Source organism: Flavobacterium keumense, assembly GCF_029866485.1.
Taxonomy (GTDB): Bacteria; Bacteroidota; Bacteroidia; order Flavobacteriales; family Flavobacteriaceae; genus Flavobacterium; species Flavobacterium keumense.
Genome location: NZ_CP092332.1, coordinates 57,672 through 173,014, shown reverse-complemented (window position 1 = coordinate 173,014; position 115,343 = coordinate 57,672). Strand labels below are relative to the sequence as shown.

Here is a 115,343-nt window from a genome sequence, read left to right as displayed (position 1 = left end):
CTCCATTTTTAACTAAGTTCAAATTAGTTTGATTTTGAATTAAATCTTGTAGTGCTAATGTGAAGGTACGGTCTATACCAGGTTCAATTAATTCAGCATTATTTTGAAAAAAATTAACCTGAAATGTTTTGGCATCAATTTTTCCTGTACCCGTAAAATTATAAATCGAACAACTTGAACTAAGTAATACAAGTACTATTATTATATATATGTAGTATGTTTTTTTCATTCTTTAATAGATTATTCAAAGGTAGCTAAAATCGATATACAGTTTTAAAGATTAAATTGTTTTATTTTTCGATATAATGTTCGTTCAGAGATGCCTAATTCGTCTGCAGCGGCTTTGCGTTTGCCTTTGTTTTTTTCTAACGAACGTTTAATCATTTCGATTTCTTTTTGCTCTAATTTTAGAATTTCTTCTTCGGCTTCAATGGTTTCTGCAAAAAGATAATTGTCTTCTGGCTCTTGATAAATTGTTTTATTGGCAGGAGTTGTGATGATTGCAGTTCGCGGAGTTTCTTCAAAATCAATTGCGGTGTCGTCTTCCTGAGAACCGTATATTTTTTTGATTAGACCTTGATTGGTTTCTTGAACTTTAGAGCTTCCATTTTTCATCAATTCTAAAGTTAATTTTTTAAGGTCGTGTAAATCACTTTTCATATCGAAAAGAACTTTGTATAAAATTTCTCTTTCGGTATTGAAATCACTTTCACTTTTTTTGTCGTTTATTATAGATGGTAAGTTATTCCCTTCTGCAGGTAGGTAGGATTGTAGTGTTACTGCATTGATATCACGGTTGGTTTCAAGAACAGAAAGTTGCTCGGCAACATTACGCAGTTGTCTTATATTACCGCTCCAACGAAATTTCTGCAATAATTGTATTGCATGTTCGTCTAATTTTAAAGGAGGCATTTTGTATTTGTGAGCAAAATCAGCTGCAAATTTTCTGAATAATAAATGAATATCCTCTTTGCGTTCACGAAGTGGAGGTAAACTAATGTCTACTGTACTCAAACGATAGTACAAGTCTTCTCTGAATTTTCCTTTTTCGATGGCATTAAATAAATTGACATTAGTCGCGGCAACAATTCTAACGTTGGTTTTTTGCACTTGTGAGGAACCTACTTTTATAAACTCACCATTTTCTAAAACGCGCAACAAACGAACTTGAGTGGTTAATGGTAATTCGCCTACTTCATCTAAAAATATGGTTCCGCCATTGGCTACTTCAAAATAGCCTTCACGTGTATTTGTGGCACCTGTAAAAGCTCCTTTTTCGTGACCGAAAAGCTCACTATCAATAGTTCCTTCAGGTATGGCTCCACAGTTTACAGCAATGTATTTACCGTGTTTTCTGTGAGAAAGGGAATGGATTATTTTTGGAATACTTTCTTTTCCGACACCACTTTCACCCACTACTAATACTGAAATATCAGTTGGAGCTACTTGAATTGCTTTTTCAATAGCGCGATTTAGTTTTGAGTCATTTCCTATAATTTCAAATCGTTGCTTTATTGATTGCACTGTTTCCATACTACCTTGATTGTGAATTTTTAATTCTCATTTTAATTCATTTCAGAATATCCCACCGCTTTTCCTATTAAAGTTCCGCTGGTGCAATTAGTAATTGTAACATTAACAAATTCTCCAACTGCATAATTTTCTTTAGGAAAAACTACCATAATATTTTGCGAGTTTCTACCAGCCCAATCGTTAGGGGATTTTTTAGATGATTTTTCTATTAATACTTCAACCGTTTTTCCTAAAAATGCTTCTGTTCGAATTCCACTATGAACGCGTTGTAAATCAACTATTTCTTGAAGACGTCTTAATTTTGTTGCCTCAGGAACATCATCTTCCATTTTACGACCAGCTAGTGTTCCAGGTCGTTCCGAGTACGCATACATGTATCCAAAATCATATTTTACATATTCCATTAGTGATAAAGTATCTTGATGATCTTGTTCAGTCTCAGTCGGGAATCCCGCAATGAGATCTTGGGTAATTGCGCATCCAGGAATAATCGTATTAATTTTGTCAATCAATCTCATGTATTCTTCTCGGGTGTGCAAACGGTTCATTTTAGTTAAAATTCGATTGCTTCCTGATTGAACAGGTAGGTGGATATGTTTGCAAATATTAGGGTATTTTGCAATAACATGCAATACTTCTTCATGCATATCTTGTGGATTAGACGTAGAGAAGCGAATTCTCATTTTAGGGAAAGTATTAGCTACAGTTTCTAAAAGTTGATCAAAGCTAACCGCCGTTGCTTTTTGTATTTCGCTAGCGTTTTCAAAGTCTTTTTTTAGTCCTCCACCATACCACAAGTAACTGTCTACATTTTGTCCTAATAATGTTATTTCTTTAAAACCATTGTTCCACAAATCTTGAATTTCTTTTAGAATACTTTGTGGTTCTCGGCTGCGTTCTCGGCCACGCGTAAAGGGAACCACGCAAAAGGTACACATATTGTCGCAACCTCGAGTTATAGATACAAACGCAGAGACACCATTTGAATTCAACCGAACAGGAGCAATATCTCCATAGGTTTCTTCTTTTGATAGGATAACATTAATGGCGTCTCTACCTTCTTCAACTTCGGCTAGTAAATTGGGTAAATCTTTGTAAGCGTCTGGGCCTACTACTAGATCTACTATTTTTTCTTCTTCTAAGAATTGGCTTTTTAAACGTTCAGCCATACAGCCTAAAACACCTACTTTCATTTTAGGGTTAGTCCGTTTTACAGCATTGTATTTTTCCAAACGTTTTCGTATGGTTTGTTCCGCTTTGTCTCGAATGGAACAAGTATTTACCAAGACTAAATCGGCTTCTTCAAGAGTTTGAGTAGTGTTAAAGCCATTTTCAGATAATATGGATGCAACAATTTCACTATCTGAAAAATTCATGGCGCAACCATAACTCTCTATAAAGAGTTTTTTTGTGTTTTCTTTTTTGTTTTCTAGAACAAGGGTTTCACCTTGCTTGCTTTCTTCTATGATCTTTTCCATTGCATTTTTTCAAAGTGCAAAGATACGTCAAATTAGATATATATGACAAGATGGCAGTTAAACTTTTAACAGTATTTTAAGTTCGGTTGAGTCTAAAAAAATGGTTTTTATTGGTAGGTGTTATTTCCTACTAAATTAATTTTAAAGATGTTGTTTTTTTATATAATATTAGGTATTGTAGGATATCGATAGAAATCGTTTTTCGTCGATAAAAATTATTTTTGAAATTTTAAAAACATAAAATTTAAAAAAATCATATACTTTTGCCAACACAAACAAACGGGATATGGCAAAGAATTTAGTTATAGTAGAATCACCTGCAAAGGCTAAAACAATCGAAAAATTTTTAGGAAGTGATTTTCAAGTGGAGTCCAGTTATGGACATATAGCAGATTTACCTTCTAAAGAAATTGGTGTAGATGTTGAAAATGGTTTCAAACCCAAATACGAAGTTTCTGCTGATAAAAAAGCATTAGTAACTAAACTTAAATCCCTATCAAAGCAAGCTGAAACGGTATGGTTGGCTTCCGATGAAGACCGTGAAGGAGAAGCGATATCTTGGCATTTGTCTGAAGAATTAAAACTTGATAAACAGAAAACGAAACGTATCGTTTTTCATGAAATCACCAAATCAGCAATTCTTAAAGCTATAGAAAATCCCCGCGAAATTGATTATAACTTGGTAAATGCACAACAAGCCCGTCGTGTATTAGATCGTTTAGTAGGATATGAGTTGTCACCTGTATTATGGAGAAAAGTGAAAGGAGGGCTTTCGGCAGGTCGTGTGCAATCAGTATCTGTTCGATTAATTGTAGAGCGGGAACGTGAAATACAGAGTTTTCAACCAGTTGCTAGTTATTCTGTTACAGCAGAGTTTGTGAATGAATCGGGTAAGGTTGTTAAAGCTAAATTGGCTAAAAATTTTGTTACTAAAAAAGAAGCAGAAGATTTTTTAAATCAAAATATAGGGACCACTTATAAAGTAGGAGAGTTAGAAACAAAACCTACTAAAAAATCGCCCACAGCACCATTTACCACCTCTACTTTGCAACAAGAAGCAGCTCGTAAATTGTATTTGCCGGTTGGAATTACCATGCAGTTAGCACAACGTTTGTATGAGGCAGGATTAATTACTTATATGAGAACGGATAGTGTCAACTTGTCTAAGGAAGCGATGGATGCTGCACAAGCTGAGATTATCAAATCCTATGGGAAAGAATTTTCTAAACCACGTACGTTTGCTAATAAAAGCAAAGGCGCTCAAGAAGCTCACGAGGCAATACGTCCTACAGACATGTCGCGTCACACAGTAAATATTGATAGAGATCAAGCACGTTTGTATGATTTGATTTGGAAAAGAACGTTGGCTTCGCAAATGAGTGATGCCGAGTTAGAACGTACCAATGTGAAAATCGAAGCCAATAACCATAGTGAAGTGTTTACGGCTTCGGGAGAAGTATTACTATTTGAAGGTTTCTTGAAAGTGTATTTGGAAGGTAATGATGAGGATGAAGAAGAACAAGAAGGAATGTTGCCAGCATTAAAAGTTAACGAACGATTAGAGAATAATTATATTACTGCAACAGAAAGATATTCAAGACCTCCAGCACGATATACGGAAGCTTCTTTAGTGAAAAAATTAGAAGAATTAGGTATAGGTCGTCCTTCAACGTATGCACCAACAATTTCTACTATTATCAACAGAAACTATGTTGAAAAAGGGAATCTTGAAGGGCAGGAAAGAAAATACCATCAACTTAGTTTACAGTCTGGTAAAATCAATGAGAAAGTATTAAAAGAAAATACGGGTTCTGATAAAGGTAAATTAGTACCAACAGATATTGGAACAATTGTTACTGATTTCTTGGTGAAAAACTTCGGAGCTATTTTAGAGTATAATTTCACAGCAAAAGTAGAACAAGATTTTGATGAAATTGCTGAAGGAAATATTGAATGGGCTACCATGATGCAGGAATTTTACGATAAGTTCCATCCGAATGTGAAAGATGTAGAAGCCAATGCAGATAGAGAGAGTGGAGAACGAATTTTAGGAATTGATCCAGCTACTGGTAAACCGGTTTTAGTTCGTTTAGGGAAATTTGGCCCTATGGCTCAAATTGGAGAAGCTGAAGATGAAGATAAGAAATTTGCAAGTCTAAGACCTGACCAAAATATTAGTAATGTTACTTTGGATGAGGTTTTGGGATTGTTTCTTTTACCTAAAAATTTAGGTCTATATAAAGGAGAGGAAGTAGAAGTAAGTAATGGACGATATGGACCTTATGTAAGACATGGTTCTTTGTTTATCTCATTACCAAAAGGAGAGGATCCTTTGGATGTAACCATGGATAGAGCTCAAGAATTAATTGATCAAAAAGCACAAGCCGATGCGCCAATTGCCGTTTACAAAGGGTTAGGTGTGCAAAAAGGCGTGGGGCGTTTTGGTGCTTTTATAAAATGGGATGGTCTTTTTATCAATGTGAGTAAAAAATACGATTTTGATAACTTATCTCAAACTGATATTGAAGAATTGATTGAAGATAAATTGCAAAAAAATATTGATAAGGTAGTACATAACTGGCCTGAAGAAGGAATAGTTGTAGAAAAAGCACGCTGGGGGCGCTCCGTAATTATTAAAGGTAAAATCAAAATTGAATTGAATAAAGATGTTGATGCGAGTAAATTGACATTGAAAGAAGTTCAAGAACTGATTGAAAAGAAAACACCCGCAAAGAAGACACCTGCTAAAAAAACGACTGCTAAAAAGAAATAAAAAATGGAATTTGATTTTCTTTCTCCTTTAGATACTGAAATCCTTGAATATATTGACGGATTGTCTTCTCAACAATTGGGGAGTAAGGTGGTTTTGCATACCCCAAAGGCATTTCCAGAGGTAAGTATGGTAACTCTTGGGATTATTGGAGTGTTAGAAAATAGAGGTAATAAAAACGGTAATCCTGAGATTGATTTGGATGCTGTTCGAAGAGAATTTTATAGCTTGTATCCAGGGAATTGGGATGTGTCAATTGCTGATTTTGGCAATATAATAGCTGGAAATTCTATTGAAGATACTTATTTTGCATTAAAGAAGGTAGCTTCGCACTTGATTAAAAATAAAATACTTCCAATTGTTATAGGAGGCTCGCAAGATTTAACATTTGCGCTTTACAGAGCGTATGATGACTTGGAACAAATGGTCAATTTGGTGGCGATAGACAGTAAATTTGATTTTGGAAAAGAGAGTGATCCTATTTCTGCATCATCTTATCTAACAAAGATAGTGATTGAAGAGCCTAATAATTTGTTCAATTATTGCAATATTGGGTATCAAACCTATTATAATTCGCAAGAAGAAATCGATTTGATAGAAAAATTATTTTTTGATGCCTATCGATTAGGAGAAGTTGCTAATACGATAGCGATTGCTGAGCCTGTTTTTAGAGATGCGGATTTGGTTAGTGTTGATATGAATTCGGTAAAGACCTCTGACTCTGGTAATTTCGCTAATTTTATTCCTAATGGATTTAACGGTAAAGAAATTTGTGCTTTATCAAGATATGCAGGAATAAGTGATAAGGTTACTTCTTTTGGGGTATTCAATCATAATGACACACCTCAAGAAGCGGTTTTGGTAGCCCAAATCATTTGGTATTTCATAGAGGGGTATCATTACCGGTCAAATGAATATCCTTTTGGAAGTAGAGAGAATTATTTAAAGTATATAGTTCCTTCAGAAGACGAAGAATTGATTTTTTATAAAAGTGATAAAACGGACCGCTGGTGGATAGAAATTCCTTTTATAACTAATGGTAATAATAAATTAAAAAGAAACACGTTATTACCCTGTTCGTATGAAGAATATCTTACAGCATGTAATCAAGAATTACCCGAAAGATGGTGGAAAGCACAGCGCAAAAACAGTATTTAAAAAGGGTGATTTTGAAGTGAAAAAACAGGAAAATAAAAAAAATTGCTTTTTAGGAAAATATTAAATACGTTTACACCTTGAAAAATAAAGAAAATATAACGCAAAATTATATGAAGAATTTCATTGCATTTACAGCAATTTTGACACTATTAATTAGTTGTGGAAAGTCTGGAGATAAAGGAGAGTTAGTTGGGGTAAAAGGAGCCAAGTGGCATCCTGAAAAACCCTTCGGAATGTCTTTGGTTCCAGGAGGTTCCTTCATTATGGGTAAGTCAGATCAAGACCTTGCAGGTGTTGAAGATGCACCTACAAAAACAGTAACAGTTCCGTCTTTTTATATGGACGAAACAGAGATTACTAATAGCGAGTATCGTCAGTTTGTAGAATGGGTAAAAGATTCGACAATGCGTATGCGTCTCGCTATTTTGGCAGATCAAAATGGCCAAAAATCTGGTGATGGAAAAGGAAAAGGGAAAAATTCAGGCAGTATTGGTGATTTTGCATTTAACGATACTGACCCTGAAAAAATGAATGCTTACGATAAATACATGTATGATAATTATTATAGTTTAGGAACAGGCGATAATGAGTATGCGGGTAGAAAAATTAATAAGAAAGTCAAATTAATCAAAGACACTAAAAAATATCCAGATGAGTATTATTCGGAGGTAATGGATTCTATGTACTTGCCTTTAGAAGCCTCTTATAATGGTTTGAGAACGATTGATGTAAATAAATTGAAATTCCGTTATTCTTGGATGGATATTCAAGCAGCAGCAAAATCAAAAGGCGGTAAAAGACAAGATTTTATTAGAACAGAACAAGTAAAAGTATATCCAGACACCACAGTTTGGATTAAAGATTTTGCGTATTCTTACAATGAGCCGATGCACAATGATTATTTTTGGCATAAGGCTTATGGTGAATACCCAGTTGTAGGAGTAAAACATACCCAAGCAGTCGCTTTCTGTGAGTGGAGAACATTATACAAAAATTCGTATGTAAAATCGAAGAAAAAAGGGAGAGATTTAGTTAATAAATTCCGTTTGCCTTCGGAAGCAGAATGGGAATATGCTGCTAGAGGAGGATTACAATCAGCGACATATCCTTGGGGAGGTCCTTATACAAAAAATGATAGAGGTTGTTTCTTAGCTAATTTCAAACCAAATAGAGGAGATTATGCGGCAGACAATGCATTATATACAGTAGAAGCAAAATCATTTGATCCTAATGGTTACAATTTGTACAATATGGCGGGTAACGTAGCAGAATGGACAGCAACAGCGTATGATTCGGGCGCTTACGACTATGTGTCGACAATGAGTCCAAATATTCAAGACAATAAAAACAAAAGAAAAGTAGTTCGAGGAGGTTCTTGGAAAGATGTGGCTTATATGTTACAAGTATCGACTAGAGATTATGAGTATGCTGATTCAGCAAGAAGCTACATTGGTTTTAGAACCGTTCAAGATTATATGGGAACTCAAAAAATATCGACTAAAAAAACAACAAAAAAATAAAACGTAAATATCACTTATAAAATTAAATAACATGGCATTAATTAACAAAAAAGTAATGAATTTCGCTTACGGTATGGGAGCGGCAGTAGTAATTGTAGGGGCATTGTTCAAAATTCAACACTGGACAGGAGCAAGTCAATTATTAGTAATAGGTCTTTTAACAGAAGCGTTTATTTTTGCGTTATCAGCTTTTGATAAAGTAGAAGATGAATTGGACTGGACTTTAGTGTATCCAGAATTAGCAGGAGGCGAAGCCAAACCAAAATCTAAAAAAGCTGAAGATAGTGCAGATGCCAATGGATTACTTTCTCAAAAATTAGACGCAATGTTGAAAGAAGCTAAAATTGATGGAGAATTAATGGCTAGCTTAGGAAATAGTATTAAAAACTTTGAATCAGCAGCTAAAGGAATTGCTCCAACAGTAGATTCTTTGGCTTCGACGAAAAAATACAGTGAGGAATTAACCAAAGCGGCTGCTCAAATGGAGTCGTTGAATAGTTTGTATAAATTACAATTAGAAAGCGCATCAGTAAATGCAGAAGCGAATAAAGATATCGCTGAAAATGCAGCGATGTTGAAACAACAAATGCAATCGATGACGGCTAATATTGCTTCATTAAACGCAGTATATGGTGGAATGCTTTCTGCAATGAGTAACAAAGGATAATAATTAGTTTTAAACTAAATTACTTTACTAACTAATTATTTAAAATAAAATGGCAGGAGGAAAATTAAGTCCTAGACAGAAGATGGTAAACCTAATGTATTTGGTTTTCATCGCAATGTTAGCTTTAAATATGTCCAAAGAAGTATTATCTGCTTTTGGATTGATGAATGAAAAATTTGATGCAGCAAATGTAAGCGCTGAGTCAATGAATGCAAGTATGTTGCAAGCATTAGATAAAAAAGCAAGTGAAGATGCTCACTTCGTACAGGCAGCTGCAGATGCTAAAAAAGTAGCAAGTATTTCTAAAGATTTTTACGAGTATTTAGGAACATTGAAAGCTGATGCTACTGCAGGTATAGAAGTAGATCCTGAAACTGGTAAATTACCTTATGAAGCTATGGACAAAGGAGCTACTATTGATGAAGGTTGGTTTGAAGGAGATGGTTATTCTAAAAAAGGAGAAGAAATCGTATCTAGATTTTCAAAGTATGTAACCGATATGAAAGCTGCTGTTGGGAATAACAGTAAATTGAAAGGAGTTATTTCTGAAATTAGTACAAAGTTTGCTACTACTGATGTGAAAGACCACGAAGGGGTAACTAAAAAATATTTAGATTACCATTTCAAAGGTTTTCCAGCGATTGCTTCGTTGACAAAAATCACTTCATTTCAAAATGATGTGAAGAAAGCAGAAGCAGATATCTATAGTATTTTATTAGGAAAAGCGGCAGTTGAAGCGTCTTCAATGAAAAACTTTACGGCTTTAGTAGTATTAGACAAAAATGCGTATTATCAAGGAGAAAAAGTAACAGGTAAAGTAGTATTAGGTAAATATGATGCCAATACTAAACCAACTTCATTTCAAGGTCCTGGTAAATTAGAAAATGGTCAAGCAATTATTTCGTTAACTGCAGGAGCGGTTGGAGAACAAAAAATCAATGGTAAGTTTACCTTCGTTCAAGACGGAGAAACGATTCCATTGGCATTTGAAGGGAAGTATGTTGTAGTACCTCGTCCAAATTCGGCTACTATTTCAGCAGATAAGATGAATGTAGTGTACCGAGGAGTTGCTAACCCAATATCAGTATCTTTTGCAGGAGTTCCAGCAGATAAAGTAATTGCAACTGGTCCTGGATTACGTCCAGTCGGAGGAGGTAAGTATGTAATGAATCCTGGTGCAGGAAACGAAGCGGTAATAAGCGTAACTGGAACTTTGCCAGATGGATCTAAAGTATCAGACAAAAAAACGTTTAGAATTAAAGGAATTCCAGGTCCTGTAGGAACAATTAGAGGAGAAATGGGAGTTGTAAAAGGTCCAAAATCGAGTTTAGAAATTTCTACTGTAGGAGCTAAGTTAGTTGACTTTGATTTTGAAGTAGGATTAGATGTGGTAGGATTTAACTTTAAAGTGACAGGACAACCTACTGTAGTAGTTCCAGGAAATAAATTGAATGCACAATGTAAAGCGGTATTAGCTAAGGCAGGGAGAGGTGATCAAGTTACTATTTCTGAAATTAAAACCAAATTAGTGGGTGCTGGAAGCTATATGCTACCAAGAACGGCTCCAGTAATTTATGAAATACAATAATTAGTAGTACAAATAAACTACTCAATATATTCAAACATGATAAACAGTAGAAGTTTTTTAATAGCTATTTTTTCAATTTCTAGTATAGTCTCTTTTGGACAATCGAACTTGCTTAATGCAAAATCGCCAAGTCAAATCGGGATTAAATCGAATGCTCAGAAAGATGCTGATAATGATAAACCCCTAGCGTACGGGTATGTTCATGATAGAGATATTTTAATGAGTAGAACTGTATGGGAAATTATTGATTTGGGAGAAAAAATTAATTTTCCATTGTATTTCCCAATTGATACGGCTAATGTAGGTCCAGAAAGACGTTCATTATACGATGTACTTATTAAAGGAATTAAAAATAAAAAAATTACTGAAGTTTATACTGATAGCTACTTTAATACCAAGAAGTCGTATAAAGATATAAAAGCATCTTTGTCTCGAATAGATACTACAGATGCTGGTAGAGAACAATTGAATGCAGGTCAAAAAATTTCTCCAGAATATATTGTTCAACAAGATTTAACGTCTCAAGATGTGACTCAGTACAAAATCAAAGGATTATGGTATTTTGACAAACGCCAAGGCGAATTGAAATACCGTTTATTAGGAATTTGTCCGGTAACTCCAGATGTTTACACTATGAATAGTGAAGATCCTGATTATATTGAGTTGTTCTGGGTGTTTTTTCCTGATGCCAGAGAAACGTTGTACAGTGCCAAAGCATTTAATGAAAAAAACTCTTCCATGCCAATATCATTCGATCAAATCTTAAATTCACGCCGTTTTAATAGTGTGATTTATAAAGAGGAGAATGTTTACGGTGATAGAGATATCAAAGATTACATGAAAGATAATGCACAAAGTCAGTTGTTAGAATCGGATCGAGTTAAAGAAAAAATTCGTGGTTTTGAGCAAGATATGTGGAATTATTAATTCATTATATCCAAAAAAAAGATAAACTCTTACCCAAAAGGTAGGAGTTTTTTCTTTGAAAGTCCTTACTTTATAGTATTCAAAATGATGTTATGATTGATTATTTAATTGTAGGTTGTGGGTTGGCCGGAATTTCTTTTGCTGAAGAAGCTTTGCAGCACAATAAAACGATTGTAGTGGTAGACAACGATTCTCAAAATTCCTCTAAGATTGCAGGAGGTTTGTACAATCCGGTTATTCTAAAGCGTTTTAGCGAAGTTTGGGAAGCGCAAGCTCAATTGGTTATCATGAATGAATTTTATACCCAATTAAAGCCTAGAATTGAGCAACAATTGGATTTTAAAATGCCCATTTTAAGAAAATTCTTTTCTGTGGAAGAGCAAAACAATTGGTTTGCCGCTTCCGATAAACCCAAGTTAGCTCCTTTTTTATCTAACCAATTACATTTCAAAGAATATAAAGGTATCACAGCGTCTTTCGGTTATGGAGAAGTACTACATACGGGTTATGTCAATACTGCTTCATTGTTAGAATCGTACCGAAATTACTTGAAAGAAAATCATTGGTTTCGCCAAGAATCATTTGATTATGCTGCGATTGTTTTTGAAGAGGATAGTGTTCGTTATAAAGATATTCAAGCCAAGCATATCATTTTCGCAGAAGGTTTTGGTCTACGTGCCAATCCTTATTTTAATCAATTGCCATTAGACGGTACTAAAGGCGAGTTGTTTATTATTAAAGCTCCCGACTTAGATTTGGATGTAATTGTGAACACTAGCGTATTTATTTTGCCGTTAGGGAATGATCTATTTAAAGTGGGAGCAACTTATAATTGGGAAGATAAAACAGATGTCCCGACTAAAGAAGGGAAAGCCGAGTTGGTCACACGAATCAAAGAAATCATCGATTGTGATTTTGAAATCGTGACTCATTTTGCAGGAGTACGTCCAACAGTTAGAGATAGAAGACCGCTAGTCGGCACTCATCCCATTTACACAAGGTTACATATTTTAAATGGTTTAGGAACCCGAGGGGTAATGCTTGGACCTTCTATGGCAAAAGCGTTGTATGAATCTATTGAATGTCAAATACCCTTGAATAAAGAAATTGACATTCAGCGCTATACGAATAAAAAGAAATAAGTTATTCTTTAGAAGCGTTTGGATCGTAGGATATAAACATATTGATGTAGCTATTTCTTGCCCATCTTAACACAAATGGAAAGGTAATGATAAGTGTTACTATGATGGCAATAAATGATTGTACAAGATTTAATCCAATGAAAATATGAGAAATGATAAATGCAGCTACACCAACGGCTACGTTTAAGGCATAACTCACATACATGGCGCCATAAAAGAAGGAAGGTTCTATTTGATATTTCAAACCACAATGGCTACAATTTTCATTCATTTTTAAGACATTTCCTAAATGCAGTGGATTTTTATCTACATACATACTTTCATTTTGACATTTAGGACAACTTCCTGTTAAAATACTATTTAGTTTGGATCCTTTTTTTAACATTTGCAAAAATTTTTAACAAAGGTACATTTTTTTGAAAGTACCAATGTAACATTAGTCACAAACTATGCTTAATATTCACAATTTATCCGTTTCATTCGGGGGTTCTTATTTATTTGAAGAAGTTACTTTTCGCCTTGGTGCCGGAGACCGAGTAGGTCTTGTAGGTAAAAATGGTGCTGGAAAATCGACCATGCTAAAAATTTTAGCACGTGATTTTGCTCCAGATTCGGGAAGTATTGCCCAAGAGAAAGAAATTAAGATGGGATTTCTTCGCCAAGACATTGATTTTGAACAAGGAAGAACGGTTTTGGAGGAAGCGTATGAAGCGTTTACCGAAATTAAAATTGTCGAAAAAAAGCTAGAAGAAATCAATCATCAATTGGTAACCCGAACCGATTATGAAAGTGAAGAATATTCCAAAATCATAGAAGATTTATCTGATTATACGCACCGATTTGAATTATTAGGGGGTTACAATTATGTAGGCGATACCGAAAAAATTCTGTTGGGATTGGGTTTTAAAAGAGAGGATTTTAACAATCAAACGGAAACTTTCTCAGGAGGTTGGCGCATGCGTATTGAGTTGGCAAAATTATTATTGCAATCCAATGATATTTTGTTGCTAGATGAGCCAACGAACCACTTGGATATTGAGAGTATCATTTGGTTAGAAGGATTTTTACGAAATTTTCCTGGAGTTGTGGTGATAGTTTCTCACGATAAGATGTTTTTAGACAATGTAACCAATAGAACTATCGAAATTTCACTAGGAAAAGCCTACGATTTCAACAAACCCTATTCGCAATATTTAGAATTACGACATGAAATTCGCGAAAAGCAATTGGCTACTCAAAAAAATCAAGCTAAAAAAATTGAAGAAACAGAAAAACTAATTGAGAAGTTTCGTGCCAAAGCTTCCAAGGCTTCGATGGCGCAATCGTTGATTAAAAAATTAGATAAAGTAGAACGCATTGAGGTGGACGAAGATGATAATTCAGTGATGAATATTTCTTTTCCAGTGTCAAAAGAGCCGGGTAGAGTAGTGGTGGAGGCTGAAAATGTAACCAAAAGTTACGGCGATAAAATCATTTTAAAAGACATCAATTTACTCGTAGAACGTGGCAGTAAAATTGCTTTTGTGGGTCAAAATGGTCAGGGAAAATCAACTTTCATCAAAGCGATAGTAAACGAGTTTGAATACGAGGGTTCGATTAAATTGGGACATAACGTTCAGTTGGGGTATTTTGCCCAAAACCAAGCCGAATATTTGGATGGGGAATTAACGTTGTTACAAACGATGGAAAATGCGGCAACCGACACTAATCGAATGAAAGTGCGTGATATGTTAGGGGCGTTTTTATTTCGCGGCGATGATGTAGAAAAGAAAGTAAAAGTGCTTTCGGGAGGGGAAAGAAACCGTTTGGCCTTGTGTAAATTGTTGTTGCAACCCATTAATGTGTTGTTGATGGATGAGCCAACGAATCATTTGGATATTAAATCAAAGAATGTGTTGAAAGCGGCTTTACAAAAATTTGGAGGCACCTTGTTATTGGTTTCTCACGATAGGGATTTCTTGCAAGGAATGTCTAATATTGTGTACGAATTCAAAGACCAAAAAATAAAAGAATATTTAGGTGATATTAATTTCTTTTTGGAGCAGCGCAATTTAGAAAACATGCGTGAAGTTGAGAAACAAGACATTGCTAAAAAAGAAGCCCCAAAAGAAAACAAAAAAGTATCCTACGAAGATCAGAAAAAAGTAAAAACTCTTCAAAATAGATTGAGTAAAATTGAAAGTCAAATCCAGCAATTGGAGAAAGATATTCAGCACGATGATAAAATGTTAGCCTCCAATTATGACAAACATATTGAAGATGCGTCTTTTTTTACCGCCTATAATAAAAAGAAGTCAGAATTAGATCAATTATTAATTGATTGGGAAACCGTTCAGGAAGAAATTGATAGTTTGAATTGAGTTTGACCGAGTGTCTTTGCGGCTAATTTACAGACCGATAGCTATTCTTTTTATTGACACAAAGTCAGGAGACTTTGCAAATCAGAGATGATAGTTTAATTTGAGTTTTTTGCGTCCTAGCGCCTTAGCGGCAAAAGTAAAAAAAACTTAATCCTGAAAAGGATGGCGCTCTTTCCAAACCGTTTCTGGTTCTAAATAGCGGAAAAAGAAATCGAGTTGGCTATTAATTAATGTATTGTCATGACTCATCAAACCGTACATTTTTAAAGGAGATGCGCCTACCGAGCTTTTAATTTCTAAAGCAGTTCGGGCAAAAATAACCGTCTTAAATTGTTCTTTGATAGCATAGCCAATCATGTCGTATAGCATGTTCAAATACAACATTTTCTCTCTTTGAAGGCTATCATCATAACCTAAAAAGTAGGTATCCAAATCAGTCCCATTTTTAATTAAGGTATTGAAGCCAATTAGCCTGTCATTTTCAAAATAGCCGTAAAACAAAAAGTTCTCTTGAAGTTGTTCTTTGAAAACAGCAAAATGGTTTCTAGGTAAAAAGAATGTATTGAACGGTGCATTTTTGGCTACATGGTGGTACAAATCATATATTGTATCTTCTTGAGCCATTATTTCTTCCAAAGACAATTGTTTTTTAACAAGTCCCGTTGCTTTTTTTCTGGCGCGTTTGTATTGGTCTCGGTATTTTTTGGACAAGGCGGCTACGTAATCTTCTTCTGTTTTCCAATGGTCTCGCACAGTGAAAATCATATTGGGTTGGGTAGAAAAACGTAAATAAGGTTTGAATTCAGGGATTTCTAATAAATTTAATTTGTCTTCGCAAAAATCTTTTAACCCGCACATATGTACTTTTTTTCCTTTAGCCTTGAAAATGGCTTTGAGTGCTATTACGGCTTTTTGGAGTGTTTTTAAAACTTCAGTTGGATTGGCATTTTCTGAAATTACAAAAGCGTTTTGTCCAGTTAATGTATTGTTTCCAATCAATAATATGTGGGAACAGAAATTTTTAAATACAATATTGCGTACCGAAGATTTGATGCATTGGTCTCGTTCTCCAAAAGATTCTAATTGGTTTAGATCTATAAATTGCGAAACGGCTATCCCAACCAAAGTCTCTTTATCAAATATACCGATGAAGTGGCAACTCATATTTATAGGAGCTGATTTTTCAAGAATAGCAAGGTATTCTTTTGATAAGAAAATGGTGGAAGCGGCTAATTCATCCCACTCTTTCGGCAGATGGTTAATAGTTGAATAAATAGTGTGTGAATAAACAGCTTTCAATTCGGGATAGAAATTTTGATAAAAGTACAAATTAAGAATGGAAAAAATGGTGCTGTATTGGATAAAATCAAAATGAAATCTTCTTTAAATTTTAAATATAAAAAAAACCTCAAGATTTCTCTTGAGGTCATTGGTACAACTAGTAGACTATTCAGACCAAAAAATCGAATCTTTAGTTGACGAAATGGAAGATTTTATAGACTTATTTGAGTCTATAAAAAAACCTCAAAGGGCGTAGGTACAAATATCGAATTAGTTAGATTTATGTTGATTGAAAATTTAACTTTATAAATAATCAGACAAAACAACTTGGTTAAATTTTTTTACTAAAATTTTAAAAAAATCTCCTAATAATTAGTCAAATGAGTTGTCCTAAAAAAGGTTGACTCGTTAATAATTCAAAAATAGTTAAATCGTAACAGAATTAATTCTGTTACGATTTATTTTTTTCCATTGTTTTAAATGTATTGTTTTTTGTTGATGTGCTTGGTTTGGAGTTATCATATCAATAGACATATGTATCCTAAAATTGTTATATAAAGCAATCGCTTGTGTGACTTGTTTGTTTAAATTTTGATAGTTTTCAAAGATTTCATACAAACCAAATTCTTCTTTTAAGATTCCATTTACTCTTTCAGCTATTGCGTTTTCATAGGGATCGTATGCTTGTGTCATACTAATAAAAATGTTGTTTTTCTTTAACAAATCAGTATACTCTTTACTGCAATATTGTAAACCTCTATCGGAATGGTGAATGAGTTCATTTTGTGTTTTTCTGTCAATTAAAGCCATTTTTAAAGCTTTTACTGTAGTTGAACTCATTAAATTATCTGATAGTTGATGACCTACTATTTTTTTTGAACAAGCATCTGTGAGTAAATGTAAATAATATGTTTTTTCTTTTGTTCGTAAATAAGTTATATCAGCAACCCAAACTTGTTCAGGTCTGTTAAGTTCTATAGTACTAATTAAATTTGGATAACGTCTCATCCAATGTCTTGAGTTTGTTGTTTTATAATATCTTCGGGCTTTAGGAACTTGTAAATATTCGGCTTTTAAAAAATCTAAAAAGGTATCTCTTCCAATTGATATTTGATGTTTTATAAATTCATTTTGTAACATTACATAAAGTTTCTTACCCCCAGTTCGAGGTAATTGCTTACGAACATTTAGAACTAAACTTCGTAATAATTCTGAGCTATATTTAGATGTTTTAACGCTGGATTTCCGTTTGTAAAATGCCTGTTTTGTATATCCAAACAGTTGGCATAACTCATAAGTTGTCAATAAACTACTTGTGCTTATTTCTTCGACTGCTTGGAACCAGACTTTTTTACAATGTCAATTTTAAGTTCGCGTTCGGCTATTTCGATAAATCGTTTGAAAACTTTTAGTTCTTCTTCTTTTTTAGTTAATTGAGCTTCTAATTCTTTGATTCTTTGTTGCTGCGGGTCTTTCATAGGTCTACCAAGTGTTAATTTATCTTCATAGGTAAATTTACCATATTTTTTTAACCACCTTGGAATACAATTATTACCTAAAATAGTGTAGCGTCTACGAAGTTCTGCTTTAGTAAATAAACCTCGCTCAAATTCACTTACAACTTGTCTTTTGAAAGCCTCACTATAAATTTGAGGAGCTCTCTTTAATTTTTGGAATTCTTTTGTTGTTGACATAATTCTTAATTTTTAGTCAACTTTTTTCAGAACAAGACAAAAAAATAAAAAGTCCCACCGAAGCAGGACTAAAGATTTTCATCTACGGCACATAGCCTTATTGTGATAAGATTAAAGATTAGAAAGTTTAATCTGGAACAAATTTAATTAAATTAAATTATATATCTATATTTTTTTTAATTAAATTAGCTAAACCAAATCTTACATACAATGACAAAAATTTTAGGATTAGACTTAGGAACGAATAGTATTGGATGGGCATTAATAGACGATACTCAAAATAAAATTTTAGGTATTGGAAGTCGAATATTCCCAATGGGAGTTGAAAACCTTGGAGAAGGGGAAGGAAGAGAAATTTCTAAAAACGCTGGAAGAACAGGGGCAAGAGGAGTACGACGTCAATTTTTTAGAAGAAAACTAAGAAAGAAAGTGCTGTTAAAAGCACTTTTTGAAAATAAAATGTGCCCAATGGTTGCAAGTGATTTTGAAGATTGGAAGAAGACAAAAGAGTTTCCATCTGATAAATTAGCAAATTGGTTTGCTTTAAATCCATATGAATTAAGACAAAGAGCTTTAAGTGAAACATTATCTTTAGAAGAAATTGGTAGAATATTGTATCATTTAATTCAAAGACGAGGTTTTTTAAGTAATAGCAGAAAAGGAGGAAATGATGATGGCGCTATTTTTAAAGGAAATCCAAAAGAAGGAAAAATTGGGATAACAGAAACTCAAGAGAGTATTCAAGATAAAACTTTGGGATCCTATTTGTTTGAAATTTATCCAAAAGAAAATCAACCTTTTCAAGATGGTTTGGAACGAATTAGAAACCGATACACTACTCGTAAAATGTACGTAGATGAATTTGAATTGATATGGGACAAACAAGCTCAATATCATTCGGAATTAACGTATGAGTTAAAAACTAAATTTGGTGGAAGAAAATTAGACGGCTACAAAGAAGATGGTATATTATTTCATCAACGACCTTTACGTTCGCAAAAACATTTAGTAGGTAATTGTTCATTTGAAACAACCAAAACCAAGTGTCCAATAAGTGCAATTCCTTTTGAACAATTTAGAGTATGGCAATGGGTAAATACAGTTGAATACAACGGAAAAAAAATTACGCAAGACGAAAAAAAGAAAATCGCGGAATTTTTGTATGCCAATGAAAAGCCAGACTTCAAAAAAATTAGAAAAGTAATTGGAAAAGAAAGTGCCGAGTTCAAATTCAATTATAAAGATGACGATAAAATAGTAGGAACTCATACCATTTCTAATCTATCAAGTAAAAAGTATTTCGGTAAAAAATGGTTTGAGTTTACAGAAAAGGAGCAAGAAGATATTTGGCATGTTTTGTATTTTTTTGATAGCAAATCAAACCTAAAAAAATATGCTCTAGAAGAATGGAATTTTACTGAAGAACAAGCAGAAGCTATTTCAAAATTCAATGTTAAAGATGGTTATGCTAGTTTAAGTAGAAAAGCCATTTCTAATATTTTACCTTTTTTTAAATTAGGTTTTACCTATGATGTGTCGGTTGTACTAGGTGGAATAAAAAATGTATTTGGTGCCGATTGGGAAAAATTATCTGATGAGAAAAGAAACTTCCTTATTGATAATGTGGAAGGAATTGTACGTTCTAAAACTAAAGGCGGTTTTATTGATATTATCAAAGATATTTTGCGGAATGATTACAATATTTCTGACCATCAATTACGAAGATTATATCATCACTCTGCCACAATTGATGTAACTGAATTAGTAGAGAAATTACCTTTAGGAAAAGATGCCGATAAGGAAATTCAACAAATAAAAAATCCTATTGTAATTACAGCTTTATTTGAATTACGAAAATTAGTCAACGAACTAATTGACGAACATGGAAAAATTGACGAAATAAAAGTAGAGATGGCTCGTGATTTAAAAATTTCTAAATCGCAACGTAGTAAAATAAGAAAAGAACAAAATAGATTAGAACGTGAAAATGATAGAGTAAAACTTGAAGTGTTAAAATACACCAATTTATCACACGATAATATATTGAAATTTAAACTGTGGGAAGAATGTAAACGAACTTGTCCTTATACTGGTTTGTCAATACCTATCAATGAATTGTTTACCAACAAATGGCAGATAGAACATATTCATCCATGGAGTAAATCGTTGAATGATAGTTTTTCAAACAAAACCTTGTGTTTAGGAACAGAAAATATTAAAAAGGGAAATAAAACGCCTTTTGAATTTTATGGAAATGACGAAGCGAATTGGTCAGCAATAAAAGAAAGAGCGTTGAAATTATTTTCATTTACAAAAGAATATCCAGATTCGTATAATAAGTTTAAGCGATTTGTGAAACAAAGTTTTGATGATGATTTTTCTTCTCGACAATTAAACGATACCCGTTATATCAGTAAAGAAGCTAAAAACTATCTTTCTAAAATTTGCAAAAATGTAATGGTTTCTCCAGGACAAGCAACTTCAAATTTGAGACAAAAATGGGGACTTAACCATATTTTGAACGATGAAAATGCTAAAACTAGAGAAGACCACCGTCATCATGCTATTGATGCTTTGGTAATGGCTTGTACTAAACTATCGTATGTACAGGAATTATCTAAGTGGAACCGATATAATAGAAATTATGACTTAAAACAATTTCCGTTACCTTGGGAAAGCTTTAATTTTGATGCCGAAAAAGCTGTTGAAAAAATACTAGTATCGCATAAAAGAGTAGCAAACGACATTACTATTAGAACCAAAACCGTTGAAAAAAACGGTAAAAAACATACTAATTTAGGTGTTGCGGCTAGAGGGCAGTTGCATAAAGAAACGGTTTATGGTAAGCGTACTTTTAATGGAGAAGAAGCCTATCATGTTAGAAAAGCGATTGATTCCTTAGAAACGGCAAAACAAATTGATAAAGTAGTTGATCAAACTATACGTTTGTTGATATTGAAACGAGTAAACGAATTGGGCGGTTTTGTAAAAGAAAAAGTGCCTGCTAATAGTTTTTTTGTAGTTGACGAACACGGAGTAAAACAACCACAAATCTTTTTACCCAATAAAAATGGTGCTCCAGTTCCTATTTTAAAAGTAAGAATGAAAGAAAATATTGGTGGTGCTGAAAAACTAAAAGAAAATGTAAATCAATGGGTAAACCCAAGAAATAACCACCATGTTTTAATTTACAAAGATGAAAAAGGAAATTTTAAGGAAGATGTAGTTACTTTCTGGACAGTAGTAGAACGTAAGAGAACAGGACAAGCTGGGTATCAATTACCCCTTGACGGAAAAGAGATTGTAACTACCTTACACATTAACGATATGTTTGTATTAGGATTAAACGAAGACGAAATTAATTGGGAAAACCCAGATTACGAAATGTTGAAAGAGCATTTGTATAGAGTGCAAAAATTGTCTTCTAAGTTTTATGAATTTAGGCAAAGCTCACAAGCATCAATTCAAAATAATTTCCAACCATTTTATATCAGAATTCAAAGTTTTGGTGATGGAAAAACAGGTTGGGACACATTTAATCCAATCAAAGTAAAAATATCTGTTTCAGGTAAAATACAAAAGTTGTAAAATAATTTTATTTTGGTGTATATTTACACCACATAACAAAAATATTATGGCATGACAAAGCATTACCTTAGCCAATCAAAACGATGAATGGTTAAAAGAGCAAGTAGCTAAGGAAGAATTTACCAGTAAAAGTGAAGCGGTAAATTATTTGATTCAAAAAGATAGAAGACAAGAAGAGTATTATAAATTTGTTAGAAATAAAATCGAAAAAGCTGAAAAAAGTGGACACTGTACTTTATCTAAAGAGCAACTTTTAGCAAAGATAAAAAGCAAGTATAAAAATGAATAGTCATTTCTTACTAAAGAGGCTGAAGAAGATTTAGATATGATTCATGAATTTGGTGTTTTTAAATTTGGAATGCAACAAGCAGATAAGTATTATTAACTATTGTTTGAAAATTTTGAAAAAATAGCCTCAAATCCTTATATGTTTCCAACATCTACACACTTAGATAAAAAATACAGGTATTGTGTTTGTAAAGCTGATGTTATTTATTACAAAATACTACATGATGATTTAGTTGAAATCATTACCATCATAGGAAGACAAGATTTTTAATAGTATTACTTTGTCATTTCGACCATAGGGAGAAATCGTAAAATTAGTTAATAGTGTAGTATAAGTTCTAACAATTTAGAATTAGTATTTTACGACAAATAGTTCATTGACATATAAATTCAATATCTTAAACCTCTCAAACCACAACGGAGTTTCGGCGACAGCTCACACGTTGTGGTTTACAAACACTAAGTTTATATTTCTTATAAGAGTGTTTGTGAATGTATTTGATTAAAGATTAGAAAATACGATATTAGGACTATCAATGAATTTAAATACCGCCGTGTTGTGGTTTGATTAAAGATTAGAAAACACGATATTCAAACAAAAAACGGGCTTAAAATAAATCTAGTTGTGGTTTGATTAAAGATTAGAAAACACGATATTACTAAAACCGAAATTATTGCTGCATTATCTGTTGTGGTTTGATTAAAGATTAGAAAACACGATATTTTATATTTGTAATATAATTATTAAACATATGTTGTGGTTTGATTAAAGATTAGAAAACACGATATTGCATTACTAAATAATCGGCTTTGCTTAAATGTTGTGGTTTGATTAAAGATTAGAAAACACGATATTTATTTTATGGTTATTATGGAGGTATAAATTGTTGTGGTTTGATTAAAGATTAGAAAACACGATATTAAGCAATAATTAACATTTACAAGCCAGATGGTTGTGGTTTGATTAAAGATTAGAAAACACGATATTGAGCGAATTTTATATATAAAACTATTGGGCGTTGTGGTTTGATTAAAGATTAGAAAACACGATATTAGCCGGGGGGTAAAAAATATAAAATCAATGGTTGTGGTTTGATTAAAGATTAGAAAACACGATATTTTGTTTTTCGCCAATAATTCTTCATCGTCCGTTGTGGTTTGATTAAAGATTAGAAAACACGATATTTTCTTCTGCGTCTTTAACTCCAAACAAATGGTTGTGGTTTGATTAAAGATTAGAAAACACGATATTAGTATGGCGGAGTTTAAGAATACTTTTTGTGTTGTGGTTTGATTAAAGATTAGAAAACACGATATTGAGATATTAAAAGAAAAAAAAGAATGTAGCGTTGTGGTTTGATTAAAGATTAGAAAACACGATATTTGGATACTTTTGGCAACTTTCAATCAACCAGTTGTGGTTTGATTAAAGATTAGAAAACACGATATTTAAACCACGTGACAAAGCAAAGTGAAAGCAGTTGTGGTTTGATTAAAGATTAGAAAACACGATATTTCGTTAATCAAATGGCTGCAAAGTCAATGTGTTGTGGTTTGATTAAAGATTAGAAAACACGATATTAAAATAAAAACAATAAATATTGCCTGTGGGGTTGTGGTTTGATTAAAGATTAGAAAACACGATATTAAGTATCATCCTGATTCAGAAATCAAACCAGTTGTGGTTTGATTAAAGATTAGAAAACACGATATTCTGCTGACCCTTCTTTTGCCGATGCTGCCAGTTGTGGTTTGATTAAAGATTAGAAAACACGATATTAATGGCGAAGGATATTTTTTACCAGAAATAGTTGTGGTTTGATTAAAGATTAGAAAACACGATATTAGTTATTTTGCAGTGTTAACTTTAGTGGGAGTTGTGGTTTGATTAAAGATTAGAAAACACGATATTTAAAAAAAAGAAAATTATTTTTTTCATGTGTTGTGGTTTGATTAAAGATTAGAAAACACGATATTGGAAGCCATTACCATAGCAGATGCTTTTTTGTTGTGGTTTGATTAAAGATTAGAAAACACGATATTCCCTTTCTTTTCTTTGCATAAACAGCCGAAGTTGTGGTTTGATTAAAGATTAGAAAACACGATATTTTTTGACACGTTCAAAGCCATTACAACAGGTTGTGGTTTGATTAAAGATTAGAAAACACGATATTTTGACGATGCTATTAAGGCAAAAGGTAAAGGTTGTGGTTTGATTAAAGATTAGAAAACACGATATTTATGAAAAGTCTGAATCTTTTATTAATAGAGTTGTGGTTTGATTAAAGATTAGAAAACACGATATTAACGGTGGTATTGAAGTAAAACCAAACGTAGTTGTGGTTTGATTAAAGATTAGAAAACACGATATTTAGAATCATCAAATAACTCCCAGCATCCATGTTGTGGTTTGATTAAAGATTAGAAAACACGATATTATTCAGGAAAATAAAAAAGCTGATTATATCGTTGTGGTTTGATTAAAGATTAGAAAACACGATATTTTCTGCTTATATTTAGAACGATTAAAAAGAGTTGTGGTTTGATTAAAGATTAGAAAACACGATATTTGATTTATTAATAGAATGTACTCCAAGTGTGTTGTGGTTTGATTAAAGATTAGAAAACACGATATTTATACTGAAAATTCATTAATAGTACATCCGTTGTGGTTTGATTAAAGATTAGAAAACACGATATTTTGGTATAATTATATCCATCAGCAAAAGAAGTTGTGGTTTGATTAAAGATTAGAAAACACGATATTACAAGCCAAACAATACCAGCATTAGACAGCGTTGTGGTTTGATTAAAGATTAGAAAACACGATATTGTTCTTTTTCTAACTGACACCTATTACTGCGTTGTGGTTTGATTAAAGATTAGAAAACACGATATTATGTTGAAGAGGAAGGTGAACATACTATTCGTTGTGGTTTGATTAAAGATTAGAAAACACGATATTGTTTCTTGTTCTGATGTTAATTGCATTTTAGTTGTGGTTTGATTAAAGATTAGAAAACACGATATTAGACGGTGTGTTACCTTTTAATTATCAAGAGATTAAATTAAAATATCGTAATAAAAAATGCTTCTTTTTTGCAGTGATAAGGCAAGATTGAGGCATTTTTTAATTTCAAAAAATAAAAGCATGATTAATAGAAAAAGAAATCGAATGAAAGGATTTGATTATTCGAGTAATCAATTGTATTTCATTACAAATTGTGTTAAAAATAATGTGTGTTGTTTAGGTAATGTGATTTGCGTGCCAAACGTAGGGACAGGTCGCGACCTGTCCGTACATCATCCCGAAAATAATCATCCCGAAAATAATCATCCCGAAAATATTATAATGCAAAATAGTGCATTGGGTGATATTGTAAAAAAGCAAATAGAATGGTTAATGGTTCAATATTCATATGCTTGCATTCATAATTATGTGATTATGCCCAATCATTTTCATTTAATTCTTGAAATAAATAGTTTTAGAATAGAAAAGGAGATGAAAATAAAATCGGTTTCAAGTTTAATGGTAGCATTAAAAACGACCACATCTAAACAAATACACGAATTAGGATTTTCAAAATTTTCTTGGCATCGGTCTTTTCATGACCATGTTATAAAAAATGAAAAAGAATATCAATTAATTTCTAATTATATAGATAGAAATCCTCAAAAATGGTTTGAAGACCGTTTTTATAGTAAATATTAAAATAATTCTAATTGCGTAGGTTGTGGCGCTTTAGGTACTTCGACTTGACCCCAAAAATTAGCAATATTACCAAATTGTTTGTCTGTTATTCGCAAGACACTTACTTTTCCTAATGGAGGTAGGAGTTTATAGATTCGTTTTTCGTGTACATCGGCACTTTCACCACTAGCACAATGCCGGATATAAACTGAATATTGCATCATTGAAAAGCCATTTTTTAATAAATTGTTTCTGAATCCCGAGGCGTTTTTTCGGTCTTTTTTTGTTTCAGTCGGCAGATCAAAGAAAACAAACAACCACATTATTCGGTATCCGTTGAGTTCCATAATTTAGGGTATTTTATCTTTTTCCGTTCACCCGTATAACATTGTTGTAAGGAGCTGGCTGTTTTTTGCAATGCAATCATCAGTGGGCTTTTTTCATTTTTAAAATACACTGTTCGAGTTAGAATTTGAAGTAATTCAGATTTGATTTTGGTGTTCAACTCTTGTTCTTCATAATTTTTCATAATATTTAAAACGGTTTCATCAACAATAGGACGAAACGGTTCCATAATATCATCTGCTAAAGCAAAAGCATTGTATTTGCTTTTATGATGAATTCCTAAAGTGTTTAAGAGCCCGCTTCCTGACAGCGCTCTGGCGGTGGCTGCTCTCAAAATAGCATATCCATAGTTTAAAAAATTGTTAGGGTAATCTCCAAATCGTTCTCTTTTAAAATCGCATTCAAAAAATGATTTCCAATAGAAGTTTGCCGCTACACCTTCCATATTTGAGGTGTCACCACTTAATACTTTTGAAGCTAAAAAATCAAAATTATTTTTTTGATGGGTTATTTTTTGTAATAATATACCTTGATTGGATATTTTTTCTACAACTGTTTGTTGCCATAATTGCTTCTTTAATGGCATACTTGCATTAATTTGATTTTTAAAAATTTCTTGTTGTATGTGATGGCTGTTAAGATTTAAGAACATTCCATTTGGGAGATGATTTTGAGAACAAATAATCAAGGCGGTATTGTTCTCAACTAATAAATTCATTGCAGGGATGCTTAAAAATGTCTCAGAATTATCAATAACTAGGAATCCAATTTCTTCAATGGGTATCGAGCTCTCTCTAATTTCTGATTTGATAATCAATTGTAATTTGTTAACAGAAACAGAAGATTTATTTTCAATAAGAATAGATTTTTTTAACATATCTAGTTGATTTAATTTGACGAAATAACTTTTGTAGTCTCAATAATTTATAATTGTAATGCTTTAGAGTTTAACCTTAAATTAGATTCAAAGGGCTTTTAATCTTATTTTTAGCTACATCAAAAGTTTATTGGGTATAGATTTTAGTAGTATTTAGGTGACTGTGTCCCAATAACTCTTGGATATAGTGAATTTTTGTTCCAACTTCTATTAAATGGGTTGCATAACAATGTCCAAGAATATGAGGAGAAACGGATTTGTTTATTCCTGATTTTGCAGCATTTTGCTTGACTATTTGTCGAATACTTTTAGCTGAATACTGTAAACCATTTTGTCCCTCAGATAGAAAAATAGTAGGCTTGAATTTTAAATAATAATGTCTAAGAATAAGTAAAAAATTTTTAGAAAGCATTACTTGACGGTATTTCTTAGCATTGACTTGTCGTATATAGATGGTCATGGCTTTAGAATCGATATCGGTAATTTTTAAATTGACCACTTCGCTAAGACACAAGTACAATAAGATAATAATGCTTTTGTGTTTTAAATTATAAGTTACCTCAATTAGTTTCTTTATTTCGGCAGTACTTAATAAATAATTAGTTAATTTATAATCTTTTCTCTGAGGGTAAAGATGTTTTAGATTGATATTTTTTTCTAATACCAACTCATAAAATTTAGTAATACTAGCTAAAATGATACGATGATGAGAATCACTCATGCTGTCCTTTTTTATTTTCAAATGAAAATATTTCTCAATAGCAGCTATTTCAATTTCTGTTGCAGTACTATACTTATGAGCCTCAACTGTTAAAAATAAAAGTAGGTTGCTTTGATAATTCTTTATAGAGGTAGGACTATAGCGTTTTATTTGTAAATGCGAGATAAAGCACTGTAAGTAATTTTGAATATTCATAATAAACGATTTGGGTTGAATCATAAATTTAAGAAACTTGTGTCAAATAAAAAAAATATTTATTTTTTTATATTTCTAATTTATTAATAATGAACTAATTATATTTAAAACAGAATCGCATAATAAATTAATCTATATATACTTTTAATTTTAGATTAACTCAATGCATATATTTGGGTGTTATGGGCAACCGTAAGACGGCATAATAAATAAAAAAAAATTCGAATATTAATGAGTAGAAATCAAATCACAAGCATTCAAAGACCTTGTTGCAACATATGACACGAAATGGCTTTTAGGAGACTTGACATCTTTATTATACGCAGCAAGAGAAAGACCCAAAGACCAATTGGGTCAACTTTCCTCGCCAATTCGACAACTTTATTATGTTGCGGGACAATTGTAACTTTTGACCCCAAAAATGGGAATGACATACGATATACACCAGAAAAATGGAATTAAATGGTTGTTTTAATTAATGGAATTGAAATCGAATAGAATAAAATATTTTCCATATACAGAAGAGAATAAACGAAGAGAAGAAACGTGTTTGATAAGTTGATAAACCTTCCTTTCTCTCATACTTTAACTAAGAGTCATTGAATTATAAAAAACAAGTTATCAATTGGATTAGGGATTTGTTTGCATCGCTTCACAAAACAATTGAAAATACTACAGGAGTAAAAACAGAAGACTTTATTCAGTTTTACGAATGTCTAAACCAACTAAAGCATAATAATTTTCGTGGATACTCAATCGACAAGAAGTTATTAAGACTGAATTGGAAAGATTATACAAAAATTCAAATGAGAGTTGTTGACAATGCCTTTGATTTCATTAAAGAAATGGATAAACAACGAGAGTATTTGTATTATTTTACGGCGGACCACGGAATAAAAGATAGATTTTACTCTAGTGAACTTGTATCTGAAAATCTTTCAATTTAAAAAGTAAACATCATATTAAATTTATTATTCATTAGCCGCTCTTAATCTGACTTTCTCTATTACACATAATCAAAGACCAAGCAATTCAATTTATGAAAAGCCTATTTTAAAATATTGGGATGGGGATGGTTAATTAAATACAGTTTTAGACCATTACAGCAGCTGTATTGTGCACTGGGAACTTTGGTTCAATATGAAAGCTGATGATGTAAAAAGAACTGTTGATAATGCCATTAAAAAAGCAAAATTGGTAACTAAACAAAAATCTAAACTCCTTTTCAGACAATCGTTCGTGATACATTGTAAGTGAATTAAAATGTATTTAAAAGTCAATTATCAAATGCAGCAAGTTCATATTAGATCCAGTCATCCGCAAACACAAGGAAAGATTGAATGCTATCACAGAACTATGAAAAATGTTGTGAAACTTGATGACTACTTCTCACCTTAAGAATTATAAGCCGATTTACAAAAGTTTGTTAACCGATACAATAATGAACGATATCATCAATCATTAAACAACTTAACACCTGTAAATGTTTATTTTGGTAGAGGTGGATTGATTTTTAAATGAACGAGAACGATTAAATAAAATTGCAATTGTTAACCGTAGAAATGAGTATTAAAAATTAAGATTAATAACAAATCAAAAAAACATTTATCTTTGAATTATTAACTAAATATTCTCTTAGGAAAAGTCCAGTTTAGTTTGAAGACATACAAAATTGTTTAAAGTAGTCTATTTGGTTTAATTTACCTAAGTATTAATCAGATTCAATATTCTTTCTAGATAGTTTATTCACTAGCTTTAGTAGTTAATTTTGAGATTTGAGCCTGTAGTTCTGAAATTTTTTCTTCTTGGATTTTGATTAATTTATTCTGAGTTTGAATTAATTCTTCGCTACGATTTTCAATTAAGCTTCCATTTATGTCATTATGTATACCTGTCAATTGTTTGTATTCTAAATTTTGATGAATTAAATCGGTTTCAGATATTTTAAAATATTCTGAAATTTTAATTAAGTCCAAAAACTTTGGAAAAGAGATACCTAGCTCATAATTATTCCATTGAGATGGTGAGAAATCAAGCTCAACACCAATTTCTTTTAGTGTTAATTTTTTTTTCGATCTTAAATAAATTAAATTTTTTTGGAAGTAAATCATAACTAGATTATTTTTATCAAATTATTTGTATAAATTCAAATAATTTGAATTATATTTGTTTCGTTTTAAGAAACAATTAGAGCAATGGACAAAAATAATATAAAAAAAAATAATTCATACAATGTTATAGCTGTAAACGCTGTTTCAGTTAAATTGAAAATTTCAAAACAATATGTTAGACAATGTGTTAGGGGAGATAGGAAAGGTATTTCAGCTGATAATATTAAAAAAGAGTATAATAATTTGGTAAAAAAAATCGACCAGTTATTATTATAATTTTTTCCGAAATCATAAGATTTAATTACAAAATAGATTCTTTCAAATTCTAATTATTTGTTTATAGTGAAATAGTATTCTAATTCAGTATTTTTTTACAGTTAAACAGTGATTGTTTTGTTTTTATGCAAGAATCCTTTAAATGTATTTTTGTTTTTAAAGTATAAACAAAATTATCCATTTCATTTTATAAAGTAAAAAACCCCTCATGTACATTCATATCTTATTTCTAATTCTCGGTTCTATTTGTTTAATCACAACTTTTGTCATGTCTATTTGGTTTAGTTCAAATAGAGTATTAAATGTATATCTACTTTTTACATTTAGTTTTGCAAGTTTATACTTAATCTTTCATGGCTTAAGCAATTTAGACTTATTTCAGAACATTTATTATCCGAATTTTAATTATTATCAAATAATTTTGATTTTGATGCCAACATTGTATTTGTATTTTGAAAAATTATTTAAAAATTTAAAAATAGGAGAGAAAAACGATTTTCAACACTTCATTTTACCAGTAGTTTTGCTTAATTTTTTATTTTCTATTGAAAATATTTTGTTGTTTTCGTTAATGTTATCTTATTCTACTTACTACATATATAAAACTTTCTTGTTATTAAAAAACAATTATTGGGGGATTAAAAAAAATCACCCATTTACTTATGATTTCTCAATGATTAGTTCTTGGACTAAATTTTTATTTGTAATTGAAATTTTGTATTTGATTATAATTTATTCCTTAAAAATTGAGAGTATAATTAAAGGAAAAGAAAGATGTAATTTTTACTACGAAATTGCTTTGCTAATCTTATATTCAACTATATATTTTAAAATTATTTTTTCTCCATTTATTTTTTATGGAAATCCATCTCTCTTCAAAAGAATTGAATCATCATCTGTTTCAAAATTATGTATAACAAGTGTTTGGGAAGTTAAAATTGACATTGACGCTATGAATCCAAAAGAAAGGATGCTTAATGAAAGGATAATGAATAATATTAGTGATTATATAGAACAAATTGAGAAAATTGTTTTAATCGACTTTGCTTTACGCAACCCGGATTATTCATTATATAATTTATCTCTTGAAATTGGAATACCTAAGTACTATTTAGATTTTATTTTTAAATTTTATTGCAAAGTTTCATTTAATGATTACAAGAAAATGGTTAGAATATATGATGCTGTTGAATTAATTAATTCGGGCTACTTGAAGTCAAATAAATTAGTCACCTTATCTAAGCACGTTGGCTTTTCATCGTATAATCCGTTTTTAGTGAATTTTAAAGATTTAACTGGTGTTTCTCCTTTTGAGTTCTATCGAAATAGAAAAATCATTAAAAAGTGTTAAAACCTGCATTGTTATTTTTCTTTTTCCCTAACTATTACTTCTACTTATTATGAGCATTATACTTGTTTGCAGATAGGTTAGAATATGTTTTTATTTTCACTAATTTCTTAAAATCAGTAACTGTTTTTTAATATTTTTTTTACTAATACAAGTTGTCACAATACTTTGTATTCCTTTGCACATTAATGTATTAATTGTATTGATTTATGAAAAAACTCTTACTTCTTTTATTTTTTTCAAATTCTTATTCTCAAGGATTGCATCATCAGGCAATTTCTTCGATGGGAACTAGCTTTACTACCCCTGGGGGTATTTATGTAAGTCAGACAATTGGTCAAATTGGGGCATTGTCAAGTTTTGCAAATCCAAAATTTTATGTTCAGCAAGGGTTTCAGCAATCGTTGGCTGGTAACAACAGTTTGAGTGTTTCTAAAAAAGATATTGAATCTGAAAGTGTTGTTACTAAAATGTTCCCAAACCCAGTTGATACTGATATTAATTTTGAATTTTCTAAAGATATTAATGGTGATTTGAGTGTATCAATTTTTAATATTTCTGGTAGAGTAATTTACAGTGGTATTATAACACCGATAGATAGATTAGCTCAATTAAAACTTTCGGGAATTTTTTCTCCAGGATATTACCTAATTCAACTTTCTTCTATGAATTCTAAATATAAATACACTAATAAATTTTTAAAATTATAAATTATGAGGTATATCTATTTTTCATTTTTTTTATTCTCTCTTTTTTCTTTTTCTCAAAATTCTATTTTCTTGAAATCAGGAAGAAATTTAACAAAATACTCCTATACCAATGAATTAAATATCAAAGCAAATAATATAAGTTCAGATTTTGGAAATTCATATTCATTTGGTTATTCCAAGCAGTTGAAACCTAAACTTACTAAATTTCCTTTGTTTTACAATTGCGAAATTGCTTTAGATGAGTTTAATTCTTCGGTTTATAACAAAAACCTTTTAGTTAATTGGAGAACTCTTTATGCAGGGGTTAATAATTCAATGCTCATTACCGTACTAAAACCCAAAAATTTTAAATTGGATTTTAAACTTGGTGCTAATATTTCTACAATAATTTATGGCAAACAAGTACTAGATAATCAGATTTATGATATCAAAAATACAGATTCTTTCAAAGGTGTTTTTTTGACAGGAGTTATAGGTATTCAAGCAAAGTATTCAGTATCTGAAACGGGAGGGTTAAGTATAGGTTACGATCGATTAAATGGGTTTAATCCTTCACTCAACGCTTCAGAAAAATTTTCGATTACTTCCAATCGTGTTTGGTTTGGAGTGTATTATAACCTTAAAAAGGACAGTCAGAAAACCAATGACAGTCAGAAAATCAATTAATCAATATTCTAATTACTATGAAAAAAATTTTATTTTTTATTTTTTTTACTTCGGTATTGTATTCTCAATCCAAGGGAATAGCATATCAGGCGGTTATTGTTAGACCAAATGTTCAAACATTACCAGGAGTAGATATCCCCTCTTCTCCTTTAATTAATTCTGATATTTGTTTGAAATTTAGTTTTACTGATTCATCAAATAGTCTTGAGTATCAAGAAGTTATTAAGACTATTACAAATCAGTATGGAGTTGTAAATGTTACGATAGGTAAAGGGACACAGATTGGTGGATATGCTAGTTCATTTACTGCAATCGCCTGGAATACAACAGATAAAAATTTGAAGGTTGAATTAGACATTACCTCGTCTTGTACTTCATTTGAATTGATTAGTGAACAATCCTTTTCATCTGCTCCTTTTGCATTTAATGCAATTACTGCAAATAATGTTACAGGAGTAGTAGCAATTGAGAATGGTGGTACAGGAGCCACAACAACAATGGAAGCACGAACAAATTTAGGCTTGAATAATGTTGACAACACAAGCGATTTAAACAAGCCCATTTCAAAAGAAACACAAACTGCCTTGGATGCAAAGGCTAATTTAGCTTCACCAACATTTACAGGTACTGTATCAGGTATAACAAAATCTATGGTAAGCTTAGATCAAGTAGATAATACTTCCGATGTAAATAAGCCAGTTTCAACGGCTACGCAAATAGCATTAGATGTTAAGGAGAATTCAGCAAATAAAAGTGTTGATGTTGCAATAGACGCTACTTCTGATGTTAAATACCCAACTGTAAAAGCAGTTAAGAGTTACGTTGATGCTATATCCAGTTCAGGAATTGTAGATGCAAGTTCAACTGTTAAGGGTAAAATACAATTAGCTGGCGATTTAACAGGAACAGCAGATGCGCCAATAATTGCTGATGGGGCTGTAACCAATGCCAAGATAGCATCAGGAATAGACAAGTCAAAAGTTGGCTTAGATCAAGTTGATAACACTTCAGATGCAAACAAGCCTATCTCTAAAGCTACACAAACTTTATTAGCCGCAAAGGAGAGTATTAGTAATAAAAGTGTTAATGTAATAGTAGATGGTAATTCGGATTTGAAATACCCAACAGTAAAAGCGATTAAGAGTTATGTTGATTCACAATCAAGTTCAGGAGTTGTGGATGCTAGTTCCAATGTTAAGGGTAAAATTCAATTAGCAGGTGATCTAACAGGAACAGCAGCTGCTCCTTTGATAGCTGATGGTGCTGTAACCAATGTCAAGATAGCTAGTGGAATAGACAAGTCTAAGGTAGGTTTAGGCAATGTTGATAATACCTCTGATGCAAGCAAACCTGTTTCAATAGCTACTCAAACTGCCTTGGATGCAAAGGCTAATTTGGACTCTCCAAGTTTCACTGGTACCGTGTCAGGGATAACAAAATCTATGGTAGGTTTGAGTAATGTGGATAATACATCTGATGCAAGCAAACCCGTTTCAACAGCTACTCAAACTCAATTAGCATTAAAAGAGAGTTTGGCAAACAAAAGTATTGATGTATCATCTGATGCTGCTTCAGATGAGAAATATCCAAGTGTTAAGGCAATTAAAAGTTATGTGGATACACAAATTAGTTCAGGAGTTGTAGATGCAAGTTCAACCGTTAAGGGAAAAATTCAATTGGCAGGTGATTTAACGGGTACCGCAGATGCACCAACAATTACTGATGGAGCTGTAACCAATGCCAAGATAGCATCAGGAATAGACAAGTCAAAAGTTGGATTAAGCGATGTGGATAATACAAGCGATTTAAGCAAACCCGTTTCCACAGCTACTCAAACTGCCTTGAATGCAAAGGCTAATTTGGACTCTCCAAATTTCACAGGTACCGTGTCAGGGATAACAAAATCTATGATAGGCTTGAATAATGTGGATAATACCTCTGATGCAAGCAAACCTATTTCAACGCTAACTCAAACTGCTTTGGATGCAAAGGCTAATTTGGACTCTCCAAGTTTTACAGGTACCGTGTCAGGGATTACAAAATCTATGATTGGTTTGAGTAATGTGGATAATACATCTGATGCAAGCAAACCTGTTTCAACGGCTACTCAAAATGCATTGAATTTAAAATTAGATTCAAACAAGTTAGGGGCTAATGGAGGTGTGGCTAGTTTGGATTCAACAGGAAAAATTCCATCCTCACAAATTCCTTCAGTATCATTTTCTTCTGTTAACGTGGTTAATAGCCAATCAGAAATGTTAGCGTTATCAAATTTGGTTGTAGGTAGTATTGCCGTACGAACCGATAATTCAAAGAATTATGTATTATCAGCTTCACCTACTTCAGTTTTGAGTAACTGGATAGAGTTGTTAAATCCAGATGCTCCTGTTCAAACCGTTAATGGTAAAACAGCTAATGTATTGATAACTGCTGGTGATATTAATTTAGGTAATGTTGATAATACAAGTGATTTAAGCAAACCTGTTTCCACAGCTACTCAAACTGCCTTGGATGCAAAGGCTAATTTGGACTCTCCAAGTTTCACTGGTACCGTGTCAGGGATAACAAAATCTATGGTAGGTTTGAGTAATGTGGATAATACATCTGATGCAAGCAAACCCGTTTCAACAGCTACTCAAACTCAATTAGCATTAAAAGAGAGTTTGGCAAACAAAAGTATTGATGTATCATCTGATGCTGCTTCAGATGAGAAATATCCAAGTGTTAAGGCAATTAAAAGTTATGTGGATACACAAATTAGTTCAGGAGTTGTAGATGCAAGTTCAACCGTTAAGGGAAAAATCCAATTAGCTGGTGATTTAACGGGTACCGCAGATGCACCAACAATTGCTGATGGAGCTGTAACCAATGCCAAGATAGCATCAGGAATAGACAAGTCAAAAGTTGGTTTAAGCGATGTGGATAATACAAGCGATTTAAGCAAACCCGTTTCCACAGCTACTCAAACTGCCTTGAATGCAAAGGCTAATTTGGACTCTCCAAATTTCACAGGTACCGTGTCAGGGATAACAAAATCTATGATAGGCTTGAATAATGTGGATAATACCTCTGATGCAAGCAAACCTATTTCAACGCTAACTCAAACTGCTTTGGATGCAAAGGCTAATTTGGACTCTCCAAGTTTTACAGGTACCGTGTCAGGGATTACAAAATCTATGATTGGTTTGAGTAATGTGGATAATACATCTGATGCAAGCAAACCTGTTTCAACGGCTACTCAAAATGCATTGAATTTAAAATTAGATTCAAACAAGTTAGGGGCTAATGGAGGTGTGGCTAGTTTGGATTCAACAGGAAAAATTCCATCCTCACAAATTCCTTCAGTATCATTTTCTTCTGTTAACGTGGTTAATAGCCAATCAGAAATGTTAGCGTTATCAAATTTGGTTGTAGGTAGTATTGCCGTACGAACCGATAATTCAAAGAATTATGTATTATCAGCTTCACCTACTTCAGTTTTGAGTAACTGGATAGAGTTGTTAAATCCAGATGCTCCTGTTCAAACCGTTAATGGTAAAACAGCTAATGTATTGATAACTGCTGGTGATATTAATTTAGGTAATGTTGATAATACAAGTGATTTAAGCAAACCTGTTTCCACAGCTACTCAAACTGCCTTGGATGCAAAGGCTAATTTGGACTCTCCAAGTTTCACTGGTACCGTGTCAGGGATAACAAAATCTATGGTAGGTTTGAGTAATGTGGATAATACATCTGATGCAAGCAAACCCGTTTCAACAGCTACTCAAACTCAATTAGCATTAAAAGAGAGTTTGGCAAACAAAAGTATTGATGTATCATCTGATGCTGCTTCAGATGAGAAATATCCAAGTGTTAAGGCAATTAAAAGTTATGTGGATACACAAATTAGTTCAGGAGTTGTAGATGCAAGTTCAACCGTTAAGGGAAAAATCCAATTAGCTGGTGATTTAACGGGTACCGCAGATGCACCAACAATTGCTGATGGAGCTGTAACCAATGCCAAGATAGCATCAGGAATAGACAAGTCAAAAGTTGGTTTAAGCGATGTGGATAATACAAGCGATTTAAGCAAACCCGTTTCCACAGCTACTCAAACTGCCTTGAATGCAAAGGCTAATTTAGCTTCACCAACATTTACAGGAACTGTAACTGCAACTAATTTTAGTGGTAATGGATCATCTTTAACTAATGTAAATGCTGCTACTGCTACATTTAATATTGATCAAACTTCGACTTCACCTAATTATATTCCATTTTTTAGTACAGTATCTGGAAATTTACCTTTTAAAATAGGCGCGAGTAGATTAGCATTTATACCTTCTACAGGAACCTTGTCTGCAACAAAATTTAGTGGCGACGGTTCTTTATTAACTAGTTTAAATGCTTCAAATATTGCATCAGGAACAGTAGCCATTGCTAACGGAGGAACAGGAGCAACAACAGCATTGGCAGCTTTAACAAATTTAGGAGCTGCACCACTTGCTTCTCCAAGTTTCACTGGTACCGTGTCAGGGATAACAAAATCTATGGTAGGTTTGAGTAATGTGGATAATACATCTGATGCAAGCAAACCCGTTTCAACAGCTACTCAAACTCAATTAGCATTAAAAGAGAGTTTGGCAAACAAAAGTATTGATGTATCATCTGATGCTGCTTCAGATGAGAAATATCCAAGTGTTAAGGCAATTAAAAGTTATGTGGATACACAAATTAGTTCAGGAGTTGTAGATGCAAGTTCAACCGTTAAGGGAAAAATCCAATTAGCTGGTGATTTAACGGGTACCGCAGATGCACCAACAATTGCTGATGGAGCTGTAACCAATGCCAAGATAGCATCAGGAATAGACAAGTCAAAAGTTGGATTAAGCGATGTGGATAATACATCTGATGCCAACAAACCTATTTCCACAGCCACACAAACAGCATTAGATACAAAGGCTAATTTAGCTTCTCCAACTTTTGCAGGAACAGTAACAGCAACTAACTTTAGCGGAGATGGGTCATCTTTGAGTAATTTGAATGCATCTAAAATTAATGTAACTCAAAATACAGCTTTTGGAACGAATTATATTCCTTTTTTATCTAGTTCTAATGGTAATAATCAGATATTGAATGGAAATTCTTCACTTAAATTTGAACCTTTTTCGGGAACATTAACTGCTACAAAATTTAGTGGAGATGGTACCTTATTGAAAATTGATGCATCCCAAATTGTAGCTGGAATAATGCCAATTAACAGTGGAGGAACAGGAGCAATGTCAGCATCGTCAGCTTTAGTAAATTTAGGGGCCGCTCCACTTGCTTCGCCAACCTTTACAGGTACAGTAACAGCAAATTACTTTAGTGGAGATGGTTCTAGTTTGAGTAATGTATCTGCAACAAATGCCACTAATGTAAAAGTTGAGGATAATAGTATTACGTCAAATACGACATATCCAATTTTTGCAACTGCTACTTTTGGTAACGTGAAACCACATGTGGCAATTACCAATTTAACATTTATACCCTCGACAGGTAATCTTACTGCTGTATCTTTTACTGGTATAGGATCTTCATTAACCAATTTGAATGCTTCAAATATTGGAACAGGGACATTAGCAATAGCAAGAGGAGGAACAGGGGCTACAACAGCATCGGTAGCTTTGACAAATTTAGGAGCAGCACCACTTGCCTCTCCAACTTTTACAGGGACTATAAGTGGAAACGGTTCAGGTATAACTGCTATTAATGCTGGTAATATTTCTACAGGAACGCTTCCAATTGCGAGAGGAGGAACAGGAGCAACAACAGCATCGGCAGCTTTGACAAATTTAGGAGCAGCTCCACTTGCTTCACCAAACTTTACAGGAACTGTATCGGGGATAACTAATTCTATGGTAGGGCTTGGGAATGTTCCAAATGTAGATGCTACCAATGCTACTAATATAACTTCAGGAACTTTAGCAAACACAAGATTACCATCAACGTTTTTAAGAGGAGGTATCAATGCCAACTATACAAATGTTCTATGGAATTTGAGGAGTGGAGGAACTAGTGGCGTTATCGATAATAGTGCTGCTAATTATTTCTTATACACAGAGAGTAATTCTCAAGTTTTAAAATTTGCTGTTGATACAAACGGGCAAGTTATAACACCACAAATAAAGCTTGGGGGTAATGATTTGCAAACAACTTTAAACGGAAAAGAAAGTACTATTAGTGCAGGAACTAACACTCAATATTGGCGTGGTGATAAGAGTTGGCAAACACTTGATAAGTCATCGGTTGGACTTGATAGTGTAGATAATACCTCTGATGCAAGCAAACCCATTTCAACAGCCACACAAACAGCACTTAATGATAAAGGCGCCGTTCCTAGATCATTTTCTTCCACTGAAATACCTAATATTACCGGAGCATTACCTGGGACTTTGCCAGATATTGAAACTAAATATAATTTTCTTAGAGTTAGAGTTAGATTTGGAGGATTTGGTACTGCTTGGATGTTTATTGATTTAAGAAATTCCAATTCTTTATACACATTAGAATGTCCTACTACAGGTACAATGGATTCAACTACTCAATTTAGAAGATATAATATTCAAGTTGCATACAATGCAACGACTAGGGTATTGTCAATTACAAAAGTAGGCATGCAAACCATTACTGCTGGTAGTGCAGGTACTATAACATATACAAATTATTTGAATGACGCAGAGTATTATTTAACGGATTTTTGGGCTGTGCCTTAATTTTTTTAATTTAAATTAATTTAAAAATGAATATAAAGACATATAATTATTCTTTCAATAAACCTTTTTATTTTGGACTATTTTTTGCTTTGTTTTTAGGGCAGTACTCGTGTTCAAATGACAACTTGACTGAAGATGGGAAAGTTCCTTCCGGGCAAAATACAACTAGTGTTGTAGGTTTAACTTTTAAAAGCAGAATACCTATTAAGAATATAGGCAGTAATAACTGGATGGAATCTTTAACGGATGACATAGATATTAGAGATGTTTCAATACCAGCCACTCATGATTCTGGCACACATGATTTAATGCCTTTAGCAAAATGTCAAGATTTGTCAATAAGCGCTCAATTAAATGCAGGGATTCGTTTTTTAGACATTCGCGTTACACCTCAAGGGACCGGTTCTGTTTATAACTTTAATTTGAAATTGAGCCATACATTTATTAGTGCTACAAGTTTTAATGATGTTTTACTTAATGTAAAACAATTTTTAAAAGTCAATCCTACAGAAACAGTATTAATAAAGATTTCTAGAGACACTGGTGCAGAATGTGATTTACCAGATTATAGAAAAGAGAATGTGTCTTTTTTAAATGAGTACAATACCTACAAGAATAATGTTAAACTTGAAAATTTTTTAACGCAATTTTTAATTGCACAAGAAATTAACAAGGAATATGCTACTATGTTTACTAAGAATATCAATGTAAATAATAAAATTCGAATTAGTGATTTAAGAGGCAAAGCATTATTATTTTATGATTACTCTAAGTTTCCGAAGTCTTTCTCTAAAATTAATTCTGTATCTGTAGGGTTTTATGGAGATAATTTGAAAAAGGTTCAATTACTACCTACAACTAATCCTCTTTTACTAATTCAGGATTATTATAAAAACACATGGTACTCATCCAAATACGAAGACGAAAAAGTTAAAAAGGGATTGATTAATGAATTTATGGTTAAACGAAATGAGCTCGCAATTCAAATGGCAAAAAATACTTTTAGAGGGATAAATACAAAAACTCCTTTTTCGTTTAATTTTATTTCAATGTCTGGGGTTGTTACTACTCCTAATGATTATTCTAAAAGTATGAATATGTTTTTTTTAAATGAAATAATCAAAAATTATGATGCTTCAAAAACGATTTATTTAAATGGTTCCAAACAGTTAAAATATAATGTAGGATTTGGAATAACTTTTTTTGATTTTCCTTCAAATGATTTAATAAGAGCTGTATATAATAATAATTTTAAATAATCCTTTATGTATAAAGTTAGAGTTTTTGTAATTGTGTTCTTACTTTACAATGCAGTTTTTTCACAAGAATTTTATTTTAAAACTGGTAAAAATTTTACAACATTTGATTATTTGAACAGTAAGGGTTTACCTAATCCCACTTTAAGGAGTGGGGCTGGCAACTTTTTTGAGTTTGGCTATTTACATTACTTTAATCATTGTCGTTGTAATTATTACCGTTTTTTTTATTCAGCTTCTGTTGTATTAAATGATTTTAATGCTACTGGAGGGAATGTAGTTAATAAATACACATGGGATACCCAGTTTTTGGGAACACAGGGCATCTTGTATTATTCTCTTTTTCCAGATAATGATTTGAATATAATACCTAAAGTAGGCATTGGATTTTCAACATTACTTTCTGGGAATCAGGCTATTGATGGGGTTGGGTTTAATCTGGCTAATGAAAATGAATTTAAAGGTATTTTTATTGCTCCATCATTTGGGATTGATTTTAAGTATTCCTATTTTAAAAACACTTCGGTAAGTATTGGGTATTCATTTAACAAAGTAATTAAATTTGATAATTCATCAAATGAAAAATTATCATTTTTAAATCATCAAATTCAGTTTGGGTTGTATTTTTAAAGCAGTTTGTTCAAAATTTATTTACACGAGATTTTTTTAGAGTTTTTTCAATTTAAGGTGTATTTGAATTCATTTTAAATATCAATTTAAAGCTGTTTTTTTGAATTTTTTTCTCGTTCATTTATTAATATTCGCTTACCTTTTAGAACTTTATTCAATTATGTTGATTATTAATTTTCTAAGAGTTTGAACTAATGTAAAATTCTAAAATAGAATATTAAGTTAATAATTTGAGGATAATTTTTCTTGAATTTTTTTTCATTTTTGCGATTCTTAATTTCAAATTTCTTTTAATTTTTCCGTTCCTTAATCTTGATTCTTCACTAGAATATTTAACCCTTTAATTAGTAGGTTAATCCTTTCTTATGTTTTTCATTATTGTATATTTTGCAATTTCTATTTGTTCTTAATCAAAGTGTTATCTGGTCTTTTAAAGGTATATATTATTATATGACCTCTTTTTTCCCTGTATATGTTATGATATAGATTCGTACTATTATATGTTACAATTGATAACATTAATTCAATTTAAGTTTAATGCAATACTACTTGTAGTTTTTAGATATTTATTTTGGATATGTTAGAATTCAAATTATTATTTAAACTGTTATTTTTACATAATCTAATTGAATGCAACTTTGTAAAGTTTTGTCTCAAAAATCAATATTAAGATCAGACTTAGATTATAGGTACCTAATAACCTTTTTTTAATTTTATTCAATGCCTCCAAAAAGTTAAAGAAGTGATGGTATAAATTAAACTTCTTGATTTTTAATTTTTTAATTCTTTGATTCTGATATGGATGTTTGTGAGTCATCTTTCAATTTACACCCAAGTCATGTTTCCATAAATTTGGATAATTCAAAGCGATTTCCTAATTAAGTTTTATTCAATTATAGTATGCAGAATCATTGTCTATTTGTCACTCTTTAGGTTGGAAGCCAAACTATATTTTGGTTATTACTTTAAGCATTATACAAATTGTAAATTATTTTTCTTGACAGTTTCAACCTCAAGCAATTGTCTGTTTACCCTATTTCTGAATGAGAATCAATGATTGATTTTTTGATATTTTATTTTCATTTATTTCATGTATTTGTATATTATTAAATTGTTATTAGGCTATATATGAATTGAAAATCGATTTACTTAATTTTTATTTTTCAATTAAACCCTTATTTTATTTCTTAAGTACTACAACTTCATAACAGTTATTTCTTTTGAAAAATTAATTAAAAGTCCTAGTCAACAACTTCTATATTTAGTTTGGCTTTTATATAAATGGGATTAATTTATGGTAACTTTCCAAAATTAATTCTTCAAGATATATTTTCAGAAATTTATGTTTCAATATAGATTTGTATTTTATATTCTATACTAAAATTTCTCTTATGTGACTGTTTATCAATTCAATGTATTTTTCCATATTTTCAGTTTCTTTATAGTTTTCTTAATTATTTTGTCTAATAATAGCTAAAAGCATTTCAAAGTAGTTGACTAAATCAGTGTGTTATTTACATGTGATTTAAATTAAAGTCATCTTTAAATATATATTCTATCCTTTTGAGTTCATAAGTAATTAGTATTCATCACTATTTTACACAAAACATCCACTGTTTTCTGCTATTTTTTTTTCGTTAAAAACTAATTTCTCCATTTTTATTTTGATTTGCATAACTAAATTTTAAGGTCATGTGCAGAATTATCATGTTTTTATTTTACATCGCTTCTCATTCTCAGGTATTGCATCATCAGGTAATCTCTTCACTTGGAAGCAGTATGCAAACATCCAATGGGACATATGTAAGTCAGACGATTGGTCAGTTTGGTGTTTTCGCCAGTCATACAAGTTCAAATTATTATGTTCAACAAGGATTTCAACAATCATTGAATTGGAATAATTCTAAAGTTTTGACTCTGCCAAATTCATTAGATAATTCGATTACAATAATGTATCCGAATCCAGTTGAAACAATTTTAAATTTTGAGTTTACTAAATATTTTAATGAAGTTATTACATTAGAAATATTTGATATATCTGGTAGAGTTATATATAAAGGGGATAAAAAAATTATTGGGAAATTGATGTCATTAGACCTTTCTCAAATTCTTGTTTCTGGGAAGTATATCATTAAACTTTCCTCTTCGAATTTTAATTACACTAATAAACTTTTAAAACTTTAATTTATGAAATATTCTCTTTATTTTTTTTTATTGATGTGTATTGGAGCACATTCTCAGAAATCAATTTTTATTAAAACAGGTAAAAATTTAACAAATTATTCGTATACCAATGAGTTTGGTAGTACGGCCTCAAATTTAAGTTCTGAGTTTGGAAATACATATTCTATGGGGTATTCTAAACTACTAAAATACAAATTAAACAAATTTCCAATAGTCTATGATTCTGAGTTTTCATTTGATGAGTTTAATGCATCTGTTTATAACAAAAATTTGTTAGTGCATTGGAAAACATTATATGTAGGGTTCGATAATTCACTTTTATTACAAGTACTAAATTCAAAGAAAATCAAATTGGATTTGAAATTAGGAACTACTATTTCTAAGATGATTCATGGAAAGCAAGAATTGGGTAGTGAAATTTTTGATTTGAAAAAGACAAATTCATTTAAGGGAATTTTTATTGGTGGAGTTGCAGGACTTCAGGTCAAATATTTTGCATCTGATTATGGAGGATTTAGTTTGGGTTATGATTACATATATAGTTTTAATCCAACACTAAATGGTTCAGAAAAATTTTCTATATCAACAAATCGTATTTGTTTAGGTGTAATTTTTAATATAAAAAACAGTATTCAATAATTAAACAATATAAATAAATTATGAAAAAATATATACTTTTCTTACTATTTTCATCGCTAATCTATTCACAAACTAATGGTATTGCTTATCAGGCAGTTATTGTTAGACCAAATGTCCAAACACTTCCAGGTGTACAGGTATCATCTTCACCCTTAATAAATTCTGAAATTTGTTTGCGATTTAGTTTTTCAGATTCTTCTAATGCTCTTGAATATCAAGAGATAATTAAGACTAGTACGAATCAATATGGTGTAGTCAATGTTACTATTGGTAAAGGAAACCAAATTGGGGGCTTTGCTTCCTCTTTTTCTTCAATTAGATGGAATACAACAGATAAAAATTTAAAGGTTGAATTGGATATTACTTCTGCTTGTAGTTCCTTTGAATTGATTAGTGAGCAATCTTTTTCTTCTGCACCTTTTGCATTTAATGCTATAACTGCAAATAATGTTTCTGGAGTTGTTGGTATTTCAAATGGAGGAACTGGAGCGTCTACAAAGTTAGAGGCCTTAACTAATTTGTCTTTAGATCAAGTTAACAATACATCTGATGCCAACAAACCTGTTTCAACAGCTACTCAAACTGCCTTGGATGCAAAGGCTAATTTAGCTTCACCAACCTTTACAGGGACAGTATCTGGTATAGATAAATCAATGGTAGGCTTGAATAATGTTGACAACACAAGCGATTTAAACAAGCCCATTTCAAAAGAAACACAAACTGCCTTGGATGCAAAGGCTAATTTAGCTTCACCAACCTTTACAGGGACAGTATCTGGTATAGATAAATCAATGGTAGGCTTGAATAATGTTGACAACACAAGCGATTTAAACAAGCCCATTTCAAAAGAAACACAAACTCAATTAGCTTTAAAAGAGGGTTTGGCGAATAAGAGTATCGATATTACCACAGACGCTACCTCTGATGATAAATACCCAACTGTAAAAGCAGTTAAGAGTTACGTTGATGCTATATCAAGTGCAGGAGTTGTTGATGCTAGTTCTACTGTTAAGGGTAAAATACAACTAGCAGGTGATCTAACAGGTGCCGCAGATGCGCCAACAATAGCTGATGGTGTTGTAACCAATTCTAAGATAGCATCAGGTATAGACAAGGCAAAAGTAGGATTAGATCAAGTAGATAACACTTCAGACATTGATAAGCCAATTTCTGCCAAAACTCAACAAGTTTTGGATATGAAATTAGGAACTGATTTGTTGGGTTCTAGTTATGGTATTGCAATGTTAGATGTAGACGGTAGAATTCCATCAACACAACTTCCTCCTATTTCTTTTACATCAGTTTTAGTATTAAATAATGAAACAGAAATGCTAACTTTGGTTAATCCTTCTATTGGAACTGTAGTGATTCGAACAGATGTTTCCAAAAATTATATTTTGTCATATCCCAATAGTACTTTGCGTGACAGTTGGGTTGAATTATTGAGTCCTGATGCGCCTGTGCAAGCAGTAAATGGAAAAACAGGGATTGTACAACTTACTCCTAAAGATATTTTTTTAGATAAAATTGATAATACTTCGGATATTGATAAGCCAGTTTCAATTTTAACACAAGTGTCTTTAAATTTGAAAGAGGACTTAACCAATAAGAGTTCTGACATTTCAACAGATGGCACTTCAAATGTGAAGTACCCAACTGTGAAAGCAATAAAAGATTATGTGGATCAACAAGTTAGTTCTGGAGTTGTAGATGCAAGTTCAAATATAAAAGGTAAAATTCTACTTGCAGGCGATTTGACAGGTACCTCAGATGCCCCTCTGATAGCAGATGGTGCTGTAACAAATGCTAAGATAGCTTCAGGTATAGATAAGTTAAAGGTAGGTTTAGGCAATGTTGACAATACTAGCGATTTAAGTAAGCCTATTTCGACAGCTACACAAACGGCACTGAGTTCAAAGGCGAATTTAGCTTCACCAACCTTTACAGGTACTGTATCAGGAATAACAAAATCTATGATTGGCTTGGGTAATGTTGATAATACTTCTGATACAAACAAGCCTGTTTCTAAGGCTACACAAACTGCATTAGCTGGAAAGGCAAATACAGACTCCCCAACCTTTACTGGTACAGTATCTGGTATAGATAGAGCAATGGTAGGCTTGAATAATGTTGACAACACTAGCGATTTAAACAAGCCAGTTTCAACTGCAACTCAAACTGCATTAGAGGCTAAAGAAAGTTTGGCTAATAAAAGTATCAATGTTGCACTAGATGAAGCTTCAGACGAAAAATATCCAAGTGTAAAGGCGATTAAAAGTTATGTGGATACACAAATTAGTTCAGGAGTGGTTGAAGCTAGTCCTACGGTAAAAGGAAAAATTCAATTAGCAGGCGATTTGTCTGGAACTGCAGATGCACCAACTATAGGCAATGGTGTGATAACAAATGAAAAGATAGCTCCAGGAATAGACAAGTCTAAAGTTGGGTTGGCGAATGTAGATAATACATCTGATGAAAGTAAACCTTTATCTATTGCTACTCAAACGGCATTGGAGTTAAAGGAAAATATAGCTAATAAGAGTATTGACATTTCTACAGATCCAACATCTAATGATAAATATCCTAGCGTGAAAGCAGTTAGAGACTATGTTGATACTAAAGTTATTGAAAATGTAGTAGATGCTACAACTGTTAACAAGGGAATAATTAAATTAAAAGGCGATTTAACAGGTACTGCAGATGCTCCTATGATAGCCAATGGTGCTGTAAGCAATTCCAAAATAGCTACTGGAATAGATAAGTCAAAAGTAGGATTAGATAAAGTAGACAATACATCTGATGAATACAAGCCTATATCTATAGCTACTCAAAATGCATTGAATTTAAAATTAGATTCTAATAAGTTAGGGGCCAATGGCGGTGTAGCTAGTTTGGATGCAACAGGAAAGATTCCATCCTCACAAATTCCTTCAGTTTCATTCTCATCTGTTAACGTAGTTAATAGCGAGTTAGAAATGTTAGCTTTACCAAATTTGGTTGTAGGTAGTATTGCGGTTAGAACAGATTTATCAAAAAATTTTATTTTGTCTAATCCAGACTCTACTATTTTGAGTAATTGGGTTCAATTTTTAAGCCCTGACGCACCTGTTCAAACTGTTAACGCTAAGACAGGTAATATATTGTTAACTGCTACTGATATTAATTTAGGTAATGTAGATAATACATCTGATGAAAGCAAACCTTTATCTATAGCTACTCAAACGGCATTGGAGTTAAAGGAGAGTATAGCAAATAAGAGTATTGATATTTCTACAGACCCTACATCTAATGATAAATATCCTAGCGTGAAAGCAGTTAGAGACTATGTTGATACTAAAGTTATTGAAAATGTAGTAGATGCTACAACTGTTAACAAGGGAATAATTCAATTGAAAGGCGATTTAACAGGTACTGCAGATGCACCTGCGATAGCTAATAATGCTATAACCAATGAAAAGATAGCTACAGGAATAGATAAGGCAAAAGTAGGCTTAGGCAATGTTGACAACACAAGCGATACAAGCAAACCCATTTCAACATCGACTCAAGCGGCATTGAACAAAAAGGCAGATTTAAATAATCCTGAATTTACAGGGACACTAAAAGCAGAATATTTAAAAGGTAATGGAAGTAATTTAACAGATGTTGTTGCAACTTCTGCAAAAAGTGCAACTATTACTCAAGAAATAACTTCTGACAAAACATATTTTCCTGTTTTTGTATCAGGAGTTAAAGGAAATTTACAACAAAATGTTTCTGATGAAAAAAATCTTTCTTTTGTACCTAAAACAGGAGCTTTAACTGCTAAAATCTTCATAGGTGACGGGTCTAAATTGACAAATATATCGGCTGTTGATGCATCTAAAATAGCAATTACTGATGATACAACTATTGATAAAAATGTATATCCTACCTTCGTAACTGATGTAAAAGGAAATTTATCACAAAAAATAGCAAGTACAAAACTAAGTTTTGTACCTAAAACAGGAACCTTGACAGCTACAAATTTCATAGGTGACGGGGCAAAATTGACTAATGTATCAGCTCTTGATGCAACTAAAATAGCAATTACTAATGATACAATTTATGATAAACCTGTATATCCTACCTTTGTAACTGAAACATCAGGAAATTTATCGCAAAAAGTAGCGAGTAAAAGACTAAGTTTAGTACCTAATACAGGAACCTTGACAGCTACAAATTTCGAAGGTGACGGGTCTAGATTGACAAATGTTGGGAATCTTAGCTCATCAATAATTTCTTTAGAGGATATGGATAAGTATCAATATACAATTCCTATGTTAACGAGACATTATGATGATGGTAATCTCACTCCATTTAAGACTAATTTGGCAGTCGCAAGTTCTGAAGCAGGACCTCCAATTAGTGTTAGGACGGCCAAAATAGGCAATGAAAATTATTTAAGTTTAGTTGCTCCAAGTTTCACTGGCTATGGTGGGTTTTTGAGTGGAATTTCTAGCGAAAATATTAAAATTTCTGCGAAACCCATAGATATTAAGAATTATGAAGTTGGTGATATAAGATATAAAAGATTAACTATCCCTGTTTATTCAAAAGCCAATGGTATAACATATTCGGCTGGTGATACAGACCTTTACACTACCTATCCATTTATTGATTTAAAAAAACAGGAATTTGAAGAAATTTCTTATAATCCACAAACTAATTCTCTTGAAGCCAAAAGTTTCAATGCTTTAGGAGGTAATATAGCAGCAATTAACGGTGACATTCTAATTAGTGGTCTTGGTAAATTTATTGGAAACGGTTCTGGTTTGACTTCGGTTAATGCTGAATCTGTCAAAGTTAAATCTGGTCTTTTAGCTCCAGGAGCCACTGATTTTACTACAGGAAAAATTTATCCAACATTTATAGCGACTAATGATGCTACTAAAGATTCACAAAGTTCAATAGGTATTAGAGCTAGTGTTTTTTATGATTCATCTAATAGGGCTTTTAACGCAGTTAAATTTGTAGGAGATGGATCAGGTTTAACAAATATTAATTCACAAACCTCCGAATTTGTAAAAGTTTCTACAACTAAAGATGCTACTTACACTCCTTTACTGCTTCAAACTGGTACAGGAATTATAGATGTTACTGCTGTAAAACCAGTTTATGACAAATCTTCTTCAATCAAAATTAATCCAGTATCAGGCGAGTTATCTGCAAAATCTTTTGTTGGAGACGCCAAAAAACTGACAGGTATTTCTAATAATATAAAATTTACTGGTACTACTTCAGTAAGACTATTTGGCAATGCTACTAGAACTTTGCCTATAATTAATGATTTTTATGAGCAAATAAGATTTAAGTTTTATTCTTCTCTAGATAAAGTATCTTCTGGATTTATATATATTAACATTAGAGAGTCATCTGAAAATATTAATATTCAAGTTCCAGTTTCTTTAGATGATTCTGATAGTTTAACATTTTATTTAATTTCTTTGAGTTATGATAAAGATTTAAGAACAATTAAAGTTAATAAAATGGGCAAGAAACTTATTTCTGGTTTAGGTATTATTAGATATATTGATTTAAAGAACGACACTAATGTCTATTTAACAGGTTTTGAATCGGTCCCTTAATGATATTTGTTATAACTGAGTTGTGTTACTAAAATCATAGTGAGAAATATTTTTATTTCTTCCTATGATTTAATAAAGTTTAAATTCTTAGGAGATTTAGTTCCAAAGTATACTCTAAGGTATTTTTAAATTAACTTTTACTAATCTTTTTTCTTATGAATATGAAAGTATATTTTTTTCTACTTTTTTTGTTTTGTTCATCTGTATATTCGCAAAGAGGGATAGCGTATCAAGCTGTTATTATGAATCCTGACAACGAAGAATTGCCAGGGCGAAATAATGTTAATGCTTTTCTGCTTGATAAGGAAATCTGTTTGCGATTTACTATTTATTCTAATGGAAATATTGATTATGAAGAAATAATCAAAACAAAAACGGATAGATACGGCATTGTAAATGTTATAATTGGAAGTGGAATTTCTACTCTTTCAGGTCAAAAAATTGAATTAATTGATTGGACTGTTTTAAATAAAATCTTGAAGGTTGAATTAGACATTTCAAACGAGTGTTTAAATTTTATTGAGATTAGTAGTGGTCCTTTTTCTATTGTACCATATTCATTTTCTTCTTTGAATAGCGTTGTTTCTAATCCATTAATTACTTCAGGAACTGGAACAAAAATCACTTATGATCAGAAAGGGCTAGTGCTAAAAGGAGAAGTAGCAACAACAGAAGACATTAATGAAACACCAAATAAATTTTTTCTTTTATCGAGTGAAAAGCAAAAAATTAGTAATTTGAGTGGTGTGAATACAGGGGATGAAACTGATAGTACTATAAGACAAAAAATTGGTATTGAAAATGTAATTTTTCCTTCAAGAGGAGCATTGGTTGCAAAAGATGATATCAGTTTTTTTTCAACTTTACCTATTTCTACTTCTGTTCAATCAGCATTAAATTTAAAAGAAGACACCGCCAATAAATCAAACGATTCTAATTTAGGTGTAAGTGACAAATTATTTCCTACACAAAATGCTGTTAAAACCTATGTGGATGGGAATGTAACAACGCTTAACAACGCAATTACAGCTGAGGCTGCTACAGCTCGAGCTGCTGAATTAGCAAATGTTACCGCAATAGGACTAAAAGAAGACACCGCCAATAAATCAAACGACTCTAATTTAGGTGCAAGTGACAAATTATTTCCTACACAAAATGCTGTTAAAACCTATGTGGATGGGAATGTAACAACGCTTAACAACGCAATTACAGCTGAGGCTGCTACAGCTCGAGCTGCTGAATTAGCAAATGTTACCGCAATAGGACTAAAAGAAGACACCGCCAATAAATCAAACGACTCTAATTTAGGTGCAAGTGACAAATTATTTCCTACACAAAATGCTGTTAAAACCTATGTGGATGGGAATGTAACAACGCTTAACAACGCCATTATAGCTGAGGCTGCTACAGCTCGAGCTGCTGAATTAGCAAATGTTACCGCAATAGGACTAAAAGAAGACACCGCCAATAAATCAAACGATTCTAATTTAGGTGTAAGTGACAAATTATTTCCTACACAAAATGCTGTTAAAACCTATGTGGATGGGAATGTAACAACGCTTAACAACGCAATTACAGCTGAGGCTGCTACAGCTCGAGCTGCTGAATTAGCAAATGTTACCGCAATAGGACTAAAAGAAGACACCGCCAATAAATCAAACGACTCTAATTTAGGTGCAAGTGACAAATTATTTCCTACACAAAATGCTGTTAAAACCTATGTGGATGGGAATGTAACAACGCTTAACAACGCCATTATAGCTGAGGCTGCTACAGCTCGAGCTGCTGAATTAGCAAATGTTACCGCAATAGGACTAAAAGAAGACACCGCCAATAAATCAAACGACTCTAATTTAGGTGCAAGTGACAAATTATTTCCTACACAAAATGCTGTTAAAACCTATGTGGATGGGAATGTAACAACGCTTAACAACGCCATTATAGCTGAGGCTGCTACAGCTCGAGCTGCTGAATTAGCAAATGTTACCGCAATAGGACTAAAAGAAGACACCGCCAATAAATCAAACGACTCTAATTTAGGTGCAAGTGACAAATTATTTCCTACACAAAATGCTGTTAAAACCTATGTGGATGGGAATGTAACAACGCTTAACAACGCCATTATAGCTGAGGCTGCTACAGCTCGAGCTGCTGAATTAGCAAATGTTACCGCAATAGGACTAAAAGAAGACACCGCCAATAAATCAAACGACTCTAATTTAGGTGCAAGTGACAAATTATTTCCTACACAAAATGCTGTTAAAACCTATGTGGATGGGAATGTAACAACGCTTAACAACGCCATTATAGCTGAGGCTGCTACAGCTCGAGCTGCTGAATTAGCAAATGTTACCGCAATAGGACTAAAAGAAGACACCGCCAATAAATCAAACGACTCTAATTTAGGTGCAAGTGACAAATTATTTCCTACACAAAATGCAGTAAAGGTATATACTGATTCAAAAGTAGTTAATGGTATAACTGATGCTGTTACTACTTCAGCTCCCTCACAAAATGCTGTTTTTGATGCATTAGATTTAAAATTAGACAAAGCAAAATTAGGAGCTAGCGGTGGAGCTGCTAGTTTGGACTCTTCTGGCAAAGTTCCATTTTCTCAAATACCTTCTATTTCATTTTCATCAGTTAATGTAGTCAATGATGAATCAGAAATGCTTTCTTTAACATCTGCTGTCAAAGGGAGTATTGCAATTAGAACCGATAATACAAAGAATTATGTTTTAGCAAGCTCAGATCCAACAGTTTTAAGTAATTGGGTAGAATTAGTTACTCCAGATTCTCCAGTCAAATCAGTTAATGGGAAGTTAGGTACTGTTGTTTTGTCGCCTAGCGATATTACTCTTGGAAATGTTGACAATACTTCGGATAAAAATAAACCTATTTCTGATTTAACTCAAAGTGCATTAGATAATAAAGCAAATTTAAATAATCCTACATTTACAGGGAATGTAACTGCCGATTTTTTCTTTGGTGACGGATCTAATTTAATTAATATTAAGTCAGCAACAAATTCAACTAAAGCAACAAATATTGATGGTGGTTTAGACGGAGAGATTCTTTATCAAATTAAACCGAGTACTACAAGTTTTATACCATCTGGTTCTACGGGACAAATATTGAAGTCGAATGGTACTCTAGCACCTAGTTGGGTTGACTCAAATTCTTTATCAATAAATATACCAAATGCTACAGATGTTGCAACTGGGGGTGTTAAAATTTCTGGAGATTTAACAGGGAGTACCTTTGATAATTTGACTATAGCTAATGATAAAATAATAACAAGTAAGTTATTAGACTCTAATGTAACATATAGTAAAATTCAAAATGTAAGTCCGAATAGAATTTTAGGGAACACTAGTAGTTCAAGTACATCAATTCAAGAAATTGAGCTAACAGGAAGTGGTAAAGTTGTTCTTAATGATAGTCCTACTTTTATTAATCCAAGTTTAGGTAATGCTACAGCAACTTCTATTTTTACTTCTGGATTAACTTTAGGATATAAAGAAGTTTCAGCTAGTACATATCAGGTTGCTACAGACGATGCACATTATATAAAATTTTTGACAAGTGGGACAAGTGTGATTTTGCCATCTGCAGTAGGTATTCCAGGGAGAAGATTTGTATTTACTGCTGATTTGAAGATAGTTGTCTTTCAAGCTAAATCAGGAGAGACGATCGATAAATTATCAGTTTTCACTTTTGCGAATGATGTTATAAATTCTATTTTGGTAGTGTTTAGTGATGGGGCAAATTGGGTAATTGAATCCTCAAAAACTAAGAATTAAATCAAATTATATTGCTTAATATATAAACTTATTTGTCTTTAAATGGTATCCAAATTAATTATTTTATTATAAACGTAACTATTATTAACAAATTAGTCATTGAAATAAGCTTTTTTATATTTCATGATTGTGTTTATTTTTTTTCAAATTAATATTGTATTCGTGTTTTAGGAATCTGTGTATTTTTTTCATTTTTTGATATATTGAAAAACTTATCTGTGGGGGTATTAATTATTCAATTTTTTTTGAAAATAATTTCTGTTTTTCAATTATTTGACATTCTAATTTCTTGTTTTGAGTAATTAGGGATATTTAAAATCATTAGTGATTAGGGTGTTGAAGGCTGAATTCCATACTGGCTTTGCCAGTATGGATAAATTCAGTTAATAAAATTAATTATACTTATGAAATTAGTAAAGTACAGTATCACTAAAACTAAAAAAGTATTGCTATTTGAAACTAATATTATTCATAGTGATGTTTCTTTAGATGTAATTTCTGCAGGATTTGCGATTATTTCATATGATTCGGATTTAGATTTATTTTTAGTAAAATGTTTTGGAAAAAGCGAATCATTACAGCTAAGTAGTAATGAATCAGATTGTAAAATAATTCAGGATTATTTAAATAATTTATAACACAATACTAGTTTTATGATTAAAGGAAATAGGCAGAATATACTTTTGATAGATAAAAAAAATAAATTTTCTTTTTTGTTTCAAGGCTTTAGAAAAAATAAGTTTTCAATAGAAACAGTTAATTCTATTCTTAAGTGTGCTGAAACAGAATTGATAAGACCTAGTGTTTTTTTTGTTGTTATTTATGAGCCAAGAGATGTTATACAATTAGTAAAATTAGCTCCAATTTCAAAATCAATAATAATTGGAACGGTTAACAAAAGACTATTTAGTTCTTTTCAATTGATTCAGGAATATCCTGTTGTTGATTTGTCAGGGAAAGGGAATATAATTAATAGCTTTCATAATTGTTTAGAACAATTTTTGAAATAGCAATCAATTACAATTTAATGTTTTTATGAATAAAGTAAATTTGATTATAATTCCACTATGTTTTATGCTTTTCCCTATCATGAGAGCATATTCTTTTAGTAAAAGTTATAATCAAGTAATCCCTCCTCCTTCAAGCCCAATAGTAGTTAGTAGTAATTCAGTTTGTTTAAATGCAACTCAACCCATAGTTACTTTTACGGCTTCGACAGCTAATCTACCGTTAAATTTTGTGTACACGATTAATGGAGGGCCAGCTTTAACTGTGTCTTCGAGCACAGCTATTGTGACAGTTGGTGTTCCTACTGATGTTGCAGGAGTGTTTGTCTATAAATTGCTTTCTTATATTGATGCAGCTGGAACAGTAACATCGGTTAATGAATCGGCTACTGTTACTGTAAATCCATTACCCTTTCCTAATACTCAAATCAATGGCACAGGGAAGTTTGATTTTGACGGGAGTACAGTATTTAAAATTTGTGGAAATACTGCTTCTGAGTTTGAGTTTGTTAATGCATCTACAACGGTAGGTACAAATACATCTTATACTATTGACTGGGGAGATGGAACAACGGAAACGTTAAATTCTTGGACTTCTAAAAAACACACTTATAATGTAGGGTATTATACATTGCTTTATACTGTAACTAATAGCGCTGGATGTTCCGCAACCCAAACATATAAGGTTTTTTTAGGGAGTAATCCTGCTGTAGGATTTACAGCTGCTCTAAATGCAGATATTTGTGTTGGACAAACACTGTCATTTCCTTTATCGGGGACTATAAATAATCCTCCTGGTACAACCTATGAGGTTAGTTTCAGTGATGGTACTGATATTGAACGCTACACGCAAGCTAATTTGCCTACTCAAATTACGCATAAATTTGATAAAAATTCCTGTGGGAGTACTTATGTTAGTGGTTCGTCGTCTATACCAAATTCTTTTTCGGGTACCGTAAAGGCTATTAATCCTTGTGGTACTGCTGTGGTTAGCGTTGGTCCTATTTTTGTTTCTTCACCCCCAAAGGCTAAAATTACTGCAGATTCAAATAGTTGTTTGAATCAGTCAATTTGTATTCAAAATACGTCAATAGGTTCAATAGAAGTAACCAGCGGAAATGCATCTTGTAATTCAACTCCAGCAACAGTTTGGACCATTACACCTTCAACTGGATACACTTTACCCTCAGGTAGTACACTCGGTAAAGATTACGGGTCTGATATAATAGGTCTTTGGGATAAAGGTACTGCTATTATTTGCCCTACATTTACCGTTGCAGGAACCTATACTATAAAAATGCGTGTTGGTAATCGGTGTGGTGTTTCAGAAACAACTACAACTATTACAGTTGATGTTCCTTTGGTTCCTAGTTTTTCTTTAGACACAACTGTTGGATGTAGTCCGTTAGCATTAAATGCTACCAATAGTACTCTAAATACGAATATAACAGCTGTACCTTCTTATTTATGGACAGTATCCTATACAAAAGGAATTTGTGGTATAGAAACCCCAGTGTGGTCTTATACTAACTCCACTGATGATAAATCTAAAAATCCATCTTATAACTTTGAAACTTCAGGTATTTATATCATACAACTTTCGGCAATTAACGTTTGTGGTAAAGTTACTTCTTTATCACAGGAAGTTAAAGTGAATAAAAAGCCAGAAGTTTCAATTAATTAATTCTATTTCTTCTATTTGTCAAGAAAAAGAAGGAGTTGCTGTAGTAGTACATCCAACTGCAACTGTAAATAATTGTACATCTACGGGAAGCATGAGCTATGCTTGGAGTTTTCCAGGAGGTACTCCAGCCACTTCAACTGACGAAAATCCTACTGTTAGTTATCTTCCAGGGACTTATATCATTTCTTTATCAATTACAAATGAATGTGGGATTGCAGTAGCTGAAAACAGAGAGCTAATCATAGCTCCCATCCCATCATTCGTTGTGACAAACCCAAGCCCAGTTTGTGCTCCTAAAGTGGTCGATTTATTAGATGCTTCAGTGACAACAGGCTCAGAATCGAATTTGGACTATACGTATTGGAAAGATAATAATGCAACAAGTTCTTTAGTTAAACCATACCAAATTTCTGTTTCAGGAACATATTATATAAAAGCTACTCATAAACTCACAGGATGTTCTATACTTAAACCTGTTGAAGTTATTGTCAATCCCATAACAACTATTACAGGAGATTTAGAAATGTGTCTAGGAGGCACAGCTGTTCAGTTACAAACTAATCCAGTCAACACCTTAGTTGCATCTTGGGCTTCTACAGATACTTCTGTGGCTACTATTTCTGATTCAGGACTTATAAATAGCGTTGCTGTAGGACGTACAGATATAATATACACTGATAACAAGGGTTGTCAATCAAGTAAAACTTTTTATGTAAATCCTTTAGTTACTATAAAAAAACAACCTAAAACCACCCAATCAATTTGCGTTGGAGGTACTATAGCTCCATTAGAAGTTGATTATAATGGGGGAGCTGGTACACCAATATATCAATGGTATGTTAATACCATTAATAGTAATATAGGAGGAACACTTATTCCTTCTGCCACAACATTAAGTTATACACCTCCTGCTTTTACTACAGTAGGCAAGTTTTATTACTATGCTGTTATTTCATTAAGTAGTAGTGGTTGTGGTATTGCTAGAAGTAATCCAGCAGAAGTAATAGTTGTGGATAATATATCAGTTACAAACCAACCCGTGCTGGCTCAAACTTTATGCAGAGATACAGGCGCTCATGAACTAAAAGTTAGTGTTAGTGGAGGGGCTGGAACGAGTTATCAATACCAATGGTATAAAAATACGACTAATTCTATAACCGGTGCAAGAAAGATCCCTTTCGAAGAGTTTGAAAATTATATACCCCCAACCATAGATATAGGAGAAGTCTACTATTATTGTTCAATTACTCAAATCAATAAAGGATGTGAAGTGATTTCACAACTGGCTAAAATTGAAATTGTTTTGCCCCCAACAATTTCAGAACAACCACTTTCTGGGGGTATATGTTTAGATGCAATTGCTAAGGATTTGAAAGTAAGCTACAGTAATGGAGCAGGCACTCCTCAATATCAGTGGTATTCTAATACTATAGATTCTAATGAGTCAGGAATACTAATAGCTGGAGCAACCAATTCGAATTTTATACCTCCATCTAATGTTTTAGGTAAGAAATATTACTATTGTGTCATTTCTTTTCTAGATAGTGGGTGTAACAAAATTACATCTAATACCGCTCAAATAATTGTGAGTACTTATCCAATCATTGGTTCAATAGAAACCATTAGTTGTAGCGGAGAAAAGATTTTGGTTATTCCATCAGAGAGTTCAGGAAATGTTATTCCATCAGGTACAACTTATACTTGGACCTATCCTCAAATAAGTAGCACTAATATTACAGGCGCTCAGATGGTATCAATCGTACAGGAAAATTTTCAACAAAATTTAATTAATTCTGGATTAACTTCAGCTAATGCAGTCTATACTGTGACACCAAATGCAAAGGGTTGTATAGGGGCTGATTTTAAGCTTACAGTAACGGTAAATCCAGAGATTAAAGTAAATGTGGTTACTTCTTCTATAAAATGTTCAGGGACTAATAATGCTTCTATTGCTTTAAATATTACAGGAGGAACGGCTCCTTATCAAACCACTTGGAGCAACTTGGGAGGAGGAGTCTCTCAAGATAATCTTGCTGCAGGAGAGTATCAGGTAAGTGTTACAGATAGTAAGAACTGTATAAAGAATGTTACCATTACTATTCCTGAACCTCCATTATTCAGGATAGATACAGCAGTTAAAGAAATAAGTTGTCATGGAGCTAATAATGGTAGTATCACTGTAGCTATTATAGGTGGACAGTCTCCAATACAATTAGTTTGGGAAGATAGCCCCTTAGCCGGCAAAGACAGGAATAATTTGAAACCCGGTATCTATAAGGTATCTGTAACGGATGCAAGTAAATGTACCCTCACTAAATCATTTCTTTTAGTTGACCCACAAGAATTAGTTTTGACAGCAAACACTATTGATGCATTTGATTGCACCAACGCAAACAGCGGTTCTATTAATTTGTTAGTAGCAGGAGGTACTGCACCTTTTTTATATCAATGGTCTAATGGAGCCCAAACAGAAGATCTAACAGATTTATCAGCAGGAAATTATAGTGTAACAGTAACGGATAGTAGAGGATGTGTGAAGCAAGAATATTACAGTGTTATGAGGCAAGATCCAATTGATATAAAAGTTAACACAAAAAACGAATTTGATTGTACAAACAGACTAGTAAGTCAGATTTTTGTTGCGGAGGCTTCAGGAGGAATACCACCATTCAGCTATAATTGGTTAAGTGGCAAAGTTAGTAGATTGAATAATGAAATTATGACTACCAATCAAAACGGAATTGTGGTTTTAAAAGTACAAGATGGTTTAGGATGTGAATCTAATTATAGTTTAAATCTAAAAATACCAATCTTGGGTTATCCTAATTTTACTACTAGTTCAATTGGATTGTCTACTTATGGAATATATTCTATCAAAGACCCAATTGAGTTTGTAGATAACTCAACAGGAGATTTTGAATCTGTTACTTGGGATTTTGGAGATGGGAGTGTTTCTACCGAATCAAGTCCTAAACATAGTTATTTAAAAGAAGGGACATATACTATAATACAAACAGTAAAGTATCCTTTTGGATGTAATTATTCGTACACTACAACCATTAAAGTTGATAAAGGCTACGAAGTAGTTGTTCCTAATGCATTTACGCCCAACAATAATCGATTGAATGATAATTTTAAACCTGTCTTTAAAGGGTTGAGTACTATTAAAATTGAAGTATTTAACAAATGGGGAGGTTTGTTATATTCTGAAGAAGGGACTTCATTACAAGGATGGACAGGGGAAATCAATAACCGTTTTGTAGAAAGTGGCAATTATTATTACAAAGTAATTGCTACAACTTTTTATGGAGATGAAGTCGAATATAATGGTCCATTTATTTTAGTACGATAGTAAATGATTAGAATCATAATAATACTCATTTTTTTAATTATGTCTACCTGCACGGCAAAGGCTCAAGACCCATTGTTTACCCAAAATTCTTTGTTCCCAGAAACATTGAATCCTGCTTTTACGGGATTGTCAGAGTCTAATAGTGTGGGGTTGTTACATAGAGTACAATGGCCGGATTTGAATTTGCAATTAGATTCAGAATTTGCATTTATAAATACATGGAATGACAGAATTAATAGTGGAATAGGTATTAGTATAATTAATCAAAGACAAAATTTTACCAATTATAATTTCACCAAAGTGAATATAAATTATGCTTATAAGGTACAACTAACAGAGAATTGGATTTTTCATCCCTCTATAGCTTTGGGATATGGTTTACGAGGATTTAATTCGAAAAGGATTGTTTTAGAAGACCAAATTGATATTTCGAATGGTGTAATAAATCAAAATTCATCTGAGGTTTCAATTTTAAATGAAAAAATTAATTATTTTGATTTTTCTACAGGAATACTTTTAAACAATGAAAATTTTTTTATTGGCACTTCTTTAAAGCATATTAACAAACCAAATGTTTCGATCTTGTCTAATGGGGATGTCCCATTAGATATGTTTTTCTCTGTCAATTTAGGATATCAATTTACTATTGCTGATTATTTTGATATTATCTCTTTTCCTTATGAAGCAAAACTAAAATTAACCTCAAACTTTTTAAAGCAAGGTAGTTTTAGGAGAATTGATTTAGGAGGAGCATTAATTTATTCAAATTATTTTTTTGGAATTAGTGCAAATTCAAATTTGCAAGATTCCTCAGGCGGTAGGACTATCTTTAATTCGTATGGTTTATTTGGAGGACTAAATTATGAACATTTACAATTTGGTTACTCATATGATTTCAATCATTTAAAAGGATTAAGCACAGGAGGAGTATATGAACTTTCTGTACTATATCGTTTTAATTTGTATCCGAAATGCTTCACTTGTCCAAATAATTAAAGTTAATTTCAAAAATTACCAAGTTACAATGAAAAAAATATATAAGAAAGTAATTAAAAATATAGAATTTATTAGATTTTATGCCACGCTTTTAAAATACAGACGGAAACATCCTAATTTCAATATTACAAAAGTGCTTTTTAAAATTTATCTAGATTTCAATTGAATTTATTTTTATTCAAATTCTAATCCGAATAATTAAAATAGTATTCATTAAATTGTAAGTCTTCACACTAAATTGGATTCTAGCCTAAAAAGTATTTAGTTAACAATTCTAAGATATTTTTTTATTAATTTTTAATTTTGGCACTTGTTTTTTTAAATAGCATTTTCTGTAGTTGTCCATTTTATTTAAATTATTTAGCCTCTTTTAAAAAAGGCGTCTACTTATGTTAAGCCAAGTTGTTTAATGATTTAGAATATGTAAACTTAAATAAACTATTTTAATCAATACCAATCTTATCTGTGTTTATACGTGACGAGTCTGTCGTGAACATGTTACGTTTGATAACGCCTTTTATTTCGTTTTAATTAGCCAGCCTACAATTTTTATATGCTTCAATTTTGCTTCATTAATTGTAGTGTAAACTGCTCTTTTGTCATTGTCAGTTATAGTTATCAGTATACAACATACATTATATAATGGTTTGAAATCGTACTTAGATTGTACCCACATATTAATTTTAAGTTTTTTAAAGTCCATATCAATAAACTTGTTATTTATATAAATTCACTTTTACCACATAGAAAAGCATAAGATAGAGAAGTGATTAATTTTGTTCTTTTTGACTTGATTATGAAATAAAAATTTGTTGTTCATGTGCCATTTTTGAGCTAATTAATGTAGAGACAAATCAAAATAACATTAGGCTAATTTTACAACCAAAATATTTTACTCTTGTTTATTTAGTTCCATTCTTTAGTTAATTCGTTTCGCTGAAAGCAATTTTTTAATCCCACATTTAAAAAAGCTAGCGAAATTATTAAAACAAAATCTTTCGAAGTGTTCTATTTTTATCAATTTTTCAATGAGTAACCAATTTAGATGGTTTCTTGTTTTTTAGATACTGTAAAACGAATTTATTTTTTAAACTTTTGAGTTAATCTAAGTTTGTTCAAGCAATATTCTAGAGTAAAGCTAAATCAACAACTATGATTCTAAAATATAGTTTTCATCTCTTAATTATTAGTCGTATTCTTTTGTAATATTGGAGAAAACAATCAATTTGTACTAGAAAGCATTGGTCAACATCTTGGAATTTGAAGAAAAGACTTTATTAAAGGCAAAAATGAGCTTTTAAAAAAAACTGAATTATACTGACTTTTGGTCAGTATAATTGCAGTTTTCCCCTTTTTGAAAAATAACTATACATATTCCAAATATAATTAAATTATCAATAGGGTATAATCGAGTTAATAACACTTATTATTAAAAGAAGTAAAGTAATAATAAGGTAAAATTGCCCCCACAATATTAACTCAATCTGTATCGTAATTTTTATTTATTATTCACGCTATTGATATAATTTATTAAGTCGTGCCTTTCTAGTTTGTTAAAATATGTGTTAAGATAATTATAAATAAATGCTTTAGTTTTACTATTATTAGAAAATTTACTAATTACTTCTTCTATATCCTTTTTTAAATAATTTTCATTTAGATTAATAGTATACTGATTAGTAGGGTTTAAGTAATATTTTTTTAAAAAAATATCAATTAATTCTTCATACAGAGGAGTGAAAATCAACTTGTCATTATTTGTGTCGATACCTTCCCAATAAAAATTTTTACGAACAAAGTCTCTTTCGACGGGTTTTGTATTTAAATCAGAATAATAATAAGGACGATTCTTTACAAGTAAAGCACACCATCTATTTTCATTTTTTTTGATAAAAGCATCAAATAAGGCATAATATTTTTTACGCTCTTTTTGATAAACACGAACCGTTAATCTATCTTCATTCAAATTAGGATTAAACATTGATAAATGACAAAATAAGGAATCTAATCGAGCAACCATCATCTGGGACTCATTTAAATAAAAGTACCAATTTGAATTTTCAACAGACTCAAAGAAAAACGGATATACATCAAAACCATATATATCGAGATTAAAACTAATATAAGGTTCTTTTCCATCAACTATTAAATCAATATAAGGTTTGGAATTGACTGTATCTAAATGTAAACGATAGACTCCTGGTTCAATTGAATTAGGTAAAAAAAAATCTATTTTACCATCTTTTATTTTAAATTCTAATAATTTATATTTTTTAATACCAAACCCCTCTAGCCATCCAGATGAAAATGAACTGTTTCTAACAATATCTACTTTTATTCTAATACTGTCTTGAACACAGGGATGGGCTTTGACAAATAACAATAATAAAATTAAAATCAAAGTATGTTTCATATTTATCAGAATTTTTAAAATACAAGAATAATGTAATTTGATATTGTGTAAAATTTACATTTTGAGAAACTAATAAATCAGTGAAATATTCATAAAAACTAGTGATATTATCTTTTTGTAGAATTGGAATTGATTATTTGATTTAAAGTATTTATTTCGTCTTTTGGTTATTATTTAAACTTATGTTTGATTTATAATAAAAAATCTATTTTTTTCTTAAACTGCATATCTAATTCATCTTCAGACGTGCATATGATTTCAACCACATCATTATCTGTTATACTCAAAAGTGAAAATTGAAATACTAAGCTAAATGGTTTTTTATAATAGTAACTATTTTTTTCATTATCATACCCAATTTTGGCATTTAGATTTTTTAAGTGCTGCAAAAAGACATTCAATTGTCTCTGGCTTAAACCTAATTTGTTAGCAAATAATGTTGGAGTTTCTGTTGTTTGAGTGCTGATTAGATGATGCATTTTTCTTAACCGTTCTGCATTTTGAATAGGCTCAAAGTAAGACAATTCTTCTTGTCTTAGAAATTTTTCGGTTAGTAGCTTTGCATATACAAAATCTTTTCGATAAACTTTAATTTCAATCTTTGAGGAAGCTTTTTTTGTAATGAAAGCCTCGATACAATTATACTCTAATATCGATGTGATTTTAGAAACATTACTTTTTGAGCATTTCGTTAACTTTATTAAATCCATAACCAGCTTGATTTTTTTTACAATAGTATAATATGTATTTTAAATGGCTAAGATGGTAGTGTACATTAGTGAATTATTCTTCAGAATCAAGGAATTATTTCTTTAGTTTAATTTTAAACCTATATTTGTTTTCCTTGTAACAGCAGTGTTGAAAAGTTTAGAGCATGCTTGAAAATAGAAAAGCAGAAGGGTTTTGTATTTAAATTAGGGATGATTCAAATTTTATAATTGAGATGCTGATAATCAATACTTAAGTTGATTTTATTTTATTAGGGTTACCTTTTGTTTTCTTTTATTTTTTCTTGAAAACGCTTAAAATTGCTTTTATTACTTCTTCGAGTATAACTTTGTTCTGTTCGCTGGGGCTCGGGTCAAAATTAGTGATATTAAAATTTGTTCTAACTTTACTGCTTCTACACTTATTAAAAACGGGTTTACAGCTAATCAAAAGCAACAATTTTATTGTAAAACATGTACGAAACGGTATATTGATTTTTATACAAGTAAGGGATGTCGTAAAGAAATCAATACTCTCATATCATAATGCTTATTAAAGAAGGAATGGGAATTAGAAGTATGGCTCAAGTTTTATGTACTTCTACCACAGCTTTACTAAAACTTGTATAGTATTCATTGCCAAAGAAGTTCAATCGCCACCCATTTATTCTGGTCAAACCTATGAAGTAGATGAGATGAGAACTTTTTTATGGCATAAAGGCAAGGTAATTTGGAAGTATATGATTTAGACCAAATCAACAAAAATATAATCAGTTTTGCAGTTAGTTCAAGATCCAAGAAAACACTTAATCAAGTTATCAAAACCGTAGTACTTTCTAATCCCAAAAGAATTTATACTGATGGGTTGATTCACTACAAATTTTAAAATCACAACACTATTCATAGAGTCATCCTTTTTAGAATCAGTTAGAATTGAAAGAAGAAATCTGAGCCTCCGTACTCAATTAAAAGCCTTAATAGAAGGTCGATTTGTTTACCAAACGTTTGCTTTTACTTAGTACAGCCTAAGATTTTTTTGGGATTGATAAAAATAAACATTTAAGCAAAGTTAAGTTGAATGCTAACCGTTTTGTGGCTTTGAAAGTAGCAGAACTCGAAAAACCGTTAAAATTTAGTTTGTTACTGGAACTTTAACGGAGCAAAATTTATTTTTAAATTAAGCAGAAACTATGTGTCTTGTAATACAAATGTTTGGATGTTACTATAATTTTAGATTTTATTTGTTTTCGAAATTTATTCTTTTTTTACCTGGAAATAAGTCTTTAAGTAGGATATATACCAAACCTAAAACTTGTATTTTTGTGGTAGTTATTAGAGTTATTGACACCGTGTCACTTAAATTATTAATGTTACAATTATTACCGACTAGTATTAGAATAACTAATACTAACCAAAAATATCACAATAGTAAAAAACTTTGCTAAATTATCTCTCAGGATTGTATTTCCACGATACCTCTCTTCTTCGGGTGAAATATTTTTATTCTACGTTTTCACATCGGAAATAGCTCTATCAATATCTGCATCTTTGAAATTGTCAGGAATGGTATTTGGTAATTTATTTAAATCAATCACTTATGAATAAGATTTTAGTTTTGAGATATAGTGATTAATTATTAAATCATCTGGAATTTCTGAATTACAATCTCTGCAATAAACTTGTCTCCAAGGTGTATTTTATGCATGTGTCATGCACTCACTCTACACCATTATATTTTCCGTATAAGTTTCAAATCTTGTCTAAAAATTCAGCATTATCACTCGAGATAATATCTTCTTTGTCGGTTGGTAAAGGTTTTTCAACTTCGATTGTCCTTTCACTCTTTATTACTTTATCTAATGAAGGAAAAATTGGTTCATATTCAAGCTTGGTATTTAAGTTTTTAATGGATTTTCTTTCACTTTTAATGTAATACACCAAGCGTGAGAAATATAAACCAGTTTGATTAACTTCATTGAAGTCAATTTGCCAAATTTGGCTTTTTCTTGTATGAAGTAGTTCGCTATTGTCATTGGTGAATAACCCATAAATATTGTAATTATATTTTATTGATATCTAAGCAACTTTTGTTTTAGTTGTTTTTCTTTTTGCAAAGTCAATAAAATTAAGATTAAAAACCATTTGGCTAAATTGTCGGATTGGAAAAAACAACTGTTTGGTTTGTACTTATTTTTTTACCAATGAACTTAATTTTTTATTTTTATCCACTTGATGTCCTTTAGAAAAACAATTATTTATACCCGTTTAATCAATATTACTCACTATTGAAACCACAATTTTCTTTTAATCTAGATAGTTATGGTTTTTTATTTCAAATCAAACAAATAAGCAGCCGAAAAATTAAAATAACACGTGTTTTTTAAATTGGTCTCACTACCAATGGCAGAAGGGAAATTGATGTTGTAACCCAACTCAAAATCAAAAGAATTTGTACTAAATTGAATTGGCAAATTAAGTTGTTTATTAATCAAATAGAATTGTTTATTTGTGGTATAATCTGTTACTATACGACCATTCTGAAAATACGTTCGTGACAACTCTACCGTTAGGTCTCCTGCAATAAGACTAAATTGTGGTCTAAAATCCAATCTGTATTGTGGGGTTTTGACTAATTTAAATAATACATAGGTGGTTGAAGCAAGCTGTAAGGCATGGTCTTTACCGAACAAATAAGACCCTGATAGTAGCGTTCCTAACGTTTTTTTCTTGTTTTTAACCCCAAATCCAGCCGTAATATCGTTTTCAAATGAATTAGAAAGACCATTGTTATAAAAATACCTCATGTATGAAGTATAATATTTAAGGTTACTATTTTTCCCTAAACTCTTTCCATAACCAATATTTACAATGGTTAAGTCCCATTTTGGATCAAATTTATTATAATACGCTCCAGATACAGTGGCAGAAAAACCCGAATAATGTAAGTAACTTATTTTTGGCGTAAGACTAAATTGACTCACTCCTATATCTCTTCCTGAAAAGAAGGTTTTATCGTTATAATTTATAGAAAGATACAAAAACTGATACTTTGTAAAAGACGCTAAAACCTCATCCAAGGTTTTACTATTCTCAAATAAACCATCAATAACATCATCTGTTTCTTTATCGGATAATTCTTGAGAGGAAGCTATAAAAACTACTGATAAACAAAAAATTAGGGTCAGAAATTTTTCCACGTATTCATTAAATTAAAAAAGTAAGCAATTGAAATATCAACTACTTACTTAGGCACAAGGTAGTAAAAAAAATTAATTCCTTCTTATTCTTCTCTCTTTTATCTCATTTACTTTCTCTCTAATTTTTCCTTCATTCTGAGAATGTAACTGTTGCCGTTGTTCTTTAGTAAGCGAGGTTTTGAACTCTTCTCTGAATACTTTGGCTTTTTCTCTGTTCTCATTTAACAAAGTTCTTTGCGTTTCAGTTAAAGTAGCTATAAGAGCAGCTTGTTGTTGCTCTTTATTCAATGATTTATCTTTCAGTATTGCTAATTGTTCCGCTGTGAGGGATGCCTTAAACGCTTCTCTATTGGCTTTTACCACATCTCGTTGCTCTTGTAATAGTCTTTGCTGTTCAATAGTGAGTGTTGTAGCACGATCTTTTTCTTGCGCCTGGACAGTTGATACTCCAATGAAAAAGGTGAAAACAAGTAGTATCTTTGTAGTTGTTGGTTTCATCTGATTTTCTTTTAATGCCTATCTTTTATATATCTTCTAATATAGAATTTTCAATGTATTGATTTACTTCTGATTCTTCAACAAATAATGATTTCACTAAGATATCATTTTCATTTTGAACTACATCTTCTTCATTCTTTTTTTTCTTTTTAATTGACTTGTTTTTATTTGATATTTCTACTGCCCTAACAACATTTGTTTGATTTGAATCTAAGGCGCCTAAAGATGTTGTTTTATCTACCTTATATAATTGCGCTACCGCATTCTCTTTAGTTATTACTTGCGGTTTAACGAATTGTATATAAATAAATGCCCCTAAGAGCAAGACTACACTTGCTGCAATTTTTAAAAACGGATTATTTTCAGAAAACAATCTGAAAATTCCTTTTTCTCTCTTAATAGTAATTTCTAAAATTTCATTTTTAGATAACTCGAAATAATTTTTTGGTATATCAAATCCCAAATCTTCCAAATGAATCTTATTCATTTGTTCATCAGTTAATTGACGTTTAACTTTTCTATCTAATTCCATTTCAAGTGTAATTTAAAATTTTACTAATAAATATCTTTAATCTGCCTTTTGTAAAGGTGTTGTTTCTATATTTTGAATTGTACTTTGAATCAAACTTACTGTATTATAATAGGACGTTTTGAGTGTTCCTTCCTTAATTCCTGTAAGGGCTGCAATCTCTCTAAATTTCATATCATCATAATACTTCATATTGAATATTTCTCTTTGTTTGTTTGACAAGCCTGCCAATATTCGTTGTAGTTTTGTCTGAATTTCATTACCCTCAAAAAAAGAATCCTCCATTAAGGTGTCTAAATAACTACTATTTACATCATCTATCGAAACATGGTGCTTTTTTTTATTTTGTTCTATAAACCGAAGTGCTTCATTATAGGCTATTCTATGCATCCATGTGTACAGAGAACTATTCTGTGTGAACTTAGGCAACCCTTTATACACTCTTATAAATGTGTTTTGCAAAACATCATTTGCGTCATCATGCGTAATTACCAATTTTCGAATTAGCCAATACAACTTAACCTGATACATGTCCAGTAACTTCTTGAAAGCAGCATCTTTCTGACTATTACTAATCAGCTTTTTGATAAAATCTTCTTCGCTATTCAATTTTAGCCGTTTTAAAATACTAAAAAAATAATTTCATTTAACTATTAGACCTTCTATATGCAATTTAGTTTAACATATTTTTTTATGATTATAAAAATATGCTTTATATTATCAAACTACAAATAATGACATAATCGTTATTTATAAACAAAAAGGTTACCCAATTGGAGGCAACCTTTTTGCATTTTGAAAAGGGATACTTTCTTTATTAATTTTTGATTCTCAAGAACGCTCCTGTAGCACTAAATTTTAACTTGATTTGAACTCCTGAAGAGGTAACAATAACCACATCAAACGTTCCATCGGATTCTATATGGGCCTCTTTAATTGTTGCGCCGATATAATTTGTTGTAATATAAGTTTTAATAGTTGCTAATAAATTAGCCAAAGCTACTGGTGCCTCATTTGATGGGAAATGATTATTACTATTAGAACTTAAAGAAACAAAATTGCCCGAAGCATCAAATTTTAATTCTAATTTAATTCCTGTTGCAGTCAAGATATAAACTTCAACATTTCCATCTGTTTCTTGTTTTGCATTTACAATAGTAGCTCCTGCATAATTTGTGTTAATATAAGCAGTAATTGCAGAGGACAAAGTACTGATTGCAATTACAGTCCCATTATCTGAATGATGAATATCGTCCGAACTTACTGAAACAAAATCTCCTGAAGCAGAGAAATTAATATTTAATTTAGCTCCAGAAGCGGTTGTAATAAATACATCAAAAGTACCATCCGACTCTTTATGGGCAGATGTTATTGTAGCCCCACTATAATTAGTAGTAATATAGGTTTTAATAGCATCAGCCAAATCTGCTATAGCTATAGGAGTATGCCCATTACTATGGTTGTGTTTATGGTTTCCGTTGGCTTTTAAAGCTTTTGCCGATACAAAAGCCCCGTCTGATTTAAAATTTAATTTTACCTTACTCCCATCTGCAGCAGTCAATAATACATCAAAGCTTCCATCAGATTCAACATGTGCGGCATTAATCACTGCTCCTGCATAATTCGTAGAAATATAAGTAGTTATAGCAGGTAATAAGTCTACAATAGCTACTAAAGTCTGTGTTTTAGCAGATACAAACGCTCCTTTAACTGTAAAATTTAGTTGAATTAAACTTTTCGTATTTGCTGTTGCAACGGTTGATTTTGCAGTTGTGCCAGAGGTATTTGTAATATATACAGCATAAGTCCCGTTCGAATTCAAATTTACTTCGGTAGTAGTGGCGCCAGCATAATTAGAAGAAATATAAGCTGAGGCTGCTGTTGGTAGTGCTGCCGCTGCCACTACTTCATAAGTTGAGTTCGTAGCACTTACTTGAGTCCCAGTTCCAATAGGCTCATCATTAGAACAACTAAAAAGCATTACAGATAATGCAAAAGCTAAAATTGATTTTTGTTGATTTTTCATGTTTTTAAAATTTAAGATTTAAGATTGTTTTTAATTATACTTTTTTGTAACTGATGTCTTTTTTTTAGACCTAAGAAGTCTAATAAAGTTTGAATAATCATGAAAAATAATTTTAAATTTCTCTAATTAGTTACTAAAAACAGCCTTCTTTTGTTTTATATCGAAATTATAACATTCACAAAATCAGTTATTTTATTTTAGCAATATTGGGAAGAATTCATTTAATTTAGAGTTTGTTAAATATACATTATCTTTTTGCTAGAAATATTCCTCCTATTATTGTTGCTAGTGATAATGGAAGTAGAGCGGATTGAATTTTATTGGAACTAGAATCTTTTAAATTAGTTGTATTTACTTGAGCAAGGAGTAAGTTCATTTTTTCAATCTCATTCTCTATTTTTTCTTTTTCTAGTTTTGTTTCTTTATGTTTTAATATTTCAACGTCTCTCCTTCTAATAGCATTGTCAGCTCTTTTCATTTCAACTTGTGCTTTATAGTCTGCACTTTCTAAATTAGCAGTTAGTCGTTTAATTTCGCGTTCTTTTTTTTGCAGTTCATCTTCAAGTTTTATTTCTCTCAAGGTTGGGTCTCCAATTTTGTCATATGAATCCTTGTGTATTTCTAATAGACTAGCGCTCCACTCTGATAAGGAGATATTATGTTTTGCTGCAATTTTAGTAAATTCTGCTTTTTGCTCTGCTGTTACTTTAGTACTTAAAGTAATATTTCTGTTATTTGAATTTTCCATTTTTTTCTTTTTTTATTAGTAGTATTAATTTATTTTGAGGTATACCTAAGAAATACCTAAGGTATACTTAAGGTTTACGTCAGGTAGATTTAATGTTTACCTCTCTTCTGCTTATAATCTGCATGAATTTTGAACCTATTTTTAGGTTGAATTTTGTTCTTCGTATATTTTTGAATTACCGATTAAATGATTTAGGTTTTCTGATTTCATTGTATTGCCCTCCATTGATATCTTAATTTTATTTTTAAAATTTAATTGCAAAGTTAAAATTTATTTCTAACTTCGCACTTGTTGGAACAAAAAATTTTTTTTTAACAAAAATTTTTAAAAGTATGAAAAGAAACGATTATATTCGATTAGGAGAAATTTTGAGTGACAAATTCATTCTTGCTCCTAATATCGGATTGACCTCAAAACAGGTCAGTTTTTGGAAGTCAAAGCAAATTATTCCTTTTTTAGAAAAAGACCAAAAGGGATTCTTGAATATTCCAGAAGCATTATGGATATTAATTGTAAATGAATTAGCGGAAATAGGTTTAGATACAAAACGTATAGCGACACTTGCATCTGATATTTGGAAAAAACCAATGGAAGAAAAGTATGCAGATAAGGTGCTTAAAAGAGAATTAGATAATAATAAACAATTACACGAATTAGATAAGAATTGGATAAAACACTTCTTGGGATTTGAACCTATTATGGATACTGTCTTTAGAAAAGAAATCAACCCCTTTACTAATGCAATTAAAACTTGTCTTTTTGAAAAAAGCAATATTATTTCTTTGATTTATTGCCCTAGAACAGGAGAGCATTTTTTTAATCTAAATTCAGTTAGTCTTACATCGGATTTGAATAATTTGTGTTTTAGAAAAACGCTGATTTCAATCCCTTTGGTTCCACTTTTAGAAAAAATTGTTGGATTTCAAATTCAGAAAAGAGAAGCTGATTTAGATTATTTATCATCATTAGAAAATCAATTAAGAAGGGTTTTGTTTTTCGACCGTCCTAAATTACTAGAGATAGAGTTAGAAAAAGAAGGAGATGTTAAAGTATTTACGATAACCGAACAGCATAAAAAAGCGGAAGAGCTTGCTAAATTCTTCTTGAATAATAAATTGCCTTTAGGGGCCAAAATTTTAATTGAGACTAGAGCTCAAGGTAATTTTAAAGTAACTATTAAAGCATAGAATATGTATATTGTAGCACTCAATCGGTCCCTGAGAATTCAGCCCGTGTTTATCTCGACACGGTATGGACCAACAAAATTTCCAATCTAGTGAATTAGAGTTTCTATTGGATTATGACGCGATTATTGCAATCGCACCAAATTTACAAACAGTGCTTTCAAAAGAAACTGCTTTTGAGTTTTCAAAGCAGTTATATCAATTGACAAAATTAGTTTACGAAAAATACAAAGATGAAAAAGAAGAATTTAATACTTAGTGATTTTAACAACGCTATAGTTTGGTCTTACACTAGAGTATCTACAAAAGACCAGTTTGTTAATAATGGAAGTATAGAAACTCAAGTAAATAAAATTAAATCTTTTGCTAAAGAGAATAACCTGATTATTACTGAAGAGTTTGATGCTGAATATGAAAGTTCAAAACGGATCAATACTCAGAGTACACTCCGTGAGTTGATGGAGAAAATTAAAAAGACTCCAGCCTCAAAAAGACCTAAGATTATTTTAATTTGGTCTCCCAGTCGGTTTGGTAGGGCAGGGGCAGAACATATACAATTATTTGTAAGTTTAAGAAAAGATTACAACGTATATCTGTATTCTGTAAGTACAAATAACCATACATTTAATGAGAGGGCAGAGAATGAGTTTTCTACCCAATTGTTATATGCACAGAAAGAAAACTTTAGCAGACAAGATACTATTATTCCTGGATTGATTAATGCTTTAGAGAATGGAAAAGTATATGGGAGAACTCCAAGAGGTTATGACCATTTCGGGCCTAGGGTAACTGATCCAACCAAAGTACAGGCCTTTCAAGAAATAAAGATTAATGAAGAAGGGAGATATTTAAAGGAAGCCTTTAAGAAGAAAATTTATGAAGGTTATCCTGACTCGGAAATTATAAAATGGTTGGACTCTAAAGGAGTAAAAATTTCAAAGCAACGAATTTCTGAAATGTGGAGAAACCAATTTTATACTGGAAGAATATCCAATTCGCTATTGGAAGGAAAATTAGTAAAAGGTAATTGGGAACCTTTGATAACTTTAAGAGAATTTAATCAATTGCAACGACTCTTAACTCAGTCAAAACAATTAGGTGTTGCTAAACTCTCAGGAAAGGAAGCTACTCCATTAGCACCTAAATTTCTATTGTGTGCAGATTGCGATAATACAATGACATCGTACCTAAATAAGTCAAAACAAATTTATTATTATAAGTGCAATTGTTGCAATAAGACTTTAAATGCTGAAACATCTAATCGCTCTTTGAACAAAGGGGTGCATGAACAGTTTTATGATGTTTTAAATCAGTTGGCCTTTTCAAAAGAATTACACGATTTGTTCTCTGTCCAATTGAAGAAAATAATGGAAGATGATATGGCGAATCTTTCGGAGCGAAAAAGAGTATTGTCAAGAGATATAAATGACTTGAAAGAAGCGTATGATAAAATGGAATTTCGTTATGCTATGAATGAAATCTCAAAAGATATTTTTGATAGACAAGGCAAAAAACTAAAAGAAGAGATAGACCAAAAAGTAAAAGATTTAGAATTTATGCCTTCAAAAAAATCGAACCTTGAAAAAGGGATGAAATATTTTTTGAAAATCGCTGAGAACCCCAGTAAATTCTATACTTCTTTAGATTACAATAAAAAAAGAAGGTTCCAATCTTTACTGTTTCCAACAGGTTTACTTTATTCAATCAAAAATCGAAATTATCGAACCTCAAAAACAAGTAAATTATTCGAGTTAACTGCCAGTTTTTCAAGCACATACGGAGGTAAAAAAGAAAAAAACCATCCTCAAAATGAAGATGGTTCCTGTTTAGTAGCGGGAACAGGACTCGAACCTGTGACCTTCGGGTTATGAGCCCGACGAGCTGCCTACTGCTCTATCCCGCGATGTTTCGGGTGCAAATATACAACGAAATTCGACTATTGCAACAAAAAAATTAAAAAATCTTTTATTTCTTCTATTGGCTTGATATAACTACCTTTGCCAAAAATTAAAACGCAGTAAATGGCACACAAAGCAGGTTTTGTAAACATCATTGGAAATCCAAACGTAGGAAAATCAACTTTAATGAATGCTTTCGTTGGCGAAAGGTTGTCTATCATTACGTCTAAAGCGCAAACCACGCGTCATAGAATTTTGGGTATTGTAAACGGAGAAGATTTTCAATTGGTTTTGTCAGACACACCTGGAATCATCAAACCCGCATATGAAATGCAGGAATCGATGATGAACTTTGTGAAGTCAGCCTTCGAAGACGCTGATGTTTTGATTTATATGGTCGAAATAGGTGAACAAGAGTTAAAAGACGATGCCTTTTTTAATAAAATCATCCACGCCAAAATTCCGGTCTTGTTATTGTTGAACAAAATCGATAATTCGAATCAAGAACAATTGGAAGAACAAGTGGCTTTCTGGACAGCTAAAGTACCTAATGCAGAAATTTTCCCAATCTCAGCATTGCAAAATTTTAATGTGCCTGAAGTTTTTGGACGCATCATCGAATTGCTTCCAGAATCGCCAGCCTATTACCCAAAAGACCAATTGACGGATAAACCAGAACGTTTTTTTGTGAACGAAACCATTCGCGAAAAAATCTTGTTGAATTACAGCAAAGAAATTCCGTATGCAGTAGAAGTCATTACCGAAGAATTTCTAGAAGACGACAATATCATCCGTATTCGTTCATTGATTATGGTGGAACGCGATACGCAAAAAGGAATTATCATTGGTCACAAAGGTGCTGCTTTGAAAAAAGTAGGAATGGATTCTCGCGCCGATTTAGAGCAGTTTTTTGGCAAACAAATTCATATTGAATTGTACGTAAAAGTCAATAAAAATTGGCGAAGCAATGCCAATATGTTAAAACGTTTTGGGTACAATCAATAATTTTCTTGGCGTGACCACAAGGGTCAGGCTATCCGTTTCAATCTTTTTAAGTTGACTGAGGTTCTCGAAGGCAACTTAAAAAGGATTTCTACTACTATCCTTCACGCACACGCGAGTAGCTTAAAAATAATAGTGTACCTTTGCAAAATATTTCAAATTAGATTATGAACAACATAGTAGCCATAGTAGGAAGACCTAATGTAGGAAAATCAACTCTTTTTAATCGTTTAATTCAACGAAGAGAAGCTATTGTAGATTCAGTTTCAGGGGTAACCCGAGATAGAAACTACGGAAAAAGTGAGTGGAACGGAAAAGAGTTTTCTGTTATCGATACAGGAGGATATGTGCGTGGATCGGATGATGTATTCGAGGGTGAGATTCGTAAACAAGTAGAATTAGCAATCGATGAGGCTGATGTAATCATCTTTGTGGTTGATGTGGAAGAAGGGATTACGCCTATGGACGAAACGGTAGCCAAGTTATTACGCAAAGTTACTAAACCGGTTTTGTTAGCTGTAAATAAGGTGGACAATGCCATGCGTGAGAAGGATGCAGTAGAGTTTTATAATCTTGGTTTAGGCGATTATTTCACTTTTGCGAGTATTTCAGGAAGTGGAACGGGAGATTTGTTAGATGCTTTAATTGATGCTTTTCCTGAAAAACCAGAACCAAAAGAAGAAGATAAAGAATTGCCTCGTTTTGCTGTGGTAGGAAGACCCAATGCAGGTAAATCGAGTTTTATTAATGCTCTAATTGGGCAAGATCGCTTCATGGTGACTGATATTGCTGGAACTACACGAGATGCGATTGATACTAAATTTGACCGTTTTGGTTTTGAATTCAACTTGGTAGATACAGCAGGGATTCGTCGTAAAGCAAAAGTAAAAGAAGATTTAGAATTTTATTCGGTAATGCGTTCTGTACGAGCGATTGAACATGCCGATGTTTGTATATTAGTTATTGATGCTACCCGTGGATTTGAAGGGCAAGACCAAAGTATTTTTTGGTTGGCTGAGAAAAACCGTAAAGGACTGGTGATTTTGGTAAACAAATGGGATTTGGTCGAAAAAGATACCATGTCCACCCGCGATTACGAAGAAAAAATTAAAAAAGAGTTAATGCCATTTACGGATGTGCCAATTTTATTTGTATCGGCTTTAACTAAACAGCGATTATTGAAGGCATTGGAAGCAACGGTTAGAGTGTTTGATAATAGACAACAACGTATTCCAACATCTAAATTCAATGAATTCATGTTGAAAGTAATTGAAGCGTATCCGCCACCAGCTACTAAAGGGAAGTATGTAAAAATTAAATATTGTATGCAATTGCCAACACAAACGCCACAGTTTGTATTCTTTGCTAACTTGCCGCAATATGTAAAAGAACCTTATAAAAGGTATTTGGAAAACAAAATAAGAGAAAAATGGACTTCTCTGGAGTGCCAATCGATATTTATATTAGAGAGAAATAATAAAAAAGTCCCGAGAAATCGGGACTTTTTGTTGTTGTAATGGAGTTAGTATTTTAAATCAAAATAGTAAAGTTTTTGGAAATTTTAAAATGCAATTCCAAATTGTATTCCAACACTAATAGAGGCATCATGATTGTTGCCAAATCGAACAGGAAAAGGCATGGAAACATAATAATTGTGGTCGGTATGTTTTTTTATTACTTTAGCTATTACGGGAGTAAACCCATAGCGTCCTGATGTTTCAAAAGCCAATCTACCAGCAAAAGTATATCCTTTTTTCAATCGAACTAATAAACCTGGATGGATTAGAATGTTACTAACTTTACTTATTTGGTTATCACTTTTTATTGTAGGTACAATTTCAAATGAGAAGCCTATTTTTTCATTTTTCCAAAGATTTAAACCTATTGGCATTCCAACAGCATAATAATCGTTAAAATTTGTGGTTGTTTCGTTAGCTGAAAAAGTCACCAAAGGGTGAAGAATAGCAATAAACCCCGTAATTTTAGGAAAAGTTTCTTTTTCATTTTGGGCTGTTGCATTCAATGAAAATAGTATTGTAAATAGTATTGTAAATAGTAATAAAATTAATAATGGTGATTTTTTCATTGCAGTAAATTTGAATATGATAGTTTACAAATATAGTCCATAATGAAAAAAAACACCCCATTCAATGAGTTGGATGTGGTGTTTTTTTAAATAGGAGGATATTAAAGATTGTATCTCAAAGTAATTCCATAGGTCCTTTGATCTCCTAAAACTCCAGCATAGTGTCCTGCATTTCCAGAGGCTGGTAACAATTGCTCAAAGTAATTTTTGTCTAATAAGTTACGTCCCCAAAGATAGACCGATAAGCCTTCCGAAGCTCTAAATCCAACACGTCCATTAAAAATACTGTATCCTTGGATATTTAAGTATTTTGAAGGAGTTGCACTTGATGAAAAGCTTGATCTTGAATAGGAATCAATAGCAATAAAAAACCTTCCTTTGTTACCAAAAAACTGTCCTTCTTTAGATAGATCTCCTCCTAAAGTCCCTGCCCATTTTGAAATTCCAGGTAAGGTTCCGCCAGATACATCTTTAGAATAAATAGAGACACCATTTACTTTTAATCCGGTCTCTTCTAATGGTAGAGGAGCGTTTTTAAAGCTAATGTATTTACCCTCATTATACGTTATTGCTGCGTTAAAGGATAGATATTGGTTAATTGTTATTCTTGAATCGGCTTCAAAACCTCGTACTCTTACTTTTTCAGCATTGGCAAGATAGCCACGATTTAAAGTAGGATCTTCACTTTGAACTAAGGTTTGGTAGTTATCAATATCGGTATTAAAAATGGTTAGATTAATTGTAGTACTATTAAATGGGGTTGATTTGATACCGATTTCATAATGATTTACTTTTTCAGGTTTAATTTTAGCCAAAGCTATAATTGGACCATTGGCATCTGATGGAATGCCTCCAAGATTAATTCCTACTGGTTTATAACTATTAGCAAAAGTGGCAAAAGTGTTGATTTTTTCTGAAACTTTATAGCTAGAGTTACATTTCCGGAAAAGTTAGTGTCTTCTACATCCACTTTAAAGGCTTGATCAGAATATACTTTTTTCTTTAAGGCTAACAATGCAGTATTTGTTGTTTGAAGACCTCCGTAAGTGGTTCTATTATAATCTATTTTTTTCTTGTCATAGTTGTAACGTAAGCCAGTTAATACGTGTAATTTATCGGTAATTGCCCAGTCGGTTTTGTCCAAAAACTGCTCCACTAAACGTGTTTAAAGTAGATTTAGTTTTTATACCATAGCCGTCAAATAATCCGGAGTTTGCCATAGCGGATCAGTTGAGTCTTGTGAAAAACGCCATTGTGCGGAGCCTGACTCTTCAATATGATATGGATCGGTTTTTAAATCTTGTCCAATCCCAAATATCCCTACAACTCCTGTTACTTTTGGTAAAAATGTCCCAGCATAACGAATTTCTTGTGACCATTGTTGGTGTTTTGAAGTAGCTTGAGATAGTCGTAAAACAGATAGTCCAGTAAAATCCCTGTCATTAGATGGATCCCAATTCCAAAAACGCCAAGCTGAGGTGGCTGTAAGTTTTCCATTTCCAATTTTACTATTAATGTTCAATGAAGCGCCACCTAAATCTTGTCCTGAACGCCACGGAGTATCGTGATCAATTTTTCTATCAAATGGATTAGTGCTAGGCAAACTATATCCTAATGAATTGATGATGTTGTTGAATTGTCTGTAAGCTGCTCTATTAGTTTGAACCACACCCGCAATAACTTGAGCATAGCCATCAGGTCTTTGTTTAGAATAATCAACTGCTAAGGTAATATCCGTATTTTCGGTAGGTGTATACAACAACTGTCCACGCACTCCTTGGTTGTTTAAATCGTTAACTTTTTTGCCTGTAACTATATTCTCAATTAATCCGTCGCGTTGTGTTCCAGAAAACGATAATCTAGCTGCAATTTTTTTGCTTAAAGCTCCCGTAATGGAGGCTTTTGCTTGAATGAAACCGTAATTTCCATAACTTAATTCAAGATTAGCGCCCGATGTGAAGCTAGCTTTTCTACTCGTTACGTTAAAAGCTCCTGCAGTAGTGTTTTTGCCAAAAAGAGTTCCTTGAGGTCCGCGTAAAACTTCAATTTGATCCACATCTACAAAATCAAGAGTGGTTGCAGCAGGACGCGCATAATACACTCCGTCTACATAAAAGCCTACTCCAGGATCAATTCCATCATTGGTCAAACCAAAGGTAGAACCTAGTCCTCTAATGTTGATGGTCGTGTTTCTTGGATTAGATGAATACAATTGTACTGAAGGTACTAATTCTTTTAAACGGTTTACATTAAACGCACCCGCTTGTTCTGCTTGTCTTCCTCCGACAACTGAGATTGGAATAGGTACATTTTGTGCTTTTTCAATTCTACGTCTAGAGGTGATGACAACATCATTCAGTTGATTTTCGCTTTTTAAAACGATTTCAATGGGATTAGTAGGCAAGCTTGTAAATCGTAATTCTGCTGTTTGGTGACCTACAAATTGTACAATTAATGTGAAAGGTAATTTTTCTCGTGTATCAATTGTAAACTTTCCATTAGCATCCGTTAATGCATGGTATTTTGTGCCTTTAAGAAGTACATTCGCTAATTCTAAAGGCTGGTTGTTTTTATCCTTAACAACTCCTTCTACATTCCTGTTTGGGGCAAATAAAGTTGTAGTTGTGATTAGTAATAGTAAACTTGTAATTGTTTTGTGTAATAGAGTCATTTTTATTGTATTTTAATTATATGTAAATAGTCGAGTTTTAAATTTATATTTTTTTAACTAGCACATACGAAATAAGTCTTTAAGTAGGATATATACCAAACCTAAAACTTGTATTTTTGTGGTAGTTATTAGAGTTATTGACACCGTGTCACTTAAATTATTAATGTTACAATTATTACCGACTAGTATTAGAATAACTAATACTAACCAAAAATATCACAATAGTAAAAAACTTTGCTAAATTATCTCTCAGGATTGTATTTCCACGATACCTCTCTTCTTCGGGTGAAATATTTTTATTCTACGTTTTCACATCGGAAATAGCTCTAGCAATATCTGCATCTTTGAAATTGTCAGGAATGGTATTTGGTAATTTATTTAAATCATCACTTATGAATAAGATTTTAGTTTTTGAGATATAGTGATTAATTATTAAATCATCTGGAATTTCTGAATTACAATCTCTGCAATAAACTTGTCTCCAAGGTGTATTTTATGCATGTGTCATGCACTCACTCTACACCATTATATTTTCCGTATAAGTTTCAAATCTAGTCTAAAAATTCAGCATTATCACTCGAGATAATATCTTCTTTGTCGGTTGGTAAAGGTTTTTCAACTTCGATTGTCCTTTCACTCTTTATTACTTTATCTAATGAAGGAAAAATTGGTTCATATTCAAGCTTGGTATTTAAGTTTTTAATGGATTTTCTTTCACTTTTAATGTAATACACCAAGCGTGAGAAATATAAACCAGTTTGATTAACTTCATTGAAGTCAATTTGCCAATTTTGGCTTTTTCTTGTATGAAGTAGTTCGCTATTGTCATTGGTGAATAACCCATAAATATTGTAATTATATTTTATTGATATCTAAGCAACTTTTGTTTTAGTTGTTTTTCTTTTTGCAAAGTCAATAAAATTAAGATTAAAAACCATTTGGCTAAATTGTCGGATTGGAAAAAACAACTGTTTGGTTTGTACTTATTTTTTTACCAATGAACTTAATTTTTTATTTTTATCCACTTGATGTCCTTTAGAAAAACAATTATTTATACCCGTTTAATCAATATTACTCACTATTGAAACCACAATTTTCTTTTAATCTAGATAGTTATGGTTTTTTATTTCAAATCAAACAAATAAGCAGCCGAAAAATTAAAATAACACGTGTTTTTTAAATTGGTCTCACTACCAATGGCAGAAGGGAAATTGATGTTGTAACCCAACTCAAAATCAAAAGAATTTGTACTAAATTGAATTGGCAAATTAAGTTGTTTATTAATCAAATAGAATTGTTTATTTGTGGTATAATCTGTTACTATACGACCATTCTGAAAATACGTTCGTGACAACTCTACCGTTAGGTCTCCTGCAATAAGACTAAATTGTGTCTAAAATCCAATCTGTATTGTGGGGTTTTGACTAATTTAAATAATACATAGGTGGTTGAAGCAAGCTGTAAGGCATGGTCTTTACCGAACAAATAAGACCCTGATAGTAGCGTTCCTAACGTTTTTTTCTTGTTTTTAACCCCAAATCCAGCCGTAATATCGTTTTCAAATGAATTAGAAAGACAATTGTTATAAAAATACCTCATGTATGAAGTATAATATTTAAGGTTACTATTTTTCCCTAAACTCTTTCCATAACCAATATTTACAATGGTTAAGTCCCATTTTGGATCAAATTTATTATAATACGCTCCAGATACAGTGGCAGAAAAACCCGAATAATGTAAGTAACTTATTTTTGGCGTAAGACTAAATTGACTCACTCCTATATCTCTTCCTGAAAAGAAGGTTTTATCGTTATAATTTATAGAAAGATACAAAAACTGATACTTTGTAAAAGACGCTAAAACCTCATCCAAGGTTTTACTATTCTCAAATAAACCATCAATAACATCATCTGTTTCTTTATCGGATAATTCTTGAGAGGAAGCTATAAAAACTACTGATAAACAAAAAATTAGGGTCAGAAATTTTTCCACGTATTCATTAAATTAAAAAAGTAAGCAATTGAAATATCAACTACTTACTTAGGCACAAGGTAGTAAAAAAAATTAATTCCTTCTTATTCTTCTCTCTTTTATCTCATTTACTTTCTCTCTAATTTTTCCTTCATTCTGAGAATGTAACTGTTGCCGTTGTTCTTTAGTAAGCGAGGTTTTGAACTCTTCTCTGAATACTTTGGCTTTTTCTCTGTTCTCATTTAACAAAGTTCTTTGCGTTTCAGTTAAAGTAGCTATAAGAGCAGCTTGTTGTTGCTCTTTATTCAATGATTTATCTTTCAGTATTGCTAATTGTTCCGCTGTGAGGGATGCCTTAAACGCTTCTCTATTGGCTTTTACCACATCTCGTTGCTCTTGTAATAGTCTTTGCTGTTCAATAGTGAGTGTTGTAGCACGATCTTTTTCTTGCGCCTGGACAGTTGATACTCCAATGAAAAAGGTGAAAACAAGTAGTATCTTTGTAGTTGTTGGTTTCATCTGATTTTCTTTTAATGCCTATCTTTTATATATCTTCTAATATAGAATTTTCAATGTATTGATTTACTTCTGATTCTTCAACAAATAATGATTTCACTAAGATATCATTTTCATTTTGAACTACATCTTCTTCATTCTTTTTTTTCTTTTTAATTGACTTGTTTTTATTTGATATTTCTACTGCCCTAACAACATTTGTTTGATTTGAATCTAAGGCGCCTAAAGATGTTGTTTTATCTACCTTATATAATTGCGCTACCGCATTCTCTTTAGTTATTACTTGCGGTTTAACGAATTGTATATAAATAAATGCCCCTAAGAGCAAGACTACACTTGCTGCAATTTTTAAAAACGGATTATTTTCAGAAAACAATCTGAAAATTCCTTTTTCTCTCTTAATAGTAATTTCTAAAATTTCATTTTTAGATAACTCGAAATAATTTTTTGGTATATCAAATCCCAAATCTTCCAAATGAATCTTATTCATTTGTTCATCAGTTAATTGACGTTTAACTTTTCTATCTAATTCCATTTCAAGTGTAATTTAAAATTTTACTAATAAATATCTTTAATCTGCCTTTTGTAAAGGTGTTGTTTCTATATTTTGAATTGTACTTTGAATCAAACTTACTGTATTATAATAGGACGTTTTGAGTGTTCCTTCCTTAATTCCTGTAAGGGCTGCAATCTCTCTAAATTTCATATCATCATAATACTTCATATTGAATATTTCTCTTTGTTTGTTTGACAAGCCTGCCAATATTCGTTGTAGTTTTGTCTGAATTTCATTACCCTCAAAAAAAGAATCCTCCATTAAGGTGTCTAAATAACTACTATTTACATCATCTATCGAAACATGGTGCTTTTTTTTATTTTGTTCTATAAACCGAAGTGCTTCATTATAGGCTATTCTATGCATCCATGTGTACAGAGAACTATTCTGTGTGAACTTAGGCAACCCTTTATACACTCTTATAAATGTGTTTTGCAAAACATCATTTGCGTCATCATGCGTAATTACCAATTTTCGAATTAGCCAATACAACTTAACCTGATACATGTCCAGTAACTTCTTGAAAGCAGCATCTTTCTGACTATTACTAATCAGCTTTTTGATAAAATCTTCTTCGCTATTCAATTTTAGCCGTTTTAAAATACTAAAAAAATAATTTCATTTAACTATTAGACCTTCTATATGCAATTTAGTTTAACATATTTTTTTATGATTATAAAAATATGCTTTATATTATCAAACTACAAATAATGACATAATCGTTATTTATAAACAAAAAGGTTACCCAATTGGAGGCAACCTTTTTGCATTTTGAAAAGGGATACTTTCTTTATTAATTTTTGATTCTCAAGAACGCTCCTGTAGCACTAAATTTTAACTTGATTTGAACTCCTGAAGAGGTAACAATAACCACATCAAACGTTCCATCGGATTCTATATGGGCCTCTTTAATTGTTGCGCCGATATAATTTGTTGTAATATAAGTTTTAATAGTTGCTAATAAATTAGCCAAAGCTACTGGTGCCTCATTTGATGGGAAATGATTATTACTATTAGAACTTAAAGAAACAAAATTGCCCGAAGCATCAAATTTTAATTCTAATTTAATTCCTGTTGCAGTCAAGATATAAACTTCAACATTTCCATCTGTTTCTTGTTTTGCATTTACAATAGTAGCTCCTGCATAATTTGTGTTAATATAAGCAGTAATTGCAGAGGACAAAGTACTGATTGCAATTACAGTCCCATTATCTGAATGATGAATATCGTCCGAACTTACTGAAACAAAATCTCCTGAAGCAGAGAAATTAATATTTAATTTAGCTCCAGAAGCGGTTGTAATAAATACATCAAAAGTACCATCCGACTCTTTATGGGCAGATGTTATTGTAGCCCCACTATAATTAGTAGTAATATAGGTTTTAATAGCATCAGCCAAATCTGCTATAGCTATAGGAGTATGCCCATTACTATGGTTGTGTTTATGGTTTCCGTTGGCTTTTAAAGCTTTTGCCGATACAAAAGCCCCGTCTGATTTAAAATTTAATTTTACCTTACTCCCATCTGCAGCAGTCAATAATACATCAAAGCTTCCATCAGATTCAACATGTGCGGCATTAATCACTGCTCCTGCATAATTCGTAGAAATATAAGTAGTTATAGCAGGTAATAAGTCTACAATAGCTACTAAAGTCTGTGTTTTAGCAGATACAAACGCTCCTTTAACTGTAAAATTTAGTTGAATTAAACTTTTCGTATTTGCTGTTGCAACGGTTGATTTTGCAGTTGTGCCAGAGGTATTTGTAATATATACAGCATAAGTCCCGTTCGAATTCAAATTTACTTCGGTAGTAGTGGCGCCAGCATAATTAGAAGAAATATAAGCTGAGGCTGCTGTTGGTAGTGCTGCCGCTGCCACTACTTCATAAGTTGAGTTCGTAGCACTTACTTGAGTCCCAGTTCCAATAGGCTCATCATTAGAACAACTAAAAAGCATTACAGATAATGCAAAAGCTAAAATTGATTTTTGTTGATTTTTCATGTTTTTAAAATTTAAGATTTAAGATTGTTTTTAATTATACTTTTTTGTAACTGATGTCTTTTTTTTAGACCTAAGAAGTCTAATAAAGTTTGAATAATCATGAAAAATAATTTTAAATTTCTCTAATTAGTTACTAAAAACAGCCTTCTTTTGTTTTATATCGAAATTATAACATTCACAAAATCAGTTATTTTATTTTAGCAATATTGGGAAGAATTCATTTAATTTAGAGTTTGTTAAATATACATTATCTTTTTGCTAGAAATATTCCTCCTATTATTGTTGCTAGTGATAATGGAAGTAGAGCGGATTGAATTTTATTGGAACTAGAATCTTTTAAATTAGTTGTATTTACTTGAGCAAGGAGTAAGTTCATTTTTTCAATCTCATTCTCTATTTTTTCTTTTTCTAGTTTTGTTTCTTTATGTTTTAATATTTCAACGTCTCTCCTTCTAATAGCATTGTCAGCTCTTTTCATTTCAACTTGTGCTTTATAGTCTGCACTTTCTAAATTAGCAGTTAGTCGTTTAATTTCGCGTTCTTTTTTTTGCAGTTCATCTTCAAGTTTTATTTCTCTCAAGGTTGGGTCTCCAATTTTGTCATATGAATCCTTGTGTATTTCTAATAGACTAGCGCTCCACTCTGATAAGGAGATATTATGTTTTGCTGCAATTTTAGTAAATTCTGCTTTTTGCTCTGCTGTTACTTTAGTACTTAAAGTAATATTTCTGTTATTTGAATTTTCCATTTTTTTCTTTTTTTATTAGTAGTATTAATTTATTTTGAGGTATACCTAAGAAATACCTAAGGTATACTTAAGGTTTACGTCAGGTAGATTTAATGTTTACCTCTCTTCTGCTTATAATCTGCATGAATTTTGAACCTATTTTTAGGTTGAATTTTGTTCTTCGTATATTTTTGAATTACCGATTAAATGATTTAGGTTTTCTGATTTCATTGTATTGCCCTCCATTGATATCTTAATTTTATTTTTAAAATTTAATTGCAAAGTTAAAATTTATTTCTAACTTCGCACTTGTTGGAACAAAAAATTTTTTTTTAACAAAAATTTTTAAAAGTATGAAAAGAAACGATTATATTCGATTAGGAGAAATTTTGAGTGACAAATTCATTCTTGCTCCTAATATCGGATTGACCTCAAAACAGGTCAGTTTTTGGAAGTCAAAGCAAATTATTCCTTTTTTAGAAAAAGACCAAAAGGGATTCTTGAATATTCCAGAAGCATTATGGATATTAATTGTAAATGAATTAGCGGAAATAGGTTTAGATACAAAACGTATAGCGACACTTGCATCTGATATTTGGAAAAAACCAATGGAAGAAAAGTATGCAGATAAGGTGCTTAAAAGAGAATTAGATAATAATAAACAATTACACGAATTAGATAAGAATTGGATAAAACACTTCTTGGGATTTGAACCTATTATGGATACTGTCTTTAGAAAAGAAATCAACCCCTTTACTAATGCAATTAAAACTTGTCTTTTTGAAAAAAGCAATATTATTTCTTTGATTTATTGCCCTAGAACAGGAGAGCATTTTTTTAATCTAAATTCAGTTAGTCTTACATCGGATTTGAATAATTTGTGTTTTAGAAAAACGCTGATTTCAATCCCTTTGGTTCCACTTTTAGAAAAAATTGTTGGATTTCAAATTCAGAAAAGAGAAGCTGATTTAGATTATTTATCATCATTAGAAAATCAATTAAGAAGGGTTTTGTTTTTCGACCGTCCTAAATTACTAGAGATAGAGTTAGAAAAAGAAGGAGATGTTAAAGTATTTACGATAACCGAACAGCATAAAAAAGCGGAAGAGCTTGCTAAATTCTTCTTGAATAATAAATTGCCTTTAGGGGCCAAAATTTTAATTGAGACTAGAGCTCAAGGTAATTTTAAAGTAACTATTAAAGCATAGAATATGTATATTGTAGCACTCAATCGGTCCCTGAGAATTCAGCCCGTGTTTATCTCGACACGGTATGGACCAACAAAATTTCCAATCTAGTGAATTAGAGTTTCTATTGGATTATGACGCGATTATTGCAATCGCACCAAATTTACAAACAGTGCTTTCAAAAGAAACTGCTTTTGAGTTTTCAAAGCAGTTATATCAATTGACAAAATTAGTTTACGAAAAATACAAAGATGAAAAAGAAGAATTTAATACTTAGTGATTTTAACAACGCTATAGTTTGGTCTTACACTAGAGTATCTACAAAAGACCAGTTTGTTAATAATGGAAGTATAGAAACTCAAGTAAATAAAATTAAATCTTTTGCTAAAGAGAATAACCTGATTATTACTGAAGAGTTTGATGCTGAATATGAAAGTTCAAAACGGATCAATACTCAGAGTACACTCCGTGAGTTGATGGAGAAAATTAAAAAGACTCCAGCCTCAAAAAGACCTAAGATTATTTTAATTTGGTCTCCCAGTCGGTTTGGTAGGGCAGGGGCAGAACATATACAATTATTTGTAAGTTTAAGAAAAGATTACAACGTATATCTGTATTCTGTAAGTACAAATAACCATACATTTAATGAGAGGGCAGAGAATGAGTTTTCTACCCAATTGTTATATGCACAGAAAGAAAACTTTAGCAGACAAGATACTATTATTCCTGGATTGATTAATGCTTTAGAGAATGGAAAAGTATATGGGAGAACTCCAAGAGGTTATGACCATTTCGGGCCTAGGGTAACTGATCCAACCAAAGTACAGGCCTTTCAAGAAATAAAGATTAATGAAGAAGGGAGATATTTAAAGGAAGCCTTTAAGAAGAAAATTTATGAAGGTTATCCTGACTCGGAAATTATAAAATGGTTGGACTCTAAAGGAGTAAAAATTTCAAAGCAACGAATTTCTGAAATGTGGAGAAACCAATTTTATACTGGAAGAATATCCAATTCGCTATTGGAAGGAAAATTAGTAAAAGGTAATTGGGAACCTTTGATAACTTTAAGAGAATTTAATCAATTGCAACGACTCTTAACTCAGTCAAAACAATTAGGTGTTGCTAAACTCTCAGGAAAGGAAGCTACTCCATTAGCACCTAAATTTCTATTGTGTGCAGATTGCGATAATACAATGACATCGTACCTAAATAAGTCAAAACAAATTTATTATTATAAGTGCAATTGTTGCAATAAGACTTTAAATGCTGAAACATCTAATCGCTCTTTGAACAAAGGGGTGCATGAACAGTTTTATGATGTTTTAAATCAGTTGGCCTTTTCAAAAGAATTACACGATTTGTTCTCTGTCCAATTGAAGAAAATAATGGAAGATGATATGGCGAATCTTTCGGAGCGAAAAAGAGTATTGTCAAGAGATATAAATGACTTGAAAGAAGCGTATGATAAAATGGAATTTCGTTATGCTATGAATGAAATCTCAAAAGATATTTTTGATAGACAAGGCAAAAAACTAAAAGAAGAGATAGACCAAAAAGTAAAAGATTTAGAATTTATGCCTTCAAAAAAATCGAACCTTGAAAAAGGGATGAAATATTTTTTGAAAATCGCTGAGAACCCCAGTAAATTCTATACTTCTTTAGATTACAATAAAAAAAGAAGGTTCCAATCTTTACTGTTTCCAACAGGTTTACTTTATTCAATCAAAAATCGAAATTATCGAACCTCAAAAACAAGTAAATTATTCGAGTTAACTGCCAGTTTTTCAAGCACATACGGAGGTAAAAAAGAAAAAAAACCATCCTCAAAATGAAGATGGTTCCTGTTTAGTAGCGGGAACAGGACTCGAACCTGTGACCTTCGGGTTATGAGCCCGACGAGCTGCCTACTGCTCTATCCCGCGATGTTTCGGGTGCAAATATACAACGAAATTCGACTATTGCAACAAAAAAATTAAAAAATCTTTTATTTCTTCTATTGGCTTGATATAACTACCTTTGCCAAAAATTAAAACGCAGTAAATGGCACACAAAGCAGGTTTTGTAAACATCATTGGAAATCCAAACGTAGGAAAATCAACTTTAATGAATGCTTTCGTTGGCGAAAGGTTGTCTATCATTACGTCTAAAGCGCAAACCACGCGTCATAGAATTTTGGGTATTGTAAACGGAGAAGATTTTCAATTGGTTTTGTCAGACACACCTGGAATCATCAAACCCGCATATGAAATGCAGGAATCGATGATGAACTTTGTGAAGTCAGCCTTCGAAGACGCTGATGTTTTGATTTATATGGTCGAAATAGGTGAACAAGAGTTAAAAGACGATGCCTTTTTTAATAAAATCATCCACGCCAAAATTCCGGTCTTGTTATTGTTGAACAAAATCGATAATTCGAATCAAGAACAATTGGAAGAACAAGTGGCTTTCTGGACAGCTAAAGTACCTAATGCAGAAATTTTCCCAATCTCAGCATTGCAAAATTTTAATGTGCCTGAAGTTTTTGGACGCATCATCGAATTGCTTCCAGAATCGCCAGCCTATTACCCAAAAGACCAATTGACGGATAAACCAGAACGTTTTTTTGTGAACGAAACCATTCGCGAAAAAATCTTGTTGAATTACAGCAAAGAAATTCCGTATGCAGTAGAAGTCATTACCGAAGAATTTCTAGAAGACGACAATATCATCCGTATTCGTTCATTGATTATGGTGGAACGCGATACGCAAAAAGGAATTATCATTGGTCACAAAGGTGCTGCTTTGAAAAAAGTAGGAATGGATTCTCGCGCCGATTTAGAGCAGTTTTTTGGCAAACAAATTCATATTGAATTGTACGTAAAAGTCAATAAAAATTGGCGAAGCAATGCCAATATGTTAAAACGTTTTGGGTACAATCAATAATTTTCTTGGCGTGACCACAAGGGTCAGGCTATCCGTTTCAATCTTTTTAAGTTGACTGAGGTTCTCGAAGGCAACTTAAAAAGGATTTCTACTACTATCCTTCACGCACACGCGAGTAGCTTAAAAATAATAGTGTACCTTTGCAAAATATTTCAAATTAGATTATGAACAACATAGTAGCCATAGTAGGAAGACCTAATGTAGGAAAATCAACTCTTTTTAATCGTTTAATTCAACGAAGAGAAGCTATTGTAGATTCAGTTTCAGGGGTAACCCGAGATAGAAACTACGGAAAAAGTGAGTGGAACGGAAAAGAGTTTTCTGTTATCGATACAGGAGGATATGTGCGTGGATCGGATGATGTATTCGAGGGTGAGATTCGTAAACAAGTAGAATTAGCAATCGATGAGGCTGATGTAATCATCTTTGTGGTTGATGTGGAAGAAGGGATTACGCCTATGGACGAAACGGTAGCCAAGTTATTACGCAAAGTTACTAAACCGGTTTTGTTAGCTGTAAATAAGGTGGACAATGCCATGCGTGAGAAGGATGCAGTAGAGTTTTATAATCTTGGTTTAGGCGATTATTTCACTTTTGCGAGTATTTCAGGAAGTGGAACGGGAGATTTGTTAGATGCTTTAATTGATGCTTTTCCTGAAAAACCAGAACCAAAAGAAGAAGATAAAGAATTGCCTCGTTTTGCTGTGGTAGGAAGACCCAATGCAGGTAAATCGAGTTTTATTAATGCTCTAATTGGGCAAGATCGCTTCATGGTGACTGATATTGCTGGAACTACACGAGATGCGATTGATACTAAATTTGACCGTTTTGGTTTTGAATTCAACTTGGTAGATACAGCAGGGATTCGTCGTAAAGCAAAAGTAAAAGAAGATTTAGAATTTTATTCGGTAATGCGTTCTGTACGAGCGATTGAACATGCCGATGTTTGTATATTAGTTATTGATGCTACCCGTGGATTTGAAGGGCAAGACCAAAGTATTTTTTGGTTGGCTGAGAAAAACCGTAAAGGACTGGTGATTTTGGTAAACAAATGGGATTTGGTCGAAAAAGATACCATGTCCACCCGCGATTACGAAGAAAAAATTAAAAAAGAGTTAATGCCATTTACGGATGTGCCAATTTTATTTGTATCGGCTTTAACTAAACAGCGATTATTGAAGGCATTGGAAGCAACGGTTAGAGTGTTTGATAATAGACAACAACGTATTCCAACATCTAAATTCAATGAATTCATGTTGAAAGTAATTGAAGCGTATCCGCCACCAGCTACTAAAGGGAAGTATGTAAAAATTAAATATTGTATGCAATTGCCAACACAAACGCCACAGTTTGTATTCTTTGCTAACTTGCCGCAATATGTAAAAGAACCTTATAAAAGGTATTTGGAAAACAAAATAAGAGAAAAATGGGACTTCTCTGGAGTGCCAATCGATATTTATATTAGAGAGAAATAATAAAAAAGTCCCGAGAAATCGGGACTTTTTGTTGTTGTAATGGAGTTAGTATTTTAAATCAAAATAGTAAAGTTTTTGGAAATTTTAAAATGCAATTCCAAATTGTATTCCAACACTAATAGAGGCATCATGATTGTTGCCAAATCGAACAGGAAAAGGCATGGAAACATAATAATTGTGGTCGGTATGTTTTTTTATTACTTTAGCTATTACGGGAGTAAACCCATAGCGTCCTGATGTTTCAAAAGCCAATCTACCAGCAAAAGTATATCCTTTTTTCAATCGAACTAATAAACCTGGATGGATTAGAATGTTACTAACTTTACTTATTTGGTTATCACTTTTTATTGTAGGTACAATTTCAAATGAGAAGCCTATTTTTTCATTTTTCCAAAGATTTAAACCTATTGGCATTCCAACAGCATAATAATCGTTAAAATTTGTGGTTGTTTCGTTAGCTGAAAAAGTCACCAAAGGGTGAAGAATAGCAATAAACCCCGTAATTTTAGGAAAAGTTTCTTTTTCATTTTGGGCTGTTGCATTCAATGAAAATAGTATTGTAAATAGTATTGTAAATAGTAATAAAATTAATAATGGTGATTTTTTCATTGCAGTAAATTTGAATATGATAGTTTACAAATATAGTCCATAATGAAAAAAAACACCCCATTCAATGAGTTGGATGTGGTGTTTTTTTAAATAGGAGGATATTAAAGATTGTATCTCAAAGTAATTCCATAGGTCCTTTGATCTCCTAAAACTCCAGCATAGTGTCCTGCATTTCCAGAGGCTGGTAACAATTGCTCAAAGTAATTTTTGTCTAATAAGTTACGTCCCCAAAGATAGACCGATAAGCCTTCCGAAGCTCTAAATCCAACACGTCCATTAAAAATACTGTATCCTTGGATATTTAAGTATTTTGAAGGAGTTGCACTTGATGAAAAGCTTGATCTTGAATAGGAATCAATAGCAATAAAAAACCTTCCTTTGTTACCAAAAAACTGTCCTTCTTTAGATAGATCTCCTCCTAAAGTCCCTGCCCATTTTGAAATTCCAGGTAAGGTTCCGCCAGATACATCTTTAGAATAAATAGAGACACCATTTACTTTTAATCCGGTCTCTTCTAATGGTAGAGGAGCGTTTTTAAAGCTAATGTATTTACCCTCATTATACGTTATTGCTGCGTTAAAGGATAGATATTGGTTAATTGTTATTCTTGAATCGGCTTCAAAACCTCGTACTCTTACTTTTTCAGCATTGGCAAGATAGCCACGATTTAAAGTAGGATCTTCACTTTGAACTAAGGTTTGGTAGTTATCAATATCGGTATTAAAAATGGTTAGATTAATTGTAGTACTATTAAATGGGGTTGATTTGATACCGATTTCATAATGATTTACTTTTTCAGGTTTAATTTTAGCCAAAGCTATAATTGGACCATTGGCATCTGATGGAATGCCTCCAAGATTAATTCCTACTGGTTTATAACTATTAGCAAAAGTGGCAAAAGTGTTGATTTTTTCTGAAACTTTATAGGCTAGAGTTACATTTCCGGAAAAGTTAGTGTCTTCTACATCCACTTTAAAGGCTTGATCAGAATATACTTTTTTCTTTAAGGCTAACAATGCAGTATTTGTTGTTTGAAGACCTCCGTAAGTGGTTCTATTATAATCTATTTTTTTCTTGTCATAGTTGTAACGTAAGCCAGTTAATACGTGTAATTTATCGGTAATTGCCCAGTCGGTTTGTCCAAAAACTGCTCCACTAAACGTGTTTAAAGTAGATTTAGTTTTTATACCATAGCCGTCAAATAATCCGGGAGTTTGCCATAGCGGATCAGTTGAGTCTTGTGAAAAACGCCATTGTGCGGAGCCTGACTCTTCAATATGATATGGATCGGTTTTTAAATCTTGTCCAATCCCAAATATCCCTACAACTCCTGTTACTTTTGGTAAAAATGTCCCAGCATAACGAATTTCTTGTGACCATTGTTGGTGTTTTGAAGTAGCTTGAGATAGTCGTAAAACAGATAGTCCAGTAAAATCCCTGTCATTAGATGGATCCCAATTCCAAAAACGCCAAGCTGAGGTGGCTGTAAGTTTTCCATTTCCAATTTTACTATTAATGTTCAATGAAGCGCCACCTAAATCTTGTCCTGAACGCCACGGAGTATCGTGATCAATTTTTCTATCAAATGGATTAGTGCTAGGCAAACTATATCCTAATGAATTGATGATGTTGTTGAATTGTCTGTAAGCTGCTCTATTAGTTTGAACCACACCCGCAATAACTTGAGCATAGCCATCAGGTCTTTGTTTAGAATAATCAACTGCTAAGGTAATATCCGTATTTTCGGTAGGTGTATACAACAACTGTCCACGCACTCCTTGGTTGTTTAAATCGTTAACTTTTTTGCCTGTAACTATATTCTCAATTAATCCGTCGCGTTGTGTTCCAGAAAACGATAATCTAGCTGCAATTTTTTTGCTTAAAGCTCCCGTAATGGAGGCTTTTGCTTGAATGAAACCGTAATTTCCATAACTTAATTCAAGATTAGCGCCCGATGTGAAGCTAGCTTTTCTACTCGTTACGTTAAAAGCTCCTGCAGTAGTGTTTTTGCCAAAAAGAGTTCCTTGAGGTCCGCGTAAAACTTCAATTTGATCCACATCTACAAAATCAAGAGTGGTTGCAGCAGGACGCGCATAATACACTCCGTCTACATAAAAGCCTACTCCAGGATCAATTCCATCATTGGTCAAACCAAAGGTAGAACCTAGTCCTCTAATGTTGATGGTCGTGTTTCTTGGATTAGATGAATACAATTGTACTGAAGGTACTAATTCTTTTAAACGGTTTACATTAAACGCACCCGCTTGTTCTGCTTGTCTTCCTCCGACAACTGAGATTGGAATAGGTACATTTTGTGCTTTTTCAATTCTACGTCTAGAGGTGATGACAACATCATTCAGTTGATTTTCGCTTTTTAAAACGATTTCAATGGGATTAGTAGGCAAGCTTGTAAATCGTAATTCTGCTGTTTGGTGACCTACAAATTGTACAATTAATGTGAAAGGTAATTTTTCTCGTGTATCAATTGTAAACTTTCCATTAGCATCCGTTAATGCATGGTATTTTGTGCCTTTAAGAAGTACATTCGCTAATTCTAAAGGCTGGTTGTTTTTATCCTTAACAACTCCTTCTACATCTGTTTGGGCAAATAAAGTAGTTGTGATTAGTAATAGTAAACTTGTAATTGTTTTGTGTAATAGAGTCATTTTTATTGTATTTTAATTATATGTAAATAGTCGAGTTTTAAATTTATTTTTTTTAACTAGCACATACGCATGTACGTATAATGAAAAGAGTTTTTTACTTGACTAAATTGTTGTAGAGGTTTGGCTGTACTAAACTGAATTGAATTCGTTTTCATGATTTACATTTTTTATTTACGAGTGCAAATATATAATTAATTCTATAAAAATAGTAGAGTTTAAAAAATATTTTTTTATTTTTTTACTAAAGAGGCGATAGTAATGCCTTGCATGGCTTTTAAAGTTTCTTCGCGAATAGCAATTAAACCGTGTCGTAAGGCGCATTCTGACTCACTTTTGCAATCAGAACAAGGTTCGTAAAAATTCAAAGAAGCACACGGAAGTAGTGCAATGGCTCCATCAAATAAGCGATGAATATCAGCTAATGTGATTTCATCAGATGATTTAATGAGGTAATAGCCGCCAAATTTTCCTTGCTTGCTACCTACAAAATGACCTCTTTTTAAATCTAATAAAATTTGCTCTAGAAACTTTTTGGGTATTGCAGCTGTATCTGCAATTTCTATAGTACGCGCAATGTAACCTGGTTCTTGTTGGGCAAGAAACAATAAGGCTTTAAGTGCGTATTTAGTTTTATGTGAAAGCATCTGCTACAGTTATTGATACAAATATAATTCAATTGATTAGAAATCAAAATAAATTACCAACTTCCGCTGGAACCTCCTCCAGAGAATCCGCCTCCGCCAAAACCTCCTCCGAAGCCTCCGCCACCAAATCCACCATCTGACGAACTTCCAAAACTACCACCACCACTTCTGCCAAGGCTGCTTAAAACAAGAATGTCTAATAGGCTTGGGCCTCCGCCAAAACCACCAGAACCTCCTGAATTACTGCCTCCTCTTTTATTTCTTGAGAATAAAATCAAGACAATAACTATGATGACTATAAAAGGGAGTAGCGGAAAATTTTCTCCTTTATTATGCTTTCGGGTTCCTTTGTATTTTCCTTTGAAAACATCAATGATTGCAGTTGTTCCTTTATCTAATCCGTTATAATAACTTCCTGCTTTGAATTCGGGAATGATTATATTTCTAATGATTTCTCCACCAGTTCCTGCGGTTAATCGATCTTCCAAGCCATAACCCGGATTGATAGCTATTTTCTTTTCGGCTTTGGCCAATAAAATAATCACCCCATTGTCTTCTTTGGCTTGACCAATTCCCCAAGTTTGTGCCCAGTTGGTTGCTAATTGGCTCACGTCTTCGCCTTTTAGGCTTTCAATGGTAATGACAACAATTTGAGTTGAGGTAGAATCCGAATAGCGAACTAATTTTTCTTCTAACTGCGCTTTTTCATTGGCGTTAAGTACTTGGGCATAATCATACACCGAAGTTTGAAACTCAGGTTTTTCTGGAATGATAAACTGGGCAAAACCAATTTGTGTGATAAAAAAACAAACGAGCAATTTCAAGAAAGTAGGAGTAGGTTGTGTCGCTTTCATTATCCTTTTGAGATTTCGTTTGATAATTCGTTAGTATCGTCAATTTGCCAAGGGAAATAGGTTTTTAGCTGTTCGCCGGCTTTGGTAATCCCATCAATTAATCCTTGTTTGAAGTTACCTTGTTTGAATTGAGCCGCCATAATTTCTTTGGTACTCTCCCAAAAATCAGGAGCTACCACCTCATTGATTCCTTTGTCTCCGCAGATGACAAACTGTTTGTCGGCAACAGCCAAATAAATCAAAACGCCGTTTTGCAATTGCGTTTCATTCATTTTTAATTCATAAAAAACTTCCAAAGCCCTATCAAAAGGGACTTTGGAAGTCGTTTGTTCTATATGTACTCGTATTTCGCCAGAAGTGTTTTTTTCGGCCAAGCGGATGGCTTCCACAATTTCGTTTTCGTCTTCCTGGGTTAAAAAAATAGTATCTGGTTGCATAAGAGGAACAGGATTGAATTAGAATTTTACTTCTACAGGTTTATCAGCTCCAGTAGAGGCCTCAAAATACGGTTTTTCTTTAAAACCAAACATTCCTGCAAAGATTGAATTTGGAAACGTTTTGATATGGGTATTGTATGGTTTTACCGCCTCATTAAAACGCGTTCTAGCCGTTAAGATTTGGTTTTCAGTGCTTGCTAATTCGTCTTGTAGTTTCAAGAAGTTTTCATTGGCTTTCAAGTCAGGGTATTTTTCCACTGAAACTAATAATCGAGATAAAGAGCTGCTTACGCCACTTTGTGCTGAGTTGAAAGCGGCTAATTGTTCTGGGCTAATGTTCGTTGGGTCAACAGTTACAGAAGTAGCTTTGGCTCTTGCCGAAATGACAGCAGTCAACGTGCTTTTTTCAAAATCAGCAGCGCCTTTTACGGTATTCACTAAGTTGCCAATCAAATCATTTCTTCTTTGATATGAAGTTTGAACATTACCCCAAGCCTCGTGGATATCTTGCTCGTAAGTTACTGCGGTGTTGTTGATTCCTTTTACCCAACCGTAGATTCCAAATACTACTACAGCTGCTATAATCCAAGGTAAGAATTTTTTAAAGTCCATTTTTAATTTAGTTTAAGGTTGATTGTTTATTTGTTGTTTTTAAAATTGATTTTTACAGTTCGTTTTTGATACTCAATAATTGTGCCTTAATGGTTTCTAGTTTATTGATGATGTCAAATTTGTCTAAAGTTTTCTTTTGGCCTTCTTTCAAATGGGTTTTAGCACCTTCTAAAGTAAAGCCTCTTTCTTTGACCAAATGAAAAATTAGTTGGAGGTTTTTGACATCTTCTGGGGTAAACATTCGATTGCCTTTGGCATTTTTCTTGGGTTTTAAAATGTCAAATTCACTATCCCAAAAACGAATAAGTGATGCATTTACTCCAAAAGCTTTGGCTACTTCGCCAATGCTGTAATACCTTTTGTCTGCTGATAAATTGATGTGCATTAGTCTAATGATTGATTTTCTTGATTAGCCACTTTTGAAATGGCAACATATTCCACTGCCGAGATATTTCCATAATAAAAATTGAGCGGATTCACAGCTTTATTATTTTTATGAACTTCATAATGTAGGTGAGGCGCTTCCGATCGTCCAGTGCTACCCACATACCCGATGATGTCTCCTCTTTTCACTCTTTGTCCCGCACGCGCTTTGTATTTGCTTAAATGCGCATACAAGGTTTCATAACCATAACCGTGCCGAATCACAATATGATTCCCAAAACCAGAGGCCGTGTTGTCAGCTTTAGCCACGACACCATCACCGGTGGCATAAATTGGGGTGCCTGTTTTGGCAGTAAAGTCCATTCCTTCGTGCATTTTTCGCACTTTCGTAAACGGATCAGAACGGTAGCCAAAACCTGACGCCATTCGTTTTAAATTTTCATTTTTGACAGGCTGAATGGCAGGAATGGCACTCAATAAATGGTCTTTTGCTTTAGCTAACTGTAATATTTCATCTAAAGATTTTGATTGAATAGCCAATGCTTTTGACAAAATATCTACGCGTTCTGTTGTGTTTTTTACCAATGCTGAATTGTCAAAACCTTCCAATTCGGCATACTTGTTTTTGCTTTTAAAACCCGCTTTTCTTTCTTCATCAGAAATAGGTGCGGTGTTGAAATACGTACGGTATAAATTGTTGTCGCGATCTTCAATAGCTGCTGTGACAGCATTTAATTCGTCTATTTTTTTATTTAAAATGGCATAATGCAATTTCAAATTGTCAATTTCACGAGCCTGTAAACGGTCTTTTGGAGTTTCAAAATAAGGAGTGTTCAATAAAATCACAAACATCAAAAATCCAAACAAGGCCGAAGCAACTAAAAACAATAAAACAACGCCAATTTTCTTCGCTTTTTTTGTTTTTATTTTTCGATACGCCAGATTTTCAGAATCGTAATAATATTTTACTTTCGACATATTTTAAAATACCCTATTTTTGCACTTCGTAAAAAAGTTAGACGAACAAATTTAATAAATGTTTCATTGGTTCGCTTCTTTTTTGATAATAAAAAAGTTGATGTGTCGATTTGGTTATTCGTTTATACGAAAACCAATTAAACATTAACCTAATAAACGAATAAACAATACAAATGAAATCACACGACGTACGTAAACAATTTTTGGACTTTTTTCAAAGCAAAGGACACTTAATAGTTCCTTCAGCACCTATCGTTCTAAAGGACGATCCTACCCTGATGTTTAATAATTCAGGAATGGCGCAGTTCAAAGAATACTTTTTAGGTAATGGAACCCCAAAAAGTCAACGTATAGCCGATACGCAAAAATGTCTTCGTGTTTCTGGAAAACATAACGATTTAGAGGATGTAGGTTTTGATACCTACCACCACACTATGTTTGAAATGTTAGGGAACTGGTCTTTTGGTGATTATTTCAAGAAAGAAGCCATCAACTGGGCTTGGGAATTATTGACTGAAGTGTATAAAATTCCAAAAGAAAATTTGTACGTTTCTGTTTTTGAAGGAAATCCAGACGAAAATGTACCTTTTGATCAAGAGGCTTGGGATTTATGGAAGGAATTGATTGATGAAGACCGCATTATTTTAGGAAATAAAAAAGACAATTTCTGGGAAATGGGTGACCAAGGGCCTTGTGGACCTTGTTCTGAAATTCACGTGGATTTGCGTTCAGCAGAGGAGAAAGCGTTAGTTTCTGGTAAAAGTTTGGTGAATAACGATCATCCACAAGTGGTTGAAATTTGGAACAACGTATTTATGGAATTCAACCGTAAAGCTGATGGTTCTCTAGAAAAATTACCAGCGCAACACGTCGATACCGGAATGGGATTTGAGCGTTTGTGTATGGCATTACAAGGAAAAACTTCGAATTACGATACGGATGTTTTTTCACCGCTAATTGAAAAAGTTGAACAAATTACAGGTTTACAATACACTTCAAACGAAATTCAAAACATTTCGGAAGAACAAAATAAAATCAATATTGCTATTCGTGTGGTGGCAGATCACGTTCGTGCGGTAGCTTTTGCTATTGCGGATGGTCAATTGCCATCGAATACTGGTGCGGGTTATGTTATTCGTCGTATTTTGCGTCGTGCCATCCGTTACGGATTTACATTTTTGAATACGAAAGAACCATTTATTTATCAATTGGTTGCGGTATTGTCGAATCAATTAAGTGAGTTTTTTCCAGAAATCAAATCGCAACAAACCTTGGTTACCAATGTGATTCGCGAAGAGGAAGCATCATTTTTAAGAACCTTGGATCAAGGATTACAGTTATTAGAAAATGTAATGAATCAAACTACTGGGACTGAAATTTCAGGAGAAAAAGCATTTGAATTATACGATACTTTCGGATTTCCAATTGACTTAACTGCTTTGATTCTAAGAGAAAGAGGCTACCAATTAGACGAAGTTGGTTTTGAAAAAGCCATGCAAGAACAAAAATCCCGTTCGCGTGCTGCTTCAGAAGTTTCAACCGAAGATTGGTCGGTTCTGATCCCTGGAAATGTAGAAACTTTTGTGGGTTACGACCAAACAGAAAATGAAGTTAAAATTTCGAGAATCAGAAAAATTGACAGTAAAAAAGATGGGGTTTTGTACCAAATCGTTTTAGATAGTACACCATTTTATCCAGAAGGTGGAGGGCAAGTAGGAGACAAAGGAACTTTGGTTTCGGCGAATGAGACTATAGAAATCATCGATACTAAAAAAGAAAACAATTTGATTTTGCATTTAGCGAAGCAATTGCCCGAAAATGTAACGGCTAGTTTTGTGGCAAAAGTAAATACCGATTTAAGAACCTTATCGTCTCGCAATCACTCGGCTACACACTTGATGCATCAAGCCTTGAGAAGTATTTTAGGAACTCATGTGGAGCAAAAAGGATCTTTGGTTAACCCGAATTATTTGCGTTTTGACTTTTCTCATTTTTCTAAAATGACAGAAGAAGAATTACAAGCAGTTGAAGATTTTGTAAATGCACGAATTCAAGAGCAATTGCCTTTGATAGAAAGAAGAAGTATTCCAATTCAACAAGCTTTAGACGAAGGGGCTATGGCCTTGTTTGGTGAGAAATATGGAGATAACGTTCGTGCGATTAAATTTGGTGAAAGCATGGAATTGTGTGGTGGAATTCACGTGAAAAATACGGCTGAAATCTGGCATTTCAAAATTGTATCCGAAGGCGCGGTGGCGGCTGGAATTCGTCGTATCGAGGCCATTACAAGTGATGCTGTAAAAGCGCATTTTGCTTCATATGAAACTACTTTGAATGAGATTAAAGGTGCTTTGAAAAATCCACAAGATATTTTGAAAGCCGTTCATAATTTACAAGAAGAAAACGCTAAGTTGGCAAAACAAATTGAGGCTTTGATGAAAGACAAAGTGAAAAATTTGAAAGCAAGTTTAGCTGTACAAATACAAGAGGTGAATGGTATTCAATTCTTGGCTACACAAGTCGATTTGAATCCAGAAGGAGCTAAAGATTTGGCTTATGAATTAGGGAATTTAGGAACTAATTTATTTTTAGTTTTGGCTACAGCCGAGGAAGATAAACCGATGTTAACCTGCTTTATCTCTAAAGAATTAGTAGCTACTAAAGGCCTAAATGCAGGACAAGTAGTTCGTGAATTAGGGAAGTATATTCAAGGAGGAGGAGGAGGACAGCCGTTCTTTGCTACCGCTGGCGGAAAGAATGTTGCTGGAATTGCTGAAGCCTTAACCAAAGCCGTCGATTTTATAAAATAATACACTATAATAGTTTATTGAAGCCCTTTTAAAGTAATGCTTTTTAAGGGCTTTGTTATGAAGTAAAAAATTAACTTTATGAATGACCATTTATTTTTAAAATAATCGTAATTTGTAGTAGCAAAATAAAGAAAATGAAGTTTACCACTCTCGTACCTATTCCAAATTCAAATCATCCTATAGACTACAGTGCTAAAATAGTCTCTTTAGGATCGTGTTTTGCCTTGAATATGGGAGATAAGTTCGATTATTTTAAATTCCAAAATACAACCAATCCGTTTGGGATTATTTTTAATCCGGTGTCTATTGAAAAGTTAGTAGTGCGCGCGGTAAATTTAAAAAAGTTTACAGAGGAGGACATCTTTTTTCACAATGAACGCTTTCATTGTTACGAAGTACATTCTGATTTGAGTTGGGGCAATAAGCAAGAATTTCTAGATAGCCTCAATGCATTGGTTGAATCGACTCATCAAAAAATAAAAGAGGCGACTCATTTTTTGATTACTTATGGAACCTCTTGGGTATATCGAGAAAAAAATAATGGTGCTGTTGTGGCTAATTGTCATAAAATGTCTCAATCGCATTTTGATAAACATATTCTGCCTGTAGCAATTATTGAAGCTTCCATTCAAAATACGGTAGATGCGATTCGGCAATTGAATTCCAATTGTGCTTTTGTATTTACAATTTCCCCTGTGCGCCATATCAAAGACGGTTTTGTAGAAAATCAGCAAAGTAAAGCTCATTTAATAACGGCTTTGCAAAATTTACTGTCTGGTCATTTGTTGGACAAAGCCAATTACTTTCCAGCCTATGAAATCATGATGGACGAATTACGGGACTACCGTTTTTATGGAGATGATTTATTGCATCCAAGTACTATGGCGATTGATTATATCTGGCAACGTTTTAGAGAGACTACGATTTCACAAACTATAGCTTCTACCTTAGATGAAGTAGATGCAATTCAGAAAAGCTTGTTGCATAAGCCCTTCAATTCAAATTCTGAAAGTCACCAAAAGTTCCAATTTAAATTGCAGGAAAAAATCAAGAAATTACACGAAGACTATCCTTTTATTCGGTTTTAATTATCCAATTAATTGATTGAATAAATCTTGCTTTTCGTTGATGTAATTGTACTGAAAACCTCTTTCAGTCATCTTTGTTTTAATAGGATTGATGTCGTTTTTGTTTTTCAATTCTAGACCCACCACAACAGGAGCTGATTCGCGATTGTTCTTTTTGGTAAATTGAAAATAGGTAATATCATCATCAGGTCCTAGAATTTCGTTCACAAATTCTTTTAGTGAACCGGGTCTTTGAGGAAATTGGATGATAAAGTAATGCATTAATCCTTCGTACAAAAGGGAACGTTCTTTAATCTCGGCGGTACGTTCAATGTCGTTATTACTTCCGCTGACGATACAAACCACATTTTTACCTTTGATTTTATCTTTATAAAAATCCAAAGCAGCAATAGTTAAAGCTCCTGCTGGTTCTACCACCATGGCCTCTTCATTGTACAAACGTAAAATAGTAGTACACACTTTACCTTCTGGCACTAGAATGATATCGTCTAAAAGATGTCGGCAAATTTCAAAAGTAAGATTTCCTACTTGTTTCACAGCAGCTCCATCCACAAACTTGTCAATACTTTCAAGAGGTGCATTATTTCCAACAGCTATAGCTGTTTTCATGGTAGGTGCGCCTTCTGGTTCAACTCCGATGATTTTAGTATTTGGACTTAATTCTTTGAAAACAGTTGCCAATCCAGCGGCTAAACCACCACCACCAATAGGAACAAAAACATAGTCAATAGGTGGGTGATACGATTCTAAAATTTCTAAACCTACGGTAGCTTGACCAGCAATTACTTTTAGATCGTCAAAGGGGTGAATGAATATTTTGTTATTTTCTTTTGCATCGGCAACAGCTTGAGCGTACGCATCGTCAAAAGTATCTCCAATTAGTTCAATTGCTACAAATGATTTTCCAAATAATTGAACTTGTTTAATTTTTTGTTTTGGAGTGGTTTTAGGCATGTAGATTTTGCCTTTTATTTGCAGTAAATTACAAGAAAAAGCAACTCCTTGTGCATGATTTCCTGCACTTGCACAAACAATTCCTTGTTGCTTTTCTGCATCGGTTAGAGAGCTTATTTTGTTGTAGGCACCTCTAATTTTATACGAACGAACAATATGTAAATCTTCTCTTTTTAATAAAATAGTGGCGTTAAATTCGTTAGAAAGATTCGTGTTTTCGGTTAATGGAGTTGGAGAAACAACTCCTTGTAACTGATTTTTAGCGATTATGGCATCCTTAAAAAGATTCATATTTTATTATTTTTTATTCAAAAATACGATTTGTTTCTTTCAGTTGGTTGTGTTTTTAATAAAAAAACCTCCTTTAAAGGAGGTTTTTGCTTTTATTTTTTAGTTGGAGGATATTGCGATAAAATTTGGGAGACAAATTCATTAATTCGTTCTTCTTTTTTATTGGTATTTTTAGTTAACACTCCAGTACCTTCTCCTTGCCAAATCATTTCTTTCTTTTTTGCATCTATTAAGTCGATATATAGAGTGCCTTCAGTTGAAGTAGTTACTGTAGTTTGATGACCTCCCATCATAAAAGGATTCCATCCCCAACCCCAGCCGTATCCCCAACCCGCATTGAATTGGTTTACGTTTACTTGTTCTCTCGATTTGGTAAACAAATTAATTAATAAATCTGGATTGTCACTTTTAGTAAATCCTTTGGCTAGCATTTGTTGATCAATGGCATTTAAGATTCTGCGTTTGTCCAAATCAGATATTTCCACTTTATCAATGCCTGTTTTATAGTAAGCATAGGTTTTATAAGCAGAAAAATCTACATTTTTGTCATAATCTGCATTGTTGCTAATCATTGGTCCACACGAAACCATTGTGAAGAATAGGGATGCAAATAAAAATTGAATTACTTTCATATTTTTAAAATTTTAAGAGTTGGAAATTAAGTTCTATTTTGGTAATCAATTAGTATGCCTAAATTTTATTTCTTTCGAATGGTATTGGTTTTTTTATCAAATCCATAGGGACAATGACGACAACCACTTTTACAGCAATACCCACGTTTGAGATGGAATTTTTCTGTAAAACATTTATACCCTTCAGGAGTATAGTAGAAATCTTCGTCTCCTGTTAATTTATTTTCATTACTTTGCCTATTCATAAATCATTTTTAAGAACAGTAACTTGTTCTCTAACAAATTTAGAAATTTAATAGCGGGTATTCGTATTCCTTACTAAATATTTAACATTTTATACTAATCTTCATTGAATCAATCGGTTGCAATACATTTTCCTAAAGGGATTTCACTTGTCATTAAAAGAGAAGATTTGATTCATCCTTTTGTTTCTGGAAATAAGTTCAGAAAATTGAAGTATAATTTACTGCAAGCAAAAGCCGAAAACCAAAGTTGCTTGTTGACTTTCGGAGGGGCTTTTTCTAATCATATTGCTGCAGTGGCGTATGCAGGTAAAGAGCACGGTTTTCAAACGATTGGAATTATTCGGGGCGAAGAATTGGGAACTAAAATAGAAAGTAATCCTACTTTAAAATTTGCTCAAGAATGCGGCATGCAGTTGGAATTTATTTCAAGAGAGAATTATCGTTTGAAAACTGAAGCGTTTTTTTTGGAACAATTGGGAAAAAAATACGGTTCGTTTTATCTCGTTCCTGAAGGCGGAACAAATGCACTTGCTATTCAAGGTTGCGAAGAAATTCTAACCAATGAAGATGCATTCTTTGATTATATAGGTTGTGCTATTGGAACAGGTGGGACAATATCGGGAATTATAAATAGTGCATTACCCCATCAAAAAGTTTTAGGATTTCCTGCGCTAAAAGGCGACTTTTTACAAGATGAAATTTGTAATTTTGTGCAAAATGAAAATTGGGAATTGATTACCGATTATCATTTTGGAGGATATGGAAAAGTAAATGCAGGATTGATTGATTTTATTAATTGGTTTTTCGAACAAACTCAAATTCCGTTAGATCCGGTTTATACAGGGAAAATGGTTTTTGGGATAGTAGATTTAATTAAGAGAAATTATTTTCCTGAAAACGCTAAGATTTTAGTAATTCATACTGGTGGCCTTCAAGGGATTCAAGGGATGAATTTAAATTTGAAAAATAAAGGTTTACCAACAATAAATACCTTATGATTAAAAAGAGTGTACTTGTTTTTGTTTTGTTTCTGTTTGTAGGTTGCCACGCCAAAAAATCGGTGATTGTGACAAAAAAAGACGACCGATACAATTCTTCAAGTAAATACAAGAGAAATACGGGGTCATCATCTTCAAGACCTGCCTCTACAAGTGTGGTGGTCAATGATTATATTGCCAATTACAAAGAGGTTGCCATGAACAACATGAAAAATTATGGCATCCCTGCCAGTATTATTTTGGCACAAGGAATTTTAGAATCGGGAGCAGGTAGAGGTACTTTAGCCATGACGGCTAATAATCATTTCGGAATCAAATGTCATAATGATTGGACGGGTGAAACCGTTTTGAAAGATGACGATGCGGCACAAGAATGTTTTAGAAAATACAACGATCCAGCGGACTCATTTAAAGATCACGCTACATTTTTGACGGGTAGAAATCGCTATGCAAGTTTGTTTGATTTGCCCAAAGATGATTATGAAGCTTGGGCTAGAGGTTTGCGTTTAGCAGGTTATGCAACTGACCCCAATTATCCCGAAAAATTGATTTCGTATATTGAAAAGTATGAGTTGTATCAATACGATAGTCAGGTTTTAGGCAAGAAATATGTAATTAATAAAAAGAAAATAGAAACTCCCGTTTTGGCTGAAAATCAATCTCAAGGGTACTATGAAGTGCAAAAAGGAGATACTTTGTTTTCTATTGCAAAAAAATTCAATTTGAATTTAGAAGACGTAAAACAAAAAAATAACATGATAGATAACACGCTTTATGTGGGGCAAAAACTTCGCTTAAAGTAACTATTAAATTAGAATAACAATGATATACCAAAGAAGCAGTCAGCTGTTTGCTGAAGCCGAAAAAGTAATTCCAGGAGGAGTGAATTCGCCAGTTAGAGCCTTCAAAGCAGTAGGGGGAACACCCATTTTTGTAAAAAGCGCCAAAGGGGCTTATTTGTATGATGAAGATGGCAACCGATTAATTGATTATATTAATTCTTGGGGCCCAATGGTTTTGGGACATGCTTTTGAGCCTGTTGTAGAGGCTGTTGTGGCAAAAACCAAATTAGGAACTTCTTTTGGAATGCCAACCGAATTAGAAACTCAAATTGCGGCTTTAGCCGTTTCTATGGTGCCTAATATTGATAAAATCCGTTTTGTAAATTCAGGAACAGAAGCGTGTATGAGTGCTATCCGATTAGCGCGCGGGTATACAAAAAGAGATAAAATCATCAAATTTGCAGGGTGTTATCACGGTCATTCAGATTCGTTTTTGATACAAGCGGGTAGTGGTGCTATTACTTTTGGGTCACCTAATAGTCCGGGTGTAACTGCAGGGACAGCAAAAGATACCTTATTGGCTCGTTACAATGATTTAGAGAATGTAGCTACTTTAATTGAAGCTAATAAAAATGAAATTGCAGCCATTATTGTGGAGCCAGTAGCTGGTAATATGGGGTGTATTCCTCCACAAAAAGGATTTTTAGAGGGCTTGCGCCAATTGTGTACGGATAATGGAATTCAGTTAATTTTTGACGAAGTAATGACTGGTTTTCGTTTGGCAAAAGGTGGAGTTCAAGAATTATTTGGAATTCAAGCGGATATTGTTTGTTTCGGAAAAGTAATCGGAGGCGGTTTGCCAGTGGGAGCTTTTGCTGCTCGATCAGCAATTATGAATCATTTGACACCTTTAGGGCCTGTGTATCAAGCTGGAACTTTGTCTGGAAATCCGTTGGCTATGGCAGCTGGATTAGCTATGTTACAAGCATTGAACGATGATGCCACTATTTTTCAACGATTGGAAGAAAAAACAGCGTATTTAGAAGCAGGAATTGATCGTGTTTTAACTGCTAATAATGTTGTGTTTACCATTAACCGAGTAGGTTCTATGATTTCGGTTCATTTTGATGCTGATCCTGTGGTTGATTTTCAATCGGCCGCAAAAGGCGATAATGAAACCTTTAAAAAATTCTTTCATGGTTTGTTGCGAGAAGGAATTTACATTGCCCCATCGGCTTATGAAACGTGGTTCATTACGGATGCGTTGACCTATGAGGATTTAGATTTTACGATTCAGGCAATTGATAAAGTAGCTAAAACATTATAAAATATCTAAATAAAAAACTTCCGGCTTATAACCGGAAGTTTTTGTTTGAATTACTCTCTTTTTTCACTTTTGCGTTTTTCTCTCCAATTTTCCATTCTTTCACCCATTTTCTCTCTGTTTTTTTCTCTTTGAGATTCCCATTTTGCAAATTGATCAGCGGATAGAATACTTTTCATTTTGTTCTTCATTTCAATTTGATTGTCGAGCATTTTGTTTTTCATTTCTAAGCGCTCTGCTTTAGCGGCTTCCATTTTAGCTTTTCGTTCTGTCTTCATAGCTTCTCTTTTGGCACTTTGTTCCGCAATAATTTCACCTACTTGTTCTTGTTGTTTGGCATTCAAATCCAAATCTAAAGTCATTTTTTTAACTAGTAATTGGTTGCGTTGTTCAGGAGTCATTTGTTCCATTTTTTCTCTTGAAGGCCTTTCTTTTCGGTCTTGAGCAAAACTGTTTAATCCAAGAGCTAAAACGGCTACAATAAATACTTTTTTCATGGTTATAATTTTTTAAAGTTATACGGGTAAGACTTGATGATTTCCAAAAGGTTTAAGTCTTAACAAAAGTTTAGCAAACCAATTTCTAAAAAATAATGAACAGTAAAGTACAATATAAATGGATTATTGATTAATTTTGCGTAGTGAAAAAAATGATATTCATACTATTAATCGCCTTATTTCTAAAGCCAATCCTTCCGGTTATAGATTATGTTGTTAATTATGAATACATTAGTAAGGTGCTCTGTGAGAATAAAGACAAGCCTAAATTGAAATGTAATGGAAAGTGTCATTTGATGAAAGAATTGGCGAAAGCCGCTGAAACAGAAAATCCAAAATCTTCAGATAAAAAATCCTTTTCACCAATCCAAGAAGTCTTATTTTTCAAAAAAATTAAATCATTTAATATTGTTTCTTGCGGTTGTTCTAAACAAACCAAGAACAGATTTACTTATTTGAATTTGTATTCGTATTTGAATTCAAGTTCTGAATTTCATCCACCTACAATCCTTTCTTAAATTTAAGTTGGCATTGAGTTGCCTTTCATTCGTATACATACGAGTGTCAATCAGTGTGTTTATTTTAGATTGATCTAAAACGAACAGACTACTAGTATTTAGTATTTACATAAAATTTAAGAAATGAAATTTCAATTAAAAAAAATCGTAGCGGTTGTTGTAATCGCAATTAGCTTATTCTCTTGTTCAAATAATGAAGAAATAATCACAGGGGAAGGGAATTTAAAATTAGAATTTGATAATACCTATGGTACGGCAAATTTTGCTTTTAACACAGAGTATACTAATTCTAATGGAGAAAAAATTAAAGCAACACAACTAAAGTATATTGTGAGTAACATTGTATTGACCAAAGCAGATGGGACTACATTTACGTATCCAAAATCGAGTAGTTATTTTATTGTTGACGAAGCTACATTAGCAAGTCAGATTCTAAATTTATCTGCTATACCAGCGGGAGACTATGTAGGAGTAAAATTTGGTATAGGTGTAGATAGAGCACAATGGGAGTTGGGTGCTACAGGTCAAGGTGATTTTTTAGCGACCGCTCAAACTGCGTCAATGATGTGGAACTGGACAGGTGGATATAAATTTGTTAATTTCGAAGGTTCATTTACTTCTCCTACGGTTACAACTGCTAGAAATTATAGAGTTCATACTGGGAAGACAATGGTAAATAATGTAGAAAATTATAATTACGCCGAAATAGCTATTACTTTTCCAAGTATTGCAAAGGTTAGAACAACAATAACCCCACAAGTTCATATTTTGGCTGATGCTAAAAAAGTAATAGATGGGACCAACAAAATTGTACTTTCTGAAGGAACAACAGCCGATATAATGGGGGGGCACGCTTAGCTTTAGTTACAGCTAATCTGGCTTCAATGTTTACTATTGATCACGTTCATAACGACTAAATTCAATTAAAAAGCGGTTGGTCTAGCCACTAGCCGCTTTTTTAAATTTTTTTAAAAATGAAAACAAAAATACTGTTGTTACTCATTTTACCATTATTTTGGAATTGTTCTAATGATCAAGACGATGTGTATCAAAATATTCCGTTAGAGTTCAAAGTACCATCCAATTTTCCTCCACTGGTGTATAATCTTGCCAATAACCCTCCTACTCAAAAAGGATTTGAATTGGGCAAAAAACTATTTTATGAAGGACGTTTGGCTTCAGATGGAATCGTTTCCTGTGGGTTTTGTCATTTACAAGAAGATGCTTTTACGCATCATGGACACACTTTTAGTCATGGAGTTGATAATTTAGTTGGCACAAGAAACACACCGTCAATTCAGAATTTAGGCTATCAAACCGCATTTATGTGGGATGGTGCAGTGACTCATTTGGATTTGCAAGCGATTTTACCTTTTACAAATCCGGTAGAAATGAATGGCGATTTTAGTAAAGCTATTGCTATGATGAAAGGAGATGCTGAGTATAGAAAATTATTTCAATTGGCTTTTTCCGATGGGCAAATCAATTCAGAAAACATGCTTAAAGCATTAGGACAATTTATGGTAATGGTAACTTCGTCCAATTCTCGTTTTGATAAATACCGACGCAATGAAGCAGGAGGTACTCTATCCCAACAAGAGCTAGATGGGTATGCTATTTTTAACCAAAAATGTGCAAGCTGTCACGCTACGGATTTGTTTACGGATAATTCCTTTCGAAATAATGGATTGCCAGTAAATCCTGCATTAAATGATGTAGGTCGATTTAGAGTTACTGAATTGCCGCAAGATTTGCATAAATTTAAAGTGCCAAGTTTGCGCAATGTTGAAAAAACAGCACCTTATATGCATGACGGTCGATTATATACTTTGGAAGCGGTTTTGGATCATTATGATTCAGGCGTTGAAAATTCGGCGACACTTGACCCAATTCTCAACAGAAATGGCCGATTAGGAATTGCATTAACTGCTGTTGAAAAAACACAATTGATTGCCTTTTTGAAAACGTTAACGGATACTCAGTATTTGACAGATAAACGTTTTTCTGAATATTAATTTTATGTAAATGAAAAAAATAATACTCTTTTTTATCTTGCTTTTTCAATTGGCAAACGCCACCGAAAAAGATAGTTTACAGTTTAGAAGCCCGTTTGCAAAATTTCATGATTTTCTGGAAGACGATTGTGATGCTTGTGGGTGTTCTGCAAGTGGGGGCAGTATGGGTTTTGCTTCAATGTTAAATTCTAATTTTATTGGAATCCGCTATTTCAATCAGAACTATAAATCAACGGATGGTTTGTATAGTAATTCGCTTTGGTATACCGAAAACTTTAATACCACTCAAGTCTGGGCAAGAATTCCTGTGAGGGAGAATCTTCAAGTGTCGGTTTTACTTCCGTATCATTCACACAATAGAGTAACAGCAACAGGAAATCAGGCTATTAGTGGATTAGGGGATGTTACACTTTTAGCGATGTACCGTTTGTATCAAACCCACAAAGACAGCACTTATTTGGTTCACACTTGGCAAATGGACGGTGGATTGAAACTACCTACAGGAAAATTTAACGAAACCAATTCAGGAGCGATTAACCCAAGTTTTCAGCTAGGAACGGGTAGTTGGGATTATCTTTTGGCAACCGAATATATTGTTAGAAGAAAGCAATTTGGTTTGAATACCCTATTGAATTATATTATCAAAACCGAAAATCAAAAAAGTTATCGTTTTGGGAACCAATTGAATTATGCGACAACGTTTTTCTACTTATATGAAAAAGACGCTTTTTCTTTTGCTCCACAAATAGGTCTGGCTGGAGAAAATTACGAAAGCAATTATCAATACGGACAAAAGTTAAACAAAACTGCCGGAAACGCTTTGTTTGGAAAACTAGGTTTTGAAGTGGGTCGCAATGCTTTTTCTTTGGGTGTCAATGCAATGTTGCCTATCAAACAAAATTTAACAGGAGGCAATGTCGAGGCGAATTACCGCTGGAGTGTCAATTTGAATTATTCGTTGTAAAACTAAAAAAGGAGCTTCAATTGAAGCTCCTTTTTTTATCATTATAGAATTAATTTACCCAATCAATTCCATTATTTTACTTTCGCCAGTAACACTCACTTTGATCAATTTGTGTTGTGATAAGCCTTTAGTAGCAGCATCCCATTTTTTACCGCTCAATTCTGATTTGGCTTTCAATTCGCCTAAATCCATTTGGTTGTTGTTAGCTTTCAACAAGTCAACAATTAATTTCTCTTCAGCGGTTAATTCAATTTGAACTTGCTTTTTCTCTGGTCGCATTTGCGGGAAGAACAATACTTCTTGAATGGACGAATTGTTCGTCAAGAACATCATCAATCGGTCCATTCCAATTCCTAATCCAGAAGTTGGCGGCATACCGTATTCTAAAGCACGCAAGAAATCTTCGTCAATAACACCATTCGCTTCATCGTCACCTTTTTCAGCCAAACGCATTTGATCTTCAAAACGTTCTCTTTGGTCAATTGGGTCATTCAATTCAGAGTAGGCATTGGCTACTTCTTTTCCGCACACCATCAATTCAAAACGTTCAGTTAGTTCTGGATTGTCGCGGTGTCTTTTACAAAGCGGACTCATTTCTTTTGGATAATCCGTGATGAAAGTAGGTTGAATATAATTTCCTTCGCATTTAGCGCCAAAAATTTCGTCAATCAATTTCCCTTTACCCATAGTTTCGTCCACGTCAATCCCCATGCCTTTGGCAGCAACAAACAATTCGGCTTCTGATTTACCAGAAATATCAAAACCTGTAAACTGTTTGATAGCATCAGTCATTGTAACACGAGCATACGGTGCTTTGAAATTGATTTTGTGTTCGCCAAAAGTCACTTCACTTGTTCCGTTAACCCCAATAGCGCAATGCTCTAGCAGGTTTTCGGTAAAGTTCATCATCCAGTTGTAGTCTTTGTAGGCTACATATATTTCCATTGCGGTAAATTCTGGGTTGTGTGTTCTGTCCATCCCTTCGTTACGGAAGTTTTTAGAGAACTCATACACCCCTTCAAATCCACCAACAATCAATCTTTTCAAATACAATTCATTGGCAATACGCATGTATAACGGAATGTCAAGCGAGTTGTGGTGCGTGATAAAAGGACGCGCTGCAGCTCCACCAGGGATTGGTTGCAATACAGGTGTTTCAACTTCAAGATATCCTTTGTCATTAAAAAACGAACGCATCGCATTGAACAATTTAGTTCTTTTAATGAACGTATCTTTTACGTGGTCGTTTACCGTTAAATCCACATAACGACGACGGTATCTTTGTTCAGGGTCAGCAAAGGCATCGTGGATTTTTCCATCGGCATCTATTTTAACCACTGGAAGCGGTTTCAAGGCTTTCGCCAAAACCGTTAAACCATATACATGAACCGAGATTTCGCCTACTTGTGTTTTAAAAACGGTTCCGCGAACTCCAATAAAATCACCAATATCCAACAGTTTTTTGAAAACCACATTGTACATTGTTTTTTCTTCATCATCCGAAATATCATCTCTTGAAACATACACTTGAATACGTCCTTCGGCATCTTTCAATTCTGCAAAAGAGGCCTTTCCCATGATGCGTTTTCCCATCAATCGTCCGGCTAAAATCACTTCCTTTCCTTCGTATTTCTCGAAGTTAGCAAGGATTTCGCTCGAATAGGCGGTGGTGGTAAACTCGGCTGCTGGATACGGCTCAATACCTAAATTGCGTAATTCGGTAAGTGCTTCTCTACGTAAAATTTCTTGTTCGGATAATGCCATTAGATTCTGATTTTAAGAGCGCAAAGATAGTTAAATTTAAAAAATGTGGCAATTTCAAAATTTGAAAATGATTATAGTTTTTTTAGGAGCAGGCATTTTCGTTTTTTTATCCCGTTTTGTCCTGCTGTTCGCTCTATCTTTTAAGGCTTCCAGCCTTTCAAAGGCCGGAAGCCTTAAAAGGATGCCGCTGCTATCAGGGCTAGAAAAGACGATTTTGTTTTCAAAACTTTGTACCTTTGTCAAACAAATAAAAAAAGAACGGGTGCAAATTGCTTCATTCCTCGTAATTACAAATGAACAAACAAATCCAATTATACGATTTAGGCAACAAAGATTACAAAGCGACTTGGGAATACCAAGAGGAATTGTTCAAAGGCATTGTTGATCTAAAAATCCAAAATAGAAAAGACGAAACTACTTTGCCTACACCTAATTATTTTCTTTTTGTAGAGCATCCGCATGTATATACTTTGGGTAAAAGTGGCGATTTGAGTAATTTATTACTTTCCGGAAAACAATTGGAAGCTAAAGGAGCTACGTTCTACAAAATAAATCGGGGAGGAGACATAACCTATCATGGTCCGGGTCAAATTGTAGGATATCCTATCTTGGATTTGGAAAATTTCTTTACTGATATTCATCAATATTTACGATTGCTAGAAGAAGCCATCATATTAACATTAGCCGAATATGGTTTGGTTTGTGGTAGAAGTGAAGGAGAAACAGGTGTTTGGTTGGGGGTTGGAACGCCTTTTGCGCGAAAAATTTGCGCCATGGGTGTTCGTGCCTCTCGTTGGGTCACCATGCACGGATTTGCTTTAAATGTCAATGTGGATTTGGGGTATTTTGATAACATCATCCCGTGTGGAATTCGTGGAAAAGCAGTGACTTCTTTGAATGTAGAATTAGGAGTTGAAAGAGTAGATGAAGAAGAAGTGAAAGTTAAAATTCTACATCATTTTAGTCAATTGTTTGAATGTTCGATCATTAGACCATTAGATTTTTAGAATCCTTAGATTCTTCTTGAAATCAAAGATTTAAATTTCTAGTTTTAATTGCTCTGGCAATAATCTAAAACTCATACGGTGGTATTTGGTTACTCCATATTTTTTGATGGCTTCTCGGTGTTCTTGTGTTGGGTAGCCCTTGTTTTGTTTCCAATTGTACATCGGGAATTCTTCATGAATCCGATTCATATATTCATCTCGGTACGTTTTAGCCAAAATAGAAGCAGCAGCAATACTCATATATTTAGCATCTCCTTTCACGATACAACTGTGCGGAATATCTAACACAGGCTTGAACCGATTACCGTCCACAATGATATACTCCGGTTTTGGATTGAGTTTTAAAATGCTTTCTTGCATGGCTTTGATAGAAGCGTTTAGAATGTTTATTTTGTCAATAACTAATGGTTCTAAATGAGTTACAGCAAACGAAACGGCTTGCTCTTCTATAATTGGGCGTAATTGTTCTCTAGTTTTTTCAGATAACGTTTTGCTATCGTTCAAAATTTTATTTTCAAAATTAGCAGGCAAAATTACCGCTGCAGCTGTTACGGGTCCTGCAAGACAACCACGGCCAGCTTCGTCAGTTCCTGATTCTAAATTTTCTGTTAAATAAAATTTACACAACATAAATCGTAATTTTTTACAAAATTATTTTTTTTAGAATATATTTTAGTAAATCACATAATTTAATGAATATTTTTTACGAAAATGTGATTAATAGAAAGATTTTATAACATATATAAATAATAATAATAATAAAGATTTGTTTAATTAAGAATTTATTAAGAGTTTTGTCTTTAACTAATTCAAAATTTTTTAACATGAAATTAAAATTCAAGTGGATTTATACGCTTTTACTAGCGTTGTCTATGCAGTTTTCTTTTGCTCAAGAGAAAACAGTTTCTGGGGTTGTTTCAGATGCATCTGGTCCCGTTCCTGGCGCTAATGTAGTCGTTAAAGGAACAAAAAATGGAGTACAAACTGATTTTGATGGTAAGTTTGCTATCAAAGCTAAAGTAGGTGATGTATTGGTAGTTTCTTTTGTGGGGATGCAAGATGTTTCTGCAAAAGTAGGTGCTTCTAATACTATAAACTTCAAGCTTCAGCAAGGTAACACCCTTGATGAA

General features: G+C 32.7%; 92 protein-coding genes, 2 tRNA genes, 2 pseudogenes and 1 CRISPR repeat array (2 of these 97 cut by a window edge). Of the genes and pseudogenes, 51 read left to right on the top strand and 45 right to left on the bottom strand.

What is annotated here, in order from left to right; genetic code table 11:
* The 3 genes in view from MG292_RS00710 to miaB are tightly spaced (at most 44 nt apart) and all read right to left on the bottom strand, a layout consistent with a single transcriptional unit that may run on beyond the window.
* A protein-coding gene (locus tag MG292_RS00710) for an LptE family protein (protein WP_264532505.1) crosses the window boundary here: on the bottom strand, positions 1–229 show its 5' end (the start). The gene continues 278 nt to the left of window position 1, outside the view; 229 of the gene's 507 nt are visible here — the first part of the coding sequence; the start codon lies at positions 227–229; its stop codon lies off the left edge, out of view.
* Between the two features lie 44 nt (positions 230–273).
* Positions 274–1,533: a sigma-54 interaction domain-containing protein gene (locus MG292_RS00705; protein ID WP_264532506.1), complete on the bottom strand. Its 1,260-nt coding sequence runs from the start codon at positions 1,531–1,533 to the stop codon at positions 274–276.
* A 32-nt stretch (positions 1,534–1,565) separates the two neighbouring features.
* Positions 1,566–3,011, bottom strand: a complete 1,446-nt coding sequence (gene miaB / locus MG292_RS00700) for a tRNA (N6-isopentenyl adenosine(37)-C2)-methylthiotransferase MiaB (RefSeq protein ID WP_264532507.1) — start codon at positions 3,009–3,011, stop codon at positions 1,566–1,568.
* Positions 3,012–3,297: 286 nt separating this feature from the next.
* Between miaB and topA the strand changes: the two genes are divergently transcribed.
* From topA to MG292_RS00665, 7 genes are all read left to right on the top strand, one after another.
* Positions 3,298–5,784: a type I DNA topoisomerase gene (topA, locus tag MG292_RS00695; RefSeq protein WP_264532508.1), complete on the top strand. Its 2,487-nt coding sequence runs from the start codon at positions 3,298–3,300 to the stop codon at positions 5,782–5,784.
* 3 nt (positions 5,785–5,787) lie between these two features.
* The gene (locus MG292_RS00690) at positions 5,788–6,939 is read left to right on the top strand and encodes a formimidoylglutamase (RefSeq protein WP_264532509.1); all 1,152 of its coding nucleotides are present in this window, start codon (positions 5,788–5,790) and stop codon (positions 6,937–6,939) included.
* 110 nt (positions 6,940–7,049) lie between these two features.
* Entirely contained in the window at positions 7,050–8,459 is a 1,410-nt protein-coding gene (gene porK / locus MG292_RS00685) for a T9SS ring complex lipoprotein PorK/GldK (RefSeq protein WP_264532510.1), read from the top strand.
* 31 nt (positions 8,460–8,490) lie between these two features.
* Positions 8,491–9,126, top strand: coding sequence for a type IX secretion system motor protein PorL/GldL (gene porL / locus MG292_RS00680; RefSeq protein WP_264532511.1), 636 nt, complete (start codon positions 8,491–8,493; stop codon positions 9,124–9,126).
* A 49-nt stretch (positions 9,127–9,175) separates the two neighbouring features.
* On the top strand, positions 9,176–10,714 hold the full coding sequence (gene porM / locus MG292_RS00675; RefSeq protein ID WP_264532512.1) for a type IX secretion system motor protein PorM/GldM: 1,539 nt from the start codon (positions 9,176–9,178) through the stop codon (positions 10,712–10,714).
* 39 nt (positions 10,715–10,753) lie between these two features.
* Entirely contained in the window at positions 10,754–11,641 is an 888-nt protein-coding gene (gene porN / locus MG292_RS00670; protein WP_264534581.1) for a type IX secretion system ring subunit PorN/GldN, read from the top strand.
* A gap of 92 nt (positions 11,642–11,733) precedes the next feature.
* Positions 11,734–12,783, top strand: a complete 1,050-nt coding sequence (locus MG292_RS00665; RefSeq protein WP_264532513.1) for an NAD(P)/FAD-dependent oxidoreductase — start codon at positions 11,734–11,736, stop codon at positions 12,781–12,783.
* Position 12,784: 1 nt separating this feature from the next.
* On the opposite strand, the gene MG292_RS00660 is transcribed toward MG292_RS00665, so the two are convergent.
* Complete coding sequence (locus tag MG292_RS00660; RefSeq protein ID WP_264532514.1) at positions 12,785–13,168, bottom strand: DUF983 domain-containing protein; 384 nt, start codon at positions 13,166–13,168, stop codon at positions 12,785–12,787.
* 64 nt (positions 13,169–13,232) lie between these two features.
* Between MG292_RS00660 and MG292_RS00655 the strand changes: the two genes are divergently transcribed.
* Positions 13,233–15,143, top strand: a complete 1,911-nt coding sequence (locus MG292_RS00655; protein WP_264532515.1) for an ABC-F family ATP-binding cassette domain-containing protein — start codon at positions 13,233–13,235, stop codon at positions 15,141–15,143.
* Positions 15,144–15,290: 147 nt separating this feature from the next.
* Here the strand turns inward: MG292_RS00655 and MG292_RS00650 are convergent, their stop codons facing one another.
* Both MG292_RS00650 and MG292_RS00645 read right to left on the bottom strand, forming a co-directional pair.
* Complete coding sequence (locus tag MG292_RS00650) at positions 15,291–16,442, bottom strand: GNAT family N-acetyltransferase (RefSeq protein WP_264532516.1); 1,152 nt, start codon at positions 16,440–16,442, stop codon at positions 15,291–15,293.
* Between the two features lie 408 nt (positions 16,443–16,850).
* Positions 16,851–18,118 (bottom strand): IS3 family transposase gene (locus MG292_RS00645; RefSeq protein ID WP_264532517.1). Its coding sequence is split into 2 segments (ribosomal slippage): positions 16,851–17,779 and positions 17,779–18,118, totalling 1,269 coding nucleotides; the frame shifts between segments, so codons are not numbered across the junction.
* Positions 18,119–18,328: 210 nt separating this feature from the next.
* Here MG292_RS00645 and cas9 point away from each other — a divergent pair.
* Positions 18,329–21,706 (top strand): type II CRISPR RNA-guided endonuclease Cas9, encoded by a 3,378-nt coding sequence (cas9, locus tag MG292_RS00640; protein ID WP_264532518.1) that lies wholly within the window; start codon positions 18,329–18,331, stop codon positions 21,704–21,706.
* Between the two features lie 778 nt (positions 21,707–22,484).
* Positions 22,485–25,025: direct repeats of the CRISPR family, unit length 36 nt; unit sequence GTTGTGGTTTGATTAAAGATTAGAAAACACGATATT.
* Between the two features lie 120 nt (positions 25,026–25,145).
* Complete coding sequence (locus MG292_RS00635; RefSeq protein WP_264532519.1) at positions 25,146–25,706, top strand: transposase; 561 nt, start codon at positions 25,146–25,148, stop codon at positions 25,704–25,706.
* Here the strand turns inward: MG292_RS00635 and cas2 are convergent.
* The 3 genes from cas2 to MG292_RS00620 form a co-directional block, all read right to left on the bottom strand.
* Entirely contained in the window at positions 25,703–26,032 is a 330-nt protein-coding gene (gene cas2, locus MG292_RS00630; RefSeq protein WP_264532520.1) for a CRISPR-associated endonuclease Cas2, read from the bottom strand. The two genes, MG292_RS00635 and cas2, sit on opposite strands and share 4 nt — an antisense overlap.
* Entirely contained in the window at positions 26,008–26,907 is a 900-nt protein-coding gene (gene cas1 / locus MG292_RS00625) for a type II CRISPR-associated endonuclease Cas1 (protein WP_264532521.1), read from the bottom strand. Before cas1 ends, cas2 begins: the two co-directional genes overlap by 25 nt.
* A gap of 127 nt (positions 26,908–27,034) precedes the next feature.
* Positions 27,035–27,823 carry a tyrosine-type recombinase/integrase gene (locus tag MG292_RS00620; protein WP_264532522.1) on the bottom strand — a complete coding sequence of 263 codons (789 nt, stop codon included), beginning with the start codon at positions 27,821–27,823 and terminating at the stop codon, positions 27,035–27,037.
* 599 nt (positions 27,824–28,422) lie between these two features.
* Between MG292_RS00620 and MG292_RS00615 the strand changes: the two genes are divergently transcribed.
* Positions 28,423–28,770 carry a hypothetical protein gene (locus MG292_RS00615; protein ID WP_264532523.1) on the top strand — a complete coding sequence of 116 codons (348 nt, stop codon included), beginning with the start codon at positions 28,423–28,425 and terminating at the stop codon, positions 28,768–28,770.
* Positions 28,771–29,242: 472 nt separating this feature from the next.
* Positions 29,243–29,344, top strand: a pseudogene (locus MG292_RS11390) (hypothetical protein); the annotation flags it as partial.
* 221 nt (positions 29,345–29,565) lie between these two features.
* Here the strand turns inward: MG292_RS11390 and MG292_RS00610 are convergent.
* Entirely contained in the window at positions 29,566–29,934 is a 369-nt protein-coding gene (locus MG292_RS00610; protein ID WP_264532524.1) for a helix-turn-helix domain-containing protein, read from the bottom strand.
* Between the two features lie 84 nt (positions 29,935–30,018).
* Here MG292_RS00610 and MG292_RS00605 point away from each other — a divergent pair, with 84 nt between their 5' ends.
* The 16 genes from MG292_RS00605 (at position 30,019) to MG292_RS00530 (ending at position 60,825) form a co-directional block, all read left to right on the top strand.
* Entirely contained in the window at positions 30,019–30,210 is a 192-nt protein-coding gene (locus MG292_RS00605) for a hypothetical protein (RefSeq protein WP_264532525.1), read from the top strand.
* A 427-nt stretch (positions 30,211–30,637) separates the two neighbouring features.
* On the top strand, positions 30,638–31,561 hold the full coding sequence (locus tag MG292_RS00600) for a helix-turn-helix domain-containing protein (protein WP_264532526.1): 924 nt from the start codon (positions 30,638–30,640) through the stop codon (positions 31,559–31,561).
* A gap of 206 nt (positions 31,562–31,767) precedes the next feature.
* A complete protein-coding gene (locus tag MG292_RS00595; protein WP_264532527.1) occupies positions 31,768–32,268 on the top strand; it encodes a T9SS type A sorting domain-containing protein in 501 nt (166 codons plus the stop codon).
* A gap of 3 nt (positions 32,269–32,271) precedes the next feature.
* Positions 32,272–32,934 carry a hypothetical protein gene (locus MG292_RS00590; protein ID WP_264532528.1) on the top strand — a complete coding sequence of 221 codons (663 nt, stop codon included), beginning with the start codon at positions 32,272–32,274 and terminating at the stop codon, positions 32,932–32,934.
* A gap of 17 nt (positions 32,935–32,951) precedes the next feature.
* Entirely contained in the window at positions 32,952–39,668 is a 6,717-nt protein-coding gene (locus tag MG292_RS00585; RefSeq protein ID WP_264532529.1) for a hypothetical protein, read from the top strand.
* A gap of 26 nt (positions 39,669–39,694) precedes the next feature.
* Positions 39,695–40,927 carry a phosphatidylinositol-specific phospholipase C domain-containing protein gene (locus MG292_RS00580; RefSeq protein WP_264532530.1) on the top strand — a complete coding sequence of 411 codons (1,233 nt, stop codon included), beginning with the start codon at positions 39,695–39,697 and terminating at the stop codon, positions 40,925–40,927.
* 6 nt (positions 40,928–40,933) lie between these two features.
* Complete coding sequence (locus MG292_RS00575; RefSeq protein WP_264532531.1) at positions 40,934–41,554, top strand: hypothetical protein; 621 nt, start codon at positions 40,934–40,936, stop codon at positions 41,552–41,554.
* A gap of 1,692 nt (positions 41,555–43,246) precedes the next feature.
* On the top strand, positions 43,247–43,738 hold the full coding sequence (locus tag MG292_RS00570; RefSeq protein ID WP_264532532.1) for a T9SS type A sorting domain-containing protein: 492 nt from the start codon (positions 43,247–43,249) through the stop codon (positions 43,736–43,738).
* A 3-nt stretch (positions 43,739–43,741) separates the two neighbouring features.
* Positions 43,742–44,377 (top strand): hypothetical protein, encoded by a 636-nt coding sequence (locus MG292_RS00565; RefSeq protein ID WP_264532533.1) that lies wholly within the window; start codon positions 43,742–43,744, stop codon positions 44,375–44,377.
* A gap of 20 nt (positions 44,378–44,397) precedes the next feature.
* Positions 44,398–49,983, top strand: a complete 5,586-nt coding sequence (locus tag MG292_RS00560; protein ID WP_264532534.1) for a hypothetical protein — start codon at positions 44,398–44,400, stop codon at positions 49,981–49,983.
* A gap of 155 nt (positions 49,984–50,138) precedes the next feature.
* Positions 50,139–53,786, top strand: coding sequence for a beta strand repeat-containing protein (locus MG292_RS00555; RefSeq protein WP_264532535.1), 3,648 nt, complete (start codon positions 50,139–50,141; stop codon positions 53,784–53,786).
* 404 nt (positions 53,787–54,190) lie between these two features.
* Positions 54,191–54,424: a hypothetical protein gene (locus MG292_RS00550; protein ID WP_264532536.1), complete on the top strand. Its 234-nt coding sequence runs from the start codon at positions 54,191–54,193 to the stop codon at positions 54,422–54,424.
* A 15-nt stretch (positions 54,425–54,439) separates the two neighbouring features.
* Positions 54,440–54,796: a hypothetical protein gene (locus MG292_RS00545; RefSeq protein WP_264532537.1), complete on the top strand. Its 357-nt coding sequence runs from the start codon at positions 54,440–54,442 to the stop codon at positions 54,794–54,796.
* Between the two features lie 79 nt (positions 54,797–54,875).
* Positions 54,876–56,477 (top strand): hypothetical protein, encoded by a 1,602-nt coding sequence (locus tag MG292_RS00540; RefSeq protein WP_280157928.1) that lies wholly within the window; start codon positions 54,876–54,878, stop codon positions 56,475–56,477.
* 91 nt (positions 56,478–56,568) lie between these two features.
* Positions 56,569–59,829: a PKD domain-containing protein gene (locus tag MG292_RS00535; protein ID WP_280157927.1), complete on the top strand. Its 3,261-nt coding sequence runs from the start codon at positions 56,569–56,571 to the stop codon at positions 59,827–59,829.
* Between the two features lie 3 nt (positions 59,830–59,832).
* Positions 59,833–60,825: a PorP/SprF family type IX secretion system membrane protein gene (locus tag MG292_RS00530; RefSeq protein WP_264532539.1), complete on the top strand. Its 993-nt coding sequence runs from the start codon at positions 59,833–59,835 to the stop codon at positions 60,823–60,825.
* 1,498 nt (positions 60,826–62,323) lie between these two features.
* On the opposite strand, the gene MG292_RS00525 is transcribed toward MG292_RS00530, so the two are convergent.
* Both MG292_RS00525 and MG292_RS00520 read right to left on the bottom strand, forming a co-directional pair.
* Positions 62,324–63,238, bottom strand: coding sequence for a hypothetical protein (locus MG292_RS00525; RefSeq protein WP_264532540.1), 915 nt, complete (start codon positions 63,236–63,238; stop codon positions 62,324–62,326).
* A 191-nt stretch (positions 63,239–63,429) separates the two neighbouring features.
* A complete protein-coding gene (locus MG292_RS00520) occupies positions 63,430–63,948 on the bottom strand; it encodes a hypothetical protein (RefSeq protein WP_264532541.1) in 519 nt (172 codons plus the stop codon).
* 352 nt (positions 63,949–64,300) lie between these two features.
* On the opposite strand from MG292_RS00520, the gene MG292_RS11335 reads away from it, so the two are divergent.
* Together MG292_RS11335 and MG292_RS00515 are read left to right on the top strand one after the other, a co-directional pair.
* Entirely contained in the window at positions 64,301–64,492 is a 192-nt protein-coding gene (locus tag MG292_RS11335) for an IS1/IS1595 family N-terminal zinc-binding domain-containing protein (protein WP_425287153.1), read from the top strand.
* Positions 64,493–64,538: 46 nt separating this feature from the next.
* Positions 64,539–64,694, top strand: coding sequence for a hypothetical protein (locus MG292_RS00515; RefSeq protein WP_264532542.1), 156 nt, complete (start codon positions 64,539–64,541; stop codon positions 64,692–64,694).
* A gap of 1,578 nt (positions 64,695–66,272) precedes the next feature.
* Here the strand turns inward: MG292_RS00515 and MG292_RS00510 are convergent.
* The 6 genes from MG292_RS00510 to MG292_RS00485 all read right to left on the bottom strand — a co-directional run bounded on the left by MG292_RS00510 (position 66,273) and on the right by MG292_RS00485 (position 70,943).
* Entirely contained in the window at positions 66,273–67,142 is an 870-nt protein-coding gene (locus MG292_RS00510; RefSeq protein ID WP_264532543.1) for a hypothetical protein, read from the bottom strand.
* 72 nt (positions 67,143–67,214) lie between these two features.
* A complete protein-coding gene (locus tag MG292_RS00505) occupies positions 67,215–67,640 on the bottom strand; it encodes a hypothetical protein (protein WP_264532544.1) in 426 nt (141 codons plus the stop codon).
* Positions 67,641–67,665: 25 nt separating this feature from the next.
* Positions 67,666–68,172 (bottom strand): hypothetical protein, encoded by a 507-nt coding sequence (locus tag MG292_RS00500; RefSeq protein ID WP_264532545.1) that lies wholly within the window; start codon positions 68,170–68,172, stop codon positions 67,666–67,668.
* A gap of 36 nt (positions 68,173–68,208) precedes the next feature.
* Positions 68,209–68,778, bottom strand: a complete 570-nt coding sequence (locus tag MG292_RS00495; RefSeq protein ID WP_264532546.1) for an RNA polymerase sigma factor — start codon at positions 68,776–68,778, stop codon at positions 68,209–68,211.
* 208 nt (positions 68,779–68,986) lie between these two features.
* On the bottom strand, positions 68,987–70,195 hold the full coding sequence (locus MG292_RS00490) for a PepSY-like domain-containing protein (RefSeq protein ID WP_264532547.1): 1,209 nt from the start codon (positions 70,193–70,195) through the stop codon (positions 68,987–68,989).
* 247 nt (positions 70,196–70,442) lie between these two features.
* The gene (locus tag MG292_RS00485; RefSeq protein WP_264532548.1) at positions 70,443–70,943 is read right to left on the bottom strand and encodes a hypothetical protein; all 501 of its coding nucleotides are present in this window, start codon (positions 70,941–70,943) and stop codon (positions 70,443–70,445) included.
* 332 nt (positions 70,944–71,275) lie between these two features.
* Between MG292_RS00485 and MG292_RS00480 the strand changes: the two genes are divergently transcribed.
* The 3 genes from MG292_RS00480 (at position 71,276) to MG292_RS11330 (ending at position 73,998) form a co-directional block, all read left to right on the top strand.
* Positions 71,276–72,130: a hypothetical protein gene (locus tag MG292_RS00480; RefSeq protein WP_264532549.1), complete on the top strand. Its 855-nt coding sequence runs from the start codon at positions 71,276–71,278 to the stop codon at positions 72,128–72,130.
* Between the two features lie 64 nt (positions 72,131–72,194).
* The gene (locus tag MG292_RS00475) at positions 72,195–72,386 is read left to right on the top strand and encodes a hypothetical protein (RefSeq protein ID WP_264532550.1); all 192 of its coding nucleotides are present in this window, start codon (positions 72,195–72,197) and stop codon (positions 72,384–72,386) included.
* Positions 72,361–73,998 (top strand): recombinase family protein, encoded by a 1,638-nt coding sequence (locus MG292_RS11330; RefSeq protein ID WP_413614241.1) that lies wholly within the window; start codon positions 72,361–72,363, stop codon positions 73,996–73,998. The genes MG292_RS00475 and MG292_RS11330 overlap by 26 nt, the downstream gene beginning before the upstream one ends.
* On the opposite strand, the gene MG292_RS00470 is transcribed toward MG292_RS11330, so the two are convergent.
* A tRNA-Met gene (locus MG292_RS00470) sits at positions 73,958–74,030 on the bottom strand. The genes MG292_RS11330 and MG292_RS00470 overlap by 41 nt on opposite strands.
* A gap of 118 nt (positions 74,031–74,148) precedes the next feature.
* Between MG292_RS00470 and era (MG292_RS00465) the strand changes: the two genes are divergently transcribed.
* Both era (MG292_RS00465) and der (MG292_RS00460) read left to right on the top strand, forming a co-directional pair.
* Entirely contained in the window at positions 74,149–75,030 is an 882-nt protein-coding gene (era, locus tag MG292_RS00465; protein WP_264532551.1) for a GTPase Era, read from the top strand.
* Between the two features lie 164 nt (positions 75,031–75,194).
* Positions 75,195–76,504, top strand: a pseudogene (gene der / locus MG292_RS00460) (ribosome biogenesis GTPase Der).
* Between the two features lie 84 nt (positions 76,505–76,588).
* Here der (MG292_RS00460) and MG292_RS00455 read toward each other — a convergent pair.
* The 11 genes from MG292_RS00455 to MG292_RS00405 form a co-directional block, all read right to left on the bottom strand.
* Positions 76,589–77,113 (bottom strand): hypothetical protein, encoded by a 525-nt coding sequence (locus tag MG292_RS00455; RefSeq protein ID WP_264532553.1) that lies wholly within the window; start codon positions 77,111–77,113, stop codon positions 76,589–76,591.
* 101 nt (positions 77,114–77,214) lie between these two features.
* The gene (locus MG292_RS00450) at positions 77,215–78,021 is read right to left on the bottom strand and encodes a TonB-dependent receptor domain-containing protein (protein ID WP_280158325.1); all 807 of its coding nucleotides are present in this window, start codon (positions 78,019–78,021) and stop codon (positions 77,215–77,217) included.
* Positions 77,979–78,269 carry a hypothetical protein gene (locus MG292_RS00445; protein WP_280157926.1) on the bottom strand — a complete coding sequence of 97 codons (291 nt, stop codon included), beginning with the start codon at positions 78,267–78,269 and terminating at the stop codon, positions 77,979–77,981. The genes MG292_RS00450 and MG292_RS00445 overlap by 43 nt, the downstream gene beginning before the upstream one ends.
* Before the next feature lie 27 nt (positions 78,270–78,296).
* Positions 78,297–79,784, bottom strand: a complete 1,488-nt coding sequence (locus MG292_RS00440; RefSeq protein ID WP_280157924.1) for a TonB-dependent receptor — start codon at positions 79,782–79,784, stop codon at positions 78,297–78,299.
* Positions 79,785–80,475: 691 nt separating this feature from the next.
* Positions 80,476–80,628, bottom strand: coding sequence for a Panacea domain-containing protein (locus MG292_RS00435; protein WP_280157922.1), 153 nt, complete (start codon positions 80,626–80,628; stop codon positions 80,476–80,478).
* A gap of 518 nt (positions 80,629–81,146) precedes the next feature.
* Positions 81,147–81,776 carry a hypothetical protein gene (locus tag MG292_RS00430; protein ID WP_280157920.1) on the bottom strand — a complete coding sequence of 210 codons (630 nt, stop codon included), beginning with the start codon at positions 81,774–81,776 and terminating at the stop codon, positions 81,147–81,149.
* 72 nt (positions 81,777–81,848) lie between these two features.
* Positions 81,849–82,274, bottom strand: a complete 426-nt coding sequence (locus MG292_RS00425) for a hypothetical protein (protein ID WP_264532544.1) — start codon at positions 82,272–82,274, stop codon at positions 81,849–81,851.
* A gap of 25 nt (positions 82,275–82,299) precedes the next feature.
* Positions 82,300–82,806 carry a hypothetical protein gene (locus tag MG292_RS00420; RefSeq protein ID WP_264532545.1) on the bottom strand — a complete coding sequence of 169 codons (507 nt, stop codon included), beginning with the start codon at positions 82,804–82,806 and terminating at the stop codon, positions 82,300–82,302.
* 36 nt (positions 82,807–82,842) lie between these two features.
* Positions 82,843–83,412, bottom strand: coding sequence for an RNA polymerase sigma factor (locus MG292_RS00415; RefSeq protein WP_264532546.1), 570 nt, complete (start codon positions 83,410–83,412; stop codon positions 82,843–82,845).
* A gap of 208 nt (positions 83,413–83,620) precedes the next feature.
* Positions 83,621–84,829 (bottom strand): PepSY-like domain-containing protein, encoded by a 1,209-nt coding sequence (locus MG292_RS00410; protein WP_264532547.1) that lies wholly within the window; start codon positions 84,827–84,829, stop codon positions 83,621–83,623.
* 247 nt (positions 84,830–85,076) lie between these two features.
* Positions 85,077–85,577: a hypothetical protein gene (locus tag MG292_RS00405; protein ID WP_264532548.1), complete on the bottom strand. Its 501-nt coding sequence runs from the start codon at positions 85,575–85,577 to the stop codon at positions 85,077–85,079.
* Between the two features lie 332 nt (positions 85,578–85,909).
* Here MG292_RS00405 and MG292_RS00400 point away from each other — a divergent pair, with 332 nt between their 5' ends.
* From MG292_RS00400 to MG292_RS00390, 3 genes are all read left to right on the top strand, one after another.
* Entirely contained in the window at positions 85,910–86,764 is an 855-nt protein-coding gene (locus MG292_RS00400) for a hypothetical protein (protein ID WP_264532549.1), read from the top strand.
* 64 nt (positions 86,765–86,828) lie between these two features.
* A complete protein-coding gene (locus tag MG292_RS00395; RefSeq protein ID WP_264532550.1) occupies positions 86,829–87,020 on the top strand; it encodes a hypothetical protein in 192 nt (63 codons plus the stop codon).
* Positions 86,995–88,575 carry a recombinase family protein gene (locus tag MG292_RS00390; protein WP_280157918.1) on the top strand — a complete coding sequence of 527 codons (1,581 nt, stop codon included), beginning with the start codon at positions 86,995–86,997 and terminating at the stop codon, positions 88,573–88,575. The genes MG292_RS00395 and MG292_RS00390 overlap by 26 nt, the downstream gene beginning before the upstream one ends.
* 17 nt (positions 88,576–88,592) lie before the next feature.
* Here MG292_RS00390 and MG292_RS00385 read toward each other — a convergent pair.
* Positions 88,593–88,665: transfer RNA gene (locus MG292_RS00385), tRNA-Met, on the bottom strand.
* A gap of 118 nt (positions 88,666–88,783) precedes the next feature.
* Here MG292_RS00385 and era (MG292_RS00380) point away from each other — a divergent pair.
* Positions 88,784–89,665 carry a GTPase Era gene (gene era, locus MG292_RS00380; RefSeq protein WP_264532551.1) on the top strand — a complete coding sequence of 294 codons (882 nt, stop codon included), beginning with the start codon at positions 88,784–88,786 and terminating at the stop codon, positions 89,663–89,665.
* A gap of 164 nt (positions 89,666–89,829) precedes the next feature.
* Positions 89,830–91,140, top strand: coding sequence for a ribosome biogenesis GTPase Der (gene der, locus MG292_RS00375; protein ID WP_264532552.1), 1,311 nt, complete (start codon positions 89,830–89,832; stop codon positions 91,138–91,140).
* A gap of 84 nt (positions 91,141–91,224) precedes the next feature.
* Here the strand turns inward: der (MG292_RS00375) and MG292_RS00370 are convergent, their stop codons facing one another.
* The 8 genes from MG292_RS00370 to MG292_RS00335 all read right to left on the bottom strand — a co-directional run bounded on the left by MG292_RS00370 (position 91,225) and on the right by MG292_RS00335 (position 98,324).
* The gene (locus MG292_RS00370) at positions 91,225–91,749 is read right to left on the bottom strand and encodes a hypothetical protein (protein WP_264532553.1); all 525 of its coding nucleotides are present in this window, start codon (positions 91,747–91,749) and stop codon (positions 91,225–91,227) included.
* A 101-nt stretch (positions 91,750–91,850) separates the two neighbouring features.
* Complete coding sequence (locus MG292_RS00365; RefSeq protein ID WP_264532554.1) at positions 91,851–94,415, bottom strand: TonB-dependent receptor; 2,565 nt, start codon at positions 94,413–94,415, stop codon at positions 91,851–91,853.
* Positions 94,416–94,645: 230 nt separating this feature from the next.
* Positions 94,646–95,059, bottom strand: coding sequence for an RrF2 family transcriptional regulator (locus MG292_RS00360; protein WP_264532555.1), 414 nt, complete (start codon positions 95,057–95,059; stop codon positions 94,646–94,648).
* 53 nt (positions 95,060–95,112) lie between these two features.
* Positions 95,113–95,913, bottom strand: coding sequence for a TPM domain-containing protein (locus tag MG292_RS00355; RefSeq protein WP_264532556.1), 801 nt, complete (start codon positions 95,911–95,913; stop codon positions 95,113–95,115).
* A complete protein-coding gene (locus tag MG292_RS00350; RefSeq protein WP_264532557.1) occupies positions 95,913–96,350 on the bottom strand; it encodes a TPM domain-containing protein in 438 nt (145 codons plus the stop codon). Before MG292_RS00350 ends, MG292_RS00355 begins: the two co-directional genes overlap by 1 nt.
* 18 nt (positions 96,351–96,368) lie before the next feature.
* Positions 96,369–96,962, bottom strand: coding sequence for a LemA family protein (locus tag MG292_RS00345; protein WP_264532558.1), 594 nt, complete (start codon positions 96,960–96,962; stop codon positions 96,369–96,371).
* Positions 96,963–97,014: 52 nt separating this feature from the next.
* Positions 97,015–97,347, bottom strand: a complete 333-nt coding sequence (locus MG292_RS00340; protein WP_264532559.1) for a MerR family transcriptional regulator — start codon at positions 97,345–97,347, stop codon at positions 97,015–97,017.
* A complete protein-coding gene (locus tag MG292_RS00335) occupies positions 97,347–98,324 on the bottom strand; it encodes a M23 family metallopeptidase (protein WP_264532560.1) in 978 nt (325 codons plus the stop codon). The genes MG292_RS00340 and MG292_RS00335 overlap by 1 nt, the downstream gene beginning before the upstream one ends.
* A 173-nt stretch (positions 98,325–98,497) precedes the next feature.
* Here MG292_RS00335 and alaS point away from each other — a divergent pair, with 173 nt between their 5' ends.
* A complete protein-coding gene (gene alaS, locus MG292_RS00330; RefSeq protein ID WP_264532561.1) occupies positions 98,498–101,134 on the top strand; it encodes an alanine--tRNA ligase in 2,637 nt (878 codons plus the stop codon).
* 134 nt (positions 101,135–101,268) lie between these two features.
* Positions 101,269–102,222: a GSCFA domain-containing protein gene (locus tag MG292_RS00325; protein WP_264532562.1), complete on the top strand. Its 954-nt coding sequence runs from the start codon at positions 101,269–101,271 to the stop codon at positions 102,220–102,222.
* Here MG292_RS00325 and ilvA read toward each other — a convergent pair whose 3' ends face one another.
* The 3 genes from ilvA to MG292_RS00310 form a co-directional block, all read right to left on the bottom strand.
* The gene (gene ilvA / locus MG292_RS00320; protein WP_264532563.1) at positions 102,223–103,467 is read right to left on the bottom strand and encodes a threonine ammonia-lyase IlvA; all 1,245 of its coding nucleotides are present in this window, start codon (positions 103,465–103,467) and stop codon (positions 102,223–102,225) included.
* A gap of 92 nt (positions 103,468–103,559) precedes the next feature.
* The gene (locus MG292_RS00315) at positions 103,560–104,099 is read right to left on the bottom strand and encodes a DUF4136 domain-containing protein (protein WP_413614207.1); all 540 of its coding nucleotides are present in this window, start codon (positions 104,097–104,099) and stop codon (positions 103,560–103,562) included.
* 65 nt (positions 104,100–104,164) lie between these two features.
* The gene (locus MG292_RS00310) at positions 104,165–104,344 is read right to left on the bottom strand and encodes a C1orf53 family protein (RefSeq protein WP_264532564.1); all 180 of its coding nucleotides are present in this window, start codon (positions 104,342–104,344) and stop codon (positions 104,165–104,167) included.
* 104 nt (positions 104,345–104,448) lie between these two features.
* Here MG292_RS00310 and MG292_RS00305 point away from each other — a divergent pair, with 104 nt between their 5' ends.
* The 3 genes from MG292_RS00305 to hemL are packed head-to-tail and all read left to right on the top strand — an operon-like array spanning position 104,449 to position 107,451.
* Positions 104,449–105,342, top strand: coding sequence for a 1-aminocyclopropane-1-carboxylate deaminase/D-cysteine desulfhydrase (locus MG292_RS00305; RefSeq protein ID WP_264532565.1), 894 nt, complete (start codon positions 104,449–104,451; stop codon positions 105,340–105,342).
* Positions 105,339–106,145 (top strand): glucosaminidase domain-containing protein, encoded by an 807-nt coding sequence (locus MG292_RS00300; RefSeq protein ID WP_264532566.1) that lies wholly within the window; start codon positions 105,339–105,341, stop codon positions 106,143–106,145. The genes MG292_RS00305 and MG292_RS00300 overlap by 4 nt, the downstream gene beginning before the upstream one ends.
* A gap of 19 nt (positions 106,146–106,164) precedes the next feature.
* Complete coding sequence (hemL, locus tag MG292_RS00295; RefSeq protein WP_264532567.1) at positions 106,165–107,451, top strand: glutamate-1-semialdehyde 2,1-aminomutase; 1,287 nt, start codon at positions 106,165–106,167, stop codon at positions 107,449–107,451.
* 50 nt (positions 107,452–107,501) lie between these two features.
* Here the strand turns inward: hemL and MG292_RS00290 are convergent, their stop codons facing one another.
* Complete coding sequence (locus tag MG292_RS00290; protein ID WP_264532568.1) at positions 107,502–107,945, bottom strand: hypothetical protein; 444 nt, start codon at positions 107,943–107,945, stop codon at positions 107,502–107,504.
* Between the two features lie 152 nt (positions 107,946–108,097).
* Here MG292_RS00290 and MG292_RS00285 point away from each other — a divergent pair, with 152 nt between their 5' ends.
* From MG292_RS00285 to MG292_RS00270, 4 genes are all read left to right on the top strand, one after another.
* Positions 108,098–108,463 carry a hypothetical protein gene (locus MG292_RS00285; protein WP_264532569.1) on the top strand — a complete coding sequence of 122 codons (366 nt, stop codon included), beginning with the start codon at positions 108,098–108,100 and terminating at the stop codon, positions 108,461–108,463.
* Between the two features lie 123 nt (positions 108,464–108,586).
* On the top strand, positions 108,587–109,321 hold the full coding sequence (locus tag MG292_RS00280; protein ID WP_280157910.1) for an MbnP family protein: 735 nt from the start codon (positions 108,587–108,589) through the stop codon (positions 109,319–109,321).
* Between the two features lie 116 nt (positions 109,322–109,437).
* Positions 109,438–110,478 carry a cytochrome-c peroxidase gene (locus MG292_RS00275; RefSeq protein ID WP_264532571.1) on the top strand — a complete coding sequence of 347 codons (1,041 nt, stop codon included), beginning with the start codon at positions 109,438–109,440 and terminating at the stop codon, positions 110,476–110,478.
* Positions 110,479–110,488: 10 nt separating this feature from the next.
* A complete protein-coding gene (locus MG292_RS00270) occupies positions 110,489–111,442 on the top strand; it encodes a transporter (RefSeq protein WP_264532572.1) in 954 nt (317 codons plus the stop codon).
* A gap of 54 nt (positions 111,443–111,496) precedes the next feature.
* Here MG292_RS00270 and lysS read toward each other — a convergent pair whose 3' ends face one another.
* Entirely contained in the window at positions 111,497–113,206 is a 1,710-nt protein-coding gene (gene lysS, locus MG292_RS00265) for a lysine--tRNA ligase (protein ID WP_264532573.1), read from the bottom strand.
* Positions 113,207–113,499: 293 nt separating this feature from the next.
* Here lysS and lipB point away from each other — a divergent pair, with 293 nt between their 5' ends.
* Complete coding sequence (gene lipB, locus MG292_RS00260; protein ID WP_264532574.1) at positions 113,500–114,213, top strand: lipoyl(octanoyl) transferase LipB; 714 nt, start codon at positions 113,500–113,502, stop codon at positions 114,211–114,213.
* A 30-nt stretch (positions 114,214–114,243) separates the two neighbouring features.
* Here lipB and MG292_RS00255 read toward each other — a convergent pair whose 3' ends face one another.
* Entirely contained in the window at positions 114,244–114,843 is a 600-nt protein-coding gene (locus MG292_RS00255; RefSeq protein ID WP_264532575.1) for a ribonuclease HII, read from the bottom strand.
* Between the two features lie 194 nt (positions 114,844–115,037).
* On the opposite strand from MG292_RS00255, the gene MG292_RS00250 reads away from it, so the two are divergent.
* Positions 115,038–115,343 carry the 5' portion of a SusC/RagA family TonB-linked outer membrane protein gene (locus MG292_RS00250; protein ID WP_264532576.1) on the top strand. Its footprint extends 2,751 nt past the window's final position, so the window shows 306 of its 3,057 coding nt (coding positions 1–306); the start codon lies at positions 115,038–115,040; its stop codon lies off the right edge, out of view.

What these genes read in the sequence shown, in the direction of transcription:
- alaS (WP_264532561.1), top strand. Translation starts at nt 98,498, where the DNA reads ATGAAATCACACGACGTACGTAAACAATTTTTGGACTTTTTTCAAAGC.
- MG292_RS00665 (WP_264532513.1), top strand. Translation starts at nt 11,734, where the DNA reads ATGATTGATTATTTAATTGTAGGTTGTGGGTTGGCCGGAATTTCTTTT.
- MG292_RS00395 (WP_264532550.1), top strand. Translation starts at nt 86,829, where the DNA reads ATGGACCAACAAAATTTCCAATCTAGTGAATTAGAGTTTCTATTGGAT.
- MG292_RS00530 (WP_264532539.1), top strand. Translation starts at nt 59,833, where the DNA reads ATGATTAGAATCATAATAATACTCATTTTTTTAATTATGTCTACCTGC.
- MG292_RS00405 (WP_264532548.1), bottom strand. Translation starts at nt 85,577, where the DNA reads ATGGAAAATTCAAATAACAGAAATATTACTTTAAGTACTAAAGTAACA.
- MG292_RS00310 (WP_264532564.1), bottom strand. Translation starts at nt 104,344, where the DNA reads ATGAATAGGCAAAGTAATGAAAATAAATTAACAGGAGACGAAGATTTC.
- hemL (WP_264532567.1), top strand. Translation starts at nt 106,165, where the DNA reads ATGATATACCAAAGAAGCAGTCAGCTGTTTGCTGAAGCCGAAAAAGTA.
- era (WP_264532551.1), top strand. Translation starts at nt 74,149, where the DNA reads ATGGCACACAAAGCAGGTTTTGTAAACATCATTGGAAATCCAAACGTA.
- MG292_RS00490 (WP_264532547.1), bottom strand. Translation starts at nt 70,195, where the DNA reads ATGAAAAATCAACAAAAATCAATTTTAGCTTTTGCATTATCTGTAATG.
- MG292_RS00335 (WP_264532560.1), bottom strand. Translation starts at nt 98,324, where the DNA reads ATGTCGAAAGTAAAATATTATTACGATTCTGAAAATCTGGCGTATCGA.
- MG292_RS00290 (WP_264532568.1), bottom strand. Translation starts at nt 107,945, where the DNA reads ATGAAAAAAGTATTTATTGTAGCCGTTTTAGCTCTTGGATTAAACAGT.
- MG292_RS00350 (WP_264532557.1), bottom strand. Translation starts at nt 96,350, where the DNA reads ATGCAACCAGATACTATTTTTTTAACCCAGGAAGACGAAAACGAAATT.
- MG292_RS00365 (WP_264532554.1), bottom strand. Translation starts at nt 94,415, where the DNA reads ATGACTCTATTACACAAAACAATTACAAGTTTACTATTACTAATCACA.
- topA (WP_264532508.1), top strand. Translation starts at nt 3,298, where the DNA reads ATGGCAAAGAATTTAGTTATAGTAGAATCACCTGCAAAGGCTAAAACA.
- cas2 (WP_264532520.1), bottom strand. Translation starts at nt 26,032, where the DNA reads ATGGAACTCAACGGATACCGAATAATGTGGTTGTTTGTTTTCTTTGAT.
- ilvA (WP_264532563.1), bottom strand. Translation starts at nt 103,467, where the DNA reads ATGAATCTTTTTAAGGATGCCATAATCGCTAAAAATCAGTTACAAGGA.
- MG292_RS00425 (WP_264532544.1), bottom strand. Translation starts at nt 82,274, where the DNA reads ATGAAACCAACAACTACAAAGATACTACTTGTTTTCACCTTTTTCATT.
- MG292_RS00370 (WP_264532553.1), bottom strand. Translation starts at nt 91,749, where the DNA reads ATGAAAAAATCACCATTATTAATTTTATTACTATTTACAATACTATTT.
- MG292_RS00555 (WP_264532535.1), top strand. Translation starts at nt 50,139, where the DNA reads ATGAATATGAAAGTATATTTTTTTCTACTTTTTTTGTTTTGTTCATCT.
- MG292_RS00275 (WP_264532571.1), top strand. Translation starts at nt 109,438, where the DNA reads ATGAAAACAAAAATACTGTTGTTACTCATTTTACCATTATTTTGGAAT.
- era (WP_264532551.1), top strand. Translation starts at nt 88,784, where the DNA reads ATGGCACACAAAGCAGGTTTTGTAAACATCATTGGAAATCCAAACGTA.
- MG292_RS00610 (WP_264532524.1), bottom strand. Translation starts at nt 29,934, where the DNA reads ATGATTTACTTCCAAAAAAATTTAATTTATTTAAGATCGAAAAAAAAA.
- MG292_RS00440 (WP_280157924.1), bottom strand. Translation starts at nt 79,784, where the DNA reads ATGACTCTATTACACAAAACAATTACAAGTTTACTATTACTAATCACA.
- MG292_RS00655 (WP_264532515.1), top strand. Translation starts at nt 13,233, where the DNA reads ATGCTTAATATTCACAATTTATCCGTTTCATTCGGGGGTTCTTATTTA.
- MG292_RS00455 (WP_264532553.1), bottom strand. Translation starts at nt 77,113, where the DNA reads ATGAAAAAATCACCATTATTAATTTTATTACTATTTACAATACTATTT.
- MG292_RS11330 (WP_413614241.1), top strand. Translation starts at nt 72,361, where the DNA reads ATGAAAAAGAAGAATTTAATACTTAGTGATTTTAACAACGCTATAGTT.
- MG292_RS00585 (WP_264532529.1), top strand. Translation starts at nt 32,952, where the DNA reads ATGAAAAAAATTTTATTTTTTATTTTTTTTACTTCGGTATTGTATTCT.
- MG292_RS00300 (WP_264532566.1), top strand. Translation starts at nt 105,339, where the DNA reads ATGATTAAAAAGAGTGTACTTGTTTTTGTTTTGTTTCTGTTTGTAGGT.
- MG292_RS00565 (WP_264532533.1), top strand. Translation starts at nt 43,742, where the DNA reads ATGAAATATTCTCTTTATTTTTTTTTATTGATGTGTATTGGAGCACAT.
- MG292_RS00560 (WP_264532534.1), top strand. Translation starts at nt 44,398, where the DNA reads ATGAAAAAATATATACTTTTCTTACTATTTTCATCGCTAATCTATTCA.
- MG292_RS00255 (WP_264532575.1), bottom strand. Translation starts at nt 114,843, where the DNA reads ATGTTGTGTAAATTTTATTTAACAGAAAATTTAGAATCAGGAACTGAC.
- MG292_RS00580 (WP_264532530.1), top strand. Translation starts at nt 39,695, where the DNA reads ATGAATATAAAGACATATAATTATTCTTTCAATAAACCTTTTTATTTT.
- MG292_RS00690 (WP_264532509.1), top strand. Translation starts at nt 5,788, where the DNA reads ATGGAATTTGATTTTCTTTCTCCTTTAGATACTGAAATCCTTGAATAT.
- MG292_RS00540 (WP_280157928.1), top strand. Translation starts at nt 54,876, where the DNA reads ATGAGAGCATATTCTTTTAGTAAAAGTTATAATCAAGTAATCCCTCCT.
- MG292_RS00485 (WP_264532548.1), bottom strand. Translation starts at nt 70,943, where the DNA reads ATGGAAAATTCAAATAACAGAAATATTACTTTAAGTACTAAAGTAACA.
- MG292_RS00400 (WP_264532549.1), top strand. Translation starts at nt 85,910, where the DNA reads ATGAAAAGAAACGATTATATTCGATTAGGAGAAATTTTGAGTGACAAA.
- MG292_RS00480 (WP_264532549.1), top strand. Translation starts at nt 71,276, where the DNA reads ATGAAAAGAAACGATTATATTCGATTAGGAGAAATTTTGAGTGACAAA.
- MG292_RS00345 (WP_264532558.1), bottom strand. Translation starts at nt 96,962, where the DNA reads ATGGACTTTAAAAAATTCTTACCTTGGATTATAGCAGCTGTAGTAGTA.
- der (WP_264532552.1), top strand. Translation starts at nt 89,830, where the DNA reads ATGAACAACATAGTAGCCATAGTAGGAAGACCTAATGTAGGAAAATCA.
- MG292_RS00525 (WP_264532540.1), bottom strand. Translation starts at nt 63,238, where the DNA reads ATGAAACATACTTTGATTTTAATTTTATTATTGTTATTTGTCAAAGCC.
- MG292_RS00605 (WP_264532525.1), top strand. Translation starts at nt 30,019, where the DNA reads ATGGACAAAAATAATATAAAAAAAAATAATTCATACAATGTTATAGCT.
- MG292_RS00535 (WP_280157927.1), top strand. Translation starts at nt 56,569, where the DNA reads ATGAGCTATGCTTGGAGTTTTCCAGGAGGTACTCCAGCCACTTCAACT.
- porM (WP_264532512.1), top strand. Translation starts at nt 9,176, where the DNA reads ATGGCAGGAGGAAAATTAAGTCCTAGACAGAAGATGGTAAACCTAATG.
- MG292_RS00520 (WP_264532541.1), bottom strand. Translation starts at nt 63,948, where the DNA reads ATGGATTTAATAAAGTTAACGAAATGCTCAAAAAGTAATGTTTCTAAA.
- MG292_RS00410 (WP_264532547.1), bottom strand. Translation starts at nt 84,829, where the DNA reads ATGAAAAATCAACAAAAATCAATTTTAGCTTTTGCATTATCTGTAATG.
- MG292_RS00420 (WP_264532545.1), bottom strand. Translation starts at nt 82,806, where the DNA reads ATGGAATTAGATAGAAAAGTTAAACGTCAATTAACTGATGAACAAATG.
- MG292_RS00360 (WP_264532555.1), bottom strand. Translation starts at nt 95,059, where the DNA reads ATGCTTTCACATAAAACTAAATACGCACTTAAAGCCTTATTGTTTCTT.
- cas1 (WP_264532521.1), bottom strand. Translation starts at nt 26,907, where the DNA reads ATGTTAAAAAAATCTATTCTTATTGAAAATAAATCTTCTGTTTCTGTT.
- MG292_RS00590 (WP_264532528.1), top strand. Translation starts at nt 32,272, where the DNA reads ATGAGGTATATCTATTTTTCATTTTTTTTATTCTCTCTTTTTTCTTTT.
- MG292_RS00475 (WP_264532550.1), top strand. Translation starts at nt 72,195, where the DNA reads ATGGACCAACAAAATTTCCAATCTAGTGAATTAGAGTTTCTATTGGAT.
- MG292_RS00635 (WP_264532519.1), top strand. Translation starts at nt 25,146, where the DNA reads ATGATTAATAGAAAAAGAAATCGAATGAAAGGATTTGATTATTCGAGT.
- cas9 (WP_264532518.1), top strand. Translation starts at nt 18,329, where the DNA reads ATGACAAAAATTTTAGGATTAGACTTAGGAACGAATAGTATTGGATGG.
- MG292_RS00500 (WP_264532545.1), bottom strand. Translation starts at nt 68,172, where the DNA reads ATGGAATTAGATAGAAAAGTTAAACGTCAATTAACTGATGAACAAATG.
- MG292_RS00390 (WP_280157918.1), top strand. Translation starts at nt 86,995, where the DNA reads ATGAAAAAGAAGAATTTAATACTTAGTGATTTTAACAACGCTATAGTT.
- MG292_RS00705 (WP_264532506.1), bottom strand. Translation starts at nt 1,533, where the DNA reads ATGGAAACAGTGCAATCAATAAAGCAACGATTTGAAATTATAGGAAAT.
- MG292_RS00280 (WP_280157910.1), top strand. Translation starts at nt 108,587, where the DNA reads ATGAAATTTCAATTAAAAAAAATCGTAGCGGTTGTTGTAATCGCAATT.
- lysS (WP_264532573.1), bottom strand. Translation starts at nt 113,206, where the DNA reads ATGGCATTATCCGAACAAGAAATTTTACGTAGAGAAGCACTTACCGAA.
- porK (WP_264532510.1), top strand. Translation starts at nt 7,050, where the DNA reads ATGAAGAATTTCATTGCATTTACAGCAATTTTGACACTATTAATTAGT.
- MG292_RS00575 (WP_264532531.1), top strand. Translation starts at nt 40,934, where the DNA reads ATGTATAAAGTTAGAGTTTTTGTAATTGTGTTCTTACTTTACAATGCA.
- MG292_RS00435 (WP_280157922.1), bottom strand. Translation starts at nt 80,628, where the DNA reads ATGGGTTATTCACCAATGACAATAGCGAACTACTTCATACAAGAAAAA.
- MG292_RS00595 (WP_264532527.1), top strand. Translation starts at nt 31,768, where the DNA reads ATGAAAAAACTCTTACTTCTTTTATTTTTTTCAAATTCTTATTCTCAA.
- miaB (WP_264532507.1), bottom strand. Translation starts at nt 3,011, where the DNA reads ATGGAAAAGATCATAGAAGAAAGCAAGCAAGGTGAAACCCTTGTTCTA.
- MG292_RS00325 (WP_264532562.1), top strand. Translation starts at nt 101,269, where the DNA reads ATGAAGTTTACCACTCTCGTACCTATTCCAAATTCAAATCATCCTATA.
- porL (WP_264532511.1), top strand. Translation starts at nt 8,491, where the DNA reads ATGGCATTAATTAACAAAAAAGTAATGAATTTCGCTTACGGTATGGGA.
- MG292_RS00340 (WP_264532559.1), bottom strand. Translation starts at nt 97,347, where the DNA reads ATGCACATCAATTTATCAGCAGACAAAAGGTATTACAGCATTGGCGAA.
- MG292_RS00570 (WP_264532532.1), top strand. Translation starts at nt 43,247, where the DNA reads ATGTGCAGAATTATCATGTTTTTATTTTACATCGCTTCTCATTCTCAG.
- MG292_RS00620 (WP_264532522.1), bottom strand. Translation starts at nt 27,823, where the DNA reads ATGAATATTCAAAATTACTTACAGTGCTTTATCTCGCATTTACAAATA.
- MG292_RS00660 (WP_264532514.1), bottom strand. Translation starts at nt 13,168, where the DNA reads ATGTTAAAAAAAGGATCCAAACTAAATAGTATTTTAACAGGAAGTTGT.
- MG292_RS00270 (WP_264532572.1), top strand. Translation starts at nt 110,489, where the DNA reads ATGAAAAAAATAATACTCTTTTTTATCTTGCTTTTTCAATTGGCAAAC.
- MG292_RS00545 (WP_264532537.1), top strand. Translation starts at nt 54,440, where the DNA reads ATGATTAAAGGAAATAGGCAGAATATACTTTTGATAGATAAAAAAAAT.
- MG292_RS00505 (WP_264532544.1), bottom strand. Translation starts at nt 67,640, where the DNA reads ATGAAACCAACAACTACAAAGATACTACTTGTTTTCACCTTTTTCATT.
- MG292_RS00355 (WP_264532556.1), bottom strand. Translation starts at nt 95,913, where the DNA reads ATGAAAGCGACACAACCTACTCCTACTTTCTTGAAATTGCTCGTTTGT.
- MG292_RS00285 (WP_264532569.1), top strand. Translation starts at nt 108,098, where the DNA reads ATGATATTCATACTATTAATCGCCTTATTTCTAAAGCCAATCCTTCCG.
- MG292_RS00550 (WP_264532536.1), top strand. Translation starts at nt 54,191, where the DNA reads ATGAAATTAGTAAAGTACAGTATCACTAAAACTAAAAAAGTATTGCTA.
- MG292_RS00515 (WP_264532542.1), top strand. Translation starts at nt 64,539, where the DNA reads ATGTACTTCTACCACAGCTTTACTAAAACTTGTATAGTATTCATTGCC.
- lipB (WP_264532574.1), top strand. Translation starts at nt 113,500, where the DNA reads ATGAACAAACAAATCCAATTATACGATTTAGGCAACAAAGATTACAAA.
- MG292_RS00315 (WP_413614207.1), bottom strand. Translation starts at nt 104,099, where the DNA reads ATGAAAGTAATTCAATTTTTATTTGCATCCCTATTCTTCACAATGGTT.